The organism is Pigmentiphaga sp. NML080357 (genome assembly GCF_002188465.1).
In the GTDB taxonomy this organism is placed as follows: Bacteria; Pseudomonadota; Gammaproteobacteria; order Burkholderiales; family Burkholderiaceae_B; genus Pigmentiphaga.
This window is the reverse complement of record NZ_NINW01000028.1, coordinates 56982-160395: the sequence shown is the minus strand read 5'-3', so window position 1 is coordinate 160395 and position 103414 is coordinate 56982. Positions and strand designations below refer to the sequence as shown.

Sequence of the window (103414 nt, the reverse complement as noted above, 5' to 3'; positions counted from 1 at the left end):
GTATGGGTTGCAGCGGGAGAAAGTCTACCTGTTCGATCGTCATGGTTGCGTCCGCAAAAGTCGTTGCGGACGCAAGCTTGACCACTTGTACGCTACCCCGATAGGGCGTTGTTCGCTAACCGCTTACAAATGAGGTACGGCCTTGTCGCCTAACAAGCGCGCTTCTGCTTTGTCTCGAATATCTTCCCAGAGTCGTCCCCATTGGTCATCCCGATTCCACACGTAGGGCCGTTGGTAAAACGGCACTCGATACTGGCGTCGATCCTGGTAGATCTGCTGAATAGTGAATGTGCGTGAATCCACAGGGGCAATCCCTCCTATCTATCCGATAACACGCTCGCGCACCTCTTTCTCCACCGTCAAAAGTACTGCAAGCACAACCCATCTAGCTTAGCCCGTTTCTTCGTACTGAAGAACCTGGGCGAAGCGCAGTACGGATTTCTGCGCGACGTCACCAGACTGATCCTTGATGCTGTGTTCATGCGTCGCTGATTTTTTTCAGCACCATGCCCTGGCAGCCCCGGTTTTCAAGGCTGCAACGCGCCTCGCCGCGTTGACCGATCCAGTCCGCCTCGCACCGACCACCGCGGACGCGCGTCGCCACGACGCGGGTGCTTTCGATGTTCAACCCGTCGGGAGATCTCCGCTCCCGAAAGGGCGTGGTGCCCCCGGTCTTCAACCACCAGGAGAAACCTATGTTCCTTGCGTTCGCATCGGCACGCTTGAGTGCTGAACAGGCCCGTGCCGAATCCATCGGCTACCAGGCCCTGGCCTACGTCGGCAAGCGCCTGCCCCTGCAGGTGCTCTGCAGTGCAGCCGGCCACTACATCGGCACCGCCGATGCAGACGGTCCCGTCTCGCGCGAGTCGATCAGCTACTTCCGATCGCACCACGCTGCCGAGCACGCCCTGCAAACGGGCCGCTGGCAGCAGCGCCTCAACCCGTGATGTCCAACCACCAGGAGTCCCCGTCATGAACCGTGCCCTGCCTCAAGAGGTACTGGATCAGATCGAGCTGGAACACCAGCACTTCGCCGCCGCGCCCCAAGCCTTCTTCGAGGCGTGGAAGCGCGGCGTCCACATCGCCGGTGCGGAATGGTTCGGCGACGGCACCCCCGAGGGCCTGCAGCGTGCCACCACCAAATGGGATCTGCGCCCGAACCTGCTGGTGCTCAACGACGCCCTCGGCGTCCTGAGCAGCGGCCAGCGGATGTTCCTGTCCGCCATGGTCAGCTTCTACAACGCCCGCGAGGGCGGGGCGATGCTCAAGCGTTGCGGCTTCGAGGGCCTGTCCGATCTCGCCGGCCTCGACCTAGAGCGGCGCAAGGTCATCGCCGACCTGACGCTGCACTACAGCGGCTGGTGAGCCACGCACGGCGCACCACCGTCCTTTCATCCCACCCCACGAGGGACATGCGTCCCCACGCGGGGCCATGTCCCTCCTTCTTCAAAGGAGCAGCCGTGTTCCGACACCACACCATCTGCTGATTTTCGCGAGAGCCGGCTGACCGGCTGCCACTTCATTCACTCGCTGGGGTTCAATCCCCAGCAGGGGATTGCCTCGGCCATCCCTTGCTGGAGAGATCCCATGTCCCATTCCAACAATCCCTTCGTCCGTGGCTACGATGGCCTGTCCGTGCGACGGCTGCTCGCCATTTCCTACGACGACGATTGCCCGCTGAGCCATCTCCCGCTACACGCCTCGCAGGCGCATTTGCCCGACAGCCAGGTCGAGCGCCATGCCTGCATCTTCGGCGACGACTTCGCGCTGATCACCGAGGGCCAGGACGTGCCACCCGAGTTGGATGCCCAATGCCGCAGCCACGGCATCGTCCGCACAGTGGTCTACGCCGTGATGGCGGAAGAAGCTGGCCAGCCGCTCCACGTGGGTGACACCTACAGCGAGGAAGCCGCCCGCGAGGTGGTGAGGCGCCTGAAATTCGAGACCGGCTACTACAGCCGGGCCTGGGAGATCAGCAGCGGCCACCTCACGGATGAGGCCAGCCGCTACCTGGCCGAACTGGCTGACATCGCCACGCCGACGCGCTTCCTGTTCATCGCCTTTCGCATCCCGTACTCCCCGGCAATTGGCGTGAAGCTGATCGCCACCCCATGGACGGATGACAACCTGCAACAGGTTGAAGGCATCACCGCCGCGCGCCTGCGGCAGGAACACCGCAAGAAGGGCATGCCCGAATGCCTGGTCGAGGTGTTGCACCTGGCCGCGCAGGCAGACGTACGCATGCTGGTGTTCGACGCCGATGCGCCGATCCTCGAAGGATTGGCGCTAGACGAAAACGAGTAGTCCCCTTCTGAGCCCCTGCGTGGGGCTCTTCTTCTTGATGGAACGCGGTGTCGAGCCGGTCAAGCGCCCTTGGTCAGCAGGTATCCACCCGCTCCGATCATCAACGCACCCGTCGTCACGCGAACTGGCCGATTGAATGACAAGTCCCTGGAAGCGGAAACGACCGCACGCGCAGCCACCGCGTACGCGACCTTGACGCCGCCCACGGCGACGACGGTGATTGCGGCGATGAGGTTTGCGTCAAAGGCCGTCAGAGCGGAAACGTCGACGAAGACAGGGAACAGTGCCGCATAGAAGAAAACCGCCTTCACATCCCCAAGCGTCAAGATCATGCCAGCGGCAAAGCTTGTCCAGATGCTGCCGGTCTCGTGCGCCCCCCTGGGCTTGGGTGGCTGGTCGCGATGTCGGATCAGTCCCACGCCAACCCAGATGAGATAGGCCGCGGCGACGTAGCGCAGCACGGTGAAGGCGCTTCCCATGACTTCCACCGCGGCCACGAGCCCCGTAATTGCCAGAACGACGAACAGCAGGTCGCCCACGACAATCCCCAGTGCAGTGGCAACACCGTGGCGTACCCCAAGCGTTGCAGACCGGACAACCACCAGGGCCACACTCGAACTGGGCATCGCAGCGAGTGCGATCATGGCAATAAACAGAGACAGGGCAGCGATTGCGGTCATGGGACAGCCGAATCCAGAAGGCGCGGGGCGCGCGGAGAGACAGTATTAATTATCACCGCGTCATCGGCAGAGGGCGTACCTGACCGACGTGCAACATCACACCCATCCACATTCGGTGCCACGCGGCAGGAATGCGGATGGGCGCAAATGCCGATTGCCGCTCGCCTGCACACCACCCTGACGCCACCCTCACTGCCATGTTCCGCTGACGTCCGTCAGCGACATGCCCAGGCAGCCACGATCTTCAAGGCTGCGACGCGGTTCCGACCGCGTTGATCACACCAGTTCGCACCGGCATCCATGCGCGAACGGCCATCGGTTCTCGATGGCGATGCCACCAAGCTGCTCCATCAACCCACGCGGGGGTTCCACACCTTCCCCGCCTTGGGTCGGGTGTGTCTCCGCCTCATTGTTCTCAGGAGATTCACCATGACCACTTCCAACGAAAAGTCCTACTTCGATCTGCACATCACCGGCCTCGGGTACCTCAATCGCATCCGCGAGGTGAAGCCCAAGAAAGGCGATGCGTTCCTGGCCTGCGACATCGCGGCCCTGAACGGTCCCAGCGATGACGTCTCGTATGTGCGTTTCGACACGCGCGTATCGGGATCGGAAGCGCAGCACCTGGTGCGCCGCTGCATTCAGGCGGTCGACGCCGAGAAGAAGGTGATGATCGGCTTCCGCCTGGGCGACCTGTGGACCGACACCTTCACCTACTCCAAGGGCAAGCGTGCCGGCGAGCAGGGGGTGAGCCTCAAGGCCCGCCTGCTGTTCGTCAGTTGGATCAAGGTCGACGGCAAGCTCGTCTACAAGGCCGAGCCCAAGCCGACCGAGACCGACGAGCGCGACCCGGAAGTCCCTGCGACGACCGATGCGCACGCCGCGCAGCAGGCCTCGGCACTGGAGCCTTCCAGGCCCGACGCCGATGCTGCCGACGAAGCAGCCGATGCCCCCGCATTGGCCGTTGCCGAGTCGTTCTGATCCGCAAGGCCCCATCCCCGGGGACTTGTCTTCTCTTCGTCAGCAGGAGACCTTCATGATCACCATCCCCGGCCAACTGGCCATCAAGACCATCCACGGCAGGAACGGCGACTTCAACGTCGGCCGCCTGGCGACCTCGATCGGCGAGTTCGTCGTGAAGAACGCCGAACTCGATCAGTACCGCGAGGGCAAGTACGACGGTGATTTCGTCATCGTTGAGATTCGCCCCTCCACGTACAACGCCAACGGCCGCATGGTCATCGAGATCCGCGCCCATCTGGGCGGGATGACGCTGTCCAACATCGACGCCCTGAGCCGCGACGAAGCCCGCCGGCTGAGTCCGCAGGAAGTCGATCCGATCGACGAGGAAGCGCAGGCGCCCGTGCCGGCAACGCCCCCGGCCAAGCCGAAGGCGAAGCCGCGCAGTCCGCGCGATCCCCTGGTCGATACCACGCCGTTCGGCAGCGAACCGGCTACCGTGTCCGCTGCGGCCTCGGCCGAGGCAGACGACGCGGCGCTGTTCGGTGCCTTGTGGCCCCTGGGCGAGACCGTGAAGCTCGATGCGACCGTGGATCGTCGTGTGCTGCGTCAGCAGCGCGACCGTCTCGACAAGCTGGGCTACGAGTTCGCTCCGTTGTCCCAGGACTGGCACCTCAAAGCTGCCTGATCCATCCACCGCCTTGCGCGGCATTCCGCCACCCGCCGGGGTTCTCCCCCGACGGGGAGGGCTCCGGCCTGTTCTTCAAGGAGACCCTCATGGGCTGGACCTTCGTTCGTCAGACGCGTGATCAGTTGATCCACGAGCTGCTCGCTCCGCAGGCGTCCGAACGCGCTTGCTGCGAAGTCATCGACCACACGCTGGACGGCGACGTTCTGTGGACCGTGGTTCGCGTCACCGCCAGGCAGGCGGGCGTCATGGGCCTCGCGGCCGGTGAGTCCGTCTGCTACATCGGCTGCCATCTGCTGGAAAGCTCGGGCGGCGATTGGGGCTACAAGTCCCTCGATGAGTCCGTGCATCCGTACTACTACTCGTGCCCGCTGCGCTATCTCGACATGGCGCCGGTGCAAAGCCCCGAGTGGCGCGAGCGGGTTCACCGCTTCCACGCGGGCCGCGCTGTCTAGCGGCACGCGTCTTCCTTCACCCAACCGGGGCGAGCACGGCCCCACGGGCTGTGGTTGCTCCTTCATTTTCAAGAGGACATCACCATGCCTGCACCTTCTTCCGCGAAACCGTTGTACCGCATCGACGAATGCCCCGACCTCATGGCCGACGCTTGCGTCGGTGACGAGCAGGGCAATCTCGTCTTTCTCTCGATCTGGGCGCGCGACACCGCTGTTCAGGAGTTCCTCGCCCGCCTGACCCTCGGCCGGGATGAACAGGGACTGGATCAATTCCACGTCATCACCGAGCAGGGCGCATCCATCCCGGTCTTCGTCGGCAACGTCGAGAACCTGGAAAAGCGCATCACTCGCGCCTACCGGCGAACGCTGTTCGGTTCGCTGACGAATGTGTGGCTGTTCGACCGTCGCTGCGTGAAGCCAGACAAGGCCAACGCCAGCGCGCTGGCGCTTCTGCCCAGGGATTCCGCTCACCGGCTCGACCGGCTGTGGACGCTGGTGCAGGAGACCTGCCCGCTGCCACTGCTCGACCACTGGCGCGATACCGTGCTGGCGCTGTTACAGACACGGCGGATGCTGACCGGTCTTCCCTTGGCCCTCGGGCCACTGGAAGGCCATCGGCTGGCCCTCGATGTCCCGGCGCTGACCAAGGCGCTGGGCGAGCTGATCCGCAACGGCACCCTCGGCGCCGCGCAGTACGAACTGGCCGCGAACGCACCGCTTCGGCGTGTGGCGTGAGCCATCCCCACGGGCATGCGCGCCGCGCGTGCCCGCCTTCCCTCATCCATCACCAGGAGAAATCCATGGCACTCATGTTTCCGCGCCTGGCGCGCAATTTCATCCGTAACGGCTACTTCCCCACCGACGAGCCGACGCTGGAGCGGACCTTGTCCGCGCTGGCGCCGTCTCCCGGCGCCATGTCCATCCTCGATCCCTGCGCCGGCGAAGGCGTGGCGATCGCCGAAGCCGCCCATGCCCTCGGGCGCGAGCAGGTCCAGGCCTTCGCCGTCGAGTACGACGCCGAGCGAGCCCGCCACGCACGGCAACTGGTCGATCGCTGCATCCACGGCGACCTGATGGACACGCTGATCTCGCGCCAGTCCTTCGGGCTGCTGTGGCTGAACCCGCCGTATGGCGACCTGAGCAAGGACGTGAACGGCAACATCGGCTATCAGGGCCAGGGCCGTGCGCGGCTGGAAAAGCTGTTCTATCAGCGCGCGCTGCCGCTGCTGCAGTACGGCGGCGTGCTGATCTTCATCGTGCCGTCCTACGTGCTCGACCCCGAGCTGGTCGGATGGCTGACGCGCCACCTCAAAGACCTGCGCATCTACCGTGCGGTGGAAACGCAGTTCAAGCAGGTGGTGATCTTCGGTCGCCGGGTTCGCCAGCGCGACCAGGCGTCGGAGTCGGCCAAGGCCGTGCGCGGTCTGCTGCTGCAGATCGGACAGGGCGACGCCGAAGCCGAAGAGTTGCCGCTCGAATGGCCGTTCCTGCCGTACACCGTCCCTGCCAGCCCGGCCGAGCCGGAGCACTTCTATCGCGTGACGATGGAGCCCGAGCAGTTCGCCGATGAAGTCGGCCGGCTGCAAGGACTCTGGCCGGCGCTCGATACGCACCTGGGCGCCGCGCAGCAATCGCTGCGTCCGCCCGCGCGGGCCTTGTCGCACTGGCATCTCGCCCTGGCCCTGGCCGCAGGCGCGATCTCCGGCGTGGTGAAGTCCAGGACCGGGCGCGTGCTCGTCGTCAAAGGTGATACCCACAAGGAGAAGACCCTCCAGACGGAATACACCGAACGCGACGACGGCTCCGTGGCCGAGACGCGCATCCTCACCGACAAGTTCGTGCCGGTCATTCGTGCATGGGACTTGACGCTGGGCTCGCCCACGTGGGGCGAAGTGCTGACCATCCGCTGATCGCTGTTCCCTGACGGTTCGCCGTCGCTTTCATCCACCCACCGGGGTCACGTTGCCCCCATGGGGGTGCCGTGGCCCCTTCTTCCAGAAGGAGAAACCACCATGGCACTCGCAATCCTCAACCTCGCGTCACAAGCACGCTTTTCCCCCGGGCAGGTGGTCATGACCGCCGGCGTCGACGAACTGGTCCGGCAGGGCCGGCTCGACCCCGCGCCGTACCTGCGCCGCCATCTTCATGGCGATTGGGGCGACCTGGACGACAGCGATCGACGGCAGAACGATGCCGCGCTGAAGTCCGGCGAGGATCGTCTGTTCTCGTCCTACCAGGTCACGCGCGACCTGAAGCTCTGGATCATCACGGAATGGGATCGCAGCGTCACCACGCTGCTGCTGCCCAGCGAATACTGATCCGCATCCAGCGGCACCTACACGTTTCTTTGCCGCTTCTTTCTTCCCACCCAGGGGCATGTCCCCGCCCCGTGGGGGAGGTGCATGCCCCTTTTTTTTGGAGCATCACCATGTCCCTCGATCTCGAAACCGTTCCCGAAACCACTGTGCAGGGCGACCTGCTCGAAGCGTCCGCTTCACCCCTCACGCTCAGCCTGCAGGACTTCGTGTCCGAGTTCGGCGACGAGTTGCTCGATTCGCTCAACCGCGCCAATCCTCCGGTCTACACCGGCCAGGTGCGGGTGCATCGGCAAACGATCCTCGCCGCGCTCAAGCGCAAGCTGTTCCCCGCGCAAGCCGATGTGGTCCACGCCGTCACCGAGTTGTTGGTCGATCGCGGCGAACGCGCCGCGATCGTCAATGGCGAGATGGGCTGCGGCAAGACGACGGTGGGTATTGCCACCGCCGCCGTGCTCAACGCCGAGGGCTACCGCCGCACCCTGGTGCTCTCGCCACCCCACCTGGTCTACAAGTGGCGGCGCGAGATCCAGGAGACGGTGGCCGGCGCCAAGGTCTGGGTGCTCAATGGCCCGGACACGCTGGTCAAGCTGCTGAAACTGCGCGAGCAGTTGGGCGTGCCTGCGCAGGGCCAGGAGTTCTTCGTCCTGGGCCGCGTGCGGATGCGGATGGGGTTCCACTGGAAGCCTGTCTTCGTTCGGCGGCGCACGCCTCACGGCGACGTGGGGGCCTGCCCGGATTGCGGGCATGTCGTCACCGACCTCGACGGCGAGCCGATCAACCCGGTCGAGCTGGAAGCCGAGGAGTCCCGCCGCAAGTGCAGTCACTGCCGTGCACCGCTGTGGACGCTGATCCGACCGAGGGGCTTGTCCGCGAGCGACCAGTCCTCCGCTGTCCTCAAAGCCTTGAAGCGCATCCCAACCATCGGGGAAGTCACCGCGCAGAAGCTGATGCAGAAGTTCGGTGACGCCTTCCTCGCGTCGATGCTCGGGGACAACATCCACGAGTTCATCAACCTGATGGACGACCGCGGCGAACTGGTCTTCTCGGACCGGCAAGCCCACCGGATGGAACGCGCGATGGCCAACATGGAGTTCGGCTTCGGCGAGGGCGGCTACCAGCCGTCCGAGTTCATCAAGAGGCAGCTTCCCCAAGGCACGTTCGACCTGCTCATCGCCGACGAGGCGCACGAGTACAAGAACGGCGGCTCCGCACAGGGCCAGGCCATGGGGGTGTTGGCGGCCAAGGCGCGCAAGACGCTGCTGCTCACCGGCACGCTGATGGGCGGCTACGGCGACGACCTGTTCCACCTGCTGTTCCGAGCCCTGCCGGGGCGGATGATCGAAGACGGCTACCGGCCGACGAAGAGCGGCAGCATGACCGCGGCCGCGATGGCGTTCATGCGCGATCACGGTGTCTTGAAGGACATCTACTCCGAGAGCACCGGCACGGCGCACAAGACGGCCAAGGGCACCAAGGTATCGGTGCGCACGGTCAAGGCGCCGGGTTTCGGTCCCAAGGGCGTGCTGCGTTGCGTCCTGCCGTTCACCGTCTTCCTCAAGCTGAAGGACATCGGTGGCAACGTGCTGCCGGCCTACGACGAGGAGTTCCGCGAAGTCGCCATGGACACGGCGCAAGCCGCGGCCTACCGCGATCTGGCGGGTCGGCTGACCCAGGAGCTGAAGCAGGCCCTGGCGAAGCGCGACACGACACTGCTCGGCGTGGTCCTCAACGTGCTGCTGGCTTGGCCGGACTGCTGCTTTCGGTCGGAAACCGTGGTGCATCCGCGCACGCGCAATACCTTGGCGTTCGTGCCGGCTCAGTTCAACGAACTGGAGGTGATGCCCAAGGAACGCGAACTGATCGAGATCTGCCGGCAGGAGAAGGCAGAAGGTCGCAAGACCCTGGTCTATTCGGTCTACACCGGCACGCGCGACACCACGTCGCGCTTGAAGGTGCTGCTGGAGCAGGAAGGCTTCAAGGTGGCGGTACTGCGCGCGAGCGTGGATGCCTCCCGCCGCGAAGACTGGATCGCCGAGCAGTTGGACCGTGGCATCGACGTGCTCATCACCAATCCCGAGCTGGTGAAAACCGGCCTGGACCTGCTGGAGTTCCCGACCATCGTGTTCCTCCAGTCCGGCTACAACGTGTATTCGCTGCAGCAGGCCGCCCGGCGCTCATGGCGCATCGGCCAGAAGCAGCCGGTGCGCGTGATCTACCTGGGCTATGCCAACTCCTCGCAGATGACCTGCCTGGGGTTGATGGCCAGGAAGATCATGGTCTCGCAAAGCACGTCGGGAGACGTACCCGAGTCGGGCCTGGATGTTCTGAACCAGGATGGTGATTCCGTCGAGGTCGCACTGGCCCGGCAGCTTGTCACGGTCTGATCCATGTGCCCATGCCGGTGGCCCCTCGGGGTCGCCGGCTTCTTTCCACGGCCCTTCGGGGCCGTTTTTCTTGGGCGTATGACAGTCCATGGCGCTGCCCAGCCATGTATTCGGGCGGGCGTCAGTGCGTTTTGTTTGCTGCCCGCAGGCCAAGCGGCGGCGATGGTGAGCGCTCCGTGTTCCAGGGAAGCGCCCTCCATGCAACCATCCATCCGCGCTGTTCACCGCCTGGCCCTCGCCGCTGGCTTGCTGGCCGGCAGCCTGTTGGCCGCCGGCTGCGCCACGACCGCCGCGTCGTCTGCGGCAGCGGTGCCGGCCGCATCGCCAACCGCCGTCGCGCCGGAGCCGGGTTTCGTTCCGGTGGCCCGCTACGGCCGCTACACCCTGGTCGAGCTGGTGCCGGAACCTGCGCAGCGTGATCTCTTGCAGCAGGCGGTGGAGGTCTCGATTCCGCCCATGCTCGATGCCAGCGTGGGCGATGCCATGCGCCATGTGCTCCTGCGCTCGGGCTACCGGCTCTGCGATGCGGTCGAAGCCGCCACGCTCTACGCGCTGCCGCTGCCTGCCGCACACCTGCGCCTGGGCCCGCTGATGCTGCGCGATGCCTTGCTGACCCTTGCCGGCCCCGCCTGGGAGCTGTCGGTCGATGACTTGACCCGCCAGGTCTGCTTCAGCCGGCACGGTGCTCCCACCTTCCTTTCCGCCAACCCGCCCGGCACCGCCACGCCCGTGCCGGACGCCGACCGGCCCGAGGAGCTGCAGCCATGACCTTTCCCCAAGCGCCATCCGAGCGCAATTCCCGCACGCGCTGGCTCAAGGTCGCCGCGGCCTTCTGGCTGCTGCTCATCAGTGCCGTGGCACTCATCAACAGCGTCGGCCTGTCGCGGCTCACCGAACAGACCCAGAGCAGCGCACAGGATGCGCAGGTCAAGGCGCTGGGCCTGCGCGTGGCCGATCTCGAACGACAGGCCGATGCGGACAAGCGCCGGCCGGTGCCGATCAGCCAGGCCGAATTCGCCACCGCGCGGCAGGCGCTGGACGAGCGGATGGCGCGCCTCGAAGAGGCCGACGAGACGAGGGCCCTGGCCGTCGACCTGCAGACGCTGCAGGCGCGCGTGAACGCAATCGAAACCCGCCTGGAGAAAACCCGGCAGGTGGCATCCGCCGCTCGCCCGCGCACTCCGGTTGCGACGAAGCCCAAGGTGCCGGAGCCGCCGTTCCGGGTGCTCGGCGTGGAGCTGCGGGGAGGCGAGCGCTTTCTGTCGATCACCTCCACCGCCGCGGCCTCGCTCGCGGGCGCCCGGCTGCTGCGCGAGGGCGACGCCGAGGGCGGCTGGCAACTGCAGTCCATCGAGGCGCAGGCGGGCGTGTTCCAGGTGAACGGCCAGACGCAGCGCGTTGCGGTGCCGTAGGAGGTCGCCATGAACCTGCGGCCGTTGCTCGCTGCCGTCGTCCTGTTCGCCACTTTCGGCGCATCCGCCCAACCGGCCCCGGTGACGAACTCGCGCATGGTGCCCGCTCAAGTGCAGCCGGGCGCTGATGCCGCGCTCGACGAGAGGCAGGCGCGGGAGTGGGGGCTTCGCTCCGAGGAGTGGGCGCGTTACCGGCAACTGATGCAGGGGCCGCTCGGGGTCTATTCGCCCCAGCTCGATCCGCTCACGGCGCTGGGCATCGAGGCCCGCAGCGACGAGGAGCGCAGGCGCTACGCGGAGTTGCAGGTGCAGGCCGAGGCCCAGCGCGTCGGCAAGACGCTGGCCTACCAGCGCGCCTACGACGCGGCGTGGCAGCGCCTGTTTCCCGGCCAGCCGCGCGTGAGCCTGCCCGGCGCCAAGGCGCAGGGTGCCGGCAACACCGGCTCCGGGCGCCTGGCGGTCTTCGTCAAGGCCGACTGCGCACCGTGCGCGCAGCGCGTGCAGCAGTTGCAGGCGGCCGGCACGGCCTTCGATCTCTACATGGTCGGCAGCCGTCAGGACGACGCGCGCATCCGGCAGTGGGCCACCCAGGCGGGCATCGAACCGGCCAGGGTGCGCGCCCGCACCATCACGCTCAACCACGATGCGGGACGCTGGCTGTCGCTCGGCCTGCCCGGCGATCTGCCGGCCGTGGTGCGCGAGGTGAACGGCCAATGGCAGCGGCAATAGGTGCTCCGGGCCGGGAGCACCGGCCGTCCCGCGTCGCCATCCGCTGCACCAGCGCCGCGCTGCTGCTCACCACCGTCGGCTGGGCGCTGGCCGCCCTGGCGCGGGAAGTGCCGCCGCCGGCCTATCAACTGGCGGCGCATCGTGCAGACGTGCCGGCGGCCGTGCTGTACGCGGTGGCCTTGCAGGAGAGCGGCGCCATGCTGCGCGGGCGCCTGATCCCCTGGCCGTGGACGCTCAACGTCGCCGGCTCGCCACAGCGCTACGCCACCCGCGTCGAGGCCTGCGCGGGGCTGCACCGTGCGCTCGCCCACACGCCGGCCAATCGCATCGACGCCGGCCTCGGCCAGGTCAATCTCGGCTACCACACGCATCGCTACACGCAGCCCTGCGAGCTGCTGGACCCGTACCGCAACCTCGCCATCGCTGCGGAAATCCTGCGCGAACAGCACACGCCGGGCGAGGACTGGCTGCTTGCCATCGGCCGCTACCACCGGCCCGCCGGCGGGGCACCCGCGGCGCGATACCGGCGCAGTGTGCATCGGCACCTGACCCGCGTACTCGACCCCGGCGTTCCCGTTCCAACTCTCCAGGCCACCACGCCATGAACCACACCGTCCTCATCGCCGCCATCGGGCTGCTGTCCACGACCACCATCTTCGCCCAGACCGTCTCCGGGCCGCTGATCGTCGTCGAAGACCGCGGCGGCGACTCCGCGCTGCCGTACTACCAGTCGCTGAATCCTCAGCCGGATCAGGCCACGCCGCCGGCCCCGATGCCGACCCCTCGCGCGGGCAACACGGCCGACGCCGAAGCCGCCATGCTGCCGGTGCGCTCGACGCAACTGTCGCCGGGCGAGGTGCAGCGCCGCGTCATCCGGGCGCCGGGCCTGACGGCGCTGTTCCTGATCGGCGACGACGAGCGTTCGCGCGCCTGGCTGCGGCAGCGGCAGGCGGCGCTGCGAGAGCTGCAGGCCGTGGGCCTGGTGGTCAACGTGGAGTCGATGGCTGCGCTGACGGCGCTGCGCAGGCTGGCGCCCGGCCTGATCCTGTCGCCGGCCTCCGGCGATGATCTGGCCCAGCGCCTGGGCCTGCGCCACTACCCGGTGCTCATCACGGCCACCGGTGTCGAGCAGTAGGTGCGCAAATGGCCCAACCGCATGCGGTCGAGGTCTTGCTGCGGCCAGCGGTGGAGCTTTATACCGTGGCGGTCTGCACCGGCGCCGCGATTCTGTGCCTGGTGGCACCGTGGTCGCTCGCGCTGAACCCGCTGCTCGGCCTGGGCTCGGCGCTGGCCTTCCTGACCTTCGGCGCGATTCGCCTGCGCGATGCCTGGGCGATCCTGCGCTATCGCCGCAACATCCGCCGCCTGCCGCGCTACGTGATGACCAGCCGCGACGTGCCGGTGAGTCAGCAACGGCTGTTCGTCGGCCAGGGCTTTCGCTGGGAACAGCGGCACACGCACCGGCTGATGCAGACCTATCGGCCGGAGTTCCGCCGCTACGTCGAGCCGACGGCGATCTACCGGGCCGCCCGGCGGCTGGAGGAGCGGCTTGAGTTCGCGCCGTTTCCCGTCTCGACGCTGGCGCGCGCGTTGGCCTGGGACAGCCCGCTCAACCCGGCGCGACCACTGCCGTCGGTCGGCGGACTGCCACGCCTGCATGGCATCGAACCTGCCGAGGTCGACGTCACCCTGCCGCTGGGCGAGCGCGTCGGCCACACCCTGGTGCTGGGCACCACGCGCGTGGGCAAGACGCGGCTGGCCGAGCTGTTCATCACCCAGGACATCCGCCGCAAGGTCCGCGGCGAGCACGAGGTGGTGATCGTCTTCGACCCCAAGGGCGATGCGGACCTGTTGAAGCGCATGTACGTCGAGGCCAAGCGCGCCGGGCGCGAAGGCGAGTTCTACGTCTTCCATCTGGGCTGGCCGGACATCTCGGCGCGCTACAACGCCGTGGGCCGGTTCGGGCGGATCTCCGAGGTGGCCACGCGGATCGCCGGGCAGCTCTCCGGCGAAGGCAACAGCGCCGCGTTCCGCGAATTCGCCTGGCGCTTCGTCAACATCATCGCGCGCGCCCTGGTCGAGCTGGGGCAGCGGCCGGACTACCTGCTGATCCAGCGCCACGTCATCAACATCGACGCGCTGTTCATCGAGTACGCCCAGCACTACTTCGCCAAGAACGAGCCGAAGGCCTGGGAGGTCATCGTCCAGCTCGAAGCGAAGCTGAACGAGAAGAACATCCCGCGCAACATGATCGGGCGCGAGAAGCGCGTGGTGGCCCTCGAACAGTACCTGTCCCAAGTGCGCATCTATGACCCGGTGCTCGACGGCCTGCGCAGCGCCGTGCGCTACGACCGGACCTACTTCGACAAGATCGTCGCTTCGCTGCTGCCGCTGCTGGAGAAGCTCACCACCGGCAAGATCGCGCAACTGCTCGCACCGAACTATTCCGACCTGTCCGACCCGCGGCCGATCTTCGACTGGATGCAGGTCATCCGCAAACGCGCGGTGGTCTACGTGGGGCTGGATGCGCTGTCCGACGCCGAAGTCGCGGCGGCGGTGGGCAACTCGATGTTCAGCGATCTGGTCTCGGTCGCCGGCCACATCTACAAGTTCGGCGTCGACGACGGGCTGCCCGGCGCCGCGGCGGGCGCCAAGATTCCGATCAACGTCCACGCCGACGAATTCAACGAACTCATGGGCGACGAGTTCATTCCGATGGTCAACAAGGGCGGCGGTGCCGGCGTGCAGGTGACGGCCTACACGCAGACCTTGAGCGACATCGAGGCCCGCATCGGCAATCGTGCCAAGGCCGGCCAGGTGGTCGGCAACTTCAACAACCTGTTCATGCTGCGCGTGCGCGAGACCGCCACCGCCGAGCTGCTGACGCGACAACTGCCCAAGGTCGAGGTGTACGCCACGGCGCTGATGAGCGGCGCCACCGACAGCTCCGATCCGCACGGCAATACCGCGTTCACGTCCAACACCCAGGACCGCATCAGCAGCAACAGCGTGCCGTTGATCGAGCCGGCGCATGTGGTGGCGCTGCCCAAGGGGCAGTGCTTCGCGCTGACCGAGGGCGGCAACCTCTGGAAAGTCCGCATGCCGCTGCCTGCGCCCGACCCCGACGAAGCCATGCCGAAGGATCTGCAGGAGCTGGCCGGCTACATGCGGCAGCACTACGTCGAGGCAGGAGACTGGTGGGAGAACCAAGGCATCCCCGGCCTGCAGGACAAGGCGCTGCCCGACGACCTGCTGGACGACTTCAAGCAGATGGCCGCGGCTGAAGAGGCCGAAGCATGAGCGATCCGGCCGTCGCGGCACAGCGCCAGCAGCAACGACAGCAAGGCCTGATCGCCAGCCTGGTCACGCTGCCGTTCCGCTTCTTCGGCGTGCTGTGCGGCGCGCTGCTGCTGTGCATCCTGATCGAATGCGTCGGCATGCACTTCTTCTGGCCCGAGCAGGGCTGGCGCCACGCGCAGGGCATGCTGCACTACGAGCTGGATCAGCTTTCCACGCATTTCACCCGCAGCGCGCTGGTGCAGGAGCCGGGGCGCACCGCGCACCGGCTGGTCGAGCAGGGCTACGACTGGCTGTTCGTGAAAAGCGGTCTGCTGGACTGGATACGCGACGCCTCGGCGCAGGCCAGCGCCGGCAGCCATCGTCCGACCAAGGATTTCCGCTACTACATCGGCTTGGTCTATGTGAACGTGGAGAGCTACCTGATCGCGGCGGCCTATACGACGCTGGTCTTCCTCGTGCGGCTGCTGGTGCTGTGCCTGACCCTGCCGCTGTTCCTGATGGCCGCCTTCGTCGGGCTGGTCGACGGCCTGGTGCGCCGGGACATCCGCCGCTTCGGCGCGGGACGCGAGTCGGGGTTCATCTATCACCGCGCCAGGGCCAGCCTGATCCCGCTGGCCGTGCTGCCGTGGGTGACTTACCTGGCACTGCCGGTCAGCGTGAACCCGCTGCTGATCCTGCTGCCCAGTGCCGCATTGCTCGGCGTGGCGGTGTGCATTGCGGCGGCGACGTTCAAGAAGTATCTGTAGCTGCCCTGCGCCAGGTCAGGTGAACGAAGCCATAGCAAATACGTTTCAAGCAATCTTCTTTTGCCTGTCTCGCAGAGACGCGGCCCAGTCCTTCAAAGCCTGAATGTCCTGAAAGAGATCAGTAGGTGGTGGCGGCGCGGCATTCCTACCGCTGGATGGATCGTGTGCGTCAACAATGTCGCAGCACTTCTTGAATCCGGCGGCGAAAGCATCGCAGTCAGCCTCGGTGAGCGCACTGACCTTCTTCAGGTCCTTGGCGTTGATGTAGTCCCTGTGGCGTTGAATAACGCGGACGAAAGCGATGTCCTCCAGGCCGCGCTCCCATGTGGCGCGCAGCGCGTTGTAGAGCTTTGCCACCTCAACGGCGTACTCGTCTTCCTGGTTGTTGTCATGCAGCAGCTTTGCCGCACGTGCCGCCTTCTCCAGCTTGTCGATGCGATCTTCGACGCTCTGGGCCTTCCAGGGCAGGCCGTCGGCCACCATACCGGCTCCCGCGGCGCCACGACTGAGCGTCGTGAGTCGCACTGCCCGCCCGGTCTTCGTCGCGTGGTCATTCAGATCGTTCACGAACACCAAATCATGCGTGAAGACGATGACCTGACGGTTTTCCGCTTCTTCCACGAGACGCTTGGCCACCTGCCCACGCCAGCGATGGTCCAACGAGGACACCGGGTCATCGAAGACCAGAGCAGAGCGGTGCATCGCGGTGGCAAGCTCGGTCATGAAGGCGGCCAGCGCCACGCAGGTCTTTTCCCCTTCGCTCAGGATTTCGTGGACCTTGGCATCCGGCTTGGCGAAGAGGCGCACCTGATACTGCGGTGAGCCGTACTTGCCGCCGGAGCGCACGATTTCGACGCGAACCTTCGACGCCGCAAGCCTGACAATCTCTTCCTGAAATCTGTCGCGCAGCCGAGGCGTAATCACGGTGTCGGCAATGTCATTGCCCATCTTGGTGATTGTGTTCGTCGCCGTGTCGCCCGCACACTCGGTCAGAAACCGGATGGTCTTCAGCCGCTGGATTTCGTCAGTGACGACCGGCAGCATGCCGGCGAGCAGCGCCCGGTCGCTCAGCTCGGCGAAATCGGCTTCGAGCTTCTTACGTTCATCCGCGTCAGCGGACTTGCGCAGCTCGGCGGCGTAGTTGCGGATCGTGGTCTGAAGCAGGCTGAGATCAGGCAGCGGCGACGGTGGAACGGACGGAAGCTGTACCTCGCCGTTTCCGCCCAGGGCTTTGAGCAGCACGTGGCGCCGCAGCCGGGCTGCGGCGATGAAGCGGCGCGTCTGCTGCTGCAGCACTTCATTCTGGAGGCCCAGCTCGTCAAGACTGGCCTTCACCGCCCGCGTGCCGATTGCCCCGCCAGCTATGGTCTGACGTGCGGCCTGAGCTGCCTTCTCTGCCTCGCGTGCCAGCTGTTCCGTGTCCTTCTGGATGAAATCCTCGAAGCGTGCCATCCGTGCACGTGCCTCAGCTTCCAATGGCTGCTGGCAAAGCATGCAATGCGCGTCTTCTGCCGACGGCGGAAACGGCTGTCCAGGGTATGCGATCTCCGTCGAGTAGCGTCGGGCGGATTCCCAAAGTGCCCGCCACGTCTCGCCGCCGACGCCGGCAAGGGGTTCGCCCGTGAAGGCCTTCTCCGCGGCAAGACGTGCAGCGTCCCGTTTCGACCGTGCGTCCCTGGCGAGGGCAGCGGCCGCCAGCAGTTCCTCATCGGTGGTTCTGGCTGCAACGCTGTTTACCGCGGTAATCAGCCGCATGACGTTGTCGGCTTTGACGGTCTGTTCCGCCGCTGCCTTGGCCGGATTCTTCGACAGGTCTTCACGCAGACGCTCAAGACGGGCGCTTTCGTCTGCCGAAAGCGCCGCCAGCGCTTCGATCTTCTTTGCGTCTGTGTTGGCATTCAGCGCGGCAAGCGCCTTCCCCACGGCCGTGGTGGCCTTCCAGGTCGGCGCCGCAAAGATCGGATTGCGGGCCTTCTCAAGCTGCTTCTGCTCAGCTGCGAGGGCGTCCTTCACCGCCTGGCAGGCTGCAGCAAGCTCATCCGGTACGTCCAGGCCAAAGGGCCGGAATGCAACTTCGTTCTTCTCGCGGATATGCACTGAGGCGCAGTCGCTATCGAACACGCTCACCGCTGACAGCGTTGCATGCGGATTTGCGCCGTTCTGCCACTGTTCGACCGGCTGCGGCACACCGCCGACCCCGTACGCGATGTTCGCGCCGACGCGCTTAGGGGGCTGATCGGCATACACATTGGGTTCAATCTTTCCGGCATGCCTTGCACGACATGCGCGCTTCAGGATTCTTGCGTAGCCGGACTTGCCCGCACCGTTGTCGCCGTAGATGATCGTGATTCCATTCGGCTCGAAGCCGAGGGTTTGACCGGCGGCAAGGTTGTTCACGCCGGTCACGTCGGCGATCGACAGAAGCGATACCGCCGCGGTCTGACCGGGGTTGGCCGGAAGGTGGGCCTTCTCCAGCGGTACCGCTTTCAGCGCGCCTACGGGGGCACCTTTGCCCTGTTTGCAAAGGTCCACGAGTTCGCCGATATCGGCGTCCGTCAGACGGCCGTTTGCGATGATGCGGCGCAGGGCGTCACGCTGCCAGAGTGGACGATCCTTTGACCAGTCCAGAATCGTTTCCAGGACGGTCTTCTGCTGTGCGGCGGGCTTCTGCATTTCTTGTTCCTCTTCCCTGCCGATTCATCATGCCCATGAAGCGGCGATTTCCCGCCGCCTGGGTGCCTTGCCGGAATCGCTCTTGCTCACCGTAATCGATCGATGGCAACTCAATTAGCCTTGACCTCAAAGCGCAGGTAATCCGCGAGCTGTTTCGACTCGCTGACTTCGTCATGGGGCACCAGCAGGTACTTCCAGGGCTTGGTGCCTACGTTCGCCGCATGATCGGATGCGTGCTTGCACCACCGCAGGGCGGCAGCGGCCTTGGCCTGAACCTCCTGGGTGTTGATGTCGGCGCGTGCCTTGGTCTCCACCATGAAGATGGTCGCGTCCGTCTCGGCCACGAAGTCGGGGATGTACTCCGGCTGCTCGGTGCCGAGCTTGTAGTAGATCTGGAACTGCCCCTTCGCGGGCTTGAACCACTTCAAGGCGTCGCGCTCCAGAATGATGGCGAAGCGCCGCTCGGTATCCGAGTCGAACTTCTGCAGCGGGTACAGACAACGCGCGAAGCCACCGAAGAGCATTTGCTTGATGCGACTGGTCTCGGTCACGGTCTCCCGGAAGTGGTGGGCCGTCTGGCCTGCCGTGGCGGTGTAGTTGCACGGCTTGAGTTCGGTGAAGCCGCGACTGACTTGCACCTCGTACTCGGTCGCCTCCTCCCAGAAGTGGGTCATCATCTGCGCGTGGATTTCCCGTGCGATCAGGCGGCGGTCACGATCGAGGACGCTGATGGCCTCGTCCTCGGACAGATAGCCGCGCAGGTGTTGCACCATCTGGCCCGCGAGGTCGTAGAGCAGATCGGCGTGGGTGAAGTAGTCGATGTCGTCGAAGTCCACCAGCGCGTGGACGATGTAGTCCTCCGGGCGCTGCTCCTTGAGCCCGACCTCGGCGGCCAAGGTGAACTGCTCGTTGGTGCGCAGCATCTGCCCGACGATCTCACGCTGGCCCGGCTGGAGATGGAGCTGGCTCACATCCAGCTTGAAGGCGTGGAAGCCGGTCGTGACCTCGCCAGTCGGCACCACTGCGATGCGCGGGATGTCGATGGTCTGCTGCACCACGATCTCGGTGGTCTTCGCCACCACGGCGGACAAGTCAAGTGCGGGAACTGATTCATCCACGCCCGCCAGCAATTCGCCTTGCAACGGCTTCAACCGCTCCGCCACCTCCGCGAGGATTTCCTTCTGCACTTCGGGTTTCAGCAGCGCGCTGCTGGTGGGCACCAGATCGCGCCTGACCTCGTACTTGCCGATCACGTCCATGACCACGCGCGCAGCCTGCTTCTCTGCCTCCGTGGTGAACACCGGTTTGGGCACCGGGACTTCCGCTCCACTGTCAGTGGCTGAAGCCCCTGTGACCACGACCGGTGCTTCCGTCAAACCGAGACGCGCCGCTGCCCCGGACTCGACCTGCACGCTGACCTTCTTGTCGTCGGCGCTCGGCGCATCGAGGATGACCTGCTTCAGGCGGATGGGCGAGTCGCCGCGGTTGGCCTCGTCGATGATTTCCTGGAACTTGTCGTGCGCGACGATGTTCAAGCGATCCACGGACGCGACGCCCGTGCGCTTGCCGTAGGGCAGACGCAGGCCGCGCCCGATGGACTGTTCGATCAACGTGCGGGCATTGGCGGCGCGCAGCGGTACGATGGTATAGAGGTTGGTCACGTCCCAGCCTTCCTTGAGCATGTTGACGTGAATCACGATCTCGGTCGGCTCGTCCACGCTCTCCACGGCTAGCAGGCGCGTGATCATCTCCTCTTCCTCCGCGCCGGTACGGCTGGAATCGACCTGAATCACCTTGCCCTGGTAGCGCCCCTCGTAGAAGGCTTCCGACTCCAGAAGCGCCAAGAGCTGCCCCGCGTGCGTGGTATCGCGCGCGATGACGAGCATGAAGGGCTTGACCGGCTTGACGCCGTTCTCGCGGGCGTAGGTGAGCAGCTCGACCTTGGTGGTCTCGTGCAGGCGCACACCGTCTTCCAGTTTGGTCTTCTCGATCTCCTCGGGCGTGTGCGCCTTGGCGTCGAAGTTGCGCTGGGTGACCACGGCCGGCTCCTTGACGAAGCCGTCCTCCATTGCCCGCGCCAGCGGGTAGTCCATCACCACGTTTTTGAACGGCACCGGCCCTCGGCTCGACTCCACGAAGGGCGTCGCCGTCACTTCCAGTCCGAACAGCGGTTTCAGGTCATTGATGGCGCGCACGCCCGCGCTGGCGCGGTAGCGGTGCGATTCGTCCATCAGCAGCACAAGATCGGGCAGGTTCGCCAGGTGGTTGAAGTAGCTGTCGCCCAGCACCTCGCGCATTCGCTTGATGCGAGGCTCCTTGCCGCCGCGCACCTCGGAGTTGATCTTGGAGATATTGAAGATGTTGATGCGCACGTCGTGGGCAAAGCCCATGGACTGATCGTCCACTGCCGCGCCGGTCTGGTCGTAGTTGTCGCCCGTGATGATCAGCGGCGGTTGCTGCGCGAATTCGGCGATCCCCTTGAACACGTACTTAGGCGTATTGGGCGTGAAATCCGTGATCAGCTTGTTGTAGATGGTCAGGTTGGGCGCCAGCACAAAGAAGTTGTTGATGCCGTGCGCCAGATGCAGGTAGGCAATGAACGCGCCCATCAGGCGGGTCTTGCCCACGCCCGTGGCCAGCGCGAAGCACAGCGAGGGAAAGTCACGCTCGAAGTCCTCCAGCGTGGGGAACTCCGCCTTCAGCGTGGAAAGAATGGCTCCCACCTCCCGATCGTGGCTCAACAGCTCGGGCGCGGCCCCAATGGCGTGCGCCAGCCGCTTCAGCGACTCCTCCTGCGGCGGCCGCAGCGACAGGCGGCCGGTCACGGCGTGCAGAACGCGGCTGTTCATCATTCATCCTCCCCAAACAACGCGCCTTGGCTCGCATCCTCAGCCGACGCTTTTCTACTTTTTTTTCTGCTCGTTTCAGCCTGAGCCGAAGGCTCAACGGGATCAGGCTTGGCCATCGGCAGGTTCGCCACGTTCAGGCTGTAGTCGTCACGCCCCCATTCGCAACGGGCCAGCACCATCTTCGGAATCTTCTTCAGCGTCAGGTTCGGCCAGCGCTCCGCCGCCTTGGTCGCGGTAACGCCATGGAAAGCCGCGCAGCACACCAGCAGGCTGCGCTCCGGACCGACTTCATCGGCCAGAGCCTGCAACTGTTCTGCGGAGAGGTTCTGCGTGGTGACGTAAATGAAGTCTCGCTCGCTGGAATGGCCATGCTGCCACCAGTGCATTTCCGACGGCGCGTAGGTAAAGCCCTCCAGCTTGGCCAGCGCCTCGGCCAGCATCGCCGCGTTGTACTCCGGATTGATGACCGGGTTGCCCCAGCGGTCGTTGACGATCAGGCTGGGGGCAAGGCGGTAATAGCGGAAGCCGCCGCCGCCTTGCCAACCCACGCTCTCGGTGATGCCACCCTTGTCCTCGCCGTCAATCACCTTTTTAAGGCGCGGGATGATGTGCGTATGGCAATGCTCGCCCAGCTCCACCATGATCCAGCGACGGCCCATTTTGTGAGCGACAGCGCCGGTGGTGCCGGAACCAGCGAAGGAATCAAGCACAAGATCACCGGGGTTGGTCGCAAGCATTAAGACGCGCTCAAGCAATCGCTCTGGCTTAGGTGTATCAAAGAAATCACCCTCAACGAACGCCCGAACCTCACCATTTGCTTCGCGTGTAGTTCCTACATCTTGAGCAAACCAAATAGTTTCCGGGACGCGACCTTCTTGGTCCGCCAAATAGATCTTCCGGATAATTCGAGTTTCGTCACTGGAAAATTTGATTTTTCCTTCAGCAAGCTCCTTCTCGAAAGTCTCGCGACTAAAACGCCACCCTTTTGGAGGATGCTTAATAACCTTTCCGCTTGGAGTCTTGATGTCATACATCAAGTTGGGTCGGACGAGCGAGTTTCTCACATCTCCCGAACGCCAAGGGCCGCGCGGATCATTGTCGGGATTGGAATAATTGACGTTATGCGCGTCTTCTCGTGGCAAATCCTTCAGCTGAAAATAAGGGGTTCTTTGATAAACAAGGACGTAGTTATGGTGAACAGAAAACTTCCCGCTATACCCCTTAGATTGAACGCTGTGATTCCAAATCGAGCAAGCTAAAAAGTTGGCGCGGCCGAAAATCTCGTCGCACAGAACCTTGAGGTAGTGCGCTTCATTATCGTCAATCGTGATCCACAGTGAACCATCTTCAGATAGCAAGCGCCGAATGATTTCCAGACGATCACGCATCAAACCGAGCCAGATCGAATGCTCCAGGCCGTCGTCGTAATGCTTGAATGCACTGCCAGTGTTGTACGGCGGATCAATAAATACACACTTCACCTTGCCGGAGAATTCCTGTTCCAAGGCCTTCAGCGCCAGCAGGTTGTCACCGAAGATCAGCCGGTTGTCGAAGATGTCGTTGTCCGTCACGCGATGCTTGGCGTGATACGACTTTTCCGGATCTTCCAGCAGGATACGCGGCTCCAGCTTGGGCCGCTTCTCCTTGCCGATCCAGGTGAGTTCGAGTTTTTGTTTGCTCATCAAGAGGTTCCTGTCTTTCAGATTCGGGCACGCGCACGTACTTGGGCGCGGGCTTGCAGCGCCGCCCGTACTTGCGCATAGAGCTGGGCGTTGGCCTGCTCGCGGTCAGCCAGCACCACGGCGATGGCATAGGGTTCCGCCTCGGCTTTGTGCTCGTCTTGCGACCATGCGCTGTCTTGTCGGGTGACCACGACGAACACCTTGTGGCCATTGACCAGCGCCTGCTTGAAGCGCCATCGGGAGACCTGCAAGGTGCCGTTCTTGCGGGCATCGTTGGGTAGCCAGCGGCCGTTGGCACGTTCGCCCATGCCTTCTTCCCGATTGCGGCGGTAGGCTTGGGTGACCTCATCCAGGCTGCCAGCCGTCACCAGGTGGAACCACAGTTTGGCCCTGCGGTAGTCCAGCCGCGTGGTGCGCACGGCAGGGCTGTAGGCGAGCGCGACGGTCACCTCACGGGCGCGGCGGCCACCATCCCAAAAGCTGTCTGGTAAAGGTAATTCGAAGAAGTGGTGCTGGTCGTTGCCGACGCGCTCTTCGGCCAGCAGGGTGACGGTGTGATCAAGCGAGCGGAACAGCGCTGTATCGTCCACGCGCCCATACCCGACGAGGCGCAGGAGTTTGTCGCGGCCTTCGGCATTGTTGCCGGGGTTCAACAGCGCTTCGCAGGCTTGCGGCCAACGGGCATGGGCGCCGATCAGTGCGCGCAGCAGGTTGGGCGAGGCGTCGGGCACTTCGGCCAGTAGCCGCGCGGCTTGGTGGGCGACTTGGGGTGCGGCGTAGCTGGTGCCAATGTCTTCCTTGAACGCCGGGCCCGAAGCAAAGCCGCCGTTGAGCGACACCACGCCCAGACCGGCATGGTCTGTGCCCCCTCCAGTGCGCCGCAAGGCGATGTTGCCGGCATGCGCGACCACGTCGGGCTTGATGGCGCCGCTGGCAGAAGGGCCGCTGCGAGTCAATGGAAACGGCTGCTCCGCCCGTGCCAACACGTGGTCTTCAATCGTGTTGGGATGGCGCTGTGCATTGCGTGTGGCCTCATTCAGGCTCAAGCCGCCAACGGTCAGCGCGTTGAGCGATGTGGCGGGGTCCAGCAGGCGGGCGTGGCCTTCGAACAGGTAGTCCGGGTAACTCGCGCGTGTATCGGCTGGCAACTGGGATGACAACAAATTGCCCGCTGGTACTACAAACAGGACCCCCAGCTCACGCGTCAGCCGATCCAGCGTGTAGGCGAGCCCGCGCACATGACGGCCATCGTAGACCTTGTTCAGGTCGCCATAGCTTAGGTTGAAGACCCGGCAGCCGTATTGCGCATGCAGTTCGCGCACGGCTTCCTCGACCGCCTTTTCGACGAACTCAGTTTGGTCTTGTCCGTCGTCTTCGAACACTTTGCCGGAGAACAGGCGAAGCTGCGGGACGAACTGCCCTTGCTGAATAGCGCTATGGACATCGCCGTACAACGCAAGCCCGCCGACGAAGGTGCCGTGCCAGTGGGGATCGGTGTCATCCGCACTGCGATGCGGTGCGAGGTAGCCCTGCGCGTCGCCGACCGCTGCACCGAGCAACGAATGTCCGCGCGTCAAGCCTGAATCCAGCACGGCAATGGACGGAGCATCGTCAGAAGGGGGATCGATCGGAGGAAATTGGTTGATGTCGGTATGAAGCAGTTGTACGGCCACACCCAAGCGGGGCGGCAGGTCGGCAGTGCGCACATCGCGATGGTGCAAGATCTGCTCGGCCTGCGCACCGTTGCAGCGCACACGGACCATGACGAGCGAGGGTTGCTGGATGTCGTCCAGCCGCTCAATGCCTTGTGCATGCAACCAGTCGAGAAAGGCACGCACCATTTGCTGGCGCTTGTCCTGTCGCTCCTGGGGCCATAGTTCGACATCGAGCATGAAGGTTGGCGCGGCTGGAAATCCTTGCTCAAGCAAGGCCGCGCCGGTACGGTCCTGGGGTGTCCAGTGGTCGAAGTCTTCGATGACGTAGAACAGTTCCTTGCGTGTAACAACGCCATCACGTGCAAGGGTGGCCAGGCGGCTCTCGAACTCGCTCAAGCCGTCATCAGTGGCGAATGCCAGCACGATGGATTCATCTTCCTGGCTGACAATCTCCACGCCAGGAATGGCATCGAAGGCGGGCACGCTCTTGTCGCCCGCGCGCAGCCGAATCTTGAGCAGCTTACGGTCGTCGAACCCGCCGACGTCCTCTGCCATCGCACGTTGCCGCGCTTGGTCGAGCCGCCCGGCTAACGCGGCACCATGCGCTCTCGGATCGGCAGGAGGGCGAATTCCCGGATGACGCCTCGGATGGCGCTCCGTTGAGGGCGCTTCTCGCTCCAAGCGCAAGTGTTCATAGGCCATGCCTCCCCCTCCATCCCTTAACTCTTATGACGATACTCACGGGCAAGCGCGGTATCGAGGTGGCTTTTCTCCAGGAACTCCCGGCCGGACAGGATCATTTCCTTGACGGAGCGCCGAAGAACCCGCTCGATGTCGGCGTGCGACATGCCCTTAAACACGGATGCCACCTGGCCATCGTCAGGCTCGAAATTGCGGCGGACACCGGAGAGTTTCAGAGCTAACAAGCGTTTGATCTGCTCCAGATTCGGCATCTCGAAGCGCACAACCTCATCGAAGCGTCGCCAAACCGCCTTGTCCAATAAGGTTTCGTAGTTGGTGGTGGCGATCAGGATGCTCTCGCCTCGATAACCGTCCATCATCTGCAAGACGGCATTTACGGAGCGTTTGAGCTCACCATGATCGGCGCTGTCGCCACGATCCTTGGTCAGGGCGTCGAATTCATCGAACAATGCGACCACGGGATGCGTTGCGACGTAATCGAACACTTTGCGCAAATTGGCGGCCGTCTCTCCCAGAAACGACGAGATGACCGAGTCCAGCCGAACGAGGATGAGCGGCATGGACAGGGAATGCGCGATGACTTCGGCGGCCAGCGTCTTGCCGCAGCCGGGAGGCCCGCAAAACAACAGCTTCTGCGCGGGTTGCAGGCCATAGGATCGAAGCACGTCCGTCCGGTTGTGCTCCATCAGGATTTCATCGAGTGCCGACTGCGAAGCATCCGAGAGAATGATGTCTTTCTCCTCTCGAATCACGGCACGCTCTTCTAGTAGCGCAAGGCCGTTGTCTTTATTTGTCGGCACGCTGGGCAAACTTTGCAGCTTCCGCGCACTCTTCCCGACCGTTGCCTGATCGCCGTAAAGTAAACGCTCAAGGTCATTTGCGAGCAGATGATGGTTCTTCTCGCGCTCCTCTTTGATCACTGCCTCGGACGCCGCGCGAAAGCCCGAAGCATCGCCTTGCGTTCCCGATTTGATGAGTTGCCGCAGTAATTTTCCGCTAGCCATATCTCGCTCTCCTCAATTCTTGGCACGCTTCAACCGCGGCCTGGTCATGCGCAGGTCTAACGGTGCTACTTGATTAGTCATTACACCAGCTCCCACTCGACAGTGAACAGCGTGCGCTCCTCGACCTGCTGTTGGAGTTGCACTTCAAGCTGGCTGATCAAGTCATTGCGCTGCGCTTCGACTTCGTCCTGCCGGGCAAACAACTCGCGGCGCAGCTTGCTGCGCTTGCTCTCCAGTTCGCGCTGCTTCTTCTGCCATGACAGCTTTTCTTCCAGCGTCGGCGAGGTCGCGGCGGTTCGGCGCACCTCCTTGATCTCGCGGTCGATCTCCTTGATCTCCTGCTCCAGACCGAGCTTCAGGTCGTCCGCCCAGGCATCCAGCTTCTGGACTTCCTGCTCGAAGTAGCCGAGGTTGCGCTCGTTGACGTCGCGCAGGAGTGCGGTCTTGCGGGCTTCCACGTCGGCCAGCAGGGTGGCGTCAGGAGCGTTGAACAGACTGGCCGCCTGCGTGGTCGCGGGCAGGCGCAGCAGCTTTTCCGGGTCTTCTTCCGCGAGCACGACGCCGTCGGTCGTGCCCGCGGCAACCAGCAGATGTTGCTCCTGGTTGCCGAGTGTCTCGACCGAGATCAGCTTCACGGTGAGCCATCCGGCTTTGCCGCGATAGGTTTCGAGGGTGCTGATCTTTGAACCGTAGGCGTTGTAGTCGAAGACGAGACGAGCCCCGTCGAGTGCCCGAGCCTTGGCCTGCTCGATGCCCCATCGCGCCAGCGGATGATTGATGCGGTATAGATGCGCGTCGCCGGAGCGGCGGGGCAATTCGTAGCGCCCCAGCTCGATGCCCGCGAGGCCGCTGTGCTCGATTCCAGTCGGTATGTGGCGAAGATCGAAGCCGTCGTCATCGAACGCGGCGCAATGGACCAGTTCGGCGCGGGTCAAGTCCATCAGCATCCGCTCGAAGCGATTGCGCGCGTTGCGGCTGTCGTCGGCCCGCATGCGCAGCTTCTCTTGCACTTCCTCATCAAAGTTCTCAAGCAATACCTGGCGCGTCTTGACCATCGCCTCGTTGATCTCGCCGGAGAGGTCGAGCTGGAGTTGCTCGAAGCTGGACTTGATTTCCTCGGGCTCTCGGCAGTTCTGGTAGATCTCGGCAATACGCCGCTCGAAATCGACGCCCGAACCGATGGCGCCCAGCACTTCGTCGCTGGCCCCGAATACGCCCTCGAAGAGTTGAAACTTCTGCGACAGCAGTTCGTACACCCGTGCATCGGCTTCATTGCTGCGGTCGACGAAGTTGACCACCACCACGTCGTGCTTCTGACCGTAGCGGTGGCAGCGCCCGATGCGCTGCTCAATGCGCTGCGGGTTCCACGGCAGGTCGTAGTTGATGACGAGCGAGCAGAACTGGAGGTTGATGCCTTCGGCTCCGGCCTCGGTGGCAATCATGACCTTGCCACGCTCCTTGAAGTGCTCGACCAGTGCCGCACGGGTGTCGGCGGTCTTGGAGCCGGTGATGCGGTCGGTGCCTTCGTGGCGCTTCAGCCAGTCCTTGTAGATCGCCTGCGCACGCTGGTCGCTATTGGTGCCGTTGAAGAGCACGATGCCGTCGCCGTATGGCGTGTCGGCCAGCAAGTTGAGGAGGTATTCCTGCGTGCGCTTGGACTCGGTGAAGATGATGGCCTTCCTGGGCGCGCCTAGCCGATCCAGTTCGGCGAAGGCTCGATCCAGCGCGGTGAACAGTGCCTTGCCCTTCGCGTTGTCCCGGATGTTGGTTGCCAGCGTTTTGAAGTGGCGAAGCTCGTCGATCTCCTCCGCGATGGCATCGCGTTCCAAGCGGCTCGGTGCTGCGACGTCTGAGCCTTGGTCGTTCCACTCATCGGCGGTTTCGTCGAGCGACTCGTAGTCCTCATCGAGTTCCTCGGCCAGATCGGGAACCTCGGTGGTTTTGTCGAGCACACCCTGGAGGCGCTTGGCCATTGTCTCCAGCGCACCCGCAATCGCGTGCGTGCTGGAGGCAAGCAGCTTCCACAGCACGAGTGAAATCAGTTGGCGCTGCCCCTCGGGCAGGGCCTTGAGGTTGGGGCGGCGCAGGTAATCGGCGACGAGCCTGGAAAGTTCCTGCTCTTCGCTCGACGGCGTGAACTCCTCGACGATGGCCTTGCGCGCTGTGTACGACACGTAGGGCTGAACCTGTTTGCGCAGGGTGCGCTTGCAGATGGGGGCCAGCCGGTCACGCAGGCTGCTGAAGGATTGCTCTCTGCCAGTGAATTGCGAGCGGAAGCTATCAAGGTCTCCGAACACGCGGTCATCGATGAAGCTGACCAGCCCATAGAGTTCGAGCAGCGAGTTCTGCAACGGCGTCGCGGTCAGAAGCACCTTGGAGTGAACGCGCGACAACGCCTCCTTGAGGGTCTTGGCGATGACGTTGCTGGTTTTGTAGACGTTGCGCAGGCGATGCGCTTCGTCGAGGACGACCAAGTCCCAATCGATGCCCTTGACATCGTCAGCCTTGGCCTTCGCGAACTGGTAGGAACAGATGATCGGACCGGAGGCGAACAGGAACGGGTTCCGCTGCTCCTGTTTGCGGATCGCGTTGTAGCTTTTGGCTTCGAGGATCAGCCCTTGCAGGCCGAACTTGTCCTGCAGCTCTTGGTGCCATTGCTTGCGCAGGTTCGCTGGAACGATGATGAGCACCTTCCGCCGCCGTTCCGCCCAGCGTTGGGAGATGACCAAGCCGGCTTCGATGGTCTTGCCTAGACCAACCTCGTCGGCGAGGATCACGCCGCGTGAGAGGGGGTTGCGGCAAGCGAAGAGCGCGGCCTCGACCTGATGGGGATTCAGATCGACCTGCGAATCGACCAAAGTCGAAGCCAGCGACTCCACGGAGTCGCCTGCTGCACGCCTGGTCAGCAGCCAAGCAAAGTACTGGCTCTGGTGCGGCGTCAGAAGCTGCTGTGTCGTCAACGGCGATCCTCCCCTTGTTCTTCCCCGAGCGTGATTCGGCGGCTGGCATGGTCCGCGCTCACTCGGCCTCCGGCTTCTTCTTGTTGATGCTTTCGGCGATCCACCGATCCAGCTCCGAGCGGCGAAAGCGCCAGGTTCCCCCAAGCTTGAACGCTGGAATCTCTCCTTTCTGGGCAAGGCGATAGACCGTCCGTTTGCCGGCTTTGAGGTAGGCCGCGACTTCCTCCAGCGTGAGGATCTCGCTCTCGACTTCACTCATCTGAAAACCATCTGGTTTGGTCTTTCGTGACTTTGGATTGCCAAGTTTGCTCAATTCTACCAAAGGGTGGTAGGCGCTAGCCAACAAGAAATCCACCAGGCATTGCGCGAATGTCGGCCAGCGCGACCAACAAATCCGGTCATGCCGTAGTTCCCATTCCCTGCGGCGCGAAGCGAGGGCGCGCCACAGCATCTGGCCATCCGCTTCAACGGGGAATGGCACGATGGGACAGACCAACCGCCGCACATCCGCATGGCCTGCGCTTGCCGTGGTGTTGGCTGTGTCGTTCTCGGCGCTGCAGCCTGCCGCCGCTGCCGACAGCCTCGCCTCGGAGCGTGAGCAGCTCGCCGCGCTTGCCCGCCAACTCGACCTGATCGACCGCCTCGCCGAGCACGCCGCCAATACCGCTCCGCAGGAGCGCGCCCGCTACCACTTCGACTACGCCCAACTGCGTGCCGACCTGAAGCGCGTTCGCGCCGGCCTGGAGGACTACCTCGTGCCCCAGCGCGCCCAGCCGCGCGATCCCGTCCCGCTGGCCGGCGATTACGTCCGCCGTGACCGCGCCGACGACGACGACGAGGAGCCATCGCCATGACGCCCTCTGCCGATCAGGTCGCCGCCTTCCAGGCCAACGGCGGCTTCGCGCCTTCGGCCGTCTCTGCCGTGGTGCTCGCTTTCGTGTTCGCCGTGTTGCTGCTGTGGGGCGTGTGGGCCATGCGCACCGCCTACGTCGGCTGGGCCGAGCACCGCATCACCGAGCGTCAGTTTCTCGCCGTCGTCGTGCGCTTCGTGGCGATGTACCTGGTACTGACCTTCTTCCTCCTCTCCTGACCGTCACGAAAGGCCAAACGCCATGAACACGTCATCGACATCCCATCGCATTCCGTCCCGCATCGCCGCACCGCTGCTGCCGCTGGCGCTCGCGGGCCTGCCGCTGTCGGCCTTCGCGCAGGGCCTGCCGACCATGGAGGACCCTTCGCGCGGCCAGGGCAGCGGCATCCTGCAGACCTTGCAGAACTACGGCTACGACATCGTGCTGCTGATCGCGCTGCTGGTGGTCGCCTCGATGTTCGTCGGTGTCTGCTATCACGCCTACACGCGCTACTCGGAGATCCACACCGGCCGCGCCACCTGGGGCCAGTTCGGCCTGACGGTCGCCGTGGGCGCGATCCTGCTGGTGGTCGGCATCTGGCTGCTCACCAAGGCCACCGGCGTGCTGTGAGGGCGGCAAGCGATGGCCGTCCCCTCGGAGACCCCGCAAGACACGCTGGTGAGCTTCCTGCCGCACCGGCTGAATCGCCAGCCGGTGGTCGTGCGCGGGCTGACCGCCGACGAGTTGTGGATCTGCGCCGGCCTGTCGGCCGCAGCCGGATTCGCACTCGGCCTGCCGCTGGCCTGGCTCACGCACAGCATCGCCATGGTGCCGACGCTGATCGTCGCCGGCATCGCGCTGGGCGTCTTCGTCGGCGGTGGTTTTCTGCGCGCACAGAAGCGCGGCCGGCCCGACACCTGGCTCTACCGACAGCTCCAGTGGCGGCTGGCATTGCGGCACCCGGCGCTGGCAGCGCTCCTGGGCGGGCAGCGCCTCATCACCCGCTCGGGCTACTGGACGACCCGGCGCAACGCCAATCGAGGTGCGCCATGAGCCGTTTCAGGAACGAGGTTGCGCACCTGCAGGCGCACGTGAAGACGCTGCGTCTGGGGGCCGGCGCGTTGTTCGCGGTGGCGCTGCTGCTCGGCTTCGGCTGGTGGAGTGCGCCGAAGAGTCTGACCATCCATGTGCCGCCGGACTTGCGCTCGGGCAGCACGCGCAAGTGGTGGGACGTGCCGCCCGAGAGCGTGTATGCCTTCTCGTTCTATATCTGGCAGCAGGTACAGCGCTGGCCCACGAACGGCGAAGAAGACTATCCGCGCAACCTGCGCGCGCTGTCGGCCTACCTCACGCCGAGCTGCCGGGCCTTCCTGCAACAGGACTACGAGTACCGGCGTGCCAGTGGCGAGCTGCGTCAGCGCGTGCGCGGCATCTACGAGATTCCCGGCCGCGGCTACGGCGATGATCCGGCCACGCGCGTCAAGGTGGTTTCCGACCGCGATTGGATCGTCACGCTCGACGTGAGCGCGGACGAATACTACGGCTCCGAGCAGGTCAAGCGCGCCCTGGTGCGCTACCCCATCAAGGTCGTCCGGCTGGACATCGACCCCGAGCACAACCCCTTCGGCCTGGCGCTGGACTGCTACGCCAGCGCACCCCAGCGCATCGAACCGTCGCCGACGCCGACCCAGGCCGGCGTGCCCGCCAATGCCTCCGGCCATCTGCAGGGAGACTCCCCATGAAGCCCGTTAACTGGTCGGCCCTGGCCGGCGTCCTGCTGATCCTCGGTTTCGTGCCGGCCAGCCAGGCCGTGGAAATCCTGCGTTGGGAGCGCCTGCCCCTGCCGGTGCCGCTGGTGGTCGGCCAGGAGCGCGTGGTCTTCATCGACCGCAATGTGCGCGTCGGCGTGCCGGCCAGCGTCGGCGACCACCTGCGCGTGCAGAGTGCGGGCGGCGCGATCTACCTGCGGGCGAGCGAGCCGATTCCGCCCACGCGGCTGCAACTGCAGGACGTGGAATCCGGCGCGCTGATCCTGCTCGACATCGCCGCCGAGCCGGCGAAGGACGGCCAGGCGCCGCTGGAGCCGGTGCGCATCGTGGAAGCGGAAGCCCTCGCGAAGCGCTACGGCGGCGGTGCAGCAAGCGGCGCGGACGAGCAGGCCGATGCGCCCGCGGACAAACCCCTTCTCCGGCGCGAAACGCCGGTACCGGTCGTGCTGACGCGCCATGCCGCGCAGAGCCTGTACGCGCCGCTGCGCACCGTCGAGCCTGTCGCCGGCATCGGGCGCGTGAACCTGCGCCGCGGCCTCGCGCTGGACACCTTGCTGCCGACGCTGCCGGTACGCGCGCGAGCACTGGCCGCGTGGCGCCTGGAAGACCAGTGGGTGACGGCCGTGCGACTCACCAACACCTCGGCGCGCTGGCTCGACCTCGACCCGCGCGCCCTGCAGGGGAACTTCGTGGCGGCGACCTTCCAGCATCCGAACCTGGGGCCGGTCGGTACCCCGTCCGACACCACGGTGCTCTACCTGGTCACGCGCGGCCACGGCCTGGCCGAGTCGCTGCTGCCGGCGCTGAGCCCGATCGACGCCACCGCGAACCTGCCGCCGGCCGCCGCGGCCGGCTCGACCGGAGGAGCGCGCGATGAAGAGTAATCCGCTGCTCAAGTGGCTGCTGATCCCGATGGCGCTGCTGCTGGTGTTCGTCGGCATCAAACTGTTCTCCGGCGCGCCCGGCGGCCAGCCCGCCCCCAAGGGCGCGGCCAGTACGCTCACGCCCGAGGAGATGAAAGCCCTGGGCATCGCAGGCGACACGCCGCGCGATACCGTCGCCACGCTGGTGGCCCAGGTGAAGCAGTTGCGCGCCGAGCTGCAGAGCGCGCTCGGCGACAACAAGCAGCACAAGGCCGAGAACGAGCGCCTGCGTGCGCGGGAAAGCGCGATCGACCAACGCATCCAGAGCGCGCTGGAAGGCGAGCGCAACCGCCTGGAGCAGGAGCGCACCCAGGTGGCCAGCGACAGGCAGCAGACCCAGGGGCTGCTGCAGGATCTGCAGCGGCAACTGGACGGCCTTGCCGGCAAGGGTGGCCCGTCCGACCTGCCCGTCGGGCTGGGGCTGGAAGAGGGTGACGGCAAGCGCTTCAACCGCGGCACCAGTGGCACGCAGTGGGTCGAGCCAGACGATGCCAAGGTCGACGCCAAGAACGGCAACAAGGAGCCGAGCTTTCCCCTGAGCTTCGGGCCGGCCCAGAAAAGCCTGTCGGCCGCAGTGGAATCCGTCGCCGACGTTGGCAGCCGCGCGGTGGGCGCATCCACGAAGGCGGTCTACACCGTGCCGTCGAACTCAACGCTCATGGGGTCGGTTGCCATGACGGCGCTGATCGGGCGCGTGCCCATCGATGGAACCGTCAACGACCCGTACCCGTTCAAGGTGCTGATCGGCCCGGACAACCTCACGGCCAACGGCATCGACATCCCCGACGTGGCCGGCGCCGTGGTCAGCGGCACGGCCTCGGGCGACTGGACGCTCTCGTGCGTGCGCGGGCAAATCCGCTCGGTCACGTTCGTGTTCCAGGACGGCACCATCCGCACGGTGCCGGAGGACAGCAGCAAGGGCGGCAGCAGCGACGGCAACGCGGGTCACAACGGCGCCAGCATCCAGGGCGGTCTGGGCTGGATCAGCGACCCCTACGGCATTCCCTGCGTCAGCGGCGAGCGGCGCAGCAACGCCCAGCAGTACCTGGGCAGCCAGGCGCTCATCACCGCGGCCGGCGCGGGCGCCGCTTCGCTCATCAAGTCCGACAACGGCAGCGTGGCCGTGGTCGCCAACAGCAACGGTTCGCTGGGCACCGTCGGCATCAGCGGCGTTGATGCGATGGGCCGCATCCTCGCGGGCGGCGTGCGCGACATGGCCGATTGGGTCAACAAGCTCTACGGCCAGGCCTTCGCGGCGGTCTACGTGCAGCCGGGCGCCAAAGTGGCCGTGCATCTGGAGCAGCCGCTCGACATCGACTACGACGCCAAGGGGCGTCGGGTCCACCACCGCACCGGAGAAGCCCATGCATCGGATCTGGATTGACGCGGCCGCCGTGCTGCTGGCGGCCACCCTGCTCGGCGGCTGCGCTACCAGCAAGGAGAAGCTGCTGCCGCACGGCGACAGCACCATGCTCGACATCTGGCATCAGGAGACCGGCGGCAGCGCGGGCGGCGGCCAGGCCGCCCGGCAACTGCTCGATGCGCGCCAGGGCCTGCGCCGGCCGCTGACCGAGGCCGATGTGCAGGCGGCGCCAGGCATGCAGGCGCGCTACACCCGTACCGCGCAGAACGAGATTCACCGCCAGTTCCACCGCCTGCCGAATCCCGACCTGGTGATGTACGTGTTCCCGCACCTGGCGGGCACCGACCCGGTGCCGGTGCCCGGCTACAGCACGGTGTTCCCGCTCTACCAGCGCGTGCAGTACGCGATGCCGGGCGAGCGCGTGGAGGACTACTGATGGCCTGGTCGCTGCCTTGGTCACGCAAGCCCGACGCATCGCCTGCTGATGCCATGGATGCGGCCGATGATGCCTGGGCACGGCACGTAACGGCGCTGGCGGCACAGGGTGTCGCCGAGCCGGGCAGCGCGTTCGGCCGGGGCCGGCGCCGGCCGGCCACCCAGGCCGACCACGATGCGCTCTATGGCGTTGCGCCGTCGTTCGCTGACTTGCTGCCCTGGGTCGAGTACCTGCCCGGCAGCAAGTGCATGTTGCTGGAAGATGGCCAGTCGGTGGCGGCCTTCTTCGAGCTGGCGCCGGTCGGCACCGAGGGCCGCGAGATGGCCTGGCTATGGCAGGCGCGCGATGCGCTGGAGAACGCCCTGCAGGACTCCTTCGACGAGTTGGACGACAACCCCTGGGTGGTGCAGCTCTACGCCCAGGATGAGGCCGACTGGGACAACTATCTGCGGTCCCTGGCGAACTATCTGCAGCCGCGTGCGCAGGGCAGCGCGTTCAGCGACTTCTACCTGCGCTTCTTCGCCCATCATCTGCGGGCCATCGCCAAGCCGGGTGGCTTGTTCGAGGACACCACGGTGACGCGCCTGCCGTGGCGCGGTCAGGTCCGGCGCGTGCGCATGGTGGTCTACCGCCGCACGTCCGCGGCGCCGACCCCGCGGCGCGGCCAGTCGCCCGAGCAGGCACTGACCACGATCTGCGACCGTCTCGCCGGCGGGCTGGCCAATGCCGGCGTGAAAGCCCGGCGTCTCGGCGCGGCGGACATCCACGCCTGGCTGCTGCGCTGGTTCAACCCGAATCCGACTTTGCTCGGCGCCACTGCCGAAGATCGGGAACGCTTCTACGCGCTGACCCGCTACCCGGAAGAGCGGGAGGAGGGCGAGATCGAACTCGCCAGCGGCACCGACTTCGCGCAGCGCCTGTTCTTCGGCCAGCCACGTTCGGACGTGCCCAACGGCCTGTGGTTCTTCGACGGCATGCCGCATCGGGTGATCGTGATGGATCGCCTGCGCACGCCACCCGTGACGGGCCATCTGACGGGCGAGACGCGCAAGGGCGGCGATGCCATGAACGCGCTGTTCGACCAGATGCCCGAGGACACGGTGATGTGCCTGACGCTGGTCGCCACACCCCAGGACGTGCTGGAGGCGCACCTCAACCACCTCGCCAGGAAGGCCGTCGGCGAGACCCTGGCCTCGGAGCAGACCCGGCAGGACGTGCAGCAGGCGCGCGGCCTGATCGGCAGTGCGCACAAGCTCTACCGCGGCGCGCTGGCGTTCTACCTGCGCGGCCGCGACCTGGCCCAGCTCGATGCGCGCGGCCTGCAGCTCGTCAACGTGATGCTCAACGCCGGCCTGCAGCCGGTGCGCGAGGAAGACGAGGTGGCGCCGCTGAACAGCTATCTGCGCTGGCTGCCGTGCGTGTTCGATCCGGCTGCCGACAAGCGCCAGTGGTACACCCAGCTCATGTTCGCGCAACATGCGGCGAACCTGGCGCCGGTCTGGGGCCGCAGTCAGGGCACGGGGCATCCGGGCATCACGTTCTTCAACCGCGGCGGCGGCCCGATCACCTTCGATCCGTTGAACCGCCTCGACCGGCAGATGAACGCGCATCTATTCCTGTTCGGCCCCACGGGTTCGGGCAAGAGCGCGACGCTCAACAACATCCTGAACCAGGTGACGGCGATCTATCGGCCGCGCTTGTTCATCGTCGAGGCTGGCAACAGCTTCGGCCTGTTCGGCGACTTCGCGGCACGGCTGGGCCTCACCGTGCATCGCGTGAAGCTCGCGCCCGGCGCGGGCGTCAGTCTGGCTCCGTTCGCCGACGCCTGGCGCCTGGTCGATACGCCGAGCCAGGTACAGACGCTGGACGCCGATGCGCTCGACGAAGACCAGACCGATGCCGGCATGGCCGTGGAAGGCGACGAGCAGCGCGACGTGCTCGGGGAGCTGGAGATCACTGCACGGCTGATGATCACCGGCGGCGAGGACAAGGAAGAAGCGCGCATGACGCGCGCCGACCGCAGCCTGATCCGCCAGTGCATTCTCGATGCGGCACAGCACTGCGTAGCGGAGAAGCGCACGGTACTGACCCGCGATGTGCGCGAGGCGCTGCGCGAGCGCGCCCGCGACGCCACGCTGCCGGAGATGCGGCGCGCACGGCTGCTGGAGATGGCCGACGCCATGGACATGTTCTGCCAGGGTGTGGACGGCGAGATGTTCGACCGGTCCGGCACACCGTGGCCCGAGGCGGACATCACCATCGTGGACCTGGCCACCTTCGCGCGCGAGGGCTACAACGCCCAACTCTCGATTGCCTACATCTCGCTCATCAACACCGTCAACAACATCGCCGAGCGCGACCAGTTCCTGGGCCGCCCGATCATCAACGTGACGGACGAAGGCCACATCATCACCAAGAACCCACTGCTCGCGCCCTACGTGGTCAAGATCACCAAGATGTGGCGCAAGCTCGGCGCCTGGTTCTGGCTCGCCACGCAGAACCTGGACGACCTGCCGAAAGCGGCCGAGCCCATGCTCAACATGATCGAGTGGTGGATCTGCCTGTCGATGCCGCCCGATGAAGTCGAGAAGATCGCGCGCTTCCGCGAACTCAACGCTTCGCAGAAGGCGCTGATGCTCTCGGCCCGCAAGGAGGCCGGCAAGTTCAGCGAGGGCGTCATCCTGTCCAAGTCGATGGAAGTGCTGTTTCGCGCCGTGCCGCCCAGCCTCTACCTGGCGATGGCGATGACCGAACCCGAGGAGAAGGCCGAACGCTTCCAGTTGATGCAGCAGCACGGCATCAGCGAGCTGGATGCCGCCTTCCGCGTGGCCGAGAAGATCGACCGCGCGCGGGGCATCGAACCGCTGGCGCTGGACACGTTGGCCTGACGGGAGCGACACGATGCGCATGCTTTCCTTCGCCCGCCGTCATCCCCGGATTGGTCTGCTGATCGTGGTGACGATTGCGGTGGCCTCGTGGGTGCTGCTGCGCGCGCCGCATCCGGCAACCGAGTCCATGTCCCTGGTCGCCGCCGGGTCCGAAGCGCCGAAACCGGCCGGCCCGCCCTGGCTGTATGGCCGTGCCGATGCGCGCTTCACGGTGGTCGGGTACGCCGACCTGGAGTGTCCGTACTGCCGGGCCTACTTCCCCGCGCTCAAGCGCTGGATCGACGCCCATCCCGAGGTGAACTGGCAGTGGCACCACCTGCCGCTGTCCATGCACGAGCCGGCCGCGACTGCCGGGGCGCGCCTGGCCGAGTGCGCGGGCGAGACCGGCGGACATGCCACGTTCTGGCAAGCCGTGGCGTGGCTCTACGCGCACACCCGTGGCGACGGCCAGGGCCTGCCGGAGGGCCTGCGCTATTCCGACCTCACGCCAGCCATGCAGGGTTGTCTCGACAGCGATCGCCCCGATGCGGTCATCCGTGCCCAGGCGGCGGAAGCAGCACAGCAGGGCATCGCGGCCACGCCGGCTCTGCAACTGCGCGACCGCGAGTCCGGCAAGACCCTCCTGCTGCACGGCCCCGTCGAAGGCGATGCCTTGCTGTCGGCCATCGACCTGCTTGCCGCCGGCAGCACGACCGCAGCCGAACCCACCCATTCCCCAGACATGCCCGCCGGCGTTGCCGGTGACATGCCCAGGTAGCCATCGATCTTCAAGGCTGCGGCGCGGCTTGTCCGCGTTGATCGAAACCCGTTCGCATCGCATCCCTTGACGCGAACAGCCACCGCATCCGCGGTGGTGGATGCCCGCTCGTCACCCGTTCCATCCCCATCGTCCCCAGGAGGGTTTGCCCTCCTGGGGCAGGCGCCCTCCGATCTCATCCATTGGAGGTTCGCCATGTCTCTTGCCATCGCCGACTCCCGCCCGGAGTCGCTCACCCTGATCGCCGCCCAGCACGAAGACTGGATCATCCAGCAGGCCATCACCCTGCTGGAGAACCGCGTGTTCAAGGCCGGTCCGGCGCTGGGCAGTCCCGCCGCCGTGCGCGACTACCTGCGCCTGAAACTGGTCGCGGAGCCGAACGAAATCTTCGCCGTCGTGTTTCTCGACAACCAGCACCAGGTGCTCGCCTACGAGCCGCTGTTCAAGGGCACGGTCGACCAGACTTCGGTGTATCCGAGGGTGGTGGTCCAGCGTGCGCTGGCGCTCAACGCTTCGGCGCTGATCCTGGCGCATCAGCATCCCTCGGGGAACACCGAGCCCTCGGCCGCCGATCGTGTGATCACCGAGCGGCTGAAGAGCGCCCTGGCCACCGTCGATGTCCGGGTGCTGGATCACTTCATCGTCGGCAAGGGCAGCCCGTACTCGTTCGCCGAAGCCGGCTTGCTGTAGCAGCACCAGCGGACGCGCATTCATGTCATCACCACGGGAGCCCTTGGCTCCCGTTTCCTTTCGCCGACCCGCCGAGAAATCGGGACTGACCGGTTTCGGTTTCTTTGTCGTTCCCTGATCTGCGTTGCGCTCGACTACGAGTCTGCATCGACTCCGCGGAGGCGCGACATGCCGGTTCATTCCCTCGATCTTCCTGCCGTCTCGCGGCGCCCCCTGGCCGCGAGGGTGGCCGCTGGACTGTGCACCGCGCTGCTCGGTCCCATCGCGGCGGCCACCGATGTGCTCGTCGTCACCGACGGCCGTCATCCGGTGCAGGCCCCGGCCGGCGTGCGGATCATCGAGCTGGACCAGGCCACGCGCATCGAGGTCGAACTCGCCGCGCACCTGCCGGCCGACCCGCAACAGGCCGCAGCCCTGGTGCGGCAGCGGTTGCATGACGGCGGCGAGGCCCTTCAACGCCGCATCGGCCACGCCTACCAAGGTGTCGCGGATGCCTGGGGACTGGGCATCGCCAAGATTCCCGCCGTGGTGGTCGATCGACGCTATGTGGTCTACGGCGAGCCCGGCGTGTCCCGCGCCGTCGCGCGCATCAACGCCTACCGGAGCACGCAGCCATGAGCCTCCTGCTGGCACGCCGGCGCCTGCGCGCCACCGTTGCCTCGCTGCTGCTGGGCACGGCCACATCGACGTTCGCCCTGGACACCGCCACCATCGTCTCGTCGGCGCTGTCCCCCGACTGCCTCGAATACCGCGTGGTCGGAATCTGCTACTGGCTGTACTGCACGCCCTTCGGCTGCTCGGTTCGCACTTCCGTCAAGGTGCGCCACTACGTCCCCGATGCGGTGGTCTCGAGCTACTCGAACACCGGCGAAAACCCGTGGCTGGAAGTCAGGGCGATGAGCATGCCCAACCCGACCGCCAAGGCGGGCGGTGACGGCACGACCAATCACGACAACGAGAACAACCTCGCCAAGTTCAAGAACGTCGATGTCATCGGCCATCCGGCCGGGATGGTGTTCAGCCAGTTCGCCAGCGCCTCCGGCTACACCTGCGAAGGCGCTGGCACGGCCTTCATGCCGTATCTGCTGAGCACGCTCGACACGATCGCCTGGCGCTACAACATCCCGGAAGCGTTCTACCCCGAAGCGCTCATCCCCGGCCGGCGCGAAATCGGTACGCGCACCGGCCTGAACCTCTGGGGCAACGTGTATCCCCGCGGTGGCTTCCTGCACCAGACCGACGACCACAAGAGCGGCGCCGTGGTCGCGCAGCGCGCGGGCGACATCGTGACGCGCCGCAACCAGATTCACGTGTACCAGCCTCTGCTGGCCAACGCCCGCGACGGCTACTGGCCGGCCGGCGCGCTGATGGAGACCGACGCCTCGACGGGCAAGTGGCAGGAGCTGACGCCCACGCTCTCGAACAGTTGCGTGGTCTTCCCGCACAGCCGCACCCGCGTGCAGGCCCAGCAGGGCGACTACGCCTGGGCCTTGTGGCGGCCTTACTCCTGCTGCCGGCGCCGTGGCCAGGTCTTCCTCGGCAGCGTCGATTTCATGTGAGAAACCCACGATGAACGCCTCCCTCCCTGACTTCCTGCACCGCGCGAAATCGCCCTTGCGGGCCACGCTGCTCGTGGCGGCCATCACGCTGGTCGTCGGCGTCGCCTGGGCGCAGACGCGCATCGATCCCAATGGCGTGAACGTCAGCGGCAGCGTGATCGGCGACGACGTGCTCTACAGCATCGGCGGCGGTCGGGCCGTGTCGATGGGTGGTGCCGGCAACATGCAGAGCATCGGCGTCGGCGTCGGCTGGAACAGCAACCTGATCTGCGGCGACATGAGCATCACCACGACGCTGCAGAACCAGCTCAACGGCATCACCAACGGCTTCCAGACGATCATGAGCAACGTGATCCAGAATGCCACCAGCGCCGTGGCCTCGCTGCCGGCCCTGATCATCCAGCGCGCCGACCCGGGGCTGTACAACCTGCTCACCAACGGCATCCTCCAGGCGCGCCTGGATTTCGACCGCTCGAAGATGACCTGCCGGGCCATCGCCAATCGCATGGCGGACATGGCCGGCGGTCAAGCCGGCTGGGACCAGCTCGCCGAGGGGATGGCGCTGCGGGATGCGGTCAGCAGCACCGATGCCGTCTCCGCCATCGAGCAGGCCGAGTCCAACAAAGGGAACAACGGCGTGCCCTGGGTCGGCGGCGGCAACGCGGGCGGCTCCGGCCAGAGTTCGATCAAGGTGGTCGGCGACGTGACGCGCGCGGGCTACAACCTGCTCAACGGGCGCAGCGCCACCGATACCTCGTCGATCGCGCGCAGCGCCTGCGGCAACCGCCTGACCTGCCAAACCTGGTCCTCGCCTGGCGCGGCCGCGGCCTTTGCGAATCGAGTTCTGGGCGAACGCGAGCAACGCACCTGCGAAAACTGCACGAAGACCCAGACCACGCCTGGCGTCGGGCTCACGCCAATGATCCAGGAAGAGTACGAGACCAAGCTGCAGGCGCTGCAGGAACTGGTGACGGGCGCCCGGCCGACGACGTTGGCCAATCTCGACGCAGCCGGCAGCAGCTCGCTGCCGATCACCCGCGGCGTGATCGAGGCCCTGCGTGACGAACCCGACCAGGACGTGCTGGGCCGGCGCCTCGCGTCCGAGGCTGCGCTGTCCAGCGTGCTGGAGAAGGCCCTGCTGCTGCAACGCACGTTGCTGACCGGCAAGAAGGAGCCGAACGTCGCTGCCAACGAGCTGGCCGTGCAGGCGGTCGACCAGGAGAACAGCGCGCTGGAGCAGGAGATCAACAACCTCAAGACCGAGCTGGAACTGCGGCGCACGCTGGCCGGCAACTCGGCGATGGCGATCATCCAGCGCCACAGCACCCGCGCTGCCGGCTCGCGCGGCGTCTTCGAGGGCGACACCACGCGCGACCGTCTGCGGGAAATCCAGAAGCCGCGGAGCGGTACGCCATGAGCCGGCTGGCCTGGCTGCGGCTGCCATGGCTGTTCAACCGCCGCGTCGGCGTGGCGCTGCTGTGGACCTTGCTGGTGGTCGCTGCCGCGGTGGCGGTGAACATCGCCGGCATCCACGTGGTCGGCGGCGTCGAGGGCTGGCAGCACTGGCTGCAGGCGCACGCCGGCCACTTCTTCGTGTGGCGTCTGTGCCTCTACGGAGCGACGGCTTACGGCTGGTGGTGGATGCGTCGGCGCCTGTTGCGGCGGGAGCCGTCCCGCGAGACGCATCAGCGCCTGCTGCGCACGGAGATCGCGGCCGTCATCGCCGTGGTCGCGCTGGAAGCCAGCCAGCTGCTGCGGCACGGCTGAGACCGGGAGGCAGGCATGACGCTCTACACCACGGACTACTTGGAGTATTACCTGACCCTGGTGGCTTGGGTGGTCAACAACGGCATCTGGAGCATCCTCGTGGCCAGCGGCGTGTTCGCGCTGCCGTTCGTGGCCATCGTGATCCAGGAATGGCTCAAGGCCCGCAGCGAAGGTGCGGACGAGGGCAACAAGGGTGTGCTGTCGACGATGCGCATCGAGAACCGGGTGTGGGTGGCGATCGTGGTCATCATGTTCGCGGGCATCCCGTTCATCCCGGTGGATCTCGCCACGATCAGGTTCGACACCACGCGCTCCGCGCAATGCCAGGTCAACGTCCCGCTGCCCAACGACACGGGCTGGTCCAACGTCTACACGGCGCTCAACGACCAGAGCGCGCTGGTGCCGGTGTGGTGGTTCTTCATGCACGCGCTGTCGAAAGCCGTGACGGGCTCCGCGGTGGCGGCGATTCCCTGCGGCACGGACCTGCGTCAGATTCGCATGGATGTGGATGCCACGCGCATCGACGATCCGGTGCTGGCACAGGAGGTCGCCGACTTCACGCACGACTGCTACGGGCCGTCGCGCGCCAAGCTGTTCATGAACCGGCCGACGCTCTCCGACGAGCAGATGAACGACGTCACCTGGATCGGGTCGAGTTACTTCCTCGACACGCCCGGCTTCTATGACACCTATCGCGCCAAGACCCCACGCACGGCCTGGCCCTACGACGCGACCCGCGATGCGGGGTTGGCACAGGTGGACAGCGGCGGCGGCTATCCGTCCTGCCGGCAGTGGTGGGCCGATGGTGGCCAGGGGCTGCGCAGCCGGCTGCTGGCACAGGTCGACCCGGACCTGCTGACCCGCATCGGGCGCTGGGTGGGCTTCCTGTCGCAGCGCGAGGTCAATGACTCGGTGATCCGCGCCGTCGTCTCACCGCGGCAGCAGAAGATGAACCAGGGCGCCGTCTACACCGACTACGGCGGCCAGATCGACAAGACGCTGTCGAACATCGTCACGCGCGGCGCGAGCGACCTGGGGCTGACCGTCGGCTCGCTGGGCTTCTTTCCGGCGATGGACGTGGTGCGCCAGGCGCTGCCGATGGTGCTGACCATGCTCAAGATGGCGCTCGTCATCTGCATCCCGCTGGTGCTGCTGATCGGCACCTACGACCTGAAGACGGTGGTGACGGTGAGCTGCGTCCAGTTCGCGCTGTTCTTCGTGGACTTCTGGTTCCAGCTCGCACGCTGGATCGACAGCACGATCTTGGATGCGCTCTACGGCTGGGGGTTTGGCGCGGACAGGCCGCACACGAACTTCGATCCGTTGATCGGTTTGAACAACGCCTTTGGCGACATGTTGCTGAACTTCGTCATGGCGATGATGTTCATCGTGCTACCGGGTTTCTGGGTAGCTGCGCTCGCGTGGGTTGGTGTCCGCGTAGGCAGCATTTCGCAGATGCTCTCAGCAGCCACCGATGGCGCCAAATCTGCGGGAGGCAAAGGCGCTGACCTTGCAATCAAAGCAGCGAAGGCGAAGTAGCGCCGAGAGTGGCGAGCTACTCGTCGTCCGCGCTGCCGCCGTCGATGCGTACCTCGCCCCGGTAGAGACCGTATCCGTCCAGGCCGTTTCGCCATTGAGGCTCGTCATCATCACTGCTTTCGTCGGCATCGACGTTGCGTACCATCCAGGCAGCGATCACCGCAAAGGCCAGCAGCAGGACGAGCCAGGATACGGTGTATAGCAGCATGCCAAGTACGGCCAGCTTGACGATCCAGAGCACCGCCGTCGCCGCGCCCGCGGGCACCCCGCGCGTCACCAGCCAGCCGGCGACACGCTGCTCGCGGCGCAGGTATCCACGCCAGGCACGGCCAGCCCCCCGGCCCAGCCGGTGGCTCCAGCGCCCGTTGTGCGTGTTGGTGGTCATGTTCATGTGCCTCGGCTTCAGTGGTGCCTCACCTCATGGAGCGGCCGGTTGGGGCTTGCCCTCCAGCATAGACCGCGACCAGGAGGGCGGGTTGCGGCTGGCAGAGCCGGGTCGGCCTGGGTCGCAGGTCGATTAGATTCTGCATGATAAATAAAACCTTATGCTACTTTCCCTGCGCGTTCCTGCGATAGCTCTAGGGGCTGATTGGATTCCGTGCTATTTTTATAGCATGGATGGAAATTCTAGGCACCAGGTAATCAAGCGGCTGCAGGCGGGACTCCCCCGCGGGGCGCCGTTCGACCTTGCCACCCTGAGCCAGTTCGGGGTGTCGCCCCAGCTCGCCGCCCACTATGCCGACGGCGGATGGCTCGTGCGCTTGGCCCATGGCGTCTATGCCTTCCCGAACGATGAATTCGGGGTCTACGGTGCGCTGAAGTTCCTGCAACAGCGCGTGCCCGGCCTGCACGTCGGCGGCAAGAGCGCCCTGGCCCTGCAGGGTGTGCGGCACAACCTGGGCAGCCGGGAGGTGCTGGTGCTGTGGGGCGACGGTCGCTTCGCGTTGCCGGCCTGGTTCACTTCGCGCTTTCCGGCCCGCTACGTCCACGCCCGCCTGTTCGACTGGCCGGATACGGCGCTGGCCGGCAAGACCCTGACCACGCCGCCTGGCCTACCCGAGGATCTGCGGGTGGCAGCCCCCGAGCGTGCCGTGCTGGAGCTGCTGTACGAAGCCGGCGTCAAGCAGAGCCTCGAAGAGGCCCGCAACCTCTTCGATGGACTGCGTTCCCCCCGCAAGGACTTGCTCGGGCAACTGCTGTCCTGCTGCTCCAGCGTGAAGGCCGTGCGCCTGTTCCTGACCTGGGCGCGCGAGACCAGCCTTGTGGATGTCGATGCCCTGCTGGAGCAGTACCCGGTTCGCACCGGCAGCACCACGCGCTGGATGAGCCGGCTCGATGACGGCACCTTGCTGAGCCTGAAACCTCATGGATAAGACCTACGCGGACACCGTTCGCCTGCTGCTGGCCGTCGCGCCCGACGTGTTCGCCAACGACATCTTCGCCATGAAGGGCGGCACGGCCATCAACCTCTTCGTGCGGGACATGCCGCGCCTGTCGGTGGACATCGACGTGGTGTACCTCCCGTGGCAGACGCCGCGCGACGAAGCGCTGCAAGCCATCAACCAGGAGCTGGCCGCCATCGCCGCGCGCGTTGCACCACTGGGCGTGCAGACACGCCTGGTTCGCGCCAAGGACCTGGGCGACACCAAGCTGATCGTCGAGAACGACGCCAGCCAGGTGAAGATCGAGGTCAACGTCGTGTTCCGAGGCAGCGTGCTGCCCGTCGAGCGGCGGCCGCTGAGCGCCAAGACCAGCGATCTGTTCGGCGTCGAGTTCGAGCTGCCGGTTCTGGCACCGGACGAGCTGTACGCCAGCAAGCTGGTGGCCGCGCTGGATCGGCAGCACCCCCGCGACCTGTTCGACGTGTGGCAGCTCTACGAATCGGGCGACATCAGCGACGGCATGGTCGAGTGCTTCGTGATCTATTTGGCGGGCCACAACCGGCCGCCTCACGAAGTGCTGTTCGGCAACGACAAGGACATCGCCGGCGAGTACGAGCGGGCCTTTGTCGGCATGACCGAAGTGGACTGCTCCCTGGAGACACTGCTCGACGCTCGCGCCACGCTGCGGCGCGAGCTGCCACGGCGACTGAGCACCGCGCACAAGCAGTTTCTGAGCGGGCTGGCGCGCGCAGAACCGGACTGGTCGCTGGTGCAGTGCCAGCACGCCGCGCAACTGCCGGCACTGCGCTGGAAGCTCGCCAATCTCGAAACCTTCCGCAAGCGCCGTCCCGACGACTTCGCAGCGCAATCCGCCGCCCTCGACACCGGCTTGGGCCAGAGCTGACGAACATCCCGCAGCGCCCCACTTGCCGGGATTGCCCCATGCCGCATTCATCGTGGCACCCGCGAAGCAGCGGCCCTATACCCAAAGGCTTCCGACAAAGGCCAAAGGGCTGGGAAGGGGCAAAGGAAGGGCGCCAAGGGGAAAGGCCCTATCCTGAAAAGGCCAAAAGGCGCCCCGAGCAGCCCGTCATCCGGGGTTCGCCATGCTCTCGCTGTTCCAGCGCAAAAGGGTGCCACCCGCCGCCGGCACACCGCCCACCTCCGCCATCGAAACTCAGAAAGGGTCGATGCGGCCGGAGTCGGCCGCATCGCTGCTGGCCACGCCGCGCCGGCAGAAACTACTGGAACACATCTGGCAGCGCACATCGCTCTCGCGCCGGCAGTTCGCCACGCTCTACCTCGCCCCACTGGAGCGCTACGCCGAGCTGGTCCAGCAGTTCCCGGCCTCCGAGAACCACCACCACGCCTATCCGGGCGGCATGCTGGACCACGGCCTGGAGATCGTCGCCTATGCGCTGAAATTGCGGCAGTCATACCTGCTGCCTGCGGGCGTCACGCCGGAGGCACAGGCGGCCCAGGCCGAAGCCTGGACCGCAGGCACGGCCTACGCGGCCCTGCTGCACGACATCGGCAAGATTGCCGTCGATCTGCACGTCGAACATGCCGACGGCAGCGTCTGGCATCCCTGGCACGGCCCGCTGCGAAAGCCCTACCGCTTCCGTTACCGAAAGGAGCGCGAGTACCGCCTGCATAGCGCCGCCACCGGGCTGCTCTACGCGCGCCTTCTCGATCGGGACATCTTCGACTGGCTCAGCGGCTATCCCGACCTCTGGGCCGCGCTGCTGTACGTGCTGGCCGGCCAGTACGAGCACGCCGGCACGCTCGGCGAGCTGGTCGTGCAGGCCGACCAGGCATCGGTCGCCCAAGAACTCGGCGGCGATCCCAGCAAGGCGCTGGTGGCGCCCAAGCATGCTCTGCAACGCAAATTGCTCGACGGCTTGCGCTACCTGCTCAAGGAAGCGTTCAAGCTGAACCAGGCCGGCCCGGCGGACGGTTGGCTGACCCAAGACGCCTTGTGGCTGGTGAGCAAGACCGTCTCCGACAAGCTGCGCGCACATCTGCTATCGCAAGGCATCGACGGCATTCCGGCGAGCAACACGGCGGTGTTCAACGTGCTGCAGGATCACGGCATCGTGCAGCCAACGCCGGATGGCAAGGCGATCTGGAAGGCTTCTGTCACCAGCGACGCCGGCTGGTCGCACGCCTTCACCTTCCTGAAACTCTCGCCGGCGATGATCTGGGATGCCGCCGACCGGCCGGCGCCGTTCGCAGGCCGTGTGCAGGTCGAAGAGGAACAGGCGGAGCCGACGCCGCAGGCGACAACGGTGGCCGATGGGCCGCGCGCCGAAGGCATCGAAGCTGCATCCGCGAGCACGGCGCCGATCGCATCCGCAGCCACGGACATCGGCGTGGCCGCGCTGCTCGACCTGCTGGGCGACACTGCTCCATCCACAGCGCCGGAGATCGCCGAGGCCGAGCCGGCCCCTTCGACCGCGCCCCCGCCGCAGATGAGCCTCGCGCCTTCCCAGGATCGCGCGGAGCCCTCCGGGGCGCACTTCATGGCCTGGCTGCGTCAGAGCATCCAGACGCGCAAGCTCATCATCAACGACGCCAAGGCCCTGGTGCATACCGTCGCCGGTACGACCTATCTCGTCAGCCCCGGCGTGTTCCAGCGCTACGCGCAGGAGTACCTTCAAGTCGCCGCGCTGGCCAAGCAGGAGAAGCTGGAGGGGTGGCAGTGGGTACAGAAACGCTTCGAGAAGCTGGGACAGCACCGCAAGCAGCCGAGCGGGCTGAACATCTGGACCTGCGAAGTCACGGGGCCGCGCAAGTCGCGCCGGCTGCACGGCTACCTGCTCGTCAGCCCGGATGCGCTGTTCCAGGAGACGCCGCCAGACAACCCATACCTGCGGCTCGTCAACGAGGCCGCAAAGCGCGAAGATTCAGCCCTTGGGGGCAAGGCCGACGATCAGGGGTAGGCATGCGACCGCTGTGCGGGCCGGCTTTAATCTGCGGATGGGGCCGACTCTGCCAGCTTGGCTTCGGTCAGAGTCATCAAGTGGGCGGAACTGCATTTCAGCGCACGGGCAATCTTGAGGATGAGAGGGAGCGTGGGGACATGCTCGCCGCGCTCGATCTTGCCCATGTGCGACCGTTCGATGCCGGCCATGTGGGCCAGCGTTTCCTGAGCGATGCCCTGGTTGGTTCTTTCTTCCCGCACGGCAGCCCCAAACGCGATGGCTGGTTCCGCTTCGTAGGTAGTGGTGCCGGTGGGGCGGCCCCTTTGGATCGAACGCTTTGGCATTGCCAAGAGCGTCGAACACGGTCACGATTTAAACCACGTTAAACTTAACTCATCCAACGGCTTCGAGATCAGTTGCCACGAGTTCACCGCCTGGGGGAGCTGGACGTGGAATCGAGTGACATCACCGCCGAAATTCGCATGGCCGTCCTCGGCGAATGGGTGCCTTCCCAGCTCGCCGACGTGCTCGCCCTGCAGCGTGCCGAAGAGCCGGAGACTCATGCCGTCTTGGCCGGCTGGACAGATCCCGGTCGAGGCGCGGAGCTGCCGGACGACGGCTTCGACTTCGCCTTGTCTGCGGTTGCCCGGCAGTGGCCTGGCTGGGTATGCGAACCGCTGTGGCATGACACGCTGGCGGTCGCCGTGGCCAAGCGCTCCCACCTGCTGGCCTACCGTGAAGTGCCGTGCGGGGAAGTGCTCAAGCAGCCCTTGATCTGCTCGCAGTCCACGACCGATGAACCATGGCGCATGACCGTGCAGCGTGTGTTCGAAAACGCGCTGCAAGAGCGAGAGCAAACGGTGGAGACATTCGATGTGGCGATGACGCTGGTTGCCGCCGGATACGGGATCGCCATTGCGCCTGCCGCGAGACTGGCGAGCTACCTACGCCGAGGCATCGCCGTGCGGCCGCTGGCCGGCGCACCAACGATCGTGATGGCTTACCTGCTCCGCCGCAACGCTTCCTTGTCGGACACCCAGGCAAGATTCGCCCGCCGCGCGCGCTTGGTGTCCTGACAGACGTGCGGGGATCGCGGTTTCGCCACGATCCCGCATTCCTGCTGCTAGGCGACTCCGACTCGCGGCGGGGTCCATTCGCTTTCCTTCACGGCTGTGCTCACTGCCATGACGAGCTTGTCGAGATTGCCGGCCGTCACGCCCTCCAGTGCCGAATGCCCCCGCAGCATCGAGCGCGGTTGCAGCAGTGCATGGTAGATCTGCCAAGGGTCCGCACCCCTGGTCAGCTTGAGGACGGACTGGATCAGCTCGTGCTTGAGTGGGTCGAGGTGCCAGTCCGGCACCCGCTGGCCGCGGTTGCCCACGTTCAACGCCAGCAAGTTGCCGGCCTTGATCTCGTAGCTGATCCACCTGCGGGACTTGCCCGCCATCTTCGCAAACGCCGCGACGGGAAGGTTGTGCGGCGCTTCGAAGACATCGAACAGTTCCATCCTCTCGCGCTGAATGTCCGAAGGCACCAGCGGCGCGGCCGACCGAGGGGGCGGAACCGCCGGCAGCCGGTGTGCGGCGGCAGAAACCAACGGCATGGCGTCGCCGGGCTTCGTCACGAGCAGGATTGGCGAAGCGGCAACCGGCGTGGAGGGTGCGCTTGCGGTTTGCTCATTCGGGAACGCGGGCACGCCTTCCAGATGCACGGTGAGCGGCATGCTGGCCGCCTCGACCTGGTTCTGCTCGAAGAGGTCGAGCCGATCGGCCCAGTCCTGCATCATGCGGCGACGCTGTTCCACGTACTCGGCATGGTTGTAGGTCGCGCTGACCTTGTTGGGATCGACATGCGAGAGCTGTGCATCCACCCAGACCTTCGGGTAGCCGATCTCGTTGAGCGCAGTGGACATCGTGCCGCGGATACCGTGTCCCGTCAGGCGTTCCTGATAGCCCATGCGTTTGAGCGCACCATTGAGCGTGTTCTCGCTGATGCGCTTCTTCAAGTCGCTGTCGTGCCGGAACAGGTGGCGCTGGGCCGGCTTGAACTCATCCAGCAGGTGCCGGACGATCTCCATGGCCTGAATCGACAGCGGCACGATGTAGGGCGGGATGTCCTTTGGCTGCTGCCGCTTCTTGCGCATATCCAACTGGAGTTGCTTCACGACGTCGGGCGGGATGATCCACAGCCCACGGTCCAGATCGAATTGATCCGGCGTCGCCTGTCGCAGCTCGCCGGTTCGCACGCCGGTCAGCAGCAATAGCCGCAGCCCGAGCTGGGTCTGCCGCCTGCCGCGATAGCTGCGCAGCCGCTGCAACAGCTTCGGCAGCTCGGCCATGCGCAGGAACGGGTTGTGGTTGACGGGTGGCAGCGGCAGCGCCACCACATCGAGATCGGAGGCGGGGTTTTGCTCCAGGCCCGGCACGATCACCAGCGCGTAGCGAAACAGTTGGTTGAACCACGTCCTGACTTTCTCGGCGACGGAGAGTGCCCTGCGCTTCTCGATCTTGGCGATCACCTCCAAGAGGTCGGGACGCTTGATCTCATAGACCGACCGCTTGCCCAAGGTGGGCAACACATCCTTGTCGAAGATCCGTGGAAGTATCGAGAGGGTCGTCTGCCGGCCTTCCTTGAGGCTGAGCCCGCGATGCTTGAGCCACTTGCGATACACCGCCTCGAAGGTGTTTTCGTCGGCGAGCCGGACAGCGGTGCGCTTCTGCTTGCGGTGAACGCGAGGATTGGTGCCTTTGGCCAGCAGGGCGCGCGCTTCGTCGCGTAGGCTGCGGGCCTCGCGAAGCGTCACCTCCGGGTAGGTGCCGAGCGACATCCGCTTCTGCTTGCCCGCCCAGTAGTAGCGGAAGTGCCAAGTCCTGCCCCCTGCAGCCGTGACGGCCAGGGAGAGGCCATCCAAGTCAGGGAGGGTGTATGCCTTGCCAGTTGCCTTGGCCTGTCGAACGGCCAGGTCTGAGAGTGCCATGCTCTTGCTCCTGAACATGAGTCAGGAACCAGATGCTGATCACGTCGACCTCGCCCCTCCATCAACAATCCGGAATCAGCCGCGCCCGCAAAAATGGACTTGTTTGTGGACTTAAAAGTCCCGGCTGTAGGCGGATCGCAGTGGACTACGGCAGAACGTCAAAGAGAGGAAAAGTCCTTGTGTGGCAACGACTTGCAGACTCTCTTGGACTTCTGCGGAAGTCCGCAGAATGATGCGGTGGAGCGGGTGAAGGGAATCGAACCCTCGTATGCAGCTTGGGAAGCTGCCGTTCTACCATTGAACTACACCCGCGCAGGCCGCAATTTTACGCAGTTTCTTTGAATCAAGGCAAACCGCCCGTATCGCGTCATTTAGGCCTCAGTCGCGCGAGCGTCTCGATGAGCACTTCTATTTCAAACGGCTTCTCGCAATGCGGATAGTGACTATAGGCGCTATCCAGCATCGCCGTGCCGTAACCGGTCGAGAGAATGAATGACACTCCCAGCGCATCGAGGGCATCGGCGACTGCGTAGGACTTGGTGCCGTGCAGATTCACGTCCACGACCGCGCAGTCGAACGCATCGGGTTGCCGGGCGATCAGATCCAGCGCATCCGTCACCCAGCCATAGGGCCCCACCACCGCCCCGCCTTCGTCTTCGATGACCTCTTTGAGCAATTGCGTCACCAGAAAGTCATCTTCCACGATCAGTACTCGACGGCCTTGAAGGAGAGATGACATAAGCGTCTCCTAAATGTCCGCAGGATGGATGTCCATGTCGGCCAGAGGCAATTCGATGCGGCATGCGATGCCATCCGCGCCAAAGCTCAATTCAGTTTTTGCGCGCAGGGTGTAAGTCAGGGCTTGCTCGATCAACTGCCGGCCATAACCCTTCCGCGACGAATCCGGAGGGGTCTGCAGCCCGCTTTCCCGCCATTCGAAGATCAGGAGCGCGCCGGAAGCCCCCCTCCTCTCGACCCGCCAGCCGATGTCTAGCCGCCCCGGACCATTCCGCAGCGCGCCGTATTTCAAAGCGTTGGTAGCGAGCTCGTGAAGAGCCAAGGCCAGTGTCTGCACAGCCTCGGCCGCCAGAGGAACGCTCGGACCCGAGATCGCCACCTTGCCTGCGACCGCGCTGCTCAGCACCTCCAACTCGAGACGGACGATGTCGGCCAGGTCGACCTTGTCTCCGGGCGCCTTGCTCACTATGCCCTGCAATCGTCCCAGTGCGGCAAGCCGGTTGCTGAACGCCTTGAAACCGGAGTCGTCGCTCAGGGTCTGGCGGGCGATCGACTGGACGACCGTAAGAAGATTGCGGGTGCGGTGCTGCAGCTCCGAAATGAGCACCTGCTGGCGTGCTTCGGCGCGCATCAGGTTGCTGATGTTCAGGAAGGTGACGACTACCCCATCCGTCTTGTGGTCGCTGTTGCGATAGGGGGCCAGCCGCACCAGGTAGTGTTCGAGCTTGTCCTCGCTTTCGATGCGCCGTTCGAGAATCTGCCGCTCGGCAAAGACACGGGCGATTTCTTCCTTGAAGTTGGGTAGCCGCACCCGGCTGGAGAGATCGGTAATGGGCCGCCCGAGATCGGCGGGCCGGATGTTGAAAACGTCCATCATGGCCGGGGTGAAGCTGCGAATGGCCAGATTCTTGTCCAGGAAAACCGTGGCCACCGAGGTGCTGTCGAACAGGTTTTGCAGGTCGCTGTGGGCGCGGTCCAACTCCTCGACCTTGCCATTCAACTCCTGATTGACTGTATGCAGCTCTTCATTGAGGGATACCAGTTCCTCCTTCGGCGCTTCCAGTTCTTCATTGGTGGATTGCAATTCCTCGTTGACGGAAACCAGTTCCTCGTTGGAGGACTTGAGCTCCTCGAGCGCCGTTTCGTATTCTTCGACCACGGACTGAAGACGTTCGCGCGTTTCCCGCAACTCGCGCTCCATGCGTAGCGTGGCCCCGTCATGAAGCGCATGTGCGCGGTTGAGGGCTTCCTCGCGGCTGAGCACCGGGCCTTGATCCATGAACAGGATCAGGAACAACTGCCCTTCGCCGGGACGGGCGGGAAGCGGCTCCACGATAAGGTTGGTCAGTTGCACCCGCCCGTCGTCCTTCTCGACCGCGACGCCTTCGCGCATGGCTGTGGCGCCGGACTCGACCGCCTCGCGGAATATCGTGCGAAGCTCCAATTGCAGGCCTTTGCGCGCCATCGTGAAAATCTGGCGTGTGGGCGCGCCCGCGGCCGCCTCGAGGTATCTGCCGGTGCGAGTGGAGTAGTAGACGACGTCGCCCTCCCGGTTCACGACGACGTGAGGCGGCGCAAAGCGCTCCAGGATCTGGTTGTCGACTACCTGCCGCAGCGCGGCGCCACCCCGCGGAGCCCGCCGCTGGAAAGCCCCCGGACCTTTACCATGCTCCTGCGACGTCATGAGGGACGGCAGGCGCACCGGCGTCGCCACGTCGGACCGGCGCTGGAAAATGCGGTGCTTTTTCTCCAGCGGAATGAACAGCTCGTCGAATTGGCTGATGCCTTCCGACGTTCCCAGGAAAAGATAGCCGTCCGGCCGCAGCGCATAGTGAAAGATCGGAATGACGCGCCTCTGCACGTCCGCCCCGAAATAGATGAGCAGGTTTCGGCACGACACCATGTCGATGCGGGAAAACGGCGGATCGCGGATGACGCTGTGCGGCGAGAAGATGCACAAGTCGCGCACCTCTTTGGCGACGACGAAGCTGCCGGCGTCCTGAAAGAAGAACCTGTCTCTCCGCTCCGGCGATACGCCTTCGAGCAACGGTTCCGGGTAGCGGGCGCCCCGCGCCACGCTGAGCGCCTGCTCGTCGATGTCGGTGGCGAATATTTGTACGCGGGGCGCCGCCTGCAACGGTTCCATGTATTCGCGCAGCAGAATGCCCAGGGAGTACACCTCTTCGCCGGTTGCACAACCCGGCACCCAGATCCGGACCACATCGTCCGCCCCTTTGTGCTCGAACAACTTTGGAATCACCAGCGTGGCGAGGCATTCGAAAGCGTCTGCGTCCCGGAAGAAATTCGTGACGCTGATGAGCAGGTCGCGAAACAGCTCTCCCACTTCTTGCGGCGTCTGCCTGAGGTGTTCGACATAGGCATCGATCGTATCGACCTGCACCACCTGCATGCGGCGTCGCACCCGCCGGATGAAGGTCTTGGTCTTGTAGCCGCTGAAATCGTGGCCTATCTGGCTGCGCAGGATTTCGCAGGTCTCCATCCGGGCGCCTTCCAGCGTGCCGGATCCGTCCTCGTTTCCGGGATCGACCGCCATGTCTTCCGGGACATGCGCGCCGCGGGCGAATTCCACCAGCTTCCCGCCCATTCCCTCGGCTGGCACGGCAAAATCGACCAACCCTGACGCAATCGCGCTATTGGGCATATCCGCGTGATGCGGTCCGAAGCTGTCCGCTACCTGGGCCAGGGTCAGTCCGCCGCGCTCTTTGATCGCCTTCGCTCCCAACGTGCCGTCGCTGTCTCCCCCGGAGAGTATGACGCCCACGGCCAATTCCCCGTGATCCTCCGCAAGCGCGCTGAAAAAAATATCGATGGGTTTGCGATCCCTCCGGCCTGGGGGTAGCGGACTCAGGCGCAGGCGGCCTTCCTTGATGCCCAGGATGGCGTTGGCGGGCAGCACATAGACATGGTCCTTCTCGACGATCTGGTCGTCGGCCGCCACATGGACCGGCAACCGGGTAAACCGTGCAACGATGGCCGGCAGCGCGCTCTCTCTTTCGGGGCTGAGATGCGTGACGATGACGATCGCAAAGCCGGGCTGCTCCGGCAAGCCGGTGAAAAACCCCTCGAGCGCCTGGGTGCCTCCGGCGGAAGCGCCGATGCCGACGATGGGGAAGTTCAGGGCTGCTTGCATACGGAATTCCCCGGACAGGCGTGTTATGGGAGGCCGCCAAGCACGATCCGGTCCACGAGGGAGCAGGTATCGTGCCTGAGCACGATATCCATTCGCTTGCCGCCCTGCATTGCGATGGCGGATGCGGGCTTGAGCCTTCTCTTCGGATACCTCTGCCAAGGCAGATGATACTTGGAGAGAAAAAAGATGACACGCCCGAGGCTACGGATGAGCCGAGCCTCGCCCCCGCCGACCTCGCCGGTGGGCACGCTGAATCCGACGCGCGGCACCAGGCCCGGCAGGAAGCTGCCGGGACCCGGCCGGGGCCTGGGAGCCCGGGGGCGCGCGCAGGACCGGCCTCAGATGGCGATCTTGCTGGCGGATTCGTGCCAGGGGATCATCATCTTGCGCAGCGAGCCGACGGCGAAATACAGCGAGAAGCCGATGGCCGCCAGCAGCAGCACCACGGCGAACAGGGTATCGACTTCGAGTTCCTGCAGCTTGATGGTGGCGAGATAGCCCAGGCCGCGCGTGCCGGCCACGAACTCCCCGACGACGGCGCCGATGATGGCCAGCACGATGGCCATTTCCATGCCGGTCAGGATGTAGGGCAGCGAGCTAGGGATGACCAGCAGGCGAAAACGCCGGGATTGCCTGGCGCGGCCCACGGTAAACACTTCCGAGAGGCCGCGGTCCACCGACTTCGCGCCCAAATAGCTGTTGGCGAACACCGGGAAAAAAGCGAGCACCGCCGACACGATGATCTTGGACTCCAGCCCGAAGCCGAACCACAGGATGAACAGCGGGATCAGCGCGACCTTGGGCGTGACCTGCAACGCGATCACGAAAGGCTTGAAGATCGTGTCGAGAATGGCGACCCGGCCGAGCAGCTGGCCGATGATGGTGCCGAACACGATGGCGAACAGAAAACCTCCCAGGCACTCCGCCAGGGTGATGCCCAGGTGGTAGTAGGTGTCGGTCGAGCCGAGCAGGCGGAACAGGGCCACCACCACACGTTCCGGCGCCGGCAGCACCAGCGGCGAGACGTCGAAGAAATGCACGTATCCCTTCCAGATGAGGAAGAACGCCACCACGGCGGATACCTGCAAAGCGATTCGTTTCATGTCAATCTTCCATTGCCGAGAAGGGCTTACAACTCGAGCTTCTTGCGGATATCGCCGCACAGCCTGCCGAATTCGGGCGAACCCAGGACCTCGGTTCGAGGGCGCGGCAGGTCGATCCTGAATTCGGCCACGATACGGCCGGGCCGGGCGGACATCACGATGACGCGGTCGGCCAGGTGCACGGCCTCGCTGATGGAGTGGGTGATCAGCAGCGCCGCAAAGCCCTGCTCGGTCCAGATACGCTCGGTATCCGCGGTGATCTGCTCCCGGGTCAGCGCATCCAGGGCGCCGAAGGGTTCGTCCAGCAGCAGCAGTCCGGGATCGGTGAACAGCGCACGCGCCACCGAGGCGCGCTGCTTCATGCCGCCCGACAATTCCGCTGGCCGGCGCTTCTCGAATCCGGTCAGGCCGACCAGCTTGCACAGCGAGTGGGCGCGGTCGACGTCGGCGGCCGTGGCGCGCCCTTGCATAAGCCTTGGCAGCATGATGTTCTGCTCGATGCTGAGCCAGGGCAGCAGGCGGTGTTCCTGGAACGCCACGCCCATGCGCGGCGCCGGGCCTTCCCCGCCCCAGTCGACCTTACCTTCGGTCGGCTGCTCGAGGCCGCACAGGATGCGCAGCAGCGTGGACTTGCCGCAGCCGGACGGTCCGACGATGGCGACGAACTCGCCGGCGCCTATGGATAGGCGGATGCCGTCCAGCGCCTGGACGGTGCCCGATTTGGTCTCGAAGCGCTTGGACACGCCGTCCAGGCGCGCCACCTGCGCGCGGCCGGGATTGAAAGCGTGGACGTTACCGGCCGGGGCCGCGACCCGAGCGGTGCCGTCAGCCATTGGCGGCCTCCCAGATCTCGTTGGTATAGAGCGGCTTGGCGGTAGGCTGCTTGAGCAGGCCGGCCTCGCGCAGCAGGGATTCGCCTTCCTTCCACTGCGACTCGTTGCAGCGTAGCAATTGCTTGGGATTGGCGGTGACCCACAATTCGCGGTTGGCGCGCATGTCGGCCAGCGCGATGGGCGTGTTGTCGGACCCCGGGATGTCGAACTTGCCGCGCATCAGCGCCACGGCCTTTTGCAGGCCGGCATCGTCCATCGCGGACAGCTCCTGGGCGGAGCGATAGGTGGCGCGCAGGAAAGCCACGAAGGCATCCTTGTTCGCGGCCAGCACGGATTCCTCCGCCACGTAGACCTGGCCCGGCACGCCATCGTCCATCGCCATGGTGGCCACCGGATAATTCTGGGCGGTCAGGCGGATGGCGGAACTCATGTTTCCGAGGAAACCGTCCACCCGCTTGGACTGGATCATGCCGAACGAAGCGGCGGAGTCCGCCACGCGCTCGCGGCGCACCGATTTGGCATCGATCTTGGAGCGCATCAGCAGCAGGTCGAGCGTGGCCTCCATCGAACCGCCGGCCGATTGCACGCCTATGGTCTTGCCCGCCAGGTCCTGGGGCTTCCGGATAGGCGCATCCTTGGACGAGATGACCGCGAAGGGGGAACGCTGGGCGATGGTGGCGATGGCGATGACCGGGGCATTGCTGTTGACCCGCGCGATCATGTAGTTGGCGCCGCCGGTGCGGCCGGTCTGTACTTGCTTGGCCGCGGTCAGCTGGACGACCTGGGCGGCGCCCCGGCCGGCCTCGACCTTCAGATCCAGCCCTTCCTTGGCGAAGAAGCCCGCGGCGGACGCATACAGCACCGGCGAAAACGCCAGCGAGAACGACGAGGGAGTCAGGAAGGTGAGCTTGCCCTTCTCCTGCGCATGCACGATGGGCATGACGCCGGGGAGCGGCAAAAGCGTGGCGGCTGCGGCAGCGGCGCTGCCGAGGAATTCACGGCGTTTCATTAAAGGAGCTCCAGTTGGGGCCGCGCGGCTGCGGCGGCCTGGCCCGAACCGGGCAGGACCCCCGGGGGCATGGATGAGCGGGACGACCGGCGCGGCCGGCTTGTACCATATACAAAACATTGGTTTACATATGGCATAACCGGATAGTAGGTCACGTCCTGAAACATGAAATCTAGGGTTAACCCTTGAAAAACAAGGACTTAGCGGCGTGATACCGATTTTCCCCCAGGAGCAAACCGTTACGGCGCGAGGACCGGGATGTCACGCAGCACCGGCCCAGACCGACTAAAATCCCGGCATGAATATCGTATTGAATGGGGAACCGCGCACGATCGAGGCGCCCTCCTCGGTGGCCGATCTCATCCAGGTGCTGGGGTACGCGGGCAAACGCGTCGCCGTCGAGCGCAATGGCGAGATCGTGCCGCGCAGCGCGCATCAGCACGTCCTCCTGGCCAACGACGACCGTATCGAGATCGTCGTCGCGGTCGGTGGAGGCTAGGACCACGATGAACATGAACACCCCATCCACCGCCTTGCCCGGCCAGCCCGCGGATCCCGCCCTGCCCGGCAGGGAACTGGCCAAGCCGGCACGGACCGGCGCTCACATCCGCAGCTTCGTCCACCGGCGCGGCCATATCACGCTCAGCCAGAAAGAAGCGCTGGAAACCCTGACCGAAGCCTGGTCCGTCCCCTACACCGACCGACACGTCTCGTTCGCGCAGCTCTTCGGCCGGGATGCGCCCACGGTGCTGGAGATCGGCTTCGGCATGGGCGAGACCACCGAGAAAATCGCGCAGGCGCAGCCCGAGCGCAACTTCCTGGGCGTCGAAGTCTTCAACGCCGGCGTCGGGGCGATGCTCCGGCGCATCGAGGACTCGGGCCTGCGCAACGTCCGCATCGTCCAGCACGATGCGGTCGAGGTCGTGCGCGACATGATCCCGCCCGCCTCCCTGGCGGGCGTGCACATCTACTTTCCCGATCCCTGGCCCAAGAAACGGCACCACAAGCGGCGGCTGATCCAGCCCGCGTTCGTCGCGCTGCTGGCCAGCCGCATCGCGCCGGGCGGCTATCTGCATTGCGCAACCGACTGGCAGAACTATGCCGAGCAGATGCTCGAAGTGCTGGGCGGCGAACCGCAACTCGTCAACACGTGCGAAGGCTATGCCGAGCGTCCGGCCTGGCGGCCGCAGACCAAGTTCGAGACGCGCGGCCTGCGGCTGGGGCATGGCGTATGGGATCTCATTTTCGAACGGCCGCCCACTTGCCGCTTCTCGCCGCGCGCGGACGCCTGAGCGGCCCCCGGGCCGAGCCCGAAGCCTCGCGGCAAGAGGCGCCCCGATGATACGGTCGGTGTCCCGCGCGCTGTCGGTGCTGCGCGCCCTGAACGGGCGCATGCACTCCACGCTCGCGGACCTGCACCGCGATACCGGGCTGCCCAAGCCTACCGTCTATCGCATCCTGGAAACCCTGCGCGCGGACGGCTACGTGCGCGACGTGGACGGGCGGGGCAGCTACCAGTTGACCGCCAAGGTACGTGAGCTGAGCGACGGCTGCTCCGAACGCCTGCAGATCGTCGATGCCGCCATTCCCTGCATGATCCGCGCCACGCGGCGGGTCAAATGGCCGCTCGGCCTTTCCACGCTGGACGGCGACCGCATGGCGGTGCGCTACAGCACCATGCCGTACAGTCCGCTCGCCTATCTGCCGACCACCTACGGCCGCCGCCATCCGGTGACGCAATCCTCGGTGGGGCTGGCCTATCTTGCGTTCTGCTCGGAACCCGAACGCCGCTTCCTGCTGCCCGATGGCCTGCCGCCCCGGCTCGATGCCGTGCTGGAGGAAACGCGCAGGCGCGGTTACGCGGTGCGGCTGCCCGCGGCTCCCGGCGACAGCGCAACCTGCGCGGTGCCGCTGGCCGACGCCGGAGAGCTGCTGGCGGTGCTGAGCATGACGACCTTCGGCGCCACCATGACGGCGGCCTTCCAGAAACGCCACGTGCCTGTGCTCTGGGAAACGGCGGAGGCGATCCTGGAAGCCTACCGGCCGCTCCGGCAGAAGGATCAGTCCGCCGCCGCCCCCAGCACACCCGCCGCGGCAAGCGCATCGATTTCCTCGGGCGCGTAGCCCGCTTCGGCCAGGATCTCGGCGCCGTGCTCGCCCAACCGGGGCGCGGGACGCGTGGCGGGTTCGCCGCGGGCGCTCATCTGCGTGGGATCGGCAAGATCCCACATGCGCCCTTCCGATGGATGATCGACCGCGCGCAGCAGGCCCGAGGCCCGGACCTGCGGATCGGCTCGCAGGCTGTCCAGCGTGTTGTACGGCATGGCGGGAATGTCGGCCTCCTTGAGCAGCGCCAGCCATTCGGCCGTGGTGCGCTTGGCCATCTCCTGGGCGCGGATGCCGAAGTATTCGCTGCTATGCGCGGCCCGCGCCTGCTTGGTGCAAAAGCGCGGATCGGTCTGCATCTCGGGCCTGCCCATGACGCGCATCAGCGCAAAGGCCTGGGCGTCGGTGTTGGTGGTCAGGCAGACATAGCCGTCCAGCGTCTTGACCGGCCGCGCCTGAGGATCGATCAGGCGCAGGTCGCCGGGAGGCGACAAGGGCGGATCGAAGGTTGCGCCGTAGAGATGCTCGCTCAATACAAGCGCCGCCATGTTCTCGAACATCGGCACCTCGATCCGCTGGCCGGCCCCGGTGCGCTCGCGCTGGAACAGCGCCATCATGACGGCATTGAGGGCCATCAATCCGACGGTGCGGTCGGCCACCACGTAGGGCACATAGCGCGGCTCGCCGGTCGCCATCTCGGCCAGCGCAGCCACGCCCGCCCCGCCCTGGATGATGGAGTCGTACGCTGGCGTATCGCGGTAGGGGCCTGGACCGAACCCCACCATGGCGCAATAAACCAGCCGCGGGTTGATGCGGGCCACGTCCTCGTAGTCGAGCCCCAGCCGCTTCACGGCCCGCGGGCGCATGTTGATCAGCAGCACGTCGGTCCGCGCCACCAGCCGCATGGCGGCCTCGCGGCCCTCGGCGCGCTTCAGGTCCAGCACGATGCTGCGCTTGCCCCGGTTCAGGTGCAGGAACTTGCCGGACATGCCCGGAGTGGGCGAAGGGCCGGCAATCCACCGGATCACGTCGCCCTCGCCGGCCTCGACCTTGATCACGTCGGCCCCGTGGTCGGCCATGATCTTGGACGCATAGGGGCCGACCACGGCCGAGGTCAGATCGAGGACGCGGATGCCGGACAAGGCGCCGGCGCCGGATACGGAATGTTGAGACATGGCTGCTGGGCCGCTCGCGGCCTGAAAAAAAACGGACCTCGGCAGCATAGCCCCGCCCGCGCGCCGGCGCGGTGGGAATCTCGGTCCGTTTCGACAGGCGAAATGCCTCGGGGCCGCACATGGCGGCCCCAAGGCAATCCCACTCACGGCCGCGGGCGGCCAGTGGTTATCCGTTCATGCTCAGTGCGCGGCCCATTGGATGGAGTTCAGGTCCACGCCGTCCTGGTACATCTCCCAGAGCGGACTGAGTTCGCGCAGCTTGGCGACCTTGGCCTTGATCAGCTCGATTACGAAGTCGACCTCCTGCTCGGTGGTGAAGCGGCCCAGCGTGAAGCGGATGGAGCTGTGGGCGAGCTCGTCGCTGCGACCCAGCGCGCGCAGTACGAAGGAAGGCTCGAGCGACGCGGAAGTGCACGCCGACCCGGAGGAGACCGCGACGTCCTTGATCGCCATGATGAGCGACTCGCCTTCGACGAAGTTGAAGCTCATGTTGAGGTTGTGCGGCACGCGGTGCTCGAGGCTACCGTTGACGTAGACTTCGGGGATTTCCGACAGGCCGGCCAGCAGCTTGTCGCGCAGCTTGCCCACGCGCGCCGACTCCAGCTGCATCTCGAGCTTGGCGAGGCGGAAGGCCTCGCCCATGCCGACGATCTGGTGCGTGGCCAGCGTACCCGAGCGCATGCCGCGCTCATGGCCGCCGCCGTGCATCTGCGCCTCGATCCGCACGCGCGGCTTGCGCCGCACGTACAACGCGCCGATACCCTTGGGGCCATAGAGCTTGTGCGCGGTAACGGTCAGCAGATCGACCGGGAACGCCTGCACGTCGATGGGGATCTTGCCGGCGCCCTGGACGGCATCGCAGTGGTACAGCACGCCGCGCTCCCGACAGAGCTTGCCGATGGCTTCCACGTCCTGCACCACGCCGATCTCGTTGTTGACCAGCATGACCGACACGAGGATGGTATCCGGGCGGATGGCCGCGGCCAGGCGCTCGAGGGGCAGCATGCCGTCCTCGTCCACGTCGAGGTAGGTCGCTTCGAACCCCTGGCGCTCCAGCTCGCGGAACGTATCGAGCACGGCCTTGTGCTCGGTCTTGACCGTGATGATGTGCTTGCCGCGCTCGGCATAGAAATGCGCCGCGCCCTTGATGGCGAGGTTGTTGCCTTCGGTCGCGCCGGAGGTCCAGACGATTTCGCGCGGATCGGCGTTCAGCAGCGCCGCCACGTGGCCGCGGGCCGTCTCCACCGCCTCCTCGGCTTCCCAGCCGTAGGCATGGCTGCGCGAGGCGGGGTTGCCGAATTTCTCGTACAGGTAGGGCACCATGGCGTCGACCACGCGGGGGTCCACCGGCGTCGTGGCGCTGTAGTCCATGTAGACCGGCAGGCGCATCGGGGTTTGGGGCATGTTTCGCTCCTGGAACTTGCTTTTTCGTTGATGTTGCAATAGTAGCCTGCCGGCGTGGGGCATAAGGTAATACCCCGCCTGGCAGCATTGAAAACGTTCCCGGTCCGCGACAAGGTTGTCGGGTAGAATGAATGCCTTCCTTAGAAAGGTATTAAACAAGCAATGACAAGAACGCGCGCCTCCAGGCCCGGCACGAGGACGACACCAAAACGGGGAACCACCACCCCGCCCGAGAAGCCCTCGCGGCCCTCGAAACGCCCGGCTACCGCGCCGCTGACCATTTCCAGGCCGGAACTCCTGGTCGATGGGTCCGACCGCGTATTCCGGCAGCTCGTCCACAACTTCTTTGCATTCGGTTCCCGGCATGAGGCGATGCGCGCCGGGCATGGCGCCCGTATCGGTCTGACCGGAATCGAATACACGTTCCTGATTTCCGTTCGTCACCTGGAGGACGAAGGCGACGTCAGCGTCCGCTTGCTGGCCGACCATCTTCATCTGAGCGGACCGTTCTGCACGACGATGGTCGGCAAATTGATCAAGAGGGGCTTGGTCACCAAGGACGTCGACCCCCTGGACAGGCGACGCGTGCGCTTGAAGGTCACGGAAAAAGGCCACGCGTTGCTTGCGGAGCTCGCCCCCGCCCAGAGGCAGGTCAATGATGTGCAGTTTGGCTGCCTGGGGCCCGGCGACCTCCAGAACCTGGTGGAACTCCTGAACAAGCTGATCGCTTCCGCCGACCAGGCCCTTGCTCTGCAGTCGTACCTGGCGTCGGCCGAGAAGGATTCTTCTGAATAAGAAAGAGGATCGGCCGCCTCGCAGCGGCCGCACGGCCGTCTTTACTCCATGCCCGAGGCCTTGATCGCCCTAGCCCATTTGGCCCGGTCACGCGCCAGGAACTCGGCGAACTGGGAACGGGACACGGGCGCGGCGTCGATGCTCATGCCGCGGAACGTTTCCCGCAATTCCCGGGCAGAGAGGATCTTGCCCAGCTCTGCATTGAGCGTTTCCAGAATGGCGTCGGGCGTGCCGGCAGGAGCAAAGAGCCCGAACCAGGACGAGGCTTCGAAACTGTCGATGCCTTGCTCCGCCAGCGTCGGCAGGTCGGGCCAGTTCTCGTGGCGCTTCGCCGTGGCGATGCCGATCGGCCGCAGGCGTCCTTGTGCGACATAGGGCATGGCCGCGCTCAACTCAGTGGCCGTGAACTGGACGTGCCCGGCCAGGACATCGTTCATTTTCTCACCGCCGCCCTTGTAGCCGACGTGGGTAATCTCTATTCCGGCAGCCTGCTTGAATAACTCCCCTATCAGATAGTGCGGCGTTCCGATGCCGGAATCGGCATAGGACAGGGGCGCGCCTTGTTTCTTGCCGAACTCGACCAACCCCTGCACATCGCGCACCGGCAGGTTGGGCGCCGCCACGAAAACGATCGGGGCAAGCGCAATCAATCCCACAGGAACCAATTGACGCCGGGGATCGTATTGCGGGGGAGGAGACAACTGCGGACGGATGCTTATCGTCGTATCCGAACCGAGCAGCAACGTGTGGCCGTCCGGCCTTGCACGGGCCACGTGGACGCTGCCGATCGCGCCCGCCGCTCCCGCCTTGTTCTCGACCACCACAGGTTTGCCGAGCGCCTCGCCCAATCTCTGGGCGATCGACCGGCCTATTGCATCGGTCGAACCGCCTGCCGAAAAAGGCACGACGATGGTGACGGGATGCGCGGGATACTGTGCGGTACCGGCTTGGCCGGCAAGCGGGAATACCATGGCACTTCCCGCGACGAACAGGTTCTTCAGTCGTATGTGGATGGCAGAGCCAGGCATTTCCACTCCCCGAAAGGCTAGATATGACATGCGCCCGCCGGTTCGTTAGACGGCGAGGCAACCCGACGCGCCGGCATGGCTTCCGCAAGCGCGGGACTGTCCGGCACCCCTTGAATATACATTGTTTAATTAGCTCTGAAAATTAGTTATTATTCGATCAACGATAAATCTGAGCCGGGGCCGGATCGCCAGAACGGCCACGAGCGACCCACACAAAGACGGGAGCGTCAAATGCCAGAATCCCCTCGCCTGCGCCGAAGCATGATGCTCGTCACCGGCGGCGACCGTGCATTGCTGGACCGTACGGTGTCCAGCGACGCGGACATCATCTGCATGGATCTCGAGGACTCGGTCACGGACAAGGAGGCCGCGAGGAAACTGGCGGCCTCCTTGCTGGCACGCCCCATGAGGGCGGAGATCGCCATCCGGATCAATCCGGTGTCTTCCGTGGAAGGGCTGCAGGACCTGCTCATGTTGAGGTCCATGCCCGTCATGCCCTCTCTCGTCAAGATGACGCGGGTCATCGACCCCTACGAAGTCCGGCTGGCGGGAGAAATCCTCCCTGACACCGGACTGGTGGTCATCATTGAGACCGCCGAGGGCCTCGAACAGGCGTCCGCGATCGCCAAGGCCAGCAAGAACGTCGTGGCGCTGTCCCTGGGCGGCAAGGACCTGTCCAAGACCATGGGCTGCGACCGCAACTGGCAAGGGCTGCTCTTCGCCAGAGGCCGGCTGGTGCAGGCGGCGGCCACCGCCGGCGTCAGGGCCTTCGATGAGCCATATCGCCCCTTGGACGATCTCGACGGATTGCGCGAGCACTGCCGCAACATCGCCGCGATGGGTTTCTCCGGCAAGACAACGGTCGACCTGCGGCACATCCCCATCATCAATGACCTGCTTGGACATCGGGCAATGGCGTATTGCTCGCCCTGAATGCGCTTCCCCGGTGCTTCGAATTAGCCCATCCACGCAACTTCAAAGTCGGGCCAAGACCACCAACGAGAAAAGGGAGGAATCCATGATGAAAGAAAGATCGGCTGCAGACGCTGGACGACAAGGCTGGCTCGGCAGCGAGCTGGTCCACGACAAGAGCTGGATCTACCCGCTTTCACAGGCGGACATCGGGGAAATCGACACCGCGCTGCGGACATTCAAGGCCACGGGCAAGCCGCTCGAGGAAATGCGCAAGGAGGACTTCCCGCTGCGCGCGCTTGCAGCCAGGGCCAAAGAGTACGTCGACGAGATCCGGAACGGACGGGGATTCGTCGTGCTGCGCGGCTTGCCGGTGCGCGATTACTCGGACGAAGATGCCGGCATCGTCTTCTATGGACTAGGCCTCTACCTGGGCCAGCCTCTCAGGCAGAATCCCCGTGGCGACCTGCTGGGCCACGTGTTCGACCAGGGGCGCAAGTTTGGCCGCCAGGATGTACGCGGCTACCAGACCCGGGCGCACCTGCCCTTCCATACCGACAGCTGCGAGATAGTCGGGCTCCTATGCCTGCGCCCGGCCAAATCCGGCGGGGCGAGCAGCATCTCCAGTTCGGTCGCCGTCTATAGGGAGATCGAGCAGCGCCATCCCGGCTACCTGGCCGCCCTCCACCAAGGCTACCGGTACATCAGGCGGGAAGCCGCATCCACCTCCGCTGCCGTCACCGAATATCCCGTTCCGGTCTACGGGGTCCAGGATGGCGTGGTGAGCTGCCGGTTTATCCCGACCCAGATAGAAGCAGCGGCGGAGAAGCTCGGGGAACCGATCACCGGCACGGCAAGGGAGGCGTTCGAGGCCGTCGTCAAGCTCTCGGCCGACGCGCCTTTCCGGCTGGACATGGACCTCCAACAGGGCGACATCCAGCTCGTGAATAATTACACGGTCCTTCACTCCCGGACCGAGTACGAAGACTGGCCCGAACCCGGCAGGGAACGGCACATGATCCGCCTCTGGCTCGGCTTCGAGGAGCCTTGGCCTATAGCTCCGGGCTTCGCGCGGCCAAAGGGCTATCTCATGGGAGGCTCCGTGCAACTGGGCCTGGATGCCGCCTGAGCGGCAAACGGCGAAAAATGGACAAGAGGACACGATTGGACGCAGAGTCGAACCGCCGGAAACCGCCATCTGCCGGATTGAACATCGCGAATGCCACCATCGCCGATCTCAACCGGGCGCTGACATGCGGCGCGATATCGTCGTCGGCGCTCGTCGCCTCGTATGTCGCGCGCATCGAGGCGTACGATCGGCAAGGTCCCCGCATCAACAGTCTCATCTATCTCAATAAAGCCGCGCTGAAGGAAGCCGCGCAGCGAGACCGGGAACGCGCCATGGGTCAGTCAAGGGGTCCGCTGCACGGCATTCCCATCGTACTAAAGGACAATTTCGACGCCGCGGGCATGCCCACCACGGCCGGATCCCGATTGCTGGCGGGCCATCTCCCGTCCCGGGATGCCTTCGTCGTGAAAAGGCTCAGGGACGCGGGCGCCATCATCCTTGCAAAGACGAACATGCAAGAGTTCGCGGGCGGCGGGGGCAGCGTCATGGGCTCCCGAGAGCGGCAGGTCCTGCAGGCCGGGACCGTTCCGAGCGGCTACAGCACGCAGGGGGGCCAGACCCTCAATCCCCACGATGTCCGGTACAGCCCGTCGAGCTCCAGCGGAGGCACCGGCGCAGCCGTGGCCGCCGCATTCGCGCAGTTCGGGCTCGGCACGGACACGATCATGTCCATTCGCGGACCAGGCAGCGTAAACGGCATCGTCGGCCTGAAACCGACCAATGGACTCCTTTCACGCAGCGGCATCGTTCCGCTGGCCCCCTCTCTGGACACCGCGGGTCCGATGGCGCGCAATATCTACGATACGGCATTCGCACTGGGCGTGATGGCCGGGGTCGATGCGACCGACCCGTCGACGGCCAGGGATGCGCCCCCCCACGGATGGCCCGACTACATCCGCGGGCTGAGGAAGGGCGCCCTGCGCGACTCGCGGTTCGGGATCGTGCAGCAGTTTCTCGGGACGGACCCGGAAGTCGACGAGGTTTTTCACTCCGCTGTTTCAAGAATGCGCGAGAAAGGGGCGACGGTCATGGAGGTCCGGTACCCGGACTATCTGCTGGACATGAAAGAAGGACTTTGCTCCATCATCATGGCCTCGGAATTCAGGGCTCACATCGCCGACTACCTGGCTTCCACGGGCACCGGGTTTCCGAAGTCCCTGGCCGAGCTCGCGGCGGCCGCCGCCGATCCCCGCAGGCGATATCCCAGCCCGGAGAAGGCCTATGCGCTCCGCTATACCGAGGAACACGCGCTGGACCTCGACGACCCCGGTTACCTCGCGGCCCGGCATCACGGCATGGCTCTGGTCCGGCATGCGGTGGACGCCCTGTTTGCCAGGCACGAGCTGGACGCGCTGCTTTATCCGACACTGAGCGGCACGGCGCCGCGCATCGCGGCCGCCGGGACGGCCGCCCCCACCCCGTACCTGGCGATGCCTCCCTCGCACCATTCCACGGTCATCGCCAATCTGTCGGGCTATCCCGACCTGACGATACCGATAGGAAGGACAATCGCCGGCTTGCCCGTCGGCATGTCCATTTTCGGACGCGCCCACGCGGAAGCGAAGCTGCTGGCCTACGGGTACGATCTGGAACGCCCGCCCGGAACCTATGTGCTACCGCGCCACACGCCGGCACTCGAATCGGACGTCCTGCTCTAGTCGCGCATTTCCATGCCGGCGGCCTCGATGGCCTTCTCCCAGCGGCCGTTCTGTTCTTTCAAGTACGCCTCGAACTCCGGGATGGACGTCACCCGGGCAGTCAGCCCGAGTTTCGCCAACGCGGCGCGCTGCTCGTCGTTGGCGAGAATGCCTCGGAGTTCGGCGTTCAGTTTCCCGACGATCTCCGGCGGCGTGCCCGCCGGTGCGAACAGCCCGAACCAGGAGCTCGTTTCGTAGTTGGCCAGGCCTTGCTCGATCAGCGTGGGGATATTGGGCCAATTCTTGTCCCGTTCGGCAGTGGCGATGCCGATGGCTTTTACCTGGCCTCGTTCCAACAGCGGCCCCGCGTTCGATAATTCGGTCGCCGTGAGCTGCACGTGCCCGGCGATGACGTCGTTCATTTTCTCGCCGCCGCCTTTGTATCCGATATGGACAATGTCGATGCCGGTGGCCTGCTTGAACAACTCGCCGGCCAGGTATTGCGGTGTCCCGGCCCCCGCATCGGCGTAAGACAGCGGGACCTTTTGCCGCTTGCTGAATGCCTTGAGTTCTGCGACGTTCGTGGCTGGCACGTTTGGCGCGGCCAGCAGGATCTGGGGGGCCGTCGCCAGGAGACCGATGGGCGCGAGATCGCGCGAAGGGACAAATGGAACGGGCGGCTTGAGCTTCGGACGAATGGACATGGTCGTCGTCGAGCCTATCAGGAGCGTATACCCATCCGGCTTTGCCTTGACGACGTGCGCCGTCCCGATCATGCCCGCAGCCCCGCCCTTGTTTTCGACGATGACCGCCTGTCCGAGCGCTTCGCCCAGCCTCAGCGCGATTGCGCGTCCGACGATGTCGACGGTACCGCCGGGAGTAAAGGGAACGACGATCGTAATGGGCCTCTCCGGATAGGAGGTGCCCGCGGCGGCCGTCCAGCATCCCGTCAACAGTGCGGCCGCCACCACCCTGGTTCTGAAGCGTCTTCCGCCATCTTTTGCTGCGACTGCGGCAACGCCCGCTGGGAGCGCGTTGGCGCGGCGACTTGTACCAGCCATGACTTTCCTCCGGTAACTGGAACGATGGAACCACCAAGCCATGGATTTTTAAATTAAAAATTACGTTCTTTCAAGAGCTAATTCAATAATCTAATTTTCGAGAAATGATTCGGGAGGCGCAACGCATCCATAGCACTCCGCCCGAGCGGTACGGGCGGGACAAGCGAAGGGAAGCAATAAAAAAGGAGGCTGAAAGCCTCCTTCCGCGGGATATCGAGCCGCCTCATCCGGGCGCCCCGGGCGGATCCGCTAGCCCAGCGAAGCGACGAACCGCCGCTCCCACTCCTCGCGCGGCATGAAGGTGGGATCCTGTCGGCAGATTCTCTCCGTCTGTTCCAGGAGCACCTCGTCGGGCAAGTCCAGGTCGAGCGGATCGCCATGCGGCTGGGCCACGTAGTAGGGCGTATCGAAATAGACCTCGACGGTGTTGCCCTCGATGTCGGAGAAATAAATGGACAGCGCATTCCCGTGGTTGAGGCCGCGCATGCCGGTCGCTCCCATCGCCAGCGCGTCGCGGCGGATGCGGCGCAGGTCGTCGATGCGGGACACCATGAAGGACATCTGCATCACCGTGCTGAAGCTCGCTTCTGGCGGCCTGCCCGAGGCGAGCACGAGCTGATGGTGCTGCTCGGGCCGGGCGCTGAGGAAGACCAGTGTGTTCTTGAACGTGGTCCCCACGCCCCTGTCGGTCTCTTTCAGGCCGAACACGCGTGTATAGAACGCCACCATCTTCTCCACGTCGTGAACGTAGATGCCGAAGTGGGACAAGTTGGGCAATGCCGATGCCGCCATGATTTCTCCCTGGTCGCAGTGACCCGTCAACGCAATCCGTCTTCGCCTTTCACATCGGCGGCGGCCAGGCCTCCCAGCCGGGCGTGGACGCGGCCGCCGGTCGCCATGGCCAGGCCGAACACGATCTCGTTGCGGCGCGGCCCGTCCCAGACGGTCATTTCCGCCACGCCGAAATGGCTGCGCACGAAGGCTGCCTGCGTGTGGCCCAGCGGCACCATGAGCCGAGCGCCCACGGCCCCGACGGTCTTGGCGGCGGGCACGATGGCCTTGCGCTCGCCCAGCACCTCCCGCATGGCCCAGCCGCCGGCCTCGTGCCAGACCGCCCCGTGTTCCAGCTCGCCGTCCTCGCCGACGATGGCGCCTTTGCCGTAGGCCTCTACCCTTGCCGCGCCACCCAAGGCTTCCGCCAGGCGCCGGGAAAGCTCCCGGCCCAGGCCACGCAGCGCCTCCATGAACGGCAGCAGGTTCGCCTCGTAACGGCCCGCGTAGGGATTGGCGACGACGGCCAGGGCGGTTCCCACCAGCAGGGGCGCGGACGCCGCCGGGCCGCCTTCGTGCAGGATGGACTCGATGGACAGCTGCGTCTTGCGAACGGCGACGAGAGACATGGCGCTCCTTTCAGGGGATCAGGATGATCTTGCCCATGGTCGCGCCGGCATCGAGGACGCGGTGCGCCTCCTGCACGGCGTCCAGGGGCATGCGCGTGGCGGCGGGCGCGGCGATCCGTCCCTCGGCCATCAGGCCGATGAGCCGCTCGGTCGCGGCGCGCCGCGTGGCGCGGTCGTGGTCGAAGCTGTGGATGGAGAAGCACCGCAGCGCGAGGCTGCGCCCCACCAGCTTGCGCAGTTCCCCGAAGATCTCGGGTTGCGGCGGGCCGCCCACGATGTTGTAGGAGACGACCATGCCGAAATGGGCCAGGGCATGCAGGCAGTCGACGAGTACGCCCGCGCCGATGTGGTCCAGGGCCAGGTCCACGCCCTCTCCCCCGGTCAGCGCCATGACGCGCTCGGGAATCGACTCCCGTTGGCGGTCGATGACGTGGGTGGCGCCGTTGGCGGCCGCGAAAGCGGCCTTCTCCGGCGAGCTCACGACGCCGATGACCTCGCTGCCTTGCAGCCGGGCAAGCTGGATCACGGCGGACGCCACGCCCCCGGCCGCCCCGGTCAGCAGCACGCGCCGCGCAGCCACGCCCGGGTTGCATCGATTGAGCAGCGCATCGGCCATCAAGAAATTGGGCAGGCTGAGCGCATCGTCGAAGGAGATCGCCTCGGGCAGTTCGAAGGGCGCGTCGGCGGGCACGCAGACGGCCTCCGCATAGCACCCGCCGCGCTGCGCCAGTTCGCGGGCGCTGACCAGCACGCGGCGCCCGGCCAGGGCGGGTTCGACGCCTGGCCCCACCGCGTCGATGACGCCCGCCAGCTCCCCGCCTGGCGTGGCCGGCAAGGGCGGCATCCACTTGTAGGTGCCGTTGCGTATCAATACGTCCGGACGCCCGACGCCTATGGCACGCGCCACGACGCGCACCTCCCCCGCCGCGGGCTGCGGCATCGGCGCTTCGGTCATGGCCAGCGCCTCGGGGCCGCCTGGTTGGAATATCTGGACGCGTTTCATTTGAATGGCTTGAGATCGGGATAGGCGCGCAGTTTAGAGTCGGGGAATGTTCTTGTCCCTGGCGACGGCCAGGTAGCGGTCGATTTCCCGGCTGATGCGCAGCCGCATGTCGGCCGGCGAACCCGTCGCCACCTCGCCGCCGATCTGGCCCAGTTTTTCCTGGACCTCGGGCGCGGCCAGCGCCTTGCGCAGCTCGGCGTTGAGGCGATCGACGATGGCGGGCGGCGTCTTCGCCGGCGCGGCCAGGCCGGCCCAGGAACTGACGTCGAAACCGGGAAAGCCCGACTCGTCCAGCGTCGGCACGTCAGGCAGGCCGCTCCACCGCTGGCGGCTGGTCACGGCCAGCACACGGATGGAGCCGGCCTTGAGCTGCGGCACCGCGACCGTGGCCGTATCGATCACGAAATCCACCTCGCCTCCCAGCATGCCGGTCAGCGCCGCGGCGCCGCCCCGATAGGGCACGTGCAGCAGGGGTACCCCGGCCTGCGCGCTGAGCAATTCGCCGGTCAGGTGCTGCGTGGTTCCGATGCCCGCCGAGCCGTATGTCACCCCGCCGCTGCGCTGCTTCATCGCGCCGGCGAGATCGGCCACGCTCTTGAGCGGCGAGTCGCGCTTGACCATGATGAAGAACGGAAAATTCATCACCGTGGAAATCATGGAGAAGTCGTTGACCGGATCGAATCCCAGCTTGTCGCTCAACGCGCCGCTGACGCTGTGTCCTCCCATCAGCATGACCAGCGTCTGGCCGTCGGCCGCCGACTTGGCCACCACCTGGGATGCGATGTTGCCGCCCGCGCCGGTTTTCGGCTCGACGACGAAGGGCACGCCCATGCTCTTCGACATTTCCTGTCCCACGACACGCGAAATGATGTCCGCATTGCCCCCCGCCGCGTAGCCATGCACGATGCGCACCGCCTGCCCCGGCTGCGGAAAATCCGCTGCCTGGACGTGCGTTGCCACCGCCAGGCACAGGCCTGCCGTCAGTCTCCATTGGCGCATGTGTCTCTCTCCTGTTTTTTCTAGATGGAAGCGGCGCCGGCTGCGCGGCGGCACCGCTACTCGTTCATGACGGGATTCACCAGCGTGCCGACCTGCGTGACATCGATGCGCACGGTGTCGCCTTCCTTGAGCAGCAGCGGCGGATTGCGCTTGAAGCCGATGCCGCTGGGCGTGCCGGTGGCGAGGATGTCGCCCGGGTTCCAGGGCAACGCCTGGGACACGTAGGCAATGAGATGGGGAATGTCGAACGCGAGCTGGTCCAGCCTGCCCTCCTGCACCTGTTCGCCGTTGAGATAGGTCCGCAATTCCAGCTTGCGGTAGTCCGCGATTTCGTCGGCCGTGACCATCCACGGGCCGAGCGCTCCCGTGGCCGCGAAGTTCTTGCCCATGCCGTACTGGTGAGTATGGAACTGCCAGTCGCGCACCGAGGCGTCGTTGAAGACCGTGTAGCCCGCCACGTGCGACATGGCATCGTCGGGCGAGATGTGGCGGCCGCCCTTGCCAATCACCACCGCCAGCTCGCCTTCGTAGTCGAACTGGTCGGAAACCCGCGGACGCAGCAGCGGCTGGCCGGAGCCGACCAGCGTGTCCGCAAACCGGTGGAAGATCACCGGATACTTGCCCACGGTGCGCCCGGCCTCGGCCGCATGGGCCACGTAATTGATGCCCACGCAGATGATCTTGCTCGGCTCCGGGATGACGGGCAGCAGTTCCACCGCCTCGAGCGGGAAGTCCGCCGTATTGGCGGCTGCCACCCCGGCAGCTTCCCGCTCCAGCCCACGGGCCAGCAGCGTGCGCAGATCCGGGGCATCCAGCCTGCCGGTCAGATCCACCACGCCGGCTTCCTTGAGCACGCCATAGCCCACCTGCCCTGCCTTCTTGAATGAAATGAATCGCATGACCATCCTTTTGTGCATATTTTTATTTATTGTGCACAAAATGGAATTTGTGCGCAACATCCGTTTCTGGCATAGTCGCCGCATGGCCCAGGACTCGTCCGTTACCGAAGCGCTCCCCCTGACCGAACAGGCGTATCTCGCCCTGCGGCGGGCGCTCATACGCGGCGATTTCGAACCCGGACAGCGCCTGCGTGTCGATGAACTGCAACGCCGCCTTGGCTTGAGCAGCAGTCCGCTGCGGGAGGCCCTCAGCCGGCTGGTCCAGCAGGGCCTGGTACGCGCGCTGGAACACCGCGGCTTTCGCGTCGCCCCCATCAATGCAGACGCCGTCCGGGATCTCACGCGCGTGCGGCTGCTGGTCGAGACCGAGACGCTGCGCGACGCCATCGCGCATGGCGACGACCGCTGGGAAGGCCGCGTGGTCGCGGCCCATCACAGCCTGGCCCTGGTGGAGAAACGGCTGCCCGAGGGCCCCGTCGCGCTGGACGACGACTGGTCCGAACGGCACCGCGCGCTCCACATGAGCATTTATTCGGGCTGTACTTCGCCGCTCCTGTTGGGGCTGGTGGAAAATCTCTTCGACCAGGCCGAACGCTTCCGGCGCTTCTCGGCGCGCCACCGCCAGACCGACCGTCACAAGAACGACGAGCACCAGCGCATCGTCGATGCGGTATTGGGGCGCAAGACCGATGTCGCAACAGAATTGCTTCGCCGCCACATCATGGGAACCGAGCGCAGCGTGCTTGAGGGCCTGCAGGCGATGGAAGAAGCGCCGGCCTGATTTCGTTCACACACTAAACAAACCCAAACGTCAGATGAAGTGCGGCGCAACCGCCTCATAAAATCTCGCCCGCTATTGCGCTCGAACCGCAGTGGGTGCCTGCTCCGCGTGCAACTCAACCACTGCACTGCATGGGGGATATATGAGCAAACGGCTTTGCGCGGAATTCCTGGGTACGTTCTGGTTGGTGCTGGGCGGATGTGGCAGCGCCGTGCTGGCCGCCGCCTTTCCCGAGTTGGGCATAGGCTTTGCCGGCGTTGCGCTGGCATTCGGCCTGACGGTGGTCACCATGGCCTATGCCGTAGGCCACATTTCCGGTGGGCATTTCAATCCCGCCGTGACGGTGGGGCTGGTAGCGGGCGGCCGTTTTCCGGCCAAAGACGCCATTCCCTATCTCATCGCGCAAGTCATAGGCGGCATCGCGGCGGGAGCCGTGCTCTATCTGATCGCCAGCGGCAAAGCGGGCTTCGACGCCAGCGCGGGCTTTGCCTCCAACGGCTACGGCGAACACTCGCCGGGCGGCTACGGACTGACCGCCGCCATTGTCTGCGAGCTCGTGCTGACCGCCTTCTTCCTGATCGTGATCCACGGCGCCACGGACAAGCGCGCGCCGGCCGGCATGGCGCCGCTGGCCATCGGCCTGGCGCTGACCCTCATCCACCTGATCAGCATCCCGGTCACCAATACCTCGGTCAACCCGGCCCGAAGCACGGGTGTCGCGGTGTTCCAGGGTAGCTGGGCGCTGGAACAGTTGTGGATGTTCTGGGTGGTGCCGCTCATCGGCGGCATCATCGGCGGGCTCATCTATCGCTGTCTCCTGGAATCGCGGGAATAGGAAAGCCTGCTCCCGCAAGCCGGCGGACCGGCAAGGCCGGATCCGCGGCGCCCCCCCGGGGGTCTAGGTCCAAGGGAGTAGGGCCGGGGACCGGATGTGCGGCGATAATAGGGATACCGCGCGGCGGCTTTCGCCGCGCCATCCCTGACTCCGGAAACCGATGATTTCTCGCCTGACCGCCTTCGGCGGCTGGAAGCCGCTGTTCTGGGCGACCGCGCTGGGCATACTCGTGCTCTCGCTGCTGCCACCCGCCACGCCCATGCCCACGACGGGATGGGACAAGACCAATCATCTGCTGGGATTCGCCACGCTCGCGGCGCTGGCGCGGTTCGCGTATCCGGGACCGGCCTGGCCCCGGCTGCCGGGCCTGCTGGCCTTCGGCGCGCTCATCGAGGTCCTGCAATCCCTCACGCCGAACCGTTCGGCGGAATGGACGGACCTCATTGCCGACGGACTGGGCATCGCGATCGGCTGGGGCCTGGCCTGGTTCGCGACGGCGGGCATCCAGCGCCGCGCCTGATGCCGCCCTCGTGCACCCGGTCCGCGGGAATTTGACCGCAAGAGCCGGAGTGCCGCCCGGGGCTCGAGACACTACAGTGCTTCCATGCACCGGAAAACTCGAACCGCCATGAAACCCTCATCGCCTTCCACGCCGCGCGCCGGCGCCGACACGGACCCGCGCTGGGCCGCCGTGCTGGCACGCGATCCTACCGCGGACGACCAGTTCGTCTATGCGGTCAAGACCACGGGCATCTATTGCCGCCCCAGCAGCCCGACACGCCTGCCGCGACCCGAGAACGTCGAATTCTTCGACACGCCGGAAGCGGCAGAAGCAGCCGGATATCGCCCCAGCCGGCGGGCGGCGGCCGACCGCACCACGATCGCCGCGCAGCACGCCGCGCTGGTGGCCGAGTCCTGCCGCCTGATCGAGGCGTCGGATGCCGTCCCCGCGCTGGACACTCTCGCCGCCCGCGCCGGCATGAGCGTCTATCACTTCCATCGCGTATTCAAGGCCGTCACGGGGCTCACGCCCAAGGCCTACGCCTCGGCCCACCGCGCCCGCAGGCTGCGCAGCACGCTGCATGAAAGCGCCTCGGTCACCGACGCGATCTACGATGCCGGCTTCAATTCCAACAGCCGCTTCTACGAGGCCTCCGACCGCATGCTGGGCATGCGTCCCAGGGACTATCGCGAAGGCGGCGCCAATGCGCGCATCCGCTTCGCGGTCGGGCAGTGCTCGCTGGGCGCCATCCTCGTTGCGCAGAGCGAGCGCGGCGTCTGCGCCATCCTGCTGGGGGAAGATCCGGATGCGCTGGTCCGGCAGTTGCAGGACCAGTTCCCTCGCGCCACGCTGGTAGGCGGCGACCGGGACTTCGAGCAGGTCGTCGCGCGCGTCGTAGGCCTGGTGGAAGCCCCCTCGCTCGGGCTGGAGCTGCCGCTGGACGTGCGCGGCACCGCCTTCCAGGAACGCGTATGGCAGGCGCTGCGGGAGATACCGCCCGGCAGCACCGCGACCTATGCCGACATCGCCGCGCGCATCGGCATGCCCAAGGCCGTGCGCGCCGTGGCCGGCGCGTGCGCCGCGAACCCCCTCGCCGTCGCGATCCCGTGCCACCGCGTGGTGCGCAGCGACGGCTCGCTGTCGGGATACCGGTGGGGCGTCGAGCGCAAGCGCGCGCTGCTGGACCGCGAAGCCGGCTGACGGCCTTGCCGCGGGGCGCGAACGCCGGGGGCGCCCCCTTCTTTCACCTTCCTAGGAATTTCCCGCATTCGGCCGCTGCATTCCCTCATGGCGGGACTGGCCATTGAGCGCCTTTTTTGCATTCCTATAATCAGGCACACCTTGTCCGGCATAGCCGGACTCACGGAGAGCGATCATGGCGATCCAGAAGGAAGGTGTGGCGCACTACCCCTCGTTCGAACGCATCATCGACATCTGGCTGTCGTTCGTCACGCCAGGCGCGGTGCATTCCGCGCTTGCCATCGCGCGGCGCTTCGGCACCTCGCGCAGCTCCACCTACCGCTATCTGCAGATCCTGCGCGAGCGCGGGCTGATCGAAGAGGTGGATGGCACGGGCAACTACCGCCTCGGGTCCGCCTTCGTCAACCTGGTGCGCAGTTGCGAGGACCCCGGCACGTCGGCATCCATCGCCGAACCGTTCGTCCACGAGCTGGCAGCAGCCAGCGGAGAGACCGTGCTCTTCACGACCCGCATCGGCGACCGGGTCATCTGCGCGGTGGCGCTGGAGAGCCGGCAGGCCGTGCGAGTGTCGCTGGATCCGGTCCGCAACGTGCCGCTGCACCTGGGCTCTTCGGCTAAGGTCCACCTGGCCTACATGAGCGAGGCGGAACGGGCGCGCCTGCTGCCGCGCCAAGGTCCCGCCCGGGCCGGCAGCCGGCCTGTGGACCTTCAGGCGCTGGAACGGGCATTGCAGGAAATTCGCGACAGAGGCTATGCGATCAGCGATGGCGAGATCGAAGCGGGGGTACGCAGCATCTCCGCGCCGGCCTTCTTTCCTTCAGGTGCGCTGATAGGCGCTCTCACGGTGGCGGCACCGGCCTTCCGTCTTCCGGACAAGATCCTGAAGCAGGCTGTCCTCCAGGTAGTGGCTGCCGCCCGGCACATCAGCGAGGCGGCCTCGTCATCGCAGGCTCGCCGCATCTCGGCGGCCTGACACGCTTTCCGGGAGGAGTCCCTATGACGCGCACATTGATCGAGAACGGGGTCGTACTGACCATGAACCCCGCCGGCGACATCCACGAAGACGGCTGCGTGCTGGTCGAGGACTCGCGGTTGGCATATGTCGGTCCGCGCGGCGGACTGCCGCGCGAGCTCGACGCCCGGCGCGAGGATGCTGCAGGCCGCGTGGTCATGCCGGGTCTGGTCAATTGCCACACGCATCTGTGCATGATCTTCGGCCGCACGCTGGCCACCAATACCGACCTGCTCTCCTGGCTCGACCTGCAGATGCCGGTGATGCGGGCGCTGGATGCCGAAGCCATGCTCGCGGCGCAGACGCTCGGATGCGTAGAGAACCTGAAGAACGGCAACACCACCCTGGTGGAGAATCTGTTCGCCCCGCGGTCGGATACCGTGTCGCCTGAAGACTGCGCCTTTGCCGCCATGGAGCGTACCGGCATCCGCGGCACGGTTGCCCGCGCATTCGAAGCGCTACGCTTCGATCCGGCCTTCGTCGAGACGCCCGCGCAGCAGGCGGAGCGGGTGCGCGCCCTGCATGCGCGCTGGCACGGCAGCGCCGGTGGACGCCTGCGCCTGTCGTTCGGGCCACTGCTGCCCTGGACCCTGGACGAATCCATGCTGCGCGCGAGCCGCGCGCTGGCCGGCGAACTGGGCCTGTGCCTGCACATGCACGTGGCCGAATCGGCCGAGTTCAATCGCATCATCGAACGCCACTATGGCCGTCCCGTACGTAACGTCGAGCTGCTGCACGAAACCGGTTGCCTCGGCCCCGACGTGCAGGCGGTCGGCGTATCGGACCTTTCCCCGCGCGAGGTCGCGTTGCTGGCCGAGACCGGCACCTCGGTCATTCTCGATCCGCAGACCCGCCTCTTCTGGGGGACTGGTTTTCCCCCGCTGGCCCCCTTCCTCGATGCCGGCATCACCTGCGGCCTGGCCACCAACGGACCGGCTGCCAACTGCGGCCAGGACCTTTTCGAAAGCATGAAGTACGCATGCGCGACCGCCAAGACCGCGGCCGGGGACCCGCGTGTACTGGACGCACGGCGGGCGCTGCGCATGGCAACCGTCGAGGGTGCGCGTGCCCTTGGCCTGGACGGCCAAGTGGGATCGCTGGAAACGGGCAAGCAGGCGGACCTCATCACCATCGACCTGCGCCAGCCCCATCTCGTGCCAGCCTTCGATCTCGAAGCTGCGCTGGTCTTCAGCGCCCGCGGCTCGGACGTGCGCGATGCCATGGTCGACGGGCAATGGCTGATGCGCGACCGGTGCCTGACCCGTATCGATGAACCCGCCCTCCTTGCGCGCGCCGAGACGCTGGCCGAACGCAGCCTGGAGCGTGCCCACGTCCGCCGCGGGCACCATCGCACCTTGAAAGGAACCCCATGATAATCAGGCTCGCATCCATCGCCGCAGCGATCGTACTCTGGTGGCTGCTCTCGCTGGCCTTTACGGCTTCGGTGCTGCCCGGTCCGCTGCTCACCTTGCAGACCCTTGCGGCGAACATCGCCGCCGGCAACGTGCTGACCCACCTGTGGATGACACTGGGCCGCGTGGTGGCCGGCCTCGCGCTGGCCATGCTGATCGGCGTGCCGGTCGGCGTGCTGATGGGCCTCCATCGCCGGGTGGAACGGGCACTCGACCTGTGGGTGATGGTGGGGCTGACCGTTCCCAGCCTCTGCTACGCGCTGGTCTGCTTCATATGGCTAGGCCTTAATGAGGCGGCTACCGTCGTTGCCATCGGCATCACGGCCGCGCCCTCGATCGCCATCAACCTGTGGGAAGGCGTCAAGAACATCGACACCCGGCTGGTGGCGATGGCCCGGGTGTTCGAGGCGGGCAGGTGGACCGTGTTCCGGCGTGTGGTCCTGCCGCAGGTGCTTCCCTATGTGATGGCCTCTGTGCGTTTCGGGCTGGGCATCATCTGGAAGATCGCTGTGCTGGTCGAACTGATCGGCCGCCCCAACGGCGTAGGCTTCCAGCTCTTCTACTGGTACCAGCTAGCCGACATGCCCCAGGTGCTGGCGTGGACGCTGCTATTCACGATCGTGATGCTCGTGATCGAACTGGCGATCCTCAAGCCGATCGAGCACCGTCTCTTCTCGTGGCGCCCAAGGGTGGAACTATGAACGACATCGTTTTCTCGGTCCGCAACCTGGTCAAGGAATTCCCGGGCCGCAACGGCGAAGCGCCGCTGCGTGTGCTCAAGGGACTGGATCTCGTCGTGCGCAGGAATGAATTCATCTGCATCCTGGGGCCGTCGGGGTGCGGCAAGTCTACCTTCCTCAACATCCTGTCCGGACTCGACCCGCGCTACGGGGGGGAGATCGACGTCGACGGCCGCAAGTTCAAGGCGGGCAAGCCGCCACTGCGCATCGGCTACCTGTTCCAGGAACCGCGGCTGCTGCCCTGGCTGACGGCCGAGCAAAACGTGGATTTCGCCATGCGCAGCTGCCGGGTCCCACCGGTGCGCTGGGCCGAGCTGAAGGATAGATACTTCCGCCTGACGAGGCTGGAAGCCTTCCGTGGCCATTATCCCCATCAGATGTCGGGCGGCATGTGCCAGCGCCTGGCACTGGTGCGTGCGCTGTGCGTCGAGCCCGACGTGCTGCTGATGGACGAACCCTTCAGCGGGTTGGACGAGTTGACGGCGCGGCGGCTGCGAGTGGACCTGCTCGACATCTGGCGCGATACGCGCAAAACCATCATTTTCGTGACACACAACTCGTACGAAGCCTCGTTCCTGTCGGACCGCATCCTGATGATGTCGCAGGGCGAGGTGCAGGAAGAAATCCCCATCGACGTAGCCCGGCCGCGAGACTACGACGATCCCGCCATCTTCGAGATCAATCGCCGCGTGGTGAAGCTGTTCCTCGAAGTGGCGAAAGCCGCGGCGCCCGCCACGCCCTAGCACCGGCGTGCTTGCCGGCCTTGCGGCCGGCCCATCATCTTCGTCAAGGAACTGGCATGTGGAAATCGCTGGCAATTCGCTTTTGCCGCCTGGGCCTGCTCGCCGCGGCGGCCTGGTACTCGGCCGCGCAGGCCGCCGAACCGGTCACCATCCGATTGGGCGACCTGGCGCAATCGGTCAACGGCATCGCCTCGGGCGTCATGGTATCCCAGGGCATCGACAAGAAGTACGGACTCAAGGTGGAGTACTCGGTCTACCCCACGCTGGACGGCCTCTTCACCGCGATCCGCGGCAAGCAGGTCGACATCGGCTTCGGCGGCTGGACGGCATTCGCGCAGTTCCGCAGCAAGGGGGTGCCGGTGACCATGTTGTATCCGGTGGGCCGGGGCGCCTCGCTGGACGTGCTGGTCACCAAGGACTCGCCCATCCGCTCGCTGGCCGACCTCAAGGGCAAACGCATTGGCTCGTACGCGGGCGCGGCCGGCACCGCCACCGTGCTGCTGCGGGTATTGGCCAGCAAGTACTTCGGCTATGACCCCGGCACCACCAGCCAACTACAGTATGCCGGGCCGGGCCTGTTGCCTTCGCTGCTTGAAAAAGGCGAAGTCTCGGCGGCGCTGCTGTTCGATCCGCTGGCCGCCAAGGCCATCGCCTCCGGCAAGTTCCGCTCCATTGGCAATCTTGCCGACTTGTACAAGGAGAAAGTGGGCGAAGATTTTCTCTGGACGGGCTATGCGACCAATGAGGATTTCATGAAAGCCCAGCCCGAGGCGCTCGCCAATTTCGTCCGCGCATGGATCGAAGCGGTGAACTACGTGAAAACGCACCCCGAAGTCTTCGTCGCCTATGGCAAGCAGTTCGGCTTCGATGCAAGCAACGTGCGCATCCTGCAGGAGCGGGTCAACGCCGACTACGTCCTGACCTGGAATGACGAATACATCCGCTACCTCGGAAACTTCGCGCGCCTGGCCAACGAGGTCATGGGCGCCGGTTTCCTTGACGGAGTACCTCCCGCCGCCTTCACGACACGTTTCGTTCCCAAGTAACTCCATCCCGGACGCATCCATGGCTTTCGACGACCTGCCCGCCCAACCCCCAATCTATCCCGAGCAAGCCGAGGCGTACGCCGAACAGGCACTGCGCCTGTCCCGGGAAGCAGCGCTGCGGACGCGCTGCGTGCTGGACATACCCTATGGCGACGACTATTGGCAGAAGATCGACGTCTACCAGCCCGATGAGCCCGGGGAAGGCTTGCCCGTCCTCGTGTTCGCGCACGGCGGAGCGTGGAGCCATGGCTACAAGGAATGGATGGGTCTGATGGCGCCTGCCATCGTCGCCACCCCGGCCATCTTCGTATCGGTGTCCTACCGACTGGCCCCGGCTGTCCGCTTCCCCGCGCCGCTGGACGATTGCGTGGCGGCGCTGCGCTGGGTGCGCGACCACATCGCGGACTACGGCGGCAGCGGCGACCGCATCTATGTGGGCGGACACTCGGCCGGCGGGCATCTTTTCGCGCTCGCCACACTCAGGCGCGACGTGCTGGCCCGGGCGGGCTTGGCCGCCGACACCATCAAGGCCTGCTTTCCCGTCAGCTCGCAGCTGAACCTCGTATTCGACACGCCAGAACCCGGCAGCGGCGAGGCTCGCATCTACGAGATTTTCCTAGCGCAAGCCGAAGACGCGCCGGCCGCCAGTCCGCTGCACCAGCTCGAGGGTAATCGCACGCCTTTCTTCATCAGCTACGGCGAACGGGATTTCCCGCGCATCATCGCCAGCAGCCGCCGGGTGATCGAGGAGCTGGCGCGGCAGCCCTCCGGCGTACGGAGCGCGATCTATGCCGCGCACGGCCACTTCGATACCGCGCTGGGGCTGGCCGACGCCGACCATCCCTGGAATCGCGAGGTACGTGCCTGGCTGCGCGAAGGGACGGCGCCGGCACTCGGCTAGCTGCGCCTTCCCGGGGGTCAACCCGGAGGAAGGTAGGCAACCGCCTTGATCTCGATCAGCAAGTGGGGATGCGGCAACTGATGCACGGCCACCGTCGTGCGCGCGGGGCCGTCATAGCCGAAGAACTCGTTGTAGACCTCGTTGTAGCCCGCAAAGTCGTCCATATCGACCAGGAACGTGGACACCTCGACCAGGTCGGACAGCGTCGCACCGGCGCTCTGCAAAATGGCTTCGATGTTCCGGATCACCGCCCGGGTCTGCTCGCGGATATCACGCCGCACGCCGTCGGCCAGGATCTCGACGCCGGCGTGGGTGTTGTCCGGCCGTCGCGAACTGGTGCCTGACACGAAAAGGAAAGGGCCGGCACGCCGGAAGTGGGGATAGCGTCCCAGCGGCGCCGCGCGGCCGGCCAGGACGGCGGAAGAAGAGGAAGTCATGGAAGGATTCGCTGCATGAAAGCCCCTCGCGGCATGCCGCGAGGGGTGGGCGTACGCCCTTAGTGATGAAACTCGACAACCGCCGCGCCGCTGCCGAAGGCCGGGCCATAGGCATGCGTGCGCGCCTCCTTGTATTGCCCGCCGAGCGCGCCCAGCACCCAGTAAAGATGCTTGAAACCCATGTCCACCCGCGCGGACTGGGCATAGCCGGGCGCCTTCTCGCGCACCGCCGCCGCGTCGCCCCGCTCCAGCAGCGCCAACATCTCGCGGTTCGCGCGGTCCTCCTCGTCGTTGACGATGTGGTCCGCTGCAATATCGATGTCCTGCCGGAAACTCGAGCCCGATAACCCTCCCACGCCGATCACCGCCACGCGTTTGCCTTGCGCATCGGCCGCCTGCATGGCGAGTCGGCCCAGGTTCTCGGTGGTCGACGCGTCGTGATAGAGGTTGTTGGACGTCAGGACTACCGGGAGCTCCAGGCCTCGCAACAGGAAGTGCGTGGCCACGATGCTGCCGGTGTCGATGGGAAAGGCGTCGTAGTCCACCTCTCGCGATCGCACGCCGATCTGCGCGGTAGAAGCGATGCACGCCTTGGCCAGCTCGGTGTCGACCCGGATGTCGAACGGCAGCTCGCCGTATTCGTGCCAGTTTTCGTCCACATGGGATCCTTGGATGCGGCCGCGGGTCTGCCACAACTGGTCCAGCACGGCGATCCACTGCGTGGAGTAGATGAGCGCCACGTCGGGCTTGCTCTGCGCCAAGGCCTCGCCCGCCGCTTCATAGCCGCGGGCGATGGCGTCCCATGGGGGATTGTCCCGCCGCAACAGCGGCAGGGGCGTTCCGGGCACCAGAAATGCGCTTGCTATGGGCATGTCTTTTCCCTCTCTCAGTTTGCCGATGTCAGGCCGCCGCCCGGGCGGGCGCCTCGGCCAGCCCGGCCTTGACCAGGTTCCACTCCATCACCGCGTTGCCGGTGCCGATCACGGTGCCGTAGCCGTGCAGCTCGCCCGGTATGTTGGGGTAGCCCATGGCTGCGAACATCCAGGTGAACGCCCCGGATTTGACCTCGGCGAATGCCTCTTCGATGAACTGGGGCTGCAGCTTGAAATACTCGTCCACTTGGCCCTTGCGTAGCATGTCGATGACGCGCACGTCCCACTTGTAGCCGTCGAAACGCTCCGGATGCTCTTGCGTCATGTCCTCGGGCAGCTCGGGCTCCTGGTGGAAGTGCCAGTGCGAAAGCGTGTTGGAGGCCAGCAGCACGGCCCGGCGGCCGGTCTGCTCGATGGCCCGGCGCGTGGCCTTGCCCAGGAGATCCATCTCCTGCAGCCCTTCCTGGGTGTTCAGGTAGTACGGCGAGTTGTTGGCCGAAATGCCGACGACGGGAATGTCCCATTCCGGCCGCATCATGTGAAGCGTGGTGATGGTGCCGTAGTCGACCCGGAAGTTGGGGTTGCGCATCATCTTCGCCACCAGCCCGGCCCGGCGCGCCTCTTCACAACAAGCCTCGGCCAGCTCCACGTCGACGTCCAGCTCGAAGCTGTAGCGGAACAGGTTGGGGAAAATGGGATCGACCGACTTGCCGCTGAGATGGGGCACGCCCAGGAAATGATGGCCGACCTGGGTCATCCAGTGCGGCGAGTGAACCAGCAGCACATCGGGCTTGAGCGCCTCGAGCGAAGCGCGGGCCTTCTCGTACGCCCACCGCAGCGGCTCCCAGCCGCCCTGCGAGCGCGGTTCATTCTGCGGGGGGTTCTCGCCGTAGACGAGGTGAGGGGGATGCGGGGCGAGGTAGCCGCCAACGATGGATCCTTTCATACGACCTCCTTCAGTGAACCGGCGCGCGGTGCGCGTCCGAATGGCCCATTCTTTCGCGGGCCCGGGGAAAGGACAATGCTCAGTCTTTCATGGCGGGACTGGGGTCCCGATTTCAATGCTGCGTCGCAGCGGCGGTAGCCGCCCAAGGTTTGACCATTTGCCATGCTGCCTTCTTGACCACAGATGAAACACCCCCCTGCCTACCAGACGCCGATCCGGATACCGTGCGCCGGCTCGATGGTCTCCCTCGATACGACGATGCGCTTGGACGGCACCGTGAGGCTGTTTTTGCGTTGCCGCAACCAGTCGAACAAGTATTCTTTGTGCAGGGCGAGAACGCCGGTATGCGCGGGATTCGAGGCGACGTCCCGCAACTCTGCCGGATCTTCCTGCATATCGAAGAGCTGAGGCTGAAACCCTTCCCAGTAGACGTACTTCCAGCGATCGCTTCGCACCATATAGCCCCTGCAACGCCGGGAATCTTGGCCGAGCAGGACGCGAGCCTCCCGGAAGGCATAGTCCAGTTCGCTCACGGCGGCGAATCGCCATGGAACGTCGGCGCCGCGGCGTGAGAAAGGCAGCAGCGACATGCCTTCGATCACATGATCGGTGTCAGGCACATCCAGGGCATCGACAACCGTTGCCAGGAAATCGACGGACTCGACGGACTGGTCGATGTGCAAGCCGCGGGTTTCTGGTGCGGCCCGGGGATCGACCATGATGAACGGGATACGAGACGATGGCTCATGGAAAAGATCCTTCTCGCCCAGCCAGTGATCTCCCAGGTAGTCTCCATGGTCCGACGTAAAGACGATCAGGGTTTCGTCATATTGACCCGTGGCACGCAACGCCGCCAGAAGCCGTCCGACATGATGGTCGATCTGGCTGACCAGGCCCATGTAGGTCGGCTTGACGTGCGACGCCACCTTTTCTTCCGAAAAGGTCGACGACTCGCCGTGCCGTAGGTAGGCGGCATAGACAGGATGAGGGTCGGCACGTTCTGCCTCGTCACGGCATATGGGCAGGCAGTCTTCCGGACCGTACATGGCGTGGTAGGGGCTCGGGGCGATGTACGGCCAATGCGGCTTGATGTAGCTGACATGCAGCAGCCACGGGCGTCCCTGCTGGCGGCGAATGAAGTCGATCGCCACATCCGTGGTGTAGGCGGTCTCGGAATGGCGTTCTTCGACACGGGCGGCATAGCGGGCGTTGCGCATCTCCCAGCCGCTGGCCGGACGGCCCTGCGCATCTTCGCCGGCAATCACGAAATCGGACCACGGATCGGATACGTCATATCCCGCCTCCCGCAAGTACTTCGTGTAGGGATGCTCCGGTCCCGGGTTGGCATGCCCCTCGTAACGATCCGCCACGAGGAAACCGCCCTCGAGCACGGGAGCATCCGCAGGCAGTCGCGCTCCGACGCGATGCAGGCCCTCCAGGTCCGGAGCGAAATGCGTCTTCCCCGCCAAAGCCACCTCCACGCCACGAGGCCGCAGCCAATCTCCAATCGTGGGCTGTCCGATCGATAGGGGCATGAAGTTCCAGATGGCGCCGTGCGAGGTCATGGAGCGTCCCGTGTAGAACGACATGCGCGACGGCCCGCACGTCGGCGCCGAGCAGTAGGCACGCGTGAATCGCAATCCCTGCGACGCGAGGGCGTCGATGTTCGGGGTCCGGATCGTCGGATGGCCATAGCAGCCGAGATAGTCGGCACGCAACTGGTCGCACATGATGAACAACACGTTACGGATGACTTTCGGCTCTACGACGTTGTCATGTTGGGTCATGGCGTTTCATCCTCTTCAGGCTGGGGATCGAAATCCATGACGTTGCGCTTGATCGTACGGAGCGCCTTCATCAAGACGGTCATCTCCGGCGGAGAAATGCCAGCCAGGAAAACCTGGTAATAGCTCAACACCGAGGGCAACGAGCGTTCGAACAGGCTGCGCCCCTTCCTCGTCACATAGACCATGGTTTGCCGCTTGTCCTCGACCCCGTGGGATTTCGTGATATAGCCCTCCTCCTCCATGGCATCCAGCAGGCGGCTCAGGTTGGAGCGCTCGATGACCGTGGTCTCGGCCAACTCGGCCACACTGCGTCCGTCCTGATCGGACAGCACGCTGACGATCCGCCACATCAATGGCGAACAATCGAACGGCTTTAGGATCTTTGCCATGTTCTGGACGTGCTTGCGATCGATCGCAAGCATGTAGTGCATGGGCCAATCGGCTACGTGGAACAGTTCCGCTTCCGGAGTGCCCCCTCGTTCACGCTTATCTGAAGCAGGTATCAAGATCTTTTCCTCCGACGTGGCGTCGCGCCACTCGCAAATGAACACCTGGCATCTATTTCGCCATCAGCCAGCGCGGCAACCCTGTTGCGATGTCCGGCACGAGCATTACCAGCAGCAGCATCAGGAGACCGAACAGTACGTACGGCACGGCCGCGGCGAAGATCTCCGTCGTGCGGATATGTGCGGGGGCCACGCTTCGCATGGTGAAGAGCAGCATGCCGAACGGCGGAGTCAGGAGGCCAAGCTGCATGCATATCAGGTACATGACGCCAAACCACAGCGGGTCCCAGCCGAAATGCATTACCAATGGCATGAAGAATGGCAGCGTCATCAACATCATGCTTATCTGATCGACGAAGCACCCCAGCACCAGGAGTATTCCCATCATGATGGCGAGTACGAACCAGCTCGACAGTCCCGAGCCTTGGACCAGACCGACCAGGCCGTTCGTCGCGCCGGAAAATGCCAGAATCTGCGAGAACGTCGTGGCGCCGATGATGATGAAGAGAATCATGCCGCTGATGGCGGCCGTTCCGGTCAGCGCCTTGACCAGCATGCGCCACGACAGGCTGCCATACAACGCGCACACGAGTACCGTGCACAATGCTCCTAGCGCGGCGGACTCCGTCGGCGTTGCCCATCCGGCGGTCATCGAGGCCACGACCACCGCGAAGATGGATACCAACGGCGTCACATGTACGACCAGAGGACGCCACCGCTGCCAGCCCGACACTTCTTCACGGACGAAGCTCGGGGCGAGCTCCGGCTTCATCTTCGCTCGCACGATGATGTACAGCACGAAGACCGCAGACAGCAGCAAGCCCGGCAACACGCCGGCCAGGAGCAACCCCGAGATCGAGATGTTGGCTAGGCTTCCCAACAACACGGTCAACGCCGACGGCGGAATCAGCATGTCCACCGCGCCGATGGCCATGATTGGTCCCATGGCCATGCGTGGATGGTAGCCGCGCCTGAGCATCTCCGGCAGCAGAAGGCTGCCGAGCAGCGCGGTCGTGGCTACCGTCGCCCCCGAGATGGCGGAGAACACGGTACCCGCCACGACAGCCACGATGGATAACCGCGCCGGAACGCTGCGCACCGCCCGGTCGAAGGCGTCGATGGCCTTCATGGCCAGGCCTGTATGGAACAGCACTTCGCCCATCAGCAGGAAAAAAGGGATGGGAGTGAGCGAAAAGCTGGTGACTGAAGCCACGCCGTTGCGCACCACCATCATCAGCCCCGGTACGCCGCCGAGATAGACCAGCGCACCGACCAGGTTGATGCCAAGGAAAGCAAAGCCGGCCGGAACCCCGACCAACAGCAGCACGGATAGCAGCCCGAACAGCAGCGTGAGGCTTTCCCACCAGCTCATAGCACGTTCTCCGGCTTGAGCATCGAGTCGCGGCCCTCGTCGTCGGCCAGCTCCCCCACGACAGCCTGCCTGCCGCATTCGACGGCCAGCAAGGCGAAACAGGCGGGAAAGGGAATGTAGATAAACCATTCGGGGAAGACGATGCTCTTCATGACCACCGCTTCGGCTTCATAGGCGTCCAACATCACCGCGACCGAGTAATAGGCGATCACGATGCTGACGACGCAGCCGATTGCCGCCGCAATCCGGAAGATGACGAATCGGATCCGCTCGGACAGCGTATTGAGCACGTCCAGGCGAATATGCTGGCGGTTGTACATGAGCCAGGGAGCGGCAATGCATGTGGCCACCGGCAGCAGATGCTCGGTGACGTCCATCGCTCCCGCGAACGACGGCATCCCCAGATTGCGGGCGACGACGTCATAGCTGACCAGGATGACCATGCCTCCCAGCAGCAATCCGGCAACCAGTCCGAATGCATTCAAGATCCATACGTAGAGTTTCATCGTCGCCCCTGGCAGTCTTCAGGGCGCCATCATCTGACGCAGCTTGGATCCGTGCTTGGGGCTGGCGCTCAAGACCGTCGCCCAGCCCGCTTCCTGCGCCTTGGACAGGAAAGCCATGGAATCTTCGTCGGACAGTCTGATGGGCTGTATGCCGGCTTCGGACTGTCTCTTGATATCGGCGGCCGCATCGCGCAGCGATGCATCCAGGGACATCTTTTCCAGCCAGGCAACCTGCTTTTGCAGAAAGTCACGCTGCTCCGGGGTCAGGCTGTCCCACCGCCGGGCACCGAACTGGATGCCCAGCTCAAGCGTGTAGAAACCCGGCTCCAACCGATACTTCGTCTTCTCCTGCCATCCCAGGTCGAAGATCCCGATCGCGGGCCAGCCGTAACCGTCCACCACCCCACGCTCCAGGCCGGTGTAGACCTCGCCCGGCGCCATCTGGACGACCCCCGCCCCAAGCTTGACGAAGAAGTCCCTGAATATGGGGGTGATCCGGATCTTCAGCCCCGAGAGATCCGGCTTGTCTATCTTCTTGTTCAGATAGATGTGATAAGGGATTCGATCGCCGGTCCGCGCGAAGTAGTACAGCCCCTTCTGCCGCATGATCGAATTGAGGTAGTCAAGGCCGCCGTTCTTGCGGATTTCCGAGAACGGCAGAGTCGCGTAGTTCAGCGCCAAGCCCTCCGGAACAATGCTTGCCGTGAATGTGACCGTCGTATTGGCGAGATCGATGACCCCGTTGCGCAATGCGGCCCCTTGCTCCATGGTGGGAATCGCCTTGGGCCCACCGATATATTCGATCCGGACGAGGCCTTTGCCTTCCTCGTTGACCTTCTTCACGAAACTCTCGAAGTTCCGGGAAAAGTACGTGCCCTCTTGAAAGGCGCTGACGGCCTTCAGTACGACTTCCGCTGAATGGGCGAGGTTCGGCGCGATTGCGACGACCAGACAGACAACGACCAGGGGTAGTGCTCGCATCGCTCTCATGATTGCTCCACGTTGGGCCACTTCGACAAGATGGGATTCCAAAGCCTACGTCGTCCGCTCACCAAATATTTAGTGAATTTTCACCATTTATTATTTATGAATTCGCTAAATAGTCAACAAAACATTGTGTTTATCTAGTGAAAACACTTAGATAAACATGAAAATTCAAATAAAATTATGTGAATTTTCACATAAAATGCGATGAGCGCAGCAATGCTGCCAGGCTGTAGAGCAGCAGGGGAAACCGGCCGGAGCACGTAAGCAGGAATTAGTGGGGAGGACACGGGCAGCCGACAAGAAAAGGCCGCCACTCAGAGCAAAAGTATGTCCGAAGCCGCAATGGGGCAAGGCGGCAAAACGCGCGTGAGCGCTTCCCTGCAACGCAATAGGGAAGGCAATATGAGGAAGGGGAATTGGTGGGCGGTACTGGGTTCGAACCAGTGACCCCTGCCGTGTGAAGGCAGTGCTCTACCACTGAGCTAACCGCCCGAAGAAGCGACCTTGCTGCTTCGGTCTTGGGTTGCCGCGTTCGCGACAGCCCAAAACTATAACACAGGTTTTTACTCCGCGGGAAGGGGCTCCCATTTGCGCCACAAGGTCTGCCCCTTGGACTCCTTGTCCAGCCCCGCCAGATAGGCCCGGTGCGCGGCCAGGTCGGAGTCGGCCACCGTAACCACGGGAAGCACGGAGGGGTCGAAGGCGCCGAAGTCCGTCGCCACCTGCCCGCCGGTGTCGCCCAGGTCGATGACCAGGCTGTCCTGCCCGCGGGTCATGGCCAGCCACACCTCGGCCAGCAGTTCCGAGTCCAGCAGCGCCCCGTGGAGGACCCGGTGGGCGTTGGAAATGCCGTAGCGGTCGCAGAGGGAATCCAGCGAGTTGCGCTTGCCCGGATGCAGTTCGCGCGCATGCAGCAGCGAGTCCACGACGCTCAGGCACATGCCGCGGAAATCCCCCCGTTGCAGGCGGGAAAGCTCGGCATTCAGGAAGCGGATGTCGAATTCGGCGTTGTGGATGATGACGTGGCCGTCGCGGATGAAGTCGAGGAATTCGTCGACCTTGTCTTCGAAGCGAGGCTTGTCGGAAAGGAATTCGGTGGTCAGGCCGTGCACTTCCAGCGCGCCCGGATCGCTGTCGCGGTCGGGATTGAGGTAGGTGTGGAAGTGCCGCTGCGTGACCCGGCGGTTGACGATTTCGACGCAACCGATTTCGATGATGCGATGTCCCTGGAGTGGATCGAGGCCGGTAGTTTCAGTATCCAGGACGACGTAGCGCATGGGTGGGGCACCAAAGAAAAAATAGCGATGGCCCTCAAGTGTAGGGCATTTGGCGCGAAGCGTCGGGAAGGGGGGATGGGGCTGGGCGCATCCCTACCCCACCGACTCAGGTGCCGGAGCGACCGGTGCCGTATGCGCATCCGGTTCGACCGGATGTTCGCCCACCGGCAGCGGCCGCTTGCGCTTGCCGGCGATCAGCGCGTAGACGCAAGGCACTACGAACAGGGTCAGGATCGTTCCCAGGCTCATCCCGCCCACGATGACCCAGCCGATCTGCACCCGCGACTCGGCTCCCGCGCCCGCGGCCACGGCCAGCGGCACGGCGCCCAGCACCATCGCGCCGGTCGTCATCAGAATGGGCCGCAGCCGCAGCACGCTGGCCTCGGCCACGGCCTCCAGCAGCTCCTTGCCCTGGTCGCGCAGCTGGTTGGCGAACTCGACGATGAGGATCCCGTGCTTGGTGATGAGGCCGACCAGCGTGATCAATCCGATCTGGCTGTAGATGGACAGCGTGCCGCCCGAGAACCATAGCGCCAGCAAGGCGCCCGTCATCGACAGCGGAACCGAGAGCATGATGATGAGGGGATTGCGCCAGCTCTCGAACTGCGCCGCCAGCACCAGGTAGATGAACGCCACCGCCATCGCGAATACCAGGTAGATGCTCCCCGAGGAGTCGCGGAACTCGCGCGATTGTCCGTTGAGGTCGGTCTGCGCGGTGGCGGGCAGCACGCGCGCGGCGATGCCGTTCATCACGTCGAGCGCCTCGCCCAGCGCGTAGCCCGGCGCGAGCGAGGCCGAGATGGTGACGGCACGCATGCGATTGAAGTGGTTCAGCGTCTGCGGCGACACGCCTTCGCGTACCGACAGCAGGTTGGCCAGCTGCACCATCTCGCCATTGCGGGCGCGCACGTAGATGTCGGAGATATCGTCCGGATTGGATCGATCGCGCGGGACCACCTGCACCAGCACGTCGTATTGCTCGCCGTTGTCCTTGAAGCGCGTGACCTGCCGGCCGCCCAGCATGGATTCCAGCGTGCGGCCCACGCGGTCCACGTCCACGCCCACGTCGGCGAGCTTGTCGCGGTTGACCTGCACGCGCAGCTCCGGGGTGTTCAGGCGCAGGTCGGTCTGCACGTTCTGCACGCCGGGATACTTGGCGAGCTCGGCCAGGAAGGTCTCGGTCATGACGGCCAGTTCCGGATAGGAGACCTGGCTCAGGATGACGAACTCGATCGGCGTGGAGCGCGGCGACTGGCCCAGCGACGGCGGGTTGACGGGGAAGGCCTGGACGCCCGGCAGCGCGGCGAAGCGCGGCTGCAGCGAGCGGGCGATCTCCTGTTGCGAACGGGTACGCTCTTCCCAGGGCTTGAGGCGCAGCACCGCGTTGCCGTCGGTGACCGTGGGAAAGCCGGCCACGGCCTGGTGGGCGGCCATTTCCGGGATGTCCTTGTAGATGTCCTCCATCCGCTCCAGGTAGGTCGTGGTGTAGCCCACGGTCGCGCCCTGGGGCGCCACCACCCGGCCATAGATGACGCCCCGGTCTTCCACCGGCGCGAGCTCGCTCTTGATGACCTTGAACAGCGGGATGCTGCAAGCGCCCACGGCCACGCCCAGCACCACCACCCAGGCCCGGTGCGCCAGCGCAAACTCCAGCGCCCGCCGGTAGCCCCGCGTCAGGCCCACCAGGCCGCCCTCGATGAAGTTGTAGACCCGCCCGTGCGACGCCTGGTGGCGCAGCATGAGCGAACACATCATGGGCGTGAGCGTGAGCGCGACAAAACCCGACACCAGCACGGCGCCCGCCAGCGCGAGCGCGAACTCGATGAACAGCCGGCCGGTGCGGCCCGTCGCGAAAGCCAGCGGCGCGTAGACGGTGACCAGCGTCAACGTCATCGCGACCACGGCGAAGCCGATCTCGCGCGCGCCCAGGAGCGCGGCCTGCAGGCGCGACTTGCCTTCCTCGATGTGGCGGAAGATGTTCTCCAGCACCACGATCGCGTCGTCCACCACCAGTCCGATGGCCAGCACCATCGCCAGCAGCGTCAGCGTATTGATGGAGAAACCGAAGGCGTACATCAGCGTACAGGCGCCGATCAGCGATACCGGTATGGTGACGATGGGGATGATGCTGGCGCGCAGGTTGCGCAGGAACAGAAAGATCACCAGCACGACCAGGACGATGGCCTCGCCTATGGTGTGGAAGACCGACTCGATGGACTTCTCGATGAAGACCGAGGTGTCGTAGGCCATGTTCAGCTTCATGCCGTACGGCAGCGTCGCGTTCAACTGCTCCATCTCGGCCCGCACCGCCTTCGACAGGTCGAGAGGGTTGGCCGTGGACTGCTTGACGATACCGATGTTGAGCGCCGGCTTGCCGTTGAAGCGCGAGGTGACACGCTCGTCCACCGGCCCCAGGCCGACGGCGGCGACGTCGCCGATGCGCACGCTGTAGCCGCCCACGTTGGCGATGATGACGTTCTCGAATTGTTCCTTGGTGCGCAGGTTGGTGGCGGCCACGACGGAGAACTCGCGCGCCCGCGACTCGATCCGGCCCGAGGGAATCTCGACGTTCTGCTTGCGCAACGCGTCTTCCACATCCTGCACGGTAAGCCGGTAGGCCGCCAGCTTGCCGCGGTCCACGTTGATGCGCATGGCCGGCAGGCGATCGCCGAACACCCGCACCTCGGCGGCGCCGGGCAGGACCGACAGCCGCGGCTTGATGAAGCGGTTGATGTAGTCGGACGCCTCCATGGAGGACAGCGAGCCGGACTCGACGGCCAGGTAGATGACCGGCTGGGAGTCGGCCTCGACCTTGGCGATGATGGGCTCGTCGATCTCGTCGGGCAGGCGGCCGCGCACGCGGGCCACCTTGTCGCGTACTTCGGCGGCGGCGGCATCGGGCGATATCGACAGCCGGAAGCGTACGTTGATGTTGCTGCGTTCGGAGCGGCTGGTGGAGGTCATGACCTCCACCCCTTCGATGCCCGACAGCGAATCTTCCAGCGGCTTGGTGATCTGCGACTCGATGACTTCGGCCGAGGCGCCCTTGTAGACCGTGCCGACGGAGATCACCGGTTCGTCGATCTGCGGATATTCGCGTACCGACAACCGCGAATACGAGATCAGGCCCACCAGCAGGATCAGCAGCGACAGCACCGTGGCGAAGACCGGGCGCTTGATGCAGACTTCGGACAGGACCATGATGCCGCCTTAGAGTGCGGATGCCGCGGTGCCGGCCACTTTCACGGCGACGCCGTCGCGCAGCTTCTGGGCGCCCGCCACGACGATGACATCGCCCTCGGCCAGGCCGGCGGTGATTTCGGCGTGCGCGTCGCGCCGCTGCCCCACCTCGACCTGAACCCGCTCGGCGCGTCCGTCCTGCACCCGGAATACGAAAAGGTCGTCCCCCACCGGCACCAGCGCGGCCTCGGGCACCGCCAGCGCCTGCGCCGGCGTATCGAGCAGCAGGCGCACGCGGGCGAACATGCCGGGGCGCAACTGCCCTCCCGGGTTCTTGACCTGGGCGCGCATGACGATGGAGCGGCCGCCGGTATCGATCAGGGGGCTGATGGCGTAGACCGTCCCGGCGAAGGTCTTGTCAGGGACGGCATCGAGGGCGATTTCCAGGGTCTGGCCGGTACGGATCTGCGCCAGGTAGATCTCGGGAATGCGGAAATCGACCTTGAGCGGATCGATGGCCTCCAGCGCCACGAGGTCCTGGCCCACGGCCACATAGTCGCCCACCGACACGTTGCGCAGGCCGATCACGCCGCCGAACGGCGCGCGGATCTCGTTCTTGTCGAGGCGGACCTGGGCCAGCACCATCGCGGCCTGCTGGACCTTCATGGCGTTGTCGGCCTCGTCCTTGGCCTGCTTGCTGATGAACCCCTTCTGCTGCAGTTCGATGGCGCGGTCGTAGTTGCTCTTGGCCAGCGTGTAGTTGGCGCGCGCCTGCTCGAACTCGGCACGCGGCACGGAGTCATCGAGCCGTATCAGTACCTGGCCCTTCTGTGCGCGCTGCCCCTCGGTGAAGCGGATCTCGCTGATGCGGCCCGCCACTTCCGGCCTGAGGGTGACGGACTCGTCGGATCGCAGGCTGCCCACCGCGGTAATGCCCCGTTCGAAGGGCCTCCGCGCCACCTTCTGGACTTCGACCACGATCGCCTGCGCGCCCTTGGCCTTGGATTCGCCGCCTGCGGCGGCTGCGCCCTGGGCGCCCGTGGGGGGCGACGCCTGGCCCAGGAAGCGCGGGGAGAAATAGCCGATTCCCGCCCCGACGGCGAGAGCGACGACCACGGCAAGCGCTAGGGAATTCTTCTGCATGCTGGCGAGCGGAAAAGGGCAACAAGGTGTTTCGCTCACTGTAGCATCGGAGCATTGCGATTGCGCGGATGTCGTGCGTTCGGCCGACGGGATGGCGAAAAAAAGAAGTTACAAACATGCAGCGGGCACCGGACGAGCCGCAATCGCCCCCGCCCGCCCCCCCTTACTCGACCTTGCCGATGCGCCTGACGGCCTCGGCCATGACCTTTGCATCGGCTTGCCAGTACGAGGCGAACTCGGGCGCGTCCATGTACAGCACCGGACTGCCCGCGCCCTGGATGGCCCCCAGCACTTTCGGGTCCGAGGCGGCCGCCTTGGCCGCGGCCCGCAGCCTGGCCACGACAGGAGCCGGCGTGCCCGCCGGCGCAAACAGGCCCGACCATTGCGCGAACCGCACCGGATGGCCGAGCTCGGTCAGGCTGGGCACGTCGGGCAGCGCTTCCAGCCGCCCGGTCCCCCAGTGCGCCAGCGCCCGCACTTTGCCGGCCTTGACGTGCTGGAGGATGGAAGCCGGTCCGGTCGCCACCGCGTCGACCTGGCCCGCCAGCAGCGCCACGATGGCCGGGCCGGCCCCGGTATAGGGCACGTGCAGGAGTTTCAGGCCGGCCTCGTTGCGCAGCATTTCCATCGGCACGTGCATGGTGCCGTAGTTGCCGGAAGAACCGTAGGCGACTTCCCGCTCGCCCTTTTTCTGCGCGGCGATGAATTCCTCGGCTGTTTTCCAGGGGCTGTCGGCGCGCACGACCAGCACGGTGGGGTCGGCGGTGATGCGGGCGATGGGGGTGAACTGGGACAACTGGTACATGGGAGGCCGGCCCAGCAACTGGTCCGCTTCGGGCAGGATCGAGATGGAGGACAAGGCCATCATGATGGTGTAGCCGTCGGGCGGCGACTTGGCCACCTGCCCCATGCCGACGCCGCCGCCCGCTCCGCCGCGGTTCTCCACCACTACGGTCTGCTGCAGGAAGCGGCCCATGGCTTCGGCCACCGGCCGGGCCACGGTATCGGCCACGCCGCCTGGCGGAAAGGGCACGATCATCGTAATCGGCTTGGCCGGCCAGGTTTCCTGCGCGGCGGCCGCCGGGCCCGCCAGGACGGCGCAACACGCCGCCCATGCCAACAGAGTGCGTTTCATGTCGTCTCCTCGTCCCCCTTTGGGGAATAAGCCCGCCCCCGTGTATCCGGGGGTCGCAGCGTGCGGGCCGCGCCCGCGCCGCTCAGTCCACCGTATTCTCGAGCGTGCCTATGCCCTGCACCTCGATGCGGATGACGTCGCCGCTCCGGACGAAGCGCGGCGGCTCGAAACCGATACCCACGCCGGCCGGCGTACCAGTGGCGATGATGTCTCCCGGCTGCAGCGTGATGCCCGCCGAGATGGTCTCGATCAACGTCGGAATGTCGAAAATCAATTGCCGGGTGTTGGCATCCTGGCGCAATTCGCCGTTGACCCAGCACCGGATGTCGAGATTGCCCGCATCCACCTCATCCGCCGTGACGAGTACCGGGCCCATGGGGCAGAAGCCGTCCAGCGACTTCCCCAGGAACCACTGGCGATGGAGTTTTTGCAGGTCGCGCGCGGTGAAGTCATTGACGATGGTGTAGCCGAACACGTGCTCAAGCGCCCGCGCCTTGGGTATGCCGCGTCCGGGCTTGCCGATCACGACCGCCAGTTCGGCCTCGTAATCGAGCTGGCTGGCGACCCCGGGATGGGACGGAATCGGCGCGCCGGGCCCGATGACGGTGGAATAAGCCTTGGTGAAAACCACGGGCGCCTCGGGCACGTGCTCGCCCTCCTTGGCGCTGGCGTCGAAACCGGACTTGCTGAACTCAGCGGCGTGGTCGAAGTAGTTCTTGCCGACGCAGAAAATATTGCGCCGGGGCTGGTCGATGGGCGCCAGCAGCGCGGCCTCGGCCAGCGGCCTTCCCGCGCCCCGGGCAACGAGGTTGGTCTTGATGCGATCGTAATCCTGGACCAACTGGACCATGTCCCCGGCATACCCCGGGGCAAGCTCCGCGACGGGCCAGTATTTGCGCATGTCGGTATCGACCAGCGCGACGGTCTTGACGTTGTCCAGCAGCAGGTTGACGAATTTCATAATGCCTTAAGGTCCAATTGGTATTTATTTATACCAATATAAAACCAAATTGGATCTTCAGCAAGCATAACGCGCCGGGAGATTTGACCAATTGGTACCATTGAATTAAGTTAGCGCCAGGAGAGGGATAGCCACCATGGACGAATCAGCGCATACCCCCATATCGCGGGCCCCGGGGGCCAAGGAACTCATGCAGCACCTGCTGGGCGAAATCTCCAGCGGCAGGCTGCACGTGGGGGTCAAGCTGCCGCCCGAGCGCGAACTCAGCCAGCGTTTCGCCATATCGCGAGGATCGGTGCGGCGCGTGCTGGCCGACCTGCGGGCACGCGGCCTGATCGTGCAGTCCGTGGGCAGCGGCACCTTCGTCGCCGAAGGCGCGCAGGCGCTGGCGGGTGGCGCGACACCGGCTCCGGGCGTCAGCACCAGCCCGGCCGAACTCATGGAAGCGCGGCTCCTGATAGAACCGCTGATGCCGGCGCTGATCGCGCGCAACGCCAACGCCGCCGATTTCGCCCGCATGCAGCAATGCGTGGACGAATCGGAAGCCGCGGCCAGCATCGAGGCCTTCGAACACTGGGACGGCGAACTGCACAAGTCGTTCGCCGAGGCGACCCACAACTCCTTTTTCCTGCAGATCCTCGAGCTGACCAACCGCGTCCGCGAACAAGGCGAATGGGGCCGTCTCAAGCGCCGCTCGCTCACGCCCGAACGGCGGGAGCAATACCAGCACCAGCACCGCGCCATCGTCGAAGCCCTCAAAGACCGCGACGCCGCCCAGGCCCGCGACCTTCTTCTGGGCCACCTCCAGCAAATCCGCCAAAACCTCTTCGAAGCCTGAGCCCCGCCCGAACGGGCGCCCCCATCCAGGGCCCCAAGGCGGGCTCAGGCCCCCTCGGGGGGCTGCCGCGTAGCGGCTGGGCGCCCATCATATTGGGCGCACGAGGCGCGTAAGGGGTGGGCTTCCCCCGGATGGACCTCCCTCGGCGCAGCCGCCACCGCCGCCCGCCGCGGCGCCTTGCGTTTTTTCCATGGCGGCCCGATGAGCCGCATGCCCACCGTCCGCTTGACGGCGGACACCACGTACAGGCCGCCGCACACCGGCCACCAGCGCTCGCCGGCCCGCTCCATGAAGGCGTACCGCCGCAGCCATTTATCGGTATGGCACGGGGGCACGTAGAGTCCGAACCGGCCGCTGTCGACCTCGAACGACAGCAGCTTCAGCCAATCCTTCAGGCGCGCCGGCGACAGCGGCTGCACGCCGGCCGGCAGGAAGGGCCGCCGGCGGCCGAGCATGCGCCCCGCGCCCCACAGGCTCCAGGGATTGAATCCGGTAATCACCAGGCGCCCCTCGGGGATCAGCACGCGCTCGGCCTCGCGCAAGACCTGGTGGGGATCGGCCGAACATTCCAGCGTATGAGGCAGCACCAGCAGGTCCAGGCTTTGCGCATCGAAAGGCAAGGCCTCCAGGTCGGCAACGACGAACGCGTTCCAGCGCGCCCGTTGCGCCTCGGAAGGAATGGCGCCGGCGACATAGCCCTTGAAGGGCATGCGGTTGGCGCGCAGCGCGTCCAGCTCGGCCAGCCCGGCCTGCATCGCATGAAAGCCGAACACGTCGGACACGGCCTCGTCGAGCCGCGCCTGCTCCCAGGCGAGCGCGTGGCGGCCGGGGTCGGTCGCCAGCCACGCGGCAAGCTCTACAATCGGGGTATCCTGGACGTCAGACGGCAGCATCGAAATGAAAGACCCGGTGAAAGGAAGCAAGCGATCGACCGGCATCCAAGATGCCGGCGCGACGGCAGGAATAAGCGGCATACCTGCCTTCGATGACAACTATCTATGGCTGGTCCGTCAAGGCACGCTGGCTGCCGTGGTGGACCCGGGCGACGCCGCGCCGGTCCTGGCGGCACTGCAACAGCAGCGCGTGCAGCTTCGTGCCATTCTACTGACTCATCACCACAAGGACCATGTCGGCGGCGTGCTGGAGCTGGTCGAACGCACCGGCGCCACGGTCTTCGGCCCGGCGGGCGAAAAGCTGCCCCATTGCGACCGCCGGCTGTCGCAGGGCGACCGTGTCACGCTTCCCGAATTGGACCTGGATCTCGAGGTGCTCGACGTCCCCGGCCACACCGCCGGCCACATCGCCTACGCCGGCCGCGCCGCCGGCGTCGAGCCGCTGGTGTTCTGCGGCGATACGCTGTTCGCCTCGGGCTGTGGCCGCCTGTTCGAGGGCACCCCGCAGCAGATGAAGGATTCGCTCGCCAAGCTGGCGGCGCTGCCGGGCAAGACCCGCATCTACTGCGCACACGAATACACGCTGTCCAATCTGGCGTGGGCGGTGGCGGTAGAACCCGACAACGCCGCGTTGCAGGTATGGCACCAGCAGGCGCGTCACCTGCGCGAGCAGGCCCAGCCCACGGTGCCGACCACGCTCGATCTCGAACGGCAGGTCAACCCCTTCCTGCGTACAGCGGTTCCGGAGGTGGCGGCGGCCGCCGCGGCGCACGCCGGCAAGCCGCTTTCGAACGAGGTCGAAGTGTTCGCCGCACTGCGCGAATGGAAGAACAACTTCCGGTAGAGCGGTTCGCATCTTGCCTTGATTTGCGCGCAATGGCAGGCAAAAGCTTCGAATTTGTAAAAGCGGGTTGACGAGAACCGCTCTCGATTCGTACTATGCCGCGCTAAATGCGCTAAGAGTCACGCTGGCCGCGAGGCCGCTCCTCTTCACTCACCGGGAGGAGCCTGCGGCTCCGAATTGAAACTGCCTCGCTTGGCCCCGTCCTCCAGGGACGAGGCCAAGCGAGGCACGTGGTCAAGGACATAGAAAACATGCAACTGCGCCCCCGCGGCGTCTGGAATCTGCGGGCGGGCGTCCGCGATGGCCGTCCAGCCTCTTCGTTCAAAATCCTGATCGCCGGGTGCGTGATGGTCCTGGCGGGCTGCGCTTCGATGGAGCCTCCCGCGACATCCGACCACAATATGCATTCCGCGACGGTCGCCTCCCCCGTCATGGCCGACGCCCCGGCCGGGTTCTCCTCCTCTCGAATCGCCCCGGCTCCGCGCGCCTCCGGCCGCCGGCTCGACGCCCCGTTGGCGATGCAGACTCCCGACGACGGGCTGGAACCGAGGACGGTCGACCTGACGGTACAGCCCGCCGACATCTGGACCCGCATCCGCCGCGGCTTCGCGGTGCCCAACATCGATACCGCGCTGGTCAAGGAGTGGGAGAACTTCTACGCCTCGCGCCCCGACTACATCCAGCGGACCGCCGAACGCGCGGGCAAGTACCTCTATTACATCGTCGAGGAAATCGACCAGCGCGGCATGCCCACCGAACTGGCCCTCCTGCCTTTCGTCGAAAGCTCCTACGACCCATGGGCGCTGTCGCGCTCGCAGGCTTCCGGCCTGTGGCAGTTCATCCCCGCCACCGGCCGCGGCTTCAACCTGAAGCAGGACTGGTGGCGCGACGAGCGCCGCGATCCCATCGCCTCCACCAGGGCGGCCATGGACTACCTGCAGTACCTGTTCGACTTCCACGGCGACTGGCACCTGGCGCTGGCCTCGTATAACTGGGGCGAAGGCTCGGTCAAGCGCGCCATCGACAAGAACACCGCGCGCGGCCTGCCGACGGACTACCTGTCGCTCGACATGCCGGACGAAACGCGCAACTACATTCCGAAGCTGCAGGCGATCAAGAACATCATCGCCAATCCCGCCGCCTACAACATTGCGCTGCCGGCCATCGAGAACCAGCCGTATTTCGTCACCATCACCAAGAGCCGCAACATCGACGTCAAGCTGGCCGCCCAGCTGGCCGAAATGCCGCTGGAAGAATTCAAGGCGCTGAACCCTTCGTTCAACCGCGGCGTCATCCTCGGCAGCCATGAACCGACGCTGCTGCTGCCGGCCGACCGCATCAGCATCTTCGAAGCCAACCTGCGCGCGTACAGCGGCTCGCTGTCGTCCTGGCACACCCACGAACTGGGACGCGGCGAAACGCTGACCAGCGTCGCCAAGAAATACGGCACCTCGGTAGCCACGCTGCGCCGTGCCAACGGCCTGGGCTCGCGTTCGCGCGTCGGCGCGGGCGATATCCTGATGGTGCCCACCAGCAGGCAGGCCGAGCCCACCCTGGTGGCCAGCGCCGGCCCCACCCCCGTGCGCGCCGTGGCCGACAACAACAGCCGCGCCAAGAAAAAGGTCCACGTGCGCACGCACAAGGTCCGCAAGGGCGAAACCCTCAGCTCCATCGCGCGCCAGTACGGCACCTCGATCGAGCAACTGCGGTCCCTGAACCGCATCAAAGGCTCGGCCCTCGCCGTGGGCCGCACGCTGCAGATACCCGGTAGGGTATAGCCCCCCTCCGCGCTTCGCGCAAGGGAAGCCCACCCCCTCCGCGCTTCGCGCGTCCCCCTCAAGGGGGCGGCGCTGGCGGACCGGCAAAGCCGGATCCGCGGCGCCCTGGGTCTAGTACGAGTTTCTTAAATTGCTACACCGTGGCTACCGCTGGCAGCCAGCGAAGCACAAGCGCCCCACCCCAAGATAACGGTACTAGATCCAGGATGCGGTGGATCCGGCTCCGCCGGTCCACCCGCATCGCCCCCTTGAGGGGGACGCGCGAAGCGCGGAGGGGGTGGGCTCCCCTTGCGCGAAGCGCGGAGGGGGTGGGCTTCCCTTGCGCGAAGCGCGAGGGGGTGGGCTCCCCTTCAGCGCGTACCGGGGGGCTATACTCCCGCCATCGATTACTCGTTTCACAGGAACCCTCGACATGGGCTTTCTCGCCGGTAAACGCATCCTCGTCACCGGGGTGCTGTCCAATCGCTCCATCGCCTACGGCATCGCCAAGGCCTGCCGCCGCGAAGGCGCCGAACTCGCGTTCACCTACGTGGGCGAGCGCTTCAAGGACCGCATCACCGAATTCGCCGCCGAATTCGACAGCCAGCTGATCTTCCCCTGCGACGTCGCGGACGATGCGCAGATCGAAGCCGTGTTCGCCGACCTGGGCAAGACCTGGGACAAGCTCGATGGTCTCGTGCACGCCATCGGTTTCGCGCCGCGCGAAGCCATCGCCGGGGATTTCCTCGACGGCCTGTCGCGCGAGAACTTCCGCATCGCGCACGACATCTCGGCCTACAGCTTCCCCGCCATGGCCAAGGCCGCCCTGCCCTTGCTGCAAGGCCCGGACGGCAAGGGGCCCGGCGCGGTGCTCACCCTGAGCTACCTGGGCGCCGAGCGGGTGGTCGACAACTACAACACCATGGGCGTGGCCAAGGCCGCGCTCGAAGCCGCCACCCGCTACCTCGCGACCTCGCTCGGCCCGCGGGGCATCCGTGCCAACGCCATCTCGGCCGGCCCCATCAAGACCCTGGCGGCCAGCGGCATCAAGGATTTCTCCAAGATCCTGAGCTTCGTCGAGACCCATGCTCCC

99 protein-coding genes and 2 tRNA genes (1 of these 101 running past the window's edge) are annotated in these 103414 nt (G+C 65.3%); 58 read left to right on the top strand and 43 right to left on the bottom strand.

What is annotated here, in order from left to right; genetic code table 11:
• Nucleotides 1-123: 123 nt before the first annotated feature.
• Entirely contained in the window at nt 124-303 is a 180-nt protein-coding gene (locus tag CDO44_RS11735; protein WP_087780383.1) for a DUF262 domain-containing protein, read from the bottom strand.
• A 175-nt stretch (nt 304-478) separates the two neighbouring features.
• Nucleotides 479-628 (bottom strand): hypothetical protein, encoded by a 150-nt coding sequence (locus CDO44_RS27610; protein WP_153995504.1) that lies wholly within the window; start codon nt 626-628, stop codon nt 479-481.
• Between the two features lie 67 nt (nt 629-695).
• Here CDO44_RS27610 and CDO44_RS11730 point away from each other — a divergent pair, with 67 nt between their 5' ends.
• The 3 genes from CDO44_RS11730 (at nt 696) to CDO44_RS11720 (ending at nt 2304) form a co-directional block, all read left to right on the top strand.
• A complete protein-coding gene (locus CDO44_RS11730; protein WP_062842671.1) occupies nt 696-947 on the top strand; it encodes a hypothetical protein in 252 nt (83 codons plus the stop codon).
• 25 nt (nt 948-972) lie between these two features.
• Complete coding sequence (locus tag CDO44_RS11725; protein ID WP_087780382.1) at nt 973-1365, top strand: hypothetical protein; 393 nt, start codon at nt 973-975, stop codon at nt 1363-1365.
• Nucleotides 1366-1587: 222 nt separating this feature from the next.
• Nucleotides 1588-2304 carry a hypothetical protein gene (locus tag CDO44_RS11720; RefSeq protein ID WP_062842673.1) on the top strand — a complete coding sequence of 239 codons (717 nt, stop codon included), beginning with the start codon at nt 1588-1590 and terminating at the stop codon, nt 2302-2304.
• 59 nt (nt 2305-2363) lie between these two features.
• On the opposite strand, the gene CDO44_RS11715 is transcribed toward CDO44_RS11720, so the two are convergent.
• Nucleotides 2364-2984 (bottom strand): LysE family translocator, encoded by a 621-nt coding sequence (locus CDO44_RS11715; protein WP_087780381.1) that lies wholly within the window; start codon nt 2982-2984, stop codon nt 2364-2366.
• A 429-nt stretch (nt 2985-3413) separates the two neighbouring features.
• On the opposite strand from CDO44_RS11715, the gene CDO44_RS11710 reads away from it, so the two are divergent.
• From CDO44_RS11710 to CDO44_RS11645, 14 genes are all read left to right on the top strand, one after another.
• On the top strand, nt 3414-3965 hold the full coding sequence (locus CDO44_RS11710; protein ID WP_087780380.1) for an STY4534 family ICE replication protein: 552 nt from the start codon (nt 3414-3416) through the stop codon (nt 3963-3965).
• A gap of 55 nt (nt 3966-4020) precedes the next feature.
• On the top strand, nt 4021-4632 hold the full coding sequence (locus CDO44_RS11705) for a DUF3275 family protein (protein ID WP_020308044.1): 612 nt from the start codon (nt 4021-4023) through the stop codon (nt 4630-4632).
• 89 nt (nt 4633-4721) lie between these two features.
• Nucleotides 4722-5087, top strand: a complete 366-nt coding sequence (locus CDO44_RS11700; RefSeq protein WP_087780379.1) for a hypothetical protein — start codon at nt 4722-4724, stop codon at nt 5085-5087.
• Between the two features lie 84 nt (nt 5088-5171).
• Nucleotides 5172-5822, top strand: coding sequence for a hypothetical protein (locus tag CDO44_RS11695; RefSeq protein WP_087780378.1), 651 nt, complete (start codon nt 5172-5174; stop codon nt 5820-5822).
• Between the two features lie 65 nt (nt 5823-5887).
• The gene (locus CDO44_RS11690; RefSeq protein ID WP_087780377.1) at nt 5888-6997 is read left to right on the top strand and encodes a DUF6094 domain-containing protein; all 1110 of its coding nucleotides are present in this window, start codon (nt 5888-5890) and stop codon (nt 6995-6997) included.
• Between the two features lie 102 nt (nt 6998-7099).
• Nucleotides 7100-7405 (top strand): hypothetical protein, encoded by a 306-nt coding sequence (locus tag CDO44_RS11685; protein WP_032963631.1) that lies wholly within the window; start codon nt 7100-7102, stop codon nt 7403-7405.
• 110 nt (nt 7406-7515) lie between these two features.
• Entirely contained in the window at nt 7516-9789 is a 2274-nt protein-coding gene (locus tag CDO44_RS11680) for a helicase-related protein (RefSeq protein ID WP_198951349.1), read from the top strand.
• A gap of 198 nt (nt 9790-9987) precedes the next feature.
• Nucleotides 9988-10557, top strand: coding sequence for a PilL N-terminal domain-containing protein (locus tag CDO44_RS11675; protein WP_013982128.1), 570 nt, complete (start codon nt 9988-9990; stop codon nt 10555-10557).
• Nucleotides 10554-11201: a hypothetical protein gene (locus CDO44_RS11670; RefSeq protein WP_013982129.1), complete on the top strand. Its 648-nt coding sequence runs from the start codon at nt 10554-10556 to the stop codon at nt 11199-11201. Before CDO44_RS11675 ends, CDO44_RS11670 begins: the two co-directional genes overlap by 4 nt.
• 9 nt (nt 11202-11210) lie before the next feature.
• On the top strand, nt 11211-11930 hold the full coding sequence (locus tag CDO44_RS11665; RefSeq protein WP_087780375.1) for a TIGR03759 family integrating conjugative element protein: 720 nt from the start codon (nt 11211-11213) through the stop codon (nt 11928-11930).
• Nucleotides 11915-12535 (top strand): lytic transglycosylase, encoded by a 621-nt coding sequence (locus tag CDO44_RS11660; RefSeq protein ID WP_013982131.1) that lies wholly within the window; start codon nt 11915-11917, stop codon nt 12533-12535. Before CDO44_RS11665 ends, CDO44_RS11660 begins: the two co-directional genes overlap by 16 nt.
• Nucleotides 12532-13065 (top strand): integrating conjugative element protein, encoded by a 534-nt coding sequence (locus CDO44_RS11655; RefSeq protein ID WP_003141015.1) that lies wholly within the window; start codon nt 12532-12534, stop codon nt 13063-13065. The genes CDO44_RS11660 and CDO44_RS11655 overlap by 4 nt, the downstream gene beginning before the upstream one ends.
• Nucleotides 13066-13073: 8 nt before the next feature.
• Entirely contained in the window at nt 13074-15230 is a 2157-nt protein-coding gene (gene traD / locus CDO44_RS11650; protein WP_003141010.1) for a type IV conjugative transfer system coupling protein TraD, read from the top strand.
• Nucleotides 15227-15976 (top strand): TIGR03747 family integrating conjugative element membrane protein, encoded by a 750-nt coding sequence (locus CDO44_RS11645; protein ID WP_011829970.1) that lies wholly within the window; start codon nt 15227-15229, stop codon nt 15974-15976. Before traD ends, CDO44_RS11645 begins: the two co-directional genes overlap by 4 nt.
• 45 nt (nt 15977-16021) lie before the next feature.
• Here the strand turns inward: CDO44_RS11645 and CDO44_RS11640 are convergent, their stop codons facing one another.
• The 7 genes from CDO44_RS11640 to CDO44_RS11610 all read right to left on the bottom strand — a co-directional run bounded on the left by CDO44_RS11640 (nt 16022) and on the right by CDO44_RS11610 (nt 29760).
• On the bottom strand, nt 16022-18649 hold the full coding sequence (locus CDO44_RS11640) for an AAA family ATPase (protein WP_003141007.1): 2628 nt from the start codon (nt 18647-18649) through the stop codon (nt 16022-16024).
• 110 nt (nt 18650-18759) lie between these two features.
• Entirely contained in the window at nt 18760-21498 is a 2739-nt protein-coding gene (locus tag CDO44_RS11635) for a DEAD/DEAH box helicase (RefSeq protein ID WP_013982132.1), read from the bottom strand.
• Entirely contained in the window at nt 21498-23180 is a 1683-nt protein-coding gene (locus CDO44_RS11630) for a site-specific DNA-methyltransferase (protein ID WP_003141005.1), read from the bottom strand. The genes CDO44_RS11635 and CDO44_RS11630 overlap by 1 nt, the downstream gene beginning before the upstream one ends.
• A gap of 17 nt (nt 23181-23197) precedes the next feature.
• Nucleotides 23198-25390 (bottom strand): S8 family peptidase, encoded by a 2193-nt coding sequence (locus CDO44_RS11625; RefSeq protein ID WP_003141004.1) that lies wholly within the window; start codon nt 25388-25390, stop codon nt 23198-23200.
• Nucleotides 25391-25554: 164 nt separating this feature from the next.
• A complete protein-coding gene (locus tag CDO44_RS11620; RefSeq protein WP_003141003.1) occupies nt 25555-26541 on the bottom strand; it encodes an AAA family ATPase in 987 nt (328 codons plus the stop codon).
• 80 nt (nt 26542-26621) lie between these two features.
• Nucleotides 26622-29501: an SNF2-related protein gene (locus CDO44_RS11615; RefSeq protein ID WP_031641639.1), complete on the bottom strand. Its 2880-nt coding sequence runs from the start codon at nt 29499-29501 to the stop codon at nt 26622-26624.
• A gap of 58 nt (nt 29502-29559) precedes the next feature.
• Nucleotides 29560-29760 carry a helix-turn-helix domain-containing protein gene (locus CDO44_RS11610; RefSeq protein WP_003141001.1) on the bottom strand — a complete coding sequence of 67 codons (201 nt, stop codon included), beginning with the start codon at nt 29758-29760 and terminating at the stop codon, nt 29560-29562.
• Nucleotides 29761-29983: 223 nt separating this feature from the next.
• Here CDO44_RS11610 and CDO44_RS11605 point away from each other — a divergent pair, with 223 nt between their 5' ends.
• From CDO44_RS11605 to CDO44_RS11530, 16 genes are all read left to right on the top strand, one after another.
• Nucleotides 29984-30355, top strand: a complete 372-nt coding sequence (locus CDO44_RS11605) for an RAQPRD family integrative conjugative element protein (RefSeq protein WP_013982136.1) — start codon at nt 29984-29986, stop codon at nt 30353-30355.
• Nucleotides 30352-30591: a TIGR03758 family integrating conjugative element protein gene (locus CDO44_RS11600; protein ID WP_003140997.1), complete on the top strand. Its 240-nt coding sequence runs from the start codon at nt 30352-30354 to the stop codon at nt 30589-30591. Before CDO44_RS11605 ends, CDO44_RS11600 begins: the two co-directional genes overlap by 4 nt.
• Nucleotides 30592-30613: 22 nt before the next feature.
• The gene (locus CDO44_RS11595) at nt 30614-30982 is read left to right on the top strand and encodes a TIGR03745 family integrating conjugative element membrane protein (RefSeq protein WP_003140995.1); all 369 of its coding nucleotides are present in this window, start codon (nt 30614-30616) and stop codon (nt 30980-30982) included.
• Between the two features lie 12 nt (nt 30983-30994).
• Nucleotides 30995-31405, top strand: coding sequence for a TIGR03750 family conjugal transfer protein (locus CDO44_RS11590; protein WP_003140993.1), 411 nt, complete (start codon nt 30995-30997; stop codon nt 31403-31405).
• Nucleotides 31402-32094: a PFL_4703 family integrating conjugative element protein gene (locus CDO44_RS11585; protein WP_003140991.1), complete on the top strand. Its 693-nt coding sequence runs from the start codon at nt 31402-31404 to the stop codon at nt 32092-32094. Before CDO44_RS11590 ends, CDO44_RS11585 begins: the two co-directional genes overlap by 4 nt.
• On the top strand, nt 32091-33005 hold the full coding sequence (locus CDO44_RS11580; protein ID WP_003140989.1) for a TIGR03749 family integrating conjugative element protein: 915 nt from the start codon (nt 32091-32093) through the stop codon (nt 33003-33005). Before CDO44_RS11585 ends, CDO44_RS11580 begins: the two co-directional genes overlap by 4 nt.
• On the top strand, nt 32995-34428 hold the full coding sequence (locus CDO44_RS11575) for a TIGR03752 family integrating conjugative element protein (protein WP_003140988.1): 1434 nt from the start codon (nt 32995-32997) through the stop codon (nt 34426-34428). Before CDO44_RS11580 ends, CDO44_RS11575 begins: the two co-directional genes overlap by 11 nt.
• Nucleotides 34409-34843, top strand: a complete 435-nt coding sequence (locus tag CDO44_RS11570; protein ID WP_003294221.1) for a TIGR03751 family conjugal transfer lipoprotein — start codon at nt 34409-34411, stop codon at nt 34841-34843. The genes CDO44_RS11575 and CDO44_RS11570 overlap by 20 nt, the downstream gene beginning before the upstream one ends.
• Nucleotides 34843-37731 carry a conjugative transfer ATPase gene (locus CDO44_RS11565; RefSeq protein ID WP_003140987.1) on the top strand — a complete coding sequence of 963 codons (2889 nt, stop codon included), beginning with the start codon at nt 34843-34845 and terminating at the stop codon, nt 37729-37731. Before CDO44_RS11570 ends, CDO44_RS11565 begins: the two co-directional genes overlap by 1 nt.
• A gap of 13 nt (nt 37732-37744) precedes the next feature.
• On the top strand, nt 37745-38488 hold the full coding sequence (locus CDO44_RS11560) for a thioredoxin domain-containing protein (RefSeq protein WP_003140986.1): 744 nt from the start codon (nt 37745-37747) through the stop codon (nt 38486-38488).
• A 195-nt stretch (nt 38489-38683) separates the two neighbouring features.
• Nucleotides 38684-39178 carry a DNA repair protein RadC gene (gene radC / locus CDO44_RS11555; protein ID WP_003140985.1) on the top strand — a complete coding sequence of 165 codons (495 nt, stop codon included), beginning with the start codon at nt 38684-38686 and terminating at the stop codon, nt 39176-39178.
• Between the two features lie 168 nt (nt 39179-39346).
• On the top strand, nt 39347-39796 hold the full coding sequence (locus CDO44_RS11550; RefSeq protein ID WP_019485267.1) for a TIGR03757 family integrating conjugative element protein: 450 nt from the start codon (nt 39347-39349) through the stop codon (nt 39794-39796).
• The gene (locus CDO44_RS11545; RefSeq protein WP_003140984.1) at nt 39793-40737 is read left to right on the top strand and encodes a TIGR03756 family integrating conjugative element protein; all 945 of its coding nucleotides are present in this window, start codon (nt 39793-39795) and stop codon (nt 40735-40737) included. Before CDO44_RS11550 ends, CDO44_RS11545 begins: the two co-directional genes overlap by 4 nt.
• A 10-nt stretch (nt 40738-40747) precedes the next feature.
• A complete protein-coding gene (locus CDO44_RS11540) occupies nt 40748-42154 on the top strand; it encodes an integrating conjugative element protein (protein ID WP_031641637.1) in 1407 nt (468 codons plus the stop codon).
• A complete protein-coding gene (locus CDO44_RS11535) occupies nt 42151-42504 on the top strand; it encodes a hypothetical protein (RefSeq protein ID WP_003292115.1) in 354 nt (117 codons plus the stop codon). Before CDO44_RS11540 ends, CDO44_RS11535 begins: the two co-directional genes overlap by 4 nt.
• A 15-nt stretch (nt 42505-42519) precedes the next feature.
• The gene (locus CDO44_RS11530) at nt 42520-44043 is read left to right on the top strand and encodes a conjugal transfer protein TraG N-terminal domain-containing protein (protein WP_011829990.1); all 1524 of its coding nucleotides are present in this window, start codon (nt 42520-42522) and stop codon (nt 44041-44043) included.
• A 16-nt stretch (nt 44044-44059) separates the two neighbouring features.
• Here CDO44_RS11530 and CDO44_RS11525 read toward each other — a convergent pair whose 3' ends face one another.
• Nucleotides 44060-44434 (bottom strand): DUF3742 family protein, encoded by a 375-nt coding sequence (locus CDO44_RS11525; protein ID WP_003140980.1) that lies wholly within the window; start codon nt 44432-44434, stop codon nt 44060-44062.
• Between the two features lie 223 nt (nt 44435-44657).
• On the opposite strand from CDO44_RS11525, the gene CDO44_RS11520 reads away from it, so the two are divergent.
• From CDO44_RS11520 to mobH, 3 genes are all read left to right on the top strand, one after another.
• The gene (locus CDO44_RS11520) at nt 44658-45416 is read left to right on the top strand and encodes a type IV toxin-antitoxin system AbiEi family antitoxin domain-containing protein (RefSeq protein ID WP_031641635.1); all 759 of its coding nucleotides are present in this window, start codon (nt 44658-44660) and stop codon (nt 45414-45416) included.
• A complete protein-coding gene (locus CDO44_RS11515; protein WP_003140975.1) occupies nt 45409-46329 on the top strand; it encodes a nucleotidyl transferase AbiEii/AbiGii toxin family protein in 921 nt (306 codons plus the stop codon). Before CDO44_RS11520 ends, CDO44_RS11515 begins: the two co-directional genes overlap by 8 nt.
• A 202-nt stretch (nt 46330-46531) precedes the next feature.
• Nucleotides 46532-48367: a MobH family relaxase gene (gene mobH / locus CDO44_RS11510; protein WP_087780374.1), complete on the top strand. Its 1836-nt coding sequence runs from the start codon at nt 46532-46534 to the stop codon at nt 48365-48367.
• 26 nt (nt 48368-48393) lie between these two features.
• Here the strand turns inward: mobH and CDO44_RS11505 are convergent, their stop codons facing one another.
• Nucleotides 48394-48693 carry a helix-turn-helix domain-containing protein gene (locus CDO44_RS11505; RefSeq protein WP_003282197.1) on the bottom strand — a complete coding sequence of 100 codons (300 nt, stop codon included), beginning with the start codon at nt 48691-48693 and terminating at the stop codon, nt 48394-48396.
• Nucleotides 48694-48798: 105 nt separating this feature from the next.
• On the opposite strand from CDO44_RS11505, the gene CDO44_RS11500 reads away from it, so the two are divergent.
• Nucleotides 48799-49425, top strand: coding sequence for a substrate-binding domain-containing protein (locus CDO44_RS11500; protein ID WP_016851970.1), 627 nt, complete (start codon nt 48799-48801; stop codon nt 49423-49425).
• Nucleotides 49426-49472: 47 nt separating this feature from the next.
• On the opposite strand, the gene CDO44_RS11495 is transcribed toward CDO44_RS11500, so the two are convergent.
• The 7 genes from CDO44_RS11495 to CDO44_RS11460 form a co-directional block, all read right to left on the bottom strand.
• Entirely contained in the window at nt 49473-51326 is a 1854-nt protein-coding gene (locus CDO44_RS11495) for an integrase arm-type DNA-binding domain-containing protein (protein ID WP_016851969.1), read from the bottom strand.
• A gap of 238 nt (nt 51327-51564) precedes the next feature.
• Nucleotides 51565-51638 (bottom strand) — tRNA-Gly (locus CDO44_RS11490).
• 55 nt (nt 51639-51693) lie between these two features.
• Nucleotides 51694-52065 carry a response regulator gene (locus tag CDO44_RS11485; protein ID WP_087780373.1) on the bottom strand — a complete coding sequence of 124 codons (372 nt, stop codon included), beginning with the start codon at nt 52063-52065 and terminating at the stop codon, nt 51694-51696.
• Between the two features lie 9 nt (nt 52066-52074).
• Nucleotides 52075-55215 carry a CheR family methyltransferase gene (locus CDO44_RS11480; RefSeq protein ID WP_087780372.1) on the bottom strand — a complete coding sequence of 1047 codons (3141 nt, stop codon included), beginning with the start codon at nt 55213-55215 and terminating at the stop codon, nt 52075-52077.
• A 338-nt stretch (nt 55216-55553) separates the two neighbouring features.
• Nucleotides 55554-56318 carry an ABC transporter permease gene (locus CDO44_RS11470; protein ID WP_087780370.1) on the bottom strand — a complete coding sequence of 255 codons (765 nt, stop codon included), beginning with the start codon at nt 56316-56318 and terminating at the stop codon, nt 55554-55556.
• Nucleotides 56319-56344: 26 nt separating this feature from the next.
• Nucleotides 56345-57151: an ABC transporter ATP-binding protein gene (locus CDO44_RS11465; RefSeq protein WP_087780369.1), complete on the bottom strand. Its 807-nt coding sequence runs from the start codon at nt 57149-57151 to the stop codon at nt 56345-56347.
• Nucleotides 57144-58160: an ABC transporter substrate-binding protein gene (locus CDO44_RS11460; RefSeq protein WP_158213266.1), complete on the bottom strand. Its 1017-nt coding sequence runs from the start codon at nt 58158-58160 to the stop codon at nt 57144-57146. The genes CDO44_RS11465 and CDO44_RS11460 overlap by 8 nt, the downstream gene beginning before the upstream one ends.
• Before the next feature lie 298 nt (nt 58161-58458).
• Between CDO44_RS11460 and thiS the strand changes: the two genes are divergently transcribed.
• The 3 genes from thiS to CDO44_RS11445 are packed head-to-tail and all read left to right on the top strand — an operon-like array spanning nt 58459 to nt 60284.
• Complete coding sequence (gene thiS / locus CDO44_RS11455) at nt 58459-58659, top strand: sulfur carrier protein ThiS (protein WP_087780367.1); 201 nt, start codon at nt 58459-58461, stop codon at nt 58657-58659.
• Nucleotides 58660-58666: 7 nt separating this feature from the next.
• Nucleotides 58667-59452 (top strand): tRNA (guanosine(46)-N7)-methyltransferase TrmB, encoded by a 786-nt coding sequence (gene trmB / locus CDO44_RS11450; RefSeq protein ID WP_087780366.1) that lies wholly within the window; start codon nt 58667-58669, stop codon nt 59450-59452.
• Nucleotides 59453-59498: 46 nt separating this feature from the next.
• Nucleotides 59499-60284: a helix-turn-helix domain-containing protein gene (locus CDO44_RS11445; RefSeq protein ID WP_158213265.1), complete on the top strand. Its 786-nt coding sequence runs from the start codon at nt 59499-59501 to the stop codon at nt 60282-60284.
• Here CDO44_RS11445 and CDO44_RS11440 read toward each other — a convergent pair.
• Entirely contained in the window at nt 60221-61441 is a 1221-nt protein-coding gene (locus CDO44_RS11440; protein ID WP_087780364.1) for a CaiB/BaiF CoA-transferase family protein, read from the bottom strand. The genes CDO44_RS11445 and CDO44_RS11440 overlap by 64 nt on opposite strands.
• Nucleotides 61442-61621: 180 nt before the next feature.
• Complete coding sequence (locus tag CDO44_RS11435) at nt 61622-62845, bottom strand: IscS subfamily cysteine desulfurase (protein ID WP_304528372.1); 1224 nt, start codon at nt 62843-62845, stop codon at nt 61622-61624.
• Between the two features lie 162 nt (nt 62846-63007).
• On the opposite strand from CDO44_RS11435, the gene CDO44_RS11430 reads away from it, so the two are divergent.
• Nucleotides 63008-63640 carry a MarR family winged helix-turn-helix transcriptional regulator gene (locus CDO44_RS11430; protein WP_087780362.1) on the top strand — a complete coding sequence of 211 codons (633 nt, stop codon included), beginning with the start codon at nt 63008-63010 and terminating at the stop codon, nt 63638-63640.
• Nucleotides 63641-63681: 41 nt separating this feature from the next.
• Here CDO44_RS11430 and CDO44_RS11425 read toward each other — a convergent pair whose 3' ends face one another.
• Nucleotides 63682-64668 carry a tripartite tricarboxylate transporter substrate binding protein gene (locus CDO44_RS11425; RefSeq protein ID WP_158213264.1) on the bottom strand — a complete coding sequence of 329 codons (987 nt, stop codon included), beginning with the start codon at nt 64666-64668 and terminating at the stop codon, nt 63682-63684.
• A 231-nt stretch (nt 64669-64899) separates the two neighbouring features.
• On the opposite strand from CDO44_RS11425, the gene CDO44_RS11420 reads away from it, so the two are divergent.
• The 3 genes from CDO44_RS11420 (at nt 64900) to CDO44_RS11410 (ending at nt 68367) form a co-directional block, all read left to right on the top strand.
• Nucleotides 64900-65601 carry a CoA ester lyase gene (locus tag CDO44_RS11420; RefSeq protein WP_087780360.1) on the top strand — a complete coding sequence of 234 codons (702 nt, stop codon included), beginning with the start codon at nt 64900-64902 and terminating at the stop codon, nt 65599-65601.
• Nucleotides 65602-65686: 85 nt separating this feature from the next.
• Nucleotides 65687-66709, top strand: coding sequence for a TauD/TfdA family dioxygenase (locus CDO44_RS11415; RefSeq protein ID WP_158213263.1), 1023 nt, complete (start codon nt 65687-65689; stop codon nt 66707-66709).
• A 77-nt stretch (nt 66710-66786) separates the two neighbouring features.
• Nucleotides 66787-68367 carry an amidase family protein gene (locus CDO44_RS11410; protein WP_158213262.1) on the top strand — a complete coding sequence of 527 codons (1581 nt, stop codon included), beginning with the start codon at nt 66787-66789 and terminating at the stop codon, nt 68365-68367.
• Here CDO44_RS11410 and CDO44_RS11405 read toward each other — a convergent pair.
• The 6 genes from CDO44_RS11405 to CDO44_RS11380 form a co-directional block, all read right to left on the bottom strand.
• The gene (locus tag CDO44_RS11405) at nt 68364-69449 is read right to left on the bottom strand and encodes a tripartite tricarboxylate transporter substrate binding protein (RefSeq protein ID WP_087780357.1); all 1086 of its coding nucleotides are present in this window, start codon (nt 69447-69449) and stop codon (nt 68364-68366) included. The two genes, CDO44_RS11410 and CDO44_RS11405, sit on opposite strands and share 4 nt — an antisense overlap.
• A 207-nt stretch (nt 69450-69656) precedes the next feature.
• Entirely contained in the window at nt 69657-70199 is a 543-nt protein-coding gene (locus tag CDO44_RS11400; RefSeq protein ID WP_087780356.1) for a VOC family protein, read from the bottom strand.
• A 26-nt stretch (nt 70200-70225) separates the two neighbouring features.
• Nucleotides 70226-70807, bottom strand: a complete 582-nt coding sequence (locus tag CDO44_RS11395) for an amino acid synthesis family protein (RefSeq protein WP_087780355.1) — start codon at nt 70805-70807, stop codon at nt 70226-70228.
• A gap of 10 nt (nt 70808-70817) precedes the next feature.
• Nucleotides 70818-71810: a zinc-dependent alcohol dehydrogenase family protein gene (locus tag CDO44_RS11390; RefSeq protein ID WP_087780354.1), complete on the bottom strand. Its 993-nt coding sequence runs from the start codon at nt 71808-71810 to the stop codon at nt 70818-70820.
• A gap of 33 nt (nt 71811-71843) precedes the next feature.
• Nucleotides 71844-72809, bottom strand: a complete 966-nt coding sequence (locus CDO44_RS11385) for a tripartite tricarboxylate transporter substrate binding protein (RefSeq protein WP_087780353.1) — start codon at nt 72807-72809, stop codon at nt 71844-71846.
• Nucleotides 72810-72865: 56 nt separating this feature from the next.
• Nucleotides 72866-73708 carry a fumarylacetoacetate hydrolase family protein gene (locus tag CDO44_RS11380; protein ID WP_087780394.1) on the bottom strand — a complete coding sequence of 281 codons (843 nt, stop codon included), beginning with the start codon at nt 73706-73708 and terminating at the stop codon, nt 72866-72868.
• A 40-nt stretch (nt 73709-73748) separates the two neighbouring features.
• Between CDO44_RS11380 and CDO44_RS11375 the strand changes: the two genes are divergently transcribed.
• The 10 genes from CDO44_RS11375 to CDO44_RS11330 all read left to right on the top strand — a co-directional run bounded on the left by CDO44_RS11375 (nt 73749) and on the right by CDO44_RS11330 (nt 82880).
• Nucleotides 73749-74489 carry a GntR family transcriptional regulator gene (locus tag CDO44_RS11375; RefSeq protein ID WP_233146142.1) on the top strand — a complete coding sequence of 247 codons (741 nt, stop codon included), beginning with the start codon at nt 73749-73751 and terminating at the stop codon, nt 74487-74489.
• A 142-nt stretch (nt 74490-74631) separates the two neighbouring features.
• Nucleotides 74632-75324 carry an aquaporin Z gene (aqpZ, locus tag CDO44_RS11370; protein WP_087780352.1) on the top strand — a complete coding sequence of 231 codons (693 nt, stop codon included), beginning with the start codon at nt 74632-74634 and terminating at the stop codon, nt 75322-75324.
• Nucleotides 75325-75484: 160 nt separating this feature from the next.
• On the top strand, nt 75485-75844 hold the full coding sequence (locus CDO44_RS11365) for a VanZ family protein (protein WP_087780351.1): 360 nt from the start codon (nt 75485-75487) through the stop codon (nt 75842-75844).
• Between the two features lie 108 nt (nt 75845-75952).
• Nucleotides 75953-77026 carry a bifunctional DNA-binding transcriptional regulator/O6-methylguanine-DNA methyltransferase Ada gene (gene ada / locus CDO44_RS11360; RefSeq protein WP_087780350.1) on the top strand — a complete coding sequence of 358 codons (1074 nt, stop codon included), beginning with the start codon at nt 75953-75955 and terminating at the stop codon, nt 77024-77026.
• A gap of 175 nt (nt 77027-77201) precedes the next feature.
• Nucleotides 77202-77999 carry an IclR family transcriptional regulator gene (locus CDO44_RS11355; RefSeq protein ID WP_087780349.1) on the top strand — a complete coding sequence of 266 codons (798 nt, stop codon included), beginning with the start codon at nt 77202-77204 and terminating at the stop codon, nt 77997-77999.
• Between the two features lie 23 nt (nt 78000-78022).
• Complete coding sequence (locus tag CDO44_RS11350; RefSeq protein WP_087780348.1) at nt 78023-79411, top strand: amidohydrolase family protein; 1389 nt, start codon at nt 78023-78025, stop codon at nt 79409-79411.
• Complete coding sequence (locus tag CDO44_RS11345; RefSeq protein WP_087780347.1) at nt 79408-80151, top strand: ABC transporter permease; 744 nt, start codon at nt 79408-79410, stop codon at nt 80149-80151. The genes CDO44_RS11350 and CDO44_RS11345 overlap by 4 nt, the downstream gene beginning before the upstream one ends.
• The gene (locus tag CDO44_RS11340) at nt 80148-80933 is read left to right on the top strand and encodes an ABC transporter ATP-binding protein (protein WP_087780346.1); all 786 of its coding nucleotides are present in this window, start codon (nt 80148-80150) and stop codon (nt 80931-80933) included. Before CDO44_RS11345 ends, CDO44_RS11340 begins: the two co-directional genes overlap by 4 nt.
• Nucleotides 80934-80989: 56 nt before the next feature.
• Nucleotides 80990-81979, top strand: coding sequence for an ABC transporter substrate-binding protein (locus tag CDO44_RS11335; protein WP_087780345.1), 990 nt, complete (start codon nt 80990-80992; stop codon nt 81977-81979).
• 19 nt (nt 81980-81998) lie between these two features.
• Nucleotides 81999-82880 carry an alpha/beta hydrolase gene (locus CDO44_RS11330; protein WP_158213261.1) on the top strand — a complete coding sequence of 294 codons (882 nt, stop codon included), beginning with the start codon at nt 81999-82001 and terminating at the stop codon, nt 82878-82880.
• Nucleotides 82881-82897: 17 nt separating this feature from the next.
• On the opposite strand, the gene CDO44_RS11325 is transcribed toward CDO44_RS11330, so the two are convergent.
• From CDO44_RS11325 to CDO44_RS11260, 14 genes are all read right to left on the bottom strand, one after another.
• On the bottom strand, nt 82898-83317 hold the full coding sequence (locus tag CDO44_RS11325; protein ID WP_087780343.1) for a RidA family protein: 420 nt from the start codon (nt 83315-83317) through the stop codon (nt 82898-82900).
• A 59-nt stretch (nt 83318-83376) separates the two neighbouring features.
• The gene (locus tag CDO44_RS11320) at nt 83377-84189 is read right to left on the bottom strand and encodes a tRNA U-34 5-methylaminomethyl-2-thiouridine biosynthesis protein (protein ID WP_087780342.1); all 813 of its coding nucleotides are present in this window, start codon (nt 84187-84189) and stop codon (nt 83377-83379) included.
• 28 nt (nt 84190-84217) lie between these two features.
• Entirely contained in the window at nt 84218-85135 is a 918-nt protein-coding gene (locus CDO44_RS11315) for a tRNA U-34 5-methylaminomethyl-2-thiouridine biosynthesis protein (protein WP_087780341.1), read from the bottom strand.
• A 200-nt stretch (nt 85136-85335) separates the two neighbouring features.
• A complete protein-coding gene (locus CDO44_RS11310) occupies nt 85336-86922 on the bottom strand; it encodes a sulfatase-like hydrolase/transferase (RefSeq protein WP_087780340.1) in 1587 nt (528 codons plus the stop codon).
• The gene (locus CDO44_RS11305) at nt 86919-87353 is read right to left on the bottom strand and encodes a MarR family winged helix-turn-helix transcriptional regulator (RefSeq protein WP_087780339.1); all 435 of its coding nucleotides are present in this window, start codon (nt 87351-87353) and stop codon (nt 86919-86921) included. The genes CDO44_RS11310 and CDO44_RS11305 overlap by 4 nt, the downstream gene beginning before the upstream one ends.
• Nucleotides 87354-87480: 127 nt before the next feature.
• A complete protein-coding gene (locus tag CDO44_RS11300) occupies nt 87481-88800 on the bottom strand; it encodes a TRAP transporter large permease (protein WP_087780338.1) in 1320 nt (439 codons plus the stop codon).
• The gene (locus CDO44_RS11295; RefSeq protein ID WP_087780337.1) at nt 88797-89306 is read right to left on the bottom strand and encodes a TRAP transporter small permease; all 510 of its coding nucleotides are present in this window, start codon (nt 89304-89306) and stop codon (nt 88797-88799) included. The genes CDO44_RS11300 and CDO44_RS11295 overlap by 4 nt, the downstream gene beginning before the upstream one ends.
• Nucleotides 89307-89324: 18 nt before the next feature.
• Nucleotides 89325-90296 (bottom strand): TRAP transporter substrate-binding protein DctP, encoded by a 972-nt coding sequence (gene dctP, locus CDO44_RS11290; protein WP_233146141.1) that lies wholly within the window; start codon nt 90294-90296, stop codon nt 89325-89327.
• Between the two features lie 414 nt (nt 90297-90710).
• Nucleotides 90711-90785, bottom strand: a tRNA-Val gene (locus tag CDO44_RS11285).
• 71 nt (nt 90786-90856) lie between these two features.
• Nucleotides 90857-91570 (bottom strand): DNA polymerase III subunit epsilon, encoded by a 714-nt coding sequence (gene dnaQ / locus CDO44_RS11280; protein WP_087780335.1) that lies wholly within the window; start codon nt 91568-91570, stop codon nt 90857-90859.
• A gap of 93 nt (nt 91571-91663) precedes the next feature.
• Nucleotides 91664-94771, bottom strand: a complete 3108-nt coding sequence (locus tag CDO44_RS11275; protein WP_087780334.1) for an efflux RND transporter permease subunit — start codon at nt 94769-94771, stop codon at nt 91664-91666.
• Between the two features lie 9 nt (nt 94772-94780).
• Nucleotides 94781-95893: an efflux RND transporter periplasmic adaptor subunit gene (locus CDO44_RS11270; RefSeq protein ID WP_087780333.1), complete on the bottom strand. Its 1113-nt coding sequence runs from the start codon at nt 95891-95893 to the stop codon at nt 94781-94783.
• 163 nt (nt 95894-96056) lie between these two features.
• Entirely contained in the window at nt 96057-97028 is a 972-nt protein-coding gene (locus CDO44_RS11265; RefSeq protein ID WP_087780332.1) for a tripartite tricarboxylate transporter substrate binding protein, read from the bottom strand.
• A gap of 82 nt (nt 97029-97110) precedes the next feature.
• On the bottom strand, nt 97111-97989 hold the full coding sequence (locus tag CDO44_RS11260; protein WP_087780331.1) for a fumarylacetoacetate hydrolase family protein: 879 nt from the start codon (nt 97987-97989) through the stop codon (nt 97111-97113).
• Between the two features lie 136 nt (nt 97990-98125).
• Here CDO44_RS11260 and CDO44_RS11255 point away from each other — a divergent pair, with 136 nt between their 5' ends.
• Nucleotides 98126-98827, top strand: a complete 702-nt coding sequence (locus tag CDO44_RS11255) for a FadR/GntR family transcriptional regulator (protein ID WP_087780330.1) — start codon at nt 98126-98128, stop codon at nt 98825-98827.
• A 44-nt stretch (nt 98828-98871) separates the two neighbouring features.
• Here the strand turns inward: CDO44_RS11255 and CDO44_RS11250 are convergent, their stop codons facing one another.
• Nucleotides 98872-99720: a class I SAM-dependent methyltransferase gene (locus CDO44_RS11250; protein ID WP_087780329.1), complete on the bottom strand. Its 849-nt coding sequence runs from the start codon at nt 99718-99720 to the stop codon at nt 98872-98874.
• Between the two features lie 43 nt (nt 99721-99763).
• Here CDO44_RS11250 and gloB point away from each other — a divergent pair, with 43 nt between their 5' ends.
• The 3 genes from gloB to fabI form a co-directional block, all read left to right on the top strand.
• Nucleotides 99764-100564, top strand: a complete 801-nt coding sequence (gloB, locus tag CDO44_RS11245) for a hydroxyacylglutathione hydrolase (RefSeq protein WP_233146146.1) — start codon at nt 99764-99766, stop codon at nt 100562-100564.
• Between the two features lie 251 nt (nt 100565-100815).
• A complete protein-coding gene (locus CDO44_RS11240; protein WP_233146140.1) occupies nt 100816-102342 on the top strand; it encodes a LysM peptidoglycan-binding domain-containing protein in 1527 nt (508 codons plus the stop codon).
• Nucleotides 102343-102754: 412 nt separating this feature from the next.
• Nucleotides 102755-103414: the 5' portion of an enoyl-ACP reductase FabI gene (gene fabI, locus CDO44_RS11235; RefSeq protein WP_087780327.1), read on the top strand. 135 nt of this gene lie beyond the right edge of the window; only the first 660 of its 795 coding nucleotides appear in the window; the start codon lies at nt 102755-102757; its stop codon lies beyond the right edge, outside the window.

Excerpts from the sequence above, each read along its gene's own strand:
- CDO44_RS11640 (WP_003141007.1), bottom strand. The coding sequence starts at position 18,649 with ATGCAGAAGCCCGCCGCACAGCAGAAGACCGTCCTGGAAACGATTCTG.
- CDO44_RS11695 (WP_087780378.1), top strand. The coding sequence starts at position 5,172 with ATGCCTGCACCTTCTTCCGCGAAACCGTTGTACCGCATCGACGAATGC.
- CDO44_RS11440 (WP_087780364.1), bottom strand. The coding sequence starts at position 61,441 with ATGTCTCAACATTCCGTATCCGGCGCCGGCGCCTTGTCCGGCATCCGC.
- CDO44_RS11320 (WP_087780342.1), bottom strand. The coding sequence starts at position 84,189 with ATGCCCATAGCAAGCGCATTTCTGGTGCCCGGAACGCCCCTGCCGCTG.
- CDO44_RS11540 (WP_031641637.1), top strand. The coding sequence starts at position 40,748 with ATGAACGCCTCCCTCCCTGACTTCCTGCACCGCGCGAAATCGCCCTTG.
- CDO44_RS11535 (WP_003292115.1), top strand. The coding sequence starts at position 42,151 with ATGAGCCGGCTGGCCTGGCTGCGGCTGCCATGGCTGTTCAACCGCCGC.
- traD (WP_003141010.1), top strand. The coding sequence starts at position 13,074 with ATGGCCCAACCGCATGCGGTCGAGGTCTTGCTGCGGCCAGCGGTGGAG.
- CDO44_RS11270 (WP_087780333.1), bottom strand. The coding sequence starts at position 95,893 with ATGCAGAAGAATTCCCTAGCGCTTGCCGTGGTCGTCGCTCTCGCCGTC.
- CDO44_RS11260 (WP_087780331.1), bottom strand. The coding sequence starts at position 97,989 with ATGAAATTCGTCAACCTGCTGCTGGACAACGTCAAGACCGTCGCGCTG.
- CDO44_RS11295 (WP_087780337.1), bottom strand. The coding sequence starts at position 89,306 with ATGAAACTCTACGTATGGATCTTGAATGCATTCGGACTGGTTGCCGGA.
- CDO44_RS11310 (WP_087780340.1), bottom strand. The coding sequence starts at position 86,922 with ATGACCCAACATGACAACGTCGTAGAGCCGAAAGTCATCCGTAACGTG.
- CDO44_RS11645 (WP_011829970.1), top strand. The coding sequence starts at position 15,227 with ATGAGCGATCCGGCCGTCGCGGCACAGCGCCAGCAGCAACGACAGCAA.
- CDO44_RS11600 (WP_003140997.1), top strand. The coding sequence starts at position 30,352 with ATGACGCCCTCTGCCGATCAGGTCGCCGCCTTCCAGGCCAACGGCGGC.
- CDO44_RS11560 (WP_003140986.1), top strand. The coding sequence starts at position 37,745 with ATGCGCATGCTTTCCTTCGCCCGCCGTCATCCCCGGATTGGTCTGCTG.
- thiS (WP_087780367.1), top strand. The coding sequence starts at position 58,459 with ATGAATATCGTATTGAATGGGGAACCGCGCACGATCGAGGCGCCCTCC.
- CDO44_RS11425 (WP_158213264.1), bottom strand. The coding sequence starts at position 64,668 with ATGCCTGGCTCTGCCATCCACATACGACTGAAGAACCTGTTCGTCGCG.
- CDO44_RS11505 (WP_003282197.1), bottom strand. The coding sequence starts at position 48,693 with ATGCCAAAGCGTTCGATCCAAAGGGGCCGCCCCACCGGCACCACTACC.
- radC (WP_003140985.1), top strand. The coding sequence starts at position 38,684 with ATGTCTCTTGCCATCGCCGACTCCCGCCCGGAGTCGCTCACCCTGATC.
- CDO44_RS11325 (WP_087780343.1), bottom strand. The coding sequence starts at position 83,317 with ATGACTTCCTCTTCTTCCGCCGTCCTGGCCGGCCGCGCGGCGCCGCTG.
- mobH (WP_087780374.1), top strand. The coding sequence starts at position 46,532 with ATGCTCTCGCTGTTCCAGCGCAAAAGGGTGCCACCCGCCGCCGGCACA.
- CDO44_RS11420 (WP_087780360.1), top strand. The coding sequence starts at position 64,900 with ATGCCAGAATCCCCTCGCCTGCGCCGAAGCATGATGCTCGTCACCGGC.
- CDO44_RS11725 (WP_087780382.1), top strand. The coding sequence starts at position 973 with ATGAACCGTGCCCTGCCTCAAGAGGTACTGGATCAGATCGAGCTGGAA.
- CDO44_RS11610 (WP_003141001.1), bottom strand. The coding sequence starts at position 29,760 with ATGAGTGAAGTCGAGAGCGAGATCCTCACGCTGGAGGAAGTCGCGGCC.
- CDO44_RS11620 (WP_003141003.1), bottom strand. The coding sequence starts at position 26,541 with ATGGCTAGCGGAAAATTACTGCGGCAACTCATCAAATCGGGAACGCAA.
- CDO44_RS11660 (WP_013982131.1), top strand. The coding sequence starts at position 11,915 with ATGGCAGCGGCAATAGGTGCTCCGGGCCGGGAGCACCGGCCGTCCCGC.
- CDO44_RS11670 (WP_013982129.1), top strand. The coding sequence starts at position 10,554 with ATGACCTTTCCCCAAGCGCCATCCGAGCGCAATTCCCGCACGCGCTGG.
- CDO44_RS11585 (WP_003140991.1), top strand. The coding sequence starts at position 31,402 with ATGAGCCGTTTCAGGAACGAGGTTGCGCACCTGCAGGCGCACGTGAAG.
- CDO44_RS11305 (WP_087780339.1), bottom strand. The coding sequence starts at position 87,353 with ATGCACTACATGCTTGCGATCGATCGCAAGCACGTCCAGAACATGGCA.
- CDO44_RS11395 (WP_087780355.1), bottom strand. The coding sequence starts at position 70,807 with ATGTCTCTCGTCGCCGTTCGCAAGACGCAGCTGTCCATCGAGTCCATC.
- CDO44_RS11495 (WP_016851969.1), bottom strand. The coding sequence starts at position 51,326 with ATGGCACTCTCAGACCTGGCCGTTCGACAGGCCAAGGCAACTGGCAAG.
- dctP (WP_233146141.1), bottom strand. The coding sequence starts at position 90,296 with ATGAGAGCGATGCGAGCACTACCCCTGGTCGTTGTCTGTCTGGTCGTC.
- CDO44_RS11690 (WP_087780377.1), top strand. The coding sequence starts at position 5,888 with ATGGCACTCATGTTTCCGCGCCTGGCGCGCAATTTCATCCGTAACGGC.
- CDO44_RS11400 (WP_087780356.1), bottom strand. The coding sequence starts at position 70,199 with ATGGCGGCATCGGCATTGCCCAACTTGTCCCACTTCGGCATCTACGTT.
- CDO44_RS11730 (WP_062842671.1), top strand. The coding sequence starts at position 696 with ATGTTCCTTGCGTTCGCATCGGCACGCTTGAGTGCTGAACAGGCCCGT.
- CDO44_RS11565 (WP_003140987.1), top strand. The coding sequence starts at position 34,843 with ATGGCCTGGTCGCTGCCTTGGTCACGCAAGCCCGACGCATCGCCTGCT.
- trmB (WP_087780366.1), top strand. The coding sequence starts at position 58,667 with ATGAACATGAACACCCCATCCACCGCCTTGCCCGGCCAGCCCGCGGAT.
- CDO44_RS11485 (WP_087780373.1), bottom strand. The coding sequence starts at position 52,065 with ATGTCATCTCTCCTTCAAGGCCGTCGAGTACTGATCGTGGAAGATGAC.
- CDO44_RS11265 (WP_087780332.1), bottom strand. The coding sequence starts at position 97,028 with ATGAAACGCACTCTGTTGGCATGGGCGGCGTGTTGCGCCGTCCTGGCG.
- CDO44_RS11605 (WP_013982136.1), top strand. The coding sequence starts at position 29,984 with ATGGGACAGACCAACCGCCGCACATCCGCATGGCCTGCGCTTGCCGTG.
- dnaQ (WP_087780335.1), bottom strand. The coding sequence starts at position 91,570 with ATGCGCTACGTCGTCCTGGATACTGAAACTACCGGCCTCGATCCACTC.
- CDO44_RS11430 (WP_087780362.1), top strand. The coding sequence starts at position 63,008 with ATGACAAGAACGCGCGCCTCCAGGCCCGGCACGAGGACGACACCAAAA.
- CDO44_RS11300 (WP_087780338.1), bottom strand. The coding sequence starts at position 88,800 with ATGAGCTGGTGGGAAAGCCTCACGCTGCTGTTCGGGCTGCTATCCGTG.
- CDO44_RS11350 (WP_087780348.1), top strand. The coding sequence starts at position 78,023 with ATGACGCGCACATTGATCGAGAACGGGGTCGTACTGACCATGAACCCC.
- CDO44_RS11705 (WP_020308044.1), top strand. The coding sequence starts at position 4,021 with ATGATCACCATCCCCGGCCAACTGGCCATCAAGACCATCCACGGCAGG.
- CDO44_RS11465 (WP_087780369.1), bottom strand. The coding sequence starts at position 57,151 with ATGGCTGACGGCACCGCTCGGGTCGCGGCCCCGGCCGGTAACGTCCAC.
- CDO44_RS11275 (WP_087780334.1), bottom strand. The coding sequence starts at position 94,771 with ATGGTCCTGTCCGAAGTCTGCATCAAGCGCCCGGTCTTCGCCACGGTG.
- CDO44_RS11580 (WP_003140989.1), top strand. The coding sequence starts at position 32,091 with ATGAAGCCCGTTAACTGGTCGGCCCTGGCCGGCGTCCTGCTGATCCTC.
- CDO44_RS11375 (WP_233146142.1), top strand. The coding sequence starts at position 73,749 with ATGGAATTTGTGCGCAACATCCGTTTCTGGCATAGTCGCCGCATGGCC.
- CDO44_RS11700 (WP_087780379.1), top strand. The coding sequence starts at position 4,722 with ATGGGCTGGACCTTCGTTCGTCAGACGCGTGATCAGTTGATCCACGAG.
- CDO44_RS11445 (WP_158213265.1), top strand. The coding sequence starts at position 59,499 with ATGATACGGTCGGTGTCCCGCGCGCTGTCGGTGCTGCGCGCCCTGAAC.
- CDO44_RS11550 (WP_019485267.1), top strand. The coding sequence starts at position 39,347 with ATGCCGGTTCATTCCCTCGATCTTCCTGCCGTCTCGCGGCGCCCCCTG.
- CDO44_RS11545 (WP_003140984.1), top strand. The coding sequence starts at position 39,793 with ATGAGCCTCCTGCTGGCACGCCGGCGCCTGCGCGCCACCGTTGCCTCG.
- CDO44_RS11250 (WP_087780329.1), bottom strand. The coding sequence starts at position 99,720 with ATGCTGCCGTCTGACGTCCAGGATACCCCGATTGTAGAGCTTGCCGCG.
- CDO44_RS11240 (WP_233146140.1), top strand. The coding sequence starts at position 100,816 with ATGCAACTGCGCCCCCGCGGCGTCTGGAATCTGCGGGCGGGCGTCCGC.
- CDO44_RS11470 (WP_087780370.1), bottom strand. The coding sequence starts at position 56,318 with ATGAAACGAATCGCTTTGCAGGTATCCGCCGTGGTGGCGTTCTTCCTC.
- CDO44_RS11520 (WP_031641635.1), top strand. The coding sequence starts at position 44,658 with ATGGATGGAAATTCTAGGCACCAGGTAATCAAGCGGCTGCAGGCGGGA.
- CDO44_RS11715 (WP_087780381.1), bottom strand. The coding sequence starts at position 2,984 with ATGACCGCAATCGCTGCCCTGTCTCTGTTTATTGCCATGATCGCACTC.
- CDO44_RS11635 (WP_013982132.1), bottom strand. The coding sequence starts at position 21,498 with ATGAACAGCCGCGTTCTGCACGCCGTGACCGGCCGCCTGTCGCTGCGG.
- CDO44_RS11415 (WP_158213263.1), top strand. The coding sequence starts at position 65,687 with ATGATGAAAGAAAGATCGGCTGCAGACGCTGGACGACAAGGCTGGCTC.
- CDO44_RS11575 (WP_003140988.1), top strand. The coding sequence starts at position 32,995 with ATGAAGAGTAATCCGCTGCTCAAGTGGCTGCTGATCCCGATGGCGCTG.
- CDO44_RS11710 (WP_087780380.1), top strand. The coding sequence starts at position 3,414 with ATGACCACTTCCAACGAAAAGTCCTACTTCGATCTGCACATCACCGGC.
- CDO44_RS11480 (WP_087780372.1), bottom strand. The coding sequence starts at position 55,215 with ATGCAAGCAGCCCTGAACTTCCCCATCGTCGGCATCGGCGCTTCCGCC.
- CDO44_RS11355 (WP_087780349.1), top strand. The coding sequence starts at position 77,202 with ATGGCGATCCAGAAGGAAGGTGTGGCGCACTACCCCTCGTTCGAACGC.
- CDO44_RS11435 (WP_304528372.1), bottom strand. The coding sequence starts at position 62,845 with ATGCCCCAAACCCCGATGCGCCTGCCGGTCTACATGGACTACAGCGCC.
- CDO44_RS11665 (WP_087780375.1), top strand. The coding sequence starts at position 11,211 with ATGAACCTGCGGCCGTTGCTCGCTGCCGTCGTCCTGTTCGCCACTTTC.
- aqpZ (WP_087780352.1), top strand. The coding sequence starts at position 74,632 with ATGAGCAAACGGCTTTGCGCGGAATTCCTGGGTACGTTCTGGTTGGTG.
- ada (WP_087780350.1), top strand. The coding sequence starts at position 75,953 with ATGAAACCCTCATCGCCTTCCACGCCGCGCGCCGGCGCCGACACGGAC.
- CDO44_RS11530 (WP_011829990.1), top strand. The coding sequence starts at position 42,520 with ATGACGCTCTACACCACGGACTACTTGGAGTATTACCTGACCCTGGTG.
- CDO44_RS11625 (WP_003141004.1), bottom strand. The coding sequence starts at position 25,390 with ATGGCAGAGGACGTCGGCGGGTTCGACGACCGTAAGCTGCTCAAGATT.
- CDO44_RS11390 (WP_087780354.1), bottom strand. The coding sequence starts at position 71,810 with ATGAAACGCGTCCAGATATTCCAACCAGGCGGCCCCGAGGCGCTGGCC.
- CDO44_RS11405 (WP_087780357.1), bottom strand. The coding sequence starts at position 69,449 with ATGGCTTGGTGGTTCCATCGTTCCAGTTACCGGAGGAAAGTCATGGCT.
- CDO44_RS11335 (WP_087780345.1), top strand. The coding sequence starts at position 80,990 with ATGTGGAAATCGCTGGCAATTCGCTTTTGCCGCCTGGGCCTGCTCGCC.
- CDO44_RS11380 (WP_087780394.1), bottom strand. The coding sequence starts at position 73,708 with ATGCGATTCATTTCATTCAAGAAGGCAGGGCAGGTGGGCTATGGCGTG.
- CDO44_RS11590 (WP_003140993.1), top strand. The coding sequence starts at position 30,995 with ATGGCCGTCCCCTCGGAGACCCCGCAAGACACGCTGGTGAGCTTCCTG.
- CDO44_RS11525 (WP_003140980.1), bottom strand. The coding sequence starts at position 44,434 with ATGAACATGACCACCAACACGCACAACGGGCGCTGGAGCCACCGGCTG.
- CDO44_RS11340 (WP_087780346.1), top strand. The coding sequence starts at position 80,148 with ATGAACGACATCGTTTTCTCGGTCCGCAACCTGGTCAAGGAATTCCCG.
- CDO44_RS11655 (WP_003141015.1), top strand. The coding sequence starts at position 12,532 with ATGAACCACACCGTCCTCATCGCCGCCATCGGGCTGCTGTCCACGACC.
- CDO44_RS11595 (WP_003140995.1), top strand. The coding sequence starts at position 30,614 with ATGAACACGTCATCGACATCCCATCGCATTCCGTCCCGCATCGCCGCA.
- CDO44_RS11570 (WP_003294221.1), top strand. The coding sequence starts at position 34,409 with ATGCATCGGATCTGGATTGACGCGGCCGCCGTGCTGCTGGCGGCCACC.
- CDO44_RS11365 (WP_087780351.1), top strand. The coding sequence starts at position 75,485 with ATGATTTCTCGCCTGACCGCCTTCGGCGGCTGGAAGCCGCTGTTCTGG.
- CDO44_RS11685 (WP_032963631.1), top strand. The coding sequence starts at position 7,100 with ATGGCACTCGCAATCCTCAACCTCGCGTCACAAGCACGCTTTTCCCCC.
- CDO44_RS11255 (WP_087780330.1), top strand. The coding sequence starts at position 98,126 with ATGGACGAATCAGCGCATACCCCCATATCGCGGGCCCCGGGGGCCAAG.
- CDO44_RS11515 (WP_003140975.1), top strand. The coding sequence starts at position 45,409 with ATGGATAAGACCTACGCGGACACCGTTCGCCTGCTGCTGGCCGTCGCG.
- CDO44_RS11720 (WP_062842673.1), top strand. The coding sequence starts at position 1,588 with ATGTCCCATTCCAACAATCCCTTCGTCCGTGGCTACGATGGCCTGTCC.
- CDO44_RS11460 (WP_158213266.1), bottom strand. The coding sequence starts at position 58,160 with ATGAAACGCCGTGAATTCCTCGGCAGCGCCGCTGCCGCAGCCGCCACG.
- CDO44_RS11680 (WP_198951349.1), top strand. The coding sequence starts at position 7,516 with ATGTCCCTCGATCTCGAAACCGTTCCCGAAACCACTGTGCAGGGCGAC.
- CDO44_RS11345 (WP_087780347.1), top strand. The coding sequence starts at position 79,408 with ATGATAATCAGGCTCGCATCCATCGCCGCAGCGATCGTACTCTGGTGG.
- CDO44_RS11630 (WP_003141005.1), bottom strand. The coding sequence starts at position 23,180 with ATGAGCAAACAAAAACTCGAACTCACCTGGATCGGCAAGGAGAAGCGG.
- CDO44_RS11385 (WP_087780353.1), bottom strand. The coding sequence starts at position 72,809 with ATGCGCCAATGGAGACTGACGGCAGGCCTGTGCCTGGCGGTGGCAACG.
- CDO44_RS11315 (WP_087780341.1), bottom strand. The coding sequence starts at position 85,135 with ATGAAAGGATCCATCGTTGGCGGCTACCTCGCCCCGCATCCCCCTCAC.
- CDO44_RS11330 (WP_158213261.1), top strand. The coding sequence starts at position 81,999 with ATGGCTTTCGACGACCTGCCCGCCCAACCCCCAATCTATCCCGAGCAA.
- CDO44_RS11675 (WP_013982128.1), top strand. The coding sequence starts at position 9,988 with ATGCAACCATCCATCCGCGCTGTTCACCGCCTGGCCCTCGCCGCTGGC.